The organism is Psychrobacter sp. 1176_08 (assembly GCF_052850615.1).
The window spans coordinates 288,358-383,779 of sequence record NZ_VXCU01000003.1; the positions used below are offsets into that span (position 1 = coordinate 288,358).

General features: G+C 43.3%; 84 protein-coding genes and 1 pseudogene. 58 read left to right on the forward strand and 27 right to left on the reverse strand.

All coding sequences use genetic code 11. The features are described from left to right. Positions 1–246 precede the first annotated feature (246 nt). The 3 genes from greA to carA form a co-directional block, all read right to left on the reverse strand. Positions 247–723 (reverse strand): transcription elongation factor GreA, encoded by a 477-nt coding sequence (greA, locus tag FW759_RS05590; RefSeq protein ID WP_057760725.1) that lies wholly within the window; start codon positions 721–723, stop codon positions 247–249. A 344-nt stretch (positions 724–1,067) separates the two neighbouring features. Then, entirely contained in the window at positions 1,068–4,331 is a 3,264-nt protein-coding gene (gene carB / locus FW759_RS05595; protein ID WP_443571917.1) for a carbamoyl-phosphate synthase large subunit, read from the reverse strand. Between the two features lie 152 nt (positions 4,332–4,483). After that, a complete protein-coding gene (carA, locus tag FW759_RS05600; protein ID WP_062844911.1) occupies positions 4,484–5,725 on the reverse strand; it encodes a glutamine-hydrolyzing carbamoyl-phosphate synthase small subunit in 1,242 nt (413 codons plus the stop codon). Positions 5,726–6,422: 697 nt separating this feature from the next. Between carA and FW759_RS05605 the strand changes: the two genes are divergently transcribed. Then, positions 6,423–6,959, forward strand: coding sequence for a gamma carbonic anhydrase family protein (locus tag FW759_RS05605; RefSeq protein WP_062844910.1), 537 nt, complete (start codon positions 6,423–6,425; stop codon positions 6,957–6,959). Positions 6,960–6,986: 27 nt separating this feature from the next. On the opposite strand, the gene FW759_RS05610 is transcribed toward FW759_RS05605, so the two are convergent. After that, positions 6,987–7,436 (reverse strand): hypothetical protein, encoded by a 450-nt coding sequence (locus FW759_RS05610; RefSeq protein WP_446442398.1) that lies wholly within the window; start codon positions 7,434–7,436, stop codon positions 6,987–6,989. Between the two features lie 179 nt (positions 7,437–7,615). On the opposite strand from FW759_RS05610, the gene FW759_RS05615 reads away from it, so the two are divergent. The 3 genes from FW759_RS05615 (at position 7,616) to ppnP (ending at position 9,960) form a co-directional block, all read left to right on the forward strand. Beyond that, a complete protein-coding gene (locus tag FW759_RS05615) occupies positions 7,616–8,407 on the forward strand; it encodes an HAD family hydrolase (protein WP_446442399.1) in 792 nt (263 codons plus the stop codon). Positions 8,408–8,515: 108 nt separating this feature from the next. Next, positions 8,516–9,611, forward strand: a protein-coding gene (prfB, locus tag FW759_RS05620; protein WP_099046701.1) for a peptide chain release factor 2 whose coding sequence is annotated in 2 segments (ribosomal slippage) — positions 8,516–8,587 and positions 8,589–9,611 — 1,095 coding nt in all. Because the reading frame shifts where the segments join, the coding sequence is not laid out codon by codon here. A gap of 64 nt (positions 9,612–9,675) precedes the next feature. After that, a complete protein-coding gene (ppnP, locus tag FW759_RS05625) occupies positions 9,676–9,960 on the forward strand; it encodes a pyrimidine/purine nucleoside phosphorylase (RefSeq protein WP_062844906.1) in 285 nt (94 codons plus the stop codon). 91 nt (positions 9,961–10,051) lie between these two features. Here the strand turns inward: ppnP and FW759_RS05630 are convergent, their stop codons facing one another. Continuing rightward, complete coding sequence (locus FW759_RS05630) at positions 10,052–10,504, reverse strand: GNAT family N-acetyltransferase (RefSeq protein WP_062844905.1); 453 nt, start codon at positions 10,502–10,504, stop codon at positions 10,052–10,054. A gap of 179 nt (positions 10,505–10,683) precedes the next feature. Here FW759_RS05630 and FW759_RS05635 point away from each other — a divergent pair, with 179 nt between their 5' ends. The 7 genes from FW759_RS05635 to FW759_RS05665 all read left to right on the forward strand — a co-directional run bounded on the left by FW759_RS05635 (position 10,684) and on the right by FW759_RS05665 (position 21,928). Further along, entirely contained in the window at positions 10,684–11,802 is a 1,119-nt protein-coding gene (locus FW759_RS05635) for a DNA topoisomerase IB (RefSeq protein ID WP_062844904.1), read from the forward strand. 251 nt (positions 11,803–12,053) lie between these two features. Continuing rightward, entirely contained in the window at positions 12,054–13,832 is a 1,779-nt protein-coding gene (locus tag FW759_RS05640) for an AMP-binding protein (RefSeq protein ID WP_084387316.1), read from the forward strand. 251 nt (positions 13,833–14,083) lie between these two features. Continuing rightward, positions 14,084–14,884, forward strand: a complete 801-nt coding sequence (locus tag FW759_RS05645; protein ID WP_062844903.1) for an SDR family NAD(P)-dependent oxidoreductase — start codon at positions 14,084–14,086, stop codon at positions 14,882–14,884. Between the two features lie 134 nt (positions 14,885–15,018). Further along, entirely contained in the window at positions 15,019–15,588 is a 570-nt protein-coding gene (locus tag FW759_RS05650) for a L,D-transpeptidase family protein (RefSeq protein ID WP_446442400.1), read from the forward strand. A 427-nt stretch (positions 15,589–16,015) separates the two neighbouring features. Further along, complete coding sequence (gene clpB, locus FW759_RS05655) at positions 16,016–18,613, forward strand: ATP-dependent chaperone ClpB (protein ID WP_062844901.1); 2,598 nt, start codon at positions 16,016–16,018, stop codon at positions 18,611–18,613. Between the two features lie 174 nt (positions 18,614–18,787). After that, entirely contained in the window at positions 18,788–20,029 is a 1,242-nt protein-coding gene (locus FW759_RS05660) for a PQQ-dependent sugar dehydrogenase (protein WP_446442401.1), read from the forward strand. A gap of 249 nt (positions 20,030–20,278) precedes the next feature. Beyond that, complete coding sequence (locus tag FW759_RS05665) at positions 20,279–21,928, forward strand: BCCT family transporter (RefSeq protein ID WP_062844899.1); 1,650 nt, start codon at positions 20,279–20,281, stop codon at positions 21,926–21,928. A gap of 153 nt (positions 21,929–22,081) precedes the next feature. Here FW759_RS05665 and FW759_RS05670 read toward each other — a convergent pair whose 3' ends face one another. From FW759_RS05670 to FW759_RS05700, 7 genes are all read right to left on the reverse strand, one after another. Next, positions 22,082–22,405 carry a hypothetical protein gene (locus tag FW759_RS05670; protein WP_062844898.1) on the reverse strand — a complete coding sequence of 108 codons (324 nt, stop codon included), beginning with the start codon at positions 22,403–22,405 and terminating at the stop codon, positions 22,082–22,084. A 222-nt stretch (positions 22,406–22,627) separates the two neighbouring features. Beyond that, positions 22,628–22,924 carry a DUF3144 domain-containing protein gene (locus FW759_RS05675; protein WP_062845958.1) on the reverse strand — a complete coding sequence of 99 codons (297 nt, stop codon included), beginning with the start codon at positions 22,922–22,924 and terminating at the stop codon, positions 22,628–22,630. A gap of 146 nt (positions 22,925–23,070) precedes the next feature. Then, positions 23,071–24,237, reverse strand: coding sequence for a methionine adenosyltransferase (metK, locus tag FW759_RS05680; protein ID WP_062844897.1), 1,167 nt, complete (start codon positions 24,235–24,237; stop codon positions 23,071–23,073). Between the two features lie 162 nt (positions 24,238–24,399). Continuing rightward, on the reverse strand, positions 24,400–24,996 hold the full coding sequence (locus FW759_RS05685) for a DJ-1/PfpI family protein (protein ID WP_062844896.1): 597 nt from the start codon (positions 24,994–24,996) through the stop codon (positions 24,400–24,402). A gap of 177 nt (positions 24,997–25,173) precedes the next feature. Beyond that, positions 25,174–25,869 carry an endonuclease III gene (gene nth, locus FW759_RS05690; RefSeq protein WP_062844895.1) on the reverse strand — a complete coding sequence of 232 codons (696 nt, stop codon included), beginning with the start codon at positions 25,867–25,869 and terminating at the stop codon, positions 25,174–25,176. Positions 25,870–25,967: 98 nt separating this feature from the next. After that, positions 25,968–26,822 (reverse strand): RnfABCDGE type electron transport complex subunit B, encoded by an 855-nt coding sequence (locus FW759_RS05695; protein WP_062845957.1) that lies wholly within the window; start codon positions 26,820–26,822, stop codon positions 25,968–25,970. A 337-nt stretch (positions 26,823–27,159) separates the two neighbouring features. After that, the gene (locus FW759_RS05700; protein ID WP_446442402.1) at positions 27,160–28,056 is read right to left on the reverse strand and encodes a LysR family transcriptional regulator; all 897 of its coding nucleotides are present in this window, start codon (positions 28,054–28,056) and stop codon (positions 27,160–27,162) included. Positions 28,057–28,148: 92 nt separating this feature from the next. Between FW759_RS05700 and FW759_RS05705 the strand changes: the two genes are divergently transcribed. Beyond that, positions 28,149–29,084, forward strand: a complete 936-nt coding sequence (locus tag FW759_RS05705; RefSeq protein WP_062844893.1) for a DMT family transporter — start codon at positions 28,149–28,151, stop codon at positions 29,082–29,084. 22 nt (positions 29,085–29,106) lie between these two features. Here the strand turns inward: FW759_RS05705 and nudC are convergent, their stop codons facing one another. The 3 genes from nudC to dnaQ form a co-directional block, all read right to left on the reverse strand. Continuing rightward, on the reverse strand, positions 29,107–30,102 hold the full coding sequence (gene nudC / locus FW759_RS05710; protein WP_062844892.1) for an NAD(+) diphosphatase: 996 nt from the start codon (positions 30,100–30,102) through the stop codon (positions 29,107–29,109). 129 nt (positions 30,103–30,231) lie between these two features. Continuing rightward, positions 30,232–31,914, reverse strand: coding sequence for a hypothetical protein (locus FW759_RS05715; RefSeq protein WP_062844891.1), 1,683 nt, complete (start codon positions 31,912–31,914; stop codon positions 30,232–30,234). A gap of 144 nt (positions 31,915–32,058) precedes the next feature. Then, complete coding sequence (gene dnaQ, locus FW759_RS05720) at positions 32,059–33,702, reverse strand: DNA polymerase III subunit epsilon (RefSeq protein WP_062844890.1); 1,644 nt, start codon at positions 33,700–33,702, stop codon at positions 32,059–32,061. A 401-nt stretch (positions 33,703–34,103) separates the two neighbouring features. Between dnaQ and FW759_RS05725 the strand changes: the two genes are divergently transcribed. The 3 genes from FW759_RS05725 (at position 34,104) to FW759_RS05735 (ending at position 36,659) form a co-directional block, all read left to right on the forward strand. Continuing rightward, positions 34,104–34,655: a hypothetical protein gene (locus FW759_RS05725; RefSeq protein WP_228139846.1), complete on the forward strand. Its 552-nt coding sequence runs from the start codon at positions 34,104–34,106 to the stop codon at positions 34,653–34,655. An 81-nt stretch (positions 34,656–34,736) separates the two neighbouring features. After that, positions 34,737–35,042 (forward strand): hypothetical protein, encoded by a 306-nt coding sequence (locus tag FW759_RS05730; RefSeq protein ID WP_062844889.1) that lies wholly within the window; start codon positions 34,737–34,739, stop codon positions 35,040–35,042. Between the two features lie 339 nt (positions 35,043–35,381). After that, positions 35,382–36,659 (forward strand): LD-carboxypeptidase, encoded by a 1,278-nt coding sequence (locus FW759_RS05735; protein ID WP_446442403.1) that lies wholly within the window; start codon positions 35,382–35,384, stop codon positions 36,657–36,659. A gap of 154 nt (positions 36,660–36,813) precedes the next feature. On the opposite strand, the gene FW759_RS05740 is transcribed toward FW759_RS05735, so the two are convergent. After that, positions 36,814–37,812 (reverse strand): GlxA family transcriptional regulator, encoded by a 999-nt coding sequence (locus FW759_RS05740; RefSeq protein ID WP_095570307.1) that lies wholly within the window; start codon positions 37,810–37,812, stop codon positions 36,814–36,816. 293 nt (positions 37,813–38,105) lie between these two features. Between FW759_RS05740 and FW759_RS05745 the strand changes: the two genes are divergently transcribed. From FW759_RS05745 to arfB, 6 genes are all read left to right on the forward strand, one after another. After that, entirely contained in the window at positions 38,106–39,911 is a 1,806-nt protein-coding gene (locus tag FW759_RS05745) for an acyl-CoA dehydrogenase (RefSeq protein ID WP_095570413.1), read from the forward strand. A gap of 23 nt (positions 39,912–39,934) precedes the next feature. Next, the gene (locus FW759_RS05750; protein WP_446442404.1) at positions 39,935–40,951 is read left to right on the forward strand and encodes an NADP-dependent oxidoreductase; all 1,017 of its coding nucleotides are present in this window, start codon (positions 39,935–39,937) and stop codon (positions 40,949–40,951) included. A 3-nt stretch (positions 40,952–40,954) separates the two neighbouring features. Continuing rightward, complete coding sequence (locus FW759_RS05755) at positions 40,955–41,737, forward strand: SDR family NAD(P)-dependent oxidoreductase (RefSeq protein ID WP_353670049.1); 783 nt, start codon at positions 40,955–40,957, stop codon at positions 41,735–41,737. A gap of 99 nt (positions 41,738–41,836) precedes the next feature. Beyond that, positions 41,837–42,598 carry an SDR family oxidoreductase gene (locus FW759_RS05760; RefSeq protein WP_095570310.1) on the forward strand — a complete coding sequence of 254 codons (762 nt, stop codon included), beginning with the start codon at positions 41,837–41,839 and terminating at the stop codon, positions 42,596–42,598. Between the two features lie 214 nt (positions 42,599–42,812). Further along, positions 42,813–43,571, forward strand: a complete 759-nt coding sequence (locus tag FW759_RS05765) for an HpcH/HpaI aldolase/citrate lyase family protein (protein WP_446442405.1) — start codon at positions 42,813–42,815, stop codon at positions 43,569–43,571. 176 nt (positions 43,572–43,747) lie between these two features. Beyond that, positions 43,748–44,161, forward strand: a complete 414-nt coding sequence (gene arfB / locus FW759_RS05770) for an alternative ribosome rescue aminoacyl-tRNA hydrolase ArfB (protein WP_095570312.1) — start codon at positions 43,748–43,750, stop codon at positions 44,159–44,161. 19 nt (positions 44,162–44,180) lie between these two features. On the opposite strand, the gene FW759_RS05775 is transcribed toward arfB, so the two are convergent. Further along, a complete protein-coding gene (locus FW759_RS05775; RefSeq protein WP_446442406.1) occupies positions 44,181–45,380 on the reverse strand; it encodes a sugar transporter in 1,200 nt (399 codons plus the stop codon). A gap of 450 nt (positions 45,381–45,830) precedes the next feature. Here FW759_RS05775 and FW759_RS05780 point away from each other — a divergent pair, with 450 nt between their 5' ends. After that, a complete protein-coding gene (locus FW759_RS05780) occupies positions 45,831–46,463 on the forward strand; it encodes a hypothetical protein (protein WP_131400643.1) in 633 nt (210 codons plus the stop codon). Positions 46,464–46,684: 221 nt separating this feature from the next. Here FW759_RS05780 and FW759_RS05785 read toward each other — a convergent pair whose 3' ends face one another. Continuing rightward, entirely contained in the window at positions 46,685–47,320 is a 636-nt protein-coding gene (locus tag FW759_RS05785; protein WP_446442407.1) for a TetR/AcrR family transcriptional regulator, read from the reverse strand. Positions 47,321–47,643: 323 nt separating this feature from the next. Between FW759_RS05785 and FW759_RS05790 the strand changes: the two genes are divergently transcribed. The 4 genes from FW759_RS05790 to FW759_RS05805 all read left to right on the forward strand — a co-directional run bounded on the left by FW759_RS05790 (position 47,644) and on the right by FW759_RS05805 (position 53,432). Continuing rightward, positions 47,644–48,795, forward strand: a complete 1,152-nt coding sequence (locus FW759_RS05790) for an acyl-CoA dehydrogenase family protein (protein WP_443508289.1) — start codon at positions 47,644–47,646, stop codon at positions 48,793–48,795. Between the two features lie 92 nt (positions 48,796–48,887). Next, positions 48,888–50,096: an acetyl-CoA C-acetyltransferase gene (locus FW759_RS05795; protein WP_446442408.1), complete on the forward strand. Its 1,209-nt coding sequence runs from the start codon at positions 48,888–48,890 to the stop codon at positions 50,094–50,096. A 56-nt stretch (positions 50,097–50,152) separates the two neighbouring features. Continuing rightward, positions 50,153–52,342: a 3-hydroxyacyl-CoA dehydrogenase NAD-binding domain-containing protein gene (locus FW759_RS05800; RefSeq protein WP_446442409.1), complete on the forward strand. Its 2,190-nt coding sequence runs from the start codon at positions 50,153–50,155 to the stop codon at positions 52,340–52,342. Beyond that, positions 52,335–53,432: a CaiB/BaiF CoA transferase family protein gene (locus FW759_RS05805; RefSeq protein WP_446442410.1), complete on the forward strand. Its 1,098-nt coding sequence runs from the start codon at positions 52,335–52,337 to the stop codon at positions 53,430–53,432. Before FW759_RS05800 ends, FW759_RS05805 begins: the two co-directional genes overlap by 8 nt. A 70-nt stretch (positions 53,433–53,502) precedes the next feature. Here the strand turns inward: FW759_RS05805 and FW759_RS05810 are convergent, their stop codons facing one another. Continuing rightward, on the reverse strand, positions 53,503–54,183 hold the full coding sequence (locus FW759_RS05810; protein ID WP_062844876.1) for a GntR family transcriptional regulator: 681 nt from the start codon (positions 54,181–54,183) through the stop codon (positions 53,503–53,505). Positions 54,184–54,439: 256 nt separating this feature from the next. Here FW759_RS05810 and madL point away from each other — a divergent pair, with 256 nt between their 5' ends. From madL to FW759_RS05905, 19 genes are all read left to right on the forward strand, one after another. Further along, a complete protein-coding gene (gene madL, locus FW759_RS05815) occupies positions 54,440–54,844 on the forward strand; it encodes a malonate transporter subunit MadL (protein WP_131400646.1) in 405 nt (134 codons plus the stop codon). Positions 54,845–54,918: 74 nt separating this feature from the next. Then, positions 54,919–55,680: a malonate transporter subunit MadM gene (madM, locus tag FW759_RS05820; protein ID WP_446442411.1), complete on the forward strand. Its 762-nt coding sequence runs from the start codon at positions 54,919–54,921 to the stop codon at positions 55,678–55,680. Positions 55,681–55,742: 62 nt separating this feature from the next. Continuing rightward, positions 55,743–57,398 (forward strand): malonate decarboxylase subunit alpha, encoded by a 1,656-nt coding sequence (mdcA, locus tag FW759_RS05825; protein WP_446442412.1) that lies wholly within the window; start codon positions 55,743–55,745, stop codon positions 57,396–57,398. A gap of 43 nt (positions 57,399–57,441) precedes the next feature. Continuing rightward, positions 57,442–57,759 carry a malonate decarboxylase acyl carrier protein gene (gene mdcC / locus FW759_RS05830; protein ID WP_095570322.1) on the forward strand — a complete coding sequence of 106 codons (318 nt, stop codon included), beginning with the start codon at positions 57,442–57,444 and terminating at the stop codon, positions 57,757–57,759. After that, entirely contained in the window at positions 57,752–58,669 is a 918-nt protein-coding gene (locus FW759_RS05835) for a biotin-independent malonate decarboxylase subunit beta (protein ID WP_446442413.1), read from the forward strand. Before mdcC ends, FW759_RS05835 begins: the two co-directional genes overlap by 8 nt. Positions 58,670–58,673: 4 nt before the next feature. Next, the gene (gene mdcE, locus FW759_RS05840; RefSeq protein WP_446442414.1) at positions 58,674–59,390 is read left to right on the forward strand and encodes a biotin-independent malonate decarboxylase subunit gamma; all 717 of its coding nucleotides are present in this window, start codon (positions 58,674–58,676) and stop codon (positions 59,388–59,390) included. Between the two features lie 94 nt (positions 59,391–59,484). Further along, positions 59,485–60,189 carry a malonate decarboxylase holo-[acyl-carrier-protein] synthase gene (gene mdcG / locus FW759_RS05845; RefSeq protein ID WP_446442415.1) on the forward strand — a complete coding sequence of 235 codons (705 nt, stop codon included), beginning with the start codon at positions 59,485–59,487 and terminating at the stop codon, positions 60,187–60,189. After that, positions 60,140–61,027: a triphosphoribosyl-dephospho-CoA synthase MdcB gene (mdcB, locus tag FW759_RS05850; RefSeq protein WP_446442416.1), complete on the forward strand. Its 888-nt coding sequence runs from the start codon at positions 60,140–60,142 to the stop codon at positions 61,025–61,027. The genes mdcG and mdcB overlap by 50 nt, the downstream gene beginning before the upstream one ends. Then, positions 61,005–61,925: a malonate decarboxylase subunit epsilon gene (gene mdcH, locus FW759_RS05855; RefSeq protein ID WP_446442417.1), complete on the forward strand. Its 921-nt coding sequence runs from the start codon at positions 61,005–61,007 to the stop codon at positions 61,923–61,925. Before mdcB ends, mdcH begins: the two co-directional genes overlap by 23 nt. A gap of 58 nt (positions 61,926–61,983) precedes the next feature. Then, positions 61,984–62,790: a sulfite exporter TauE/SafE family protein gene (locus FW759_RS05860; RefSeq protein ID WP_443508278.1), complete on the forward strand. Its 807-nt coding sequence runs from the start codon at positions 61,984–61,986 to the stop codon at positions 62,788–62,790. Positions 62,791–63,413: 623 nt separating this feature from the next. Beyond that, complete coding sequence (locus FW759_RS05865; protein WP_446442418.1) at positions 63,414–64,460, forward strand: histone deacetylase family protein; 1,047 nt, start codon at positions 63,414–63,416, stop codon at positions 64,458–64,460. A 96-nt stretch (positions 64,461–64,556) separates the two neighbouring features. Beyond that, positions 64,557–65,648 (forward strand): YkvI family membrane protein, encoded by a 1,092-nt coding sequence (locus FW759_RS05870; RefSeq protein WP_443508276.1) that lies wholly within the window; start codon positions 64,557–64,559, stop codon positions 65,646–65,648. Positions 65,649–65,680: 32 nt separating this feature from the next. Further along, positions 65,681–66,931 carry an NAD(P)/FAD-dependent oxidoreductase gene (locus FW759_RS05875; RefSeq protein WP_443508275.1) on the forward strand — a complete coding sequence of 417 codons (1,251 nt, stop codon included), beginning with the start codon at positions 65,681–65,683 and terminating at the stop codon, positions 66,929–66,931. Between the two features lie 64 nt (positions 66,932–66,995). Further along, positions 66,996–67,334: a RidA family protein gene (locus FW759_RS05880; RefSeq protein WP_443508274.1), complete on the forward strand. Its 339-nt coding sequence runs from the start codon at positions 66,996–66,998 to the stop codon at positions 67,332–67,334. 78 nt (positions 67,335–67,412) lie between these two features. After that, complete coding sequence (locus tag FW759_RS05885; protein ID WP_446442419.1) at positions 67,413–69,080, forward strand: thiamine pyrophosphate-dependent enzyme; 1,668 nt, start codon at positions 67,413–67,415, stop codon at positions 69,078–69,080. Positions 69,081–69,134: 54 nt separating this feature from the next. Further along, complete coding sequence (locus FW759_RS05890; RefSeq protein WP_446442420.1) at positions 69,135–70,496, forward strand: NAD-dependent succinate-semialdehyde dehydrogenase; 1,362 nt, start codon at positions 69,135–69,137, stop codon at positions 70,494–70,496. Between the two features lie 165 nt (positions 70,497–70,661). After that, positions 70,662–71,585, forward strand: a complete 924-nt coding sequence (locus tag FW759_RS05895; RefSeq protein WP_446442421.1) for a LysR family transcriptional regulator — start codon at positions 70,662–70,664, stop codon at positions 71,583–71,585. A gap of 118 nt (positions 71,586–71,703) precedes the next feature. Continuing rightward, the gene (locus FW759_RS05900; RefSeq protein WP_446442422.1) at positions 71,704–72,360 is read left to right on the forward strand and encodes a glutathione S-transferase; all 657 of its coding nucleotides are present in this window, start codon (positions 71,704–71,706) and stop codon (positions 72,358–72,360) included. A gap of 210 nt (positions 72,361–72,570) precedes the next feature. Then, the gene (locus FW759_RS05905; protein ID WP_416231976.1) at positions 72,571–73,302 is read left to right on the forward strand and encodes a DarT1-associated NADAR antitoxin family protein; all 732 of its coding nucleotides are present in this window, start codon (positions 72,571–72,573) and stop codon (positions 73,300–73,302) included. 226 nt (positions 73,303–73,528) lie between these two features. On the opposite strand, the gene FW759_RS05910 is transcribed toward FW759_RS05905, so the two are convergent. The 6 genes from FW759_RS05910 to otsB form a co-directional block, all read right to left on the reverse strand. Then, positions 73,529–74,200 carry a glycosyltransferase gene (locus FW759_RS05910; protein ID WP_446442438.1) on the reverse strand — a complete coding sequence of 224 codons (672 nt, stop codon included), beginning with the start codon at positions 74,198–74,200 and terminating at the stop codon, positions 73,529–73,531. 62 nt (positions 74,201–74,262) lie between these two features. Further along, the gene (locus tag FW759_RS05915) at positions 74,263–75,033 is read right to left on the reverse strand and encodes a class I SAM-dependent DNA methyltransferase (RefSeq protein ID WP_446442423.1); all 771 of its coding nucleotides are present in this window, start codon (positions 75,031–75,033) and stop codon (positions 74,263–74,265) included. Continuing rightward, positions 75,017–75,916, reverse strand: coding sequence for a PIG-L deacetylase family protein (locus tag FW759_RS05920; protein ID WP_446442424.1), 900 nt, complete (start codon positions 75,914–75,916; stop codon positions 75,017–75,019). Before FW759_RS05920 ends, FW759_RS05915 begins: the two co-directional genes overlap by 17 nt. Beyond that, complete coding sequence (locus tag FW759_RS05925; protein WP_446442439.1) at positions 75,904–76,926, reverse strand: acyl-CoA dehydrogenase; 1,023 nt, start codon at positions 76,924–76,926, stop codon at positions 75,904–75,906. Before FW759_RS05925 ends, FW759_RS05920 begins: the two co-directional genes overlap by 13 nt. Before the next feature lie 73 nt (positions 76,927–76,999). Next, positions 77,000–78,646, reverse strand: a complete 1,647-nt coding sequence (locus tag FW759_RS05930; protein WP_446442425.1) for an alpha,alpha-trehalose-phosphate synthase (UDP-forming) — start codon at positions 78,644–78,646, stop codon at positions 77,000–77,002. After that, a complete protein-coding gene (gene otsB / locus FW759_RS05935) occupies positions 78,643–79,527 on the reverse strand; it encodes a trehalose-phosphatase (RefSeq protein WP_446442426.1) in 885 nt (294 codons plus the stop codon). The genes FW759_RS05930 and otsB overlap by 4 nt, the downstream gene beginning before the upstream one ends. A gap of 416 nt (positions 79,528–79,943) precedes the next feature. Here otsB and FW759_RS05940 point away from each other — a divergent pair, with 416 nt between their 5' ends. The 3 genes from FW759_RS05940 to FW759_RS05950 all read left to right on the forward strand — a co-directional run bounded on the left by FW759_RS05940 (position 79,944) and on the right by FW759_RS05950 (position 82,392). Continuing rightward, a complete protein-coding gene (locus FW759_RS05940) occupies positions 79,944–80,648 on the forward strand; it encodes a hypothetical protein (protein WP_095570333.1) in 705 nt (234 codons plus the stop codon). A gap of 250 nt (positions 80,649–80,898) precedes the next feature. After that, the gene (rluF, locus tag FW759_RS05945; protein WP_446442427.1) at positions 80,899–81,879 is read left to right on the forward strand and encodes a 23S rRNA pseudouridine(2604) synthase RluF; all 981 of its coding nucleotides are present in this window, start codon (positions 80,899–80,901) and stop codon (positions 81,877–81,879) included. 75 nt (positions 81,880–81,954) lie between these two features. After that, positions 81,955–82,392, forward strand: a complete 438-nt coding sequence (locus tag FW759_RS05950) for an SRPBCC family protein (RefSeq protein WP_062844860.1) — start codon at positions 81,955–81,957, stop codon at positions 82,390–82,392. A 77-nt stretch (positions 82,393–82,469) separates the two neighbouring features. On the opposite strand, the gene FW759_RS05955 is transcribed toward FW759_RS05950, so the two are convergent. Together FW759_RS05955 and FW759_RS05960 are read right to left on the reverse strand one after the other, a co-directional pair. After that, positions 82,470–82,793: a DUF1244 domain-containing protein gene (locus tag FW759_RS05955; protein WP_062844859.1), complete on the reverse strand. Its 324-nt coding sequence runs from the start codon at positions 82,791–82,793 to the stop codon at positions 82,470–82,472. Between the two features lie 1,160 nt (positions 82,794–83,953). Continuing rightward, positions 83,954–84,322: a winged helix-turn-helix transcriptional regulator gene (locus tag FW759_RS05960; RefSeq protein ID WP_446442428.1), complete on the reverse strand. Its 369-nt coding sequence runs from the start codon at positions 84,320–84,322 to the stop codon at positions 83,954–83,956. A gap of 101 nt (positions 84,323–84,423) precedes the next feature. Here FW759_RS05960 and FW759_RS05965 point away from each other — a divergent pair, with 101 nt between their 5' ends. The 10 genes and pseudogenes from FW759_RS05965 to FW759_RS06010 form a co-directional block, all read left to right on the forward strand. Next, positions 84,424–85,170, forward strand: a complete 747-nt coding sequence (locus FW759_RS05965) for an NADPH-dependent F420 reductase (protein ID WP_446442429.1) — start codon at positions 84,424–84,426, stop codon at positions 85,168–85,170. Positions 85,171–85,207: 37 nt separating this feature from the next. Beyond that, complete coding sequence (locus FW759_RS05970; protein WP_446442430.1) at positions 85,208–85,954, forward strand: NADPH-dependent F420 reductase; 747 nt, start codon at positions 85,208–85,210, stop codon at positions 85,952–85,954. 403 nt (positions 85,955–86,357) lie between these two features. After that, positions 86,358–86,480, forward strand: a pseudogene (locus tag FW759_RS05975) (SEL1-like repeat protein); the annotation flags it as partial. A 3-nt stretch (positions 86,481–86,483) separates the two neighbouring features. Then, positions 86,484–87,428 carry a LysR substrate-binding domain-containing protein gene (locus FW759_RS05980; protein ID WP_446442431.1) on the forward strand — a complete coding sequence of 315 codons (945 nt, stop codon included), beginning with the start codon at positions 86,484–86,486 and terminating at the stop codon, positions 87,426–87,428. A gap of 179 nt (positions 87,429–87,607) precedes the next feature. Continuing rightward, positions 87,608–88,879: a 2-aminoadipate transaminase gene (locus tag FW759_RS05985; RefSeq protein WP_446442432.1), complete on the forward strand. Its 1,272-nt coding sequence runs from the start codon at positions 87,608–87,610 to the stop codon at positions 88,877–88,879. Positions 88,880–89,012: 133 nt separating this feature from the next. Next, positions 89,013–90,461: a 2-oxoadipate dioxygenase/decarboxylase HglS gene (hglS, locus tag FW759_RS05990; RefSeq protein WP_446442440.1), complete on the forward strand. Its 1,449-nt coding sequence runs from the start codon at positions 89,013–89,015 to the stop codon at positions 90,459–90,461. 125 nt (positions 90,462–90,586) lie between these two features. Continuing rightward, positions 90,587–92,077 carry an L-piperidine-6-carboxylate dehydrogenase gene (gene amaB, locus FW759_RS05995; RefSeq protein WP_446442433.1) on the forward strand — a complete coding sequence of 497 codons (1,491 nt, stop codon included), beginning with the start codon at positions 90,587–90,589 and terminating at the stop codon, positions 92,075–92,077. A 174-nt stretch (positions 92,078–92,251) separates the two neighbouring features. Beyond that, positions 92,252–93,709 carry a Na+/H+ antiporter NhaC gene (nhaC, locus tag FW759_RS06000; protein ID WP_446442434.1) on the forward strand — a complete coding sequence of 486 codons (1,458 nt, stop codon included), beginning with the start codon at positions 92,252–92,254 and terminating at the stop codon, positions 93,707–93,709. 17 nt (positions 93,710–93,726) lie between these two features. Further along, the gene (gene amaA / locus FW759_RS06005; RefSeq protein ID WP_446442435.1) at positions 93,727–95,013 is read left to right on the forward strand and encodes an L-pipecolate oxidase; all 1,287 of its coding nucleotides are present in this window, start codon (positions 93,727–93,729) and stop codon (positions 95,011–95,013) included. A 148-nt stretch (positions 95,014–95,161) separates the two neighbouring features. Further along, positions 95,162–95,422: FAD-binding oxidoreductase (locus tag FW759_RS06010; RefSeq protein ID WP_446442441.1), on the forward strand; the 261-nt coding region annotated here is incomplete at its 3' end.

Here is a 95,422-nt window from a genome sequence, read left to right on the forward strand (position 1 = left end):
ATTAACTATCAAACCATCATTATTTTCGATTAGAAGTTATACCAAATGGCATAAATATCCATACTCAAGCAATTATGCGCCAAAACAAATTGAGTAGAAAAGCAGCATTGTGTAACTGCTATTTTATATATAATGACGGTTTAAATGATGTTATTTGCCTATTAGCTAGATGAGCTGCTGTTTCGTCTGCTTTAATATAGAGCTTCTATCAAAGCATGTTTTTATAAAGGCACGATAAGCACAAAATCAATCGTAGATAACTTTCATTACTTCGTATTCAACCACACCTTTAGGGGTTTCGATACGTACTTCATCACCTTCAAACTTACCGATAAGGCCACGAGCAATTGGTGAGTTGACTGAGATTTTGCCAGCTTTGAAGTCGGCTTCATCGTCACCAACGATTTTGTACTGTTTTTCTTCTTCAGTGTCCATGTTTTCGATCACGACGCTGACGCCAAACACGATACGACCTTCTTTTGGTAACGTTGAAGGATCGATAACCTGAGCACCACCAAGTTTTGCTTCGATATCACGAATACGTGCTTCACAAAAGCCTTGTTGCTCACGAGCAGCATGATATTCAGCGTTTTCTTTTAAATCGCCGTGTTCACGGGCCTCAGCAATGGAAGCTGTGATGCGTGGACGGTCGACACTTTTTAACTGTTTTAATTCGGCTTCTAAAGCCGCATGTCCTTGCGGAGTCATGGGATAACGTTGCATGTTTTTTCCTTAAACCAATAACACCACACCACCTCATAAGGAGATGGTGTCAATGTTGTTGCAATGAGTATGAAATATAAAAAGAGTGGGGTTCAGATGGTGTCATCAGTAAACGGGCTATTATGTATTAGCACATTTACTCTTAGTACCAAGCAAACTGACAGTACCAAGCGCACTGAACCTTACGTAATAAAAAGCATAGTCGCAGTTCAGCCACTATGCTTTTGTAGGTTTGACTCTTTAAAGATATTGTTTTTTTAACGTACGATTGTCACAGAATAATCAATAACAAGTCTTGGCTAAGCTTTTGTATAAGCTTAGCGGTTATGCTTAATCTACTGAAATTATTCAGTCACGTCAATAGTCTTTGCTTGTTCATGTAAATCTTGCAACTTATAGACTTCAAATGGCAAGTCAATCGCATAAGATTTACAAACTGCATCTGCTGCACCTAACGTGGTGACATAAAAGACTTTACCTTGTAAGGCACTACGACGAATAGAGAATGAATCCTCTTGCGCCTGCTTACCTTCAGTCGTATTGATAATAAGGTCAATCTTACCGTTTTTCAAGGCATCAACGATATGAGGGCGGCCTTCAGTAACTTTGTTGATTTGCTTACACTCAATACCAGCATCGCTCAGTACCTTTTGCGTTCCTGTGGTCGATACGATATTGAAACCGAAGTCTACAAGTTGACGAGCGATAGGAGCGATTTGTGCTTTATCGCTATCACGAACTGAGATAAAGACGGTCTTATTCTCGCCCTCAGTAGGCAGACCTGGCAAGCGCTCATTACTACCGATGATGGCTTTGTAAAATGCTTCGCCAAAAGTCTTACCCACGCCCATTACTTCACCCGTTGATTTCATCTCAGGACTCAAGATTGGATCGACACCAGGGAACTTAGCAAATGGGAATACCGCTTCTTTAACCGCGTAAAATGAAGGAACGATTTCAGTGGTAAAGCCTTGGTCTTTCAGTGACGTACCAGCCATACAGCGAGCGGCGATTTGTGCCAATGACGTACCAATACACTTAGAGACAAACGGGACAGTACGGGCAGCACGGGGGTTCACTTCTAAGATATAAACCGTTTCACCTTTGACCGCGAACTGAACGTTCATGAGGCCAACCACGCCAAGCTCCTTTGCCATAGCCACGGTTTGTGCACGCATGACATCACACAGCTCATCTGATAGTGAGTATGGCGGTAGTGAGCAAGCTGAGTCACCAGAGTGGACACCTGCCTGTTCGATATGTTGCATGATACCACCGATGACGACATCTGTACCGTCACATACGCAGTCCACATCGACTTCGATGGCGTCATCTAGGAAGCGATCGAGTAGGACAGGCGCCTCATTCGAGGCTTGTACGGCGGTACGTAGATAATGTCTTAGTTCATCTTCGTTATAGACGATTTCCATCGCGCGACCACCAAGGACATACGATGGACGTACAACCAGTGGATAGCCCACATCTTTTGCTTTAACCAATCCATCTTCTAAGCTGGTGGCTAGAGCGTTTGATGGCTGAGTCAAATTAAGCTGCTGAATCATGTGCTGAAAGCGCTCACGGTCTTCAGCGCGATCAATCGCATCAGGGCTAGTACCGATGATTTTTACGCCAGCAGATTCTAAAGCGCGGGCAAGTTTCAAAGGCGTTTGACCACCGAACTGGACAATCACACCATCTGGATTTTCGATACGGACGATCTCTAGCACGTCCTCTAATGTGATTGGCTCAAAGTATAGACGGTCAGAAGTGTCATAATCGGTCGAAACCGTTTCAGGGTTACAGTTGACCATGATAGTCTCATAGCCGTCTTCACGCATGGCAAGCGCTGCATGGACACAGCAGTAATCAAACTCAATACCTTGACCGATACGGTTAGGGCCGCCACCGATAACCATGATTTTTTTCTTGTCAGTTGGGTTGGCTTCACATTCGCTATCGTAGGTTGAGTACATATAAGCGGTGCTGGTGGCAAACTCTGCGGCGCACGTATCAACACGTTTATACACTGGATAGACGTTTAAATCCCAACGCTTTTTACGTAGTTGCTTTTGTGACACGCCAAGCAATTTAGCCAAACGCAAATCTGACAAACCTTTACGCTTAAAGCTGCGTAGATTTTTCTCGTTCAATCCACCAAAGCCTAAGGATTTCACGGTTGCTTCGGTTTTAACGATGTCTTCGATTTGTACCAAGAACCATGGGTCAATCTTAGTGAATTTAAACACCTCGTCGACGCTCATACCAACGCGGAAAGCGTCTGCAATGTAGTAGATACGATCAGGGGTTGGAATCGTCAAGCGATTGATAATTTCGCTACGAGCCTTCTCAGCACTGACTTTTGATAAGTCAACTTGCTCATCAAAACCATCCGCGCCTGTTTCCATACCGCGTAAGGCTTTTTGCATCGACTCTTGGAAGTTACGACCAATCGCCATCACTTCGCCGACCGATTTCATCTGAGTCGATAGGATGTTGTCCGCTTGTGGGAATTTTTCAAAGTTAAAACGAGGAATCTTGGTCACGACATAATCAAGCGCAGGCTCGAAGCTGGCTGGCGTTTTGCCGCCTGTGATGTCGTTTTGCAATTCATCTAGCGTATAGCCAATCGCCAGTTTTGCTGCGATTTTGGCAATTGGGAAGCCAGTGGCTTTTGAGGCGAGGGCAGACGAGCGTGATACACGTGGATTCATCTCGATGACGACCATACGGCCCGTATCAGGGTTGATACCGAACTGTACGTTTGAGCCGCCTGTTTCTACACCGATCTCACGCAGTACTGCCAAAGAGGCATTACGCATGATTTGATATTCCTTGTCGGTCAATGTCTGCGCTGGGGCAACGGTGATTGAGTCGCCTGTATGCACGCCCATAGGGTCAAAGTTCTCGATGGCACAAATGATGATGCAGTTGTCGTTTTTGTCACGGACCACTTCCATCTCGTACTCTTTCCAACCGATTAGTGATTCATCGATGAGCAGCTGATGGTTTGGTGATAAGTCAAAACCGCGCTCACAAATCTCAATAAACTCATCGCGGTTGTACGCGATACCGCCGCCTGAACCACCCATGGTGAATGACGGACGAATGATGCAGGGATAGCCCATCTTTTCTTGAGTGGCAAAAGCTTCTTCCATGGTCTCAGCGGTTTCAGCGCGTGGGCACTCAAGACCGATACGTTTCATCGCTTTGTCAAATAAGTCGCGATCTTCTGCCATCTCGATTGAGTCTTTGGTCGCGCCAATCAACTCACAGTTGTACTTGGTTAGTACGCCATGTTTGTCTAGGTCTAATGCACAGTTGAGCGCGGTTTGTCCGCCCATGGTTGGTAGGATTGCATCGGGGCGCTCTTTGGCAATGATTTGCTCAACCGTCTGCCATGTGATCGGCTCGATATAGGTGGCATCTGCCATGACAGGGTCAGTCATAATGGTCGCAGGGTTTGAGTTGACCAAGATGACGCGGTAACCTTCTTCTTTTAGTGCTTTACACGCCTGTGCGCCTGAGTAGTCAAACTCACACGCTTGGCCGATAACGATGGGGCCTGCGCCAATGATAAGAATGCTTTTTATGTCGGTACGTTTTGGCATAGTTAGAGCTACCTTCGTTTGATGATATTTTAAGTAATCTTTATTTTTAATAACGCTTGTGGCGTTTTGTACTTACAATGCTTCGCTACAGTGCTGCTCAAACCGCTTTTAGCGATTCAAGCATTGACTTATTATCAAGTTATAACGACCATTTAAGCTTGGGCAGTTTTAGCCGCTTCCATCATCTCAGCAAACTTATCAAATAATGGCGCGCAGTCATGTGGGCCAGGGCTGGCTTCTGGGTGACCTTGGAAGCTAAAGACAGGCTTATTGGTCAGCTCAATACCTTGGTTGGTACCGTCAAATAGTGAGCGATGGGTAGATTTGACATTGTCAGGTAGCGTGTCTTCATCAACCGCAAAACCATGGTTTTGACTGGTGATCATCACTGTGCCAGTTGCCAAGTCTTGTACGGGATGGTTGGCACCATGATGGCCTGTTTTCATCTTGATAGTATTAGCCCCGCTGGCAAGACCAATCAGCTGATGACCTAAGCAAATACCAAACGTTGGCACGTCAGTCTCTTCAATAATGTGACGCACGGCGTCGATCGCGTAATCACAAGCCGCAGGATCGCCTGGGCCATTTGATAAGAAAATACCATCTGGGTTCATCGCGAGCACGTCTGCGATAGGCGTTTGTGCTGGGACAACAGTCACGTGACAACCACGGTCTACGAGCATGCGTAGGATATTGGTTTTGCTACCAAAGTCATAAGCGACGACATTATATTTAGAGTCGATATGAGTACCAAGCTGTTTAAAAAAGCCGCCAGTACCGCTGTCATGGCTACCCTCTACATCACGGTTGAGTAGGGTGTCTGATAAATCCCACGTACCTGCAGTCCACTCAAAGCTGTCTTTGGTACAGCATTCTTTTGCCAAGTCCATACCTTCTAAACCAGCAAATTCTTGTGCCAGTTTGATGGCCTGTTGCTCGTCTTCTGATGTGATTGTCTCACCGTTTGAGGCAGTCATGATACAACCGTTCTGAGCACCTTTTTCGCGTAGTAGGCGAGTCAATTGGCGTGTGTCGATTTCAGCGATAGCGACCGTATCATTGCGCTTTAGATAATCAGCAAGCGATTCAGAATTACGGAAATTTGAGGTAACCATGGTCGCGTCACGAATGATAAGACCGTCAGCCCACACTTGATGACCATTACCAGATTCAGTGTCTTCGCTATTGGTACCAGTGTTGCCGATGTGCGGGTAGGTGAGAGTCACCAATTGACGTGCATAACTTGGGTCAGTCAGGATTTCTTGATACCCTGTCATGGCTGTATTAAATACCACCTCACCGACGCGATGACCAAGACTGCCGATACTCACACCGCGAAAAATTGTACCGTCTGCTAGTGCCAAAATTGCTTGTATTTCTGCCGATGAATTCAAGGGTTGCCTCCGCTATTATGTGTGAGTGCCATGATATTTTGCATCCAAAAATGGGATGAAAAAGCTTCTTAATTGTTTATTTATTATTGCCAAATAAGCGTAAAAAAAGCTTCAAACCCAAATTTTTTCCACAAAAAAGCGAGAAGACATTATTGATGAAAACTACAAATCCCACTAGATAGTGAATAGGTAACTTGCATCATGTCCGCTCGCTTAGGCACAGATTTTGCGCATTATATACAATATATGTACAAATAGCCAGTCGATTTTATAATCTACGCGATAAACATAAATCTTGTAACTATGTTAAATATAAGATAAAGCGTTATTTGTGAGGGAGTACTAGAGTAAAATGGCTTTGATGCCGACTTATCAGTCAGTCATTGCTTATAAAACCATTCATATAGAATAGACAAACAATTATCTGGGCTAAAATAGCCTAAGCATAGGAAATATACTCTTTATATAACTACTGTCTTTATAATAAGTGTTAAGTGTTAAGATTCTAGCGACATTAATAGGACTGGATTTTAATGAATGGCTTTGCCACAATAGGCAGCGTTGTTTGCCATATTATTATAGTCGCAATAGCTGATACTGACTATCAGTCGATTTTTTGAAATACAATCAACGATAACCACTAGTATTCGTTATTCGAGACAATTGTAAAAAACAATAAATATAACAAGGAGTCGTTATGATTTATCAATATTTAGATAAAGTGCCTGAATTTGCCGTACCATTCAACGGCTGGGTCGCAGACTCAGCACAAGTGATGGGTGATGTATATTTGGGACATCAAGCCAGTGTTTGGTTTGGTGCAGTGCTGCGCGGTGACAATGAACGTATTCATATCGGTGATTACAGCAATGTACAAGAAAATAGCGTGATTCATACTGATGCTGGTATTGAAGTAAAAATTGGCAATTATGTCACTATTGGTCATTTGGCCATGCTACATGGCTGTGAGGTTGGGGATAATAGCTTAATCGGTATAGGTGCAGTCGTATTGAATAAGGCCAAAATTGGTAAAAACTGTCTCATTGGTGCCAAGGCGTTGGTTACAGAAGGCCAAGAGATTCCAGACAATTCATTAGTTATGGGCGCACCTGCAAAAGTAGTAAAAACACTAACCGATGAGCAAGCGGCCATGCTCAAATTATCAGCAATGCACTATGCGGAGCGTTGTCAAAAATTTAAAACTGGTTTAAAAGAAATTGCTGTGCCAGATTAAATGGTCATGCTAAGTAAGCAGTAGCCTTTAAGTCATAAGCATCATAATCAGCCAGATGATGGCAAAAATGATAATACCAATGATAAGTCCGCGAAAAACATCATGGCGTACGGAATAATCGTTTAGGTAAGCGTTATTATTAGTAGACTCGTCGATATTTAGAGCATTGACGCTTTCAGCACCAGCAGATTTGCCAACGATGAGACCCATTATAGCCCCAAGTATCAGCATAAAAGGGGTAAATAACCAAAAAATCTCACCGTTACCAATACCGAATATTGAGCGGATGATTACAACAGCCAGATCGATCAGTAAGCCGCCAAATCCATACATCAAACCGTTCAAAAGTGCATGAGTTAGGCGTTCTGAGAATGATTGATGGCTAGTGCCTGATTGACGCTGTCTAATTTCTCTGATCGAGCGTGCAGGGCGCCGGGGTCTATTTGAGGTGTTGGTTTTAGGATTTGGCGATTTCATAGGGTTCCCAGTCTTTTTATTAAACATGCTAGATAAAATAAATTACCATGCTTTTATTTAGGGCATCGTAGTGTTATCGAAATTTTACTGACCAAATTTTCTATTTATAAAGTTCCATATTACAAATATTATTTATATTAAAAATTATGTTTTTTAACAAACCATCATAAGGCCATATCATGCAGGCAAATCAGGCAAATCAGGCAAATCAGGCAAATCAGGCAAATCAGGCAAATCAGGCAAATCAGGCAAATCAGGCAAATCAGGCAAATCAGGCAAATCAGGCAAAGAATCCTCAAAAAGAACTGGCATTATTTGATCTAGACCATACTTTACTCGATGTGGATAGCGACTATCTATGGGGCGAGTATATCGTCAAACATAATCTTGTTGACAAAGCTGAATATCGCACTGCCAATCAGAAATTTTATCAAGATTATATTGAAGGTACGCTGGATGCGACGGAATACAATGAGTTTGTCGCGCAGTTTTTGAGTAGCTTACCAATAGATAGGCTGCATGAGCTACGAGAAGACTATATCAAAAGTGAAATCGAGCCTCATATTCGCCCAAAAGCGATGGAAGTCTTATGTCAGCATATTGAGCAAGGTCATGATGTGGTGATTATCTCTGCGACCAATGACTTTGTCGTCTCTGCGATTGCCAAACGTTTTGGTATCGAAGACAGTCACGTGTTATCGACACCACTTGAGATAAAAGATGAGCGCTATACGGGCAAATTGACGGATAAGCCCAATTTCCAAGAAGGGAAGATTTATCATCTCAACAAATGGCTTGATAAGCAGCAAGTGGCTGGCATTGATTTCAAAAAAACGTATGCGTATTCAGATTCCAAAAACGACATTCCACTGCTTGAGTGGGCGGACGTGGCGATCTGCGTATCACCTGATGACACGCTACATGCGCATGCTCTAGCACATCGCTGGGCGGTAGAGGATTGGTCGCTTTAGTTGTGTGGTTCGACATCATAAAGAATTAACCAACTATTAAACGTTAATCTCTTTTAAAATAGCGCTGTATCCGTTATTTATTTTTATTAGAAAAGCATAGGAACCTTTATGGAAATCAATCCGTATCAAGAACAAATCAAAGATCTATCCGAGCGTGGACAGGACTTGCGGAGGTATCTTTGACTTCGATGGTAAGCAAGAACGCTTAGAAGAAGTCAATTTGGAGCTAGAGAACCCTGAGCTATGGAATGATCCTGAGCGTGCGACCAAGATTAACAAAGAGAAAAGTCATCTTGATGGTGTCATTGACGTGGTCGTTTCACTTGAAACCACGCTAGAAGATGCGTCCGCCATGCTAGAGTTGGCAGTCGAAGCAGAAGATGAGTCGCTGCTAGCCGATGTGCAAAGCGAGCTTGATAGTGCCGAAGCACGCGTGGCTGATCTCGAGTTTCGCCGGATGTTCAGCGGTGAGATGGATCCAAACAACTGCTACCTAGATATCCAATCGGGCAGTGGCGGTACAGAGGCACAAGATTGGGCAGAAATGCTGCTGCGTATGTATACGCGCTGGGCAGAAGCGCACGGTTTCAAGGTCGATGTGATCGAAGTCTCGGCAGGCAGCGTGGCTGGGATTAAATCGGCGACGATTGAGATCAAAGGCGATTATGCCTTTGGTTGGCTACGTACCGAGATTGGTGTACATCGCTTAGTACGTAAGTCACCCTTTGATAGCAATAATGGCCGTCATACATCGTTTGCTGCGGTATTCGTCTCACCTGAAATCGATGACAATGTCGAGATTGATATCAATCCAGCGGATCTACGTATTGATACTTATCGCTCATCAGGCGCTGGCGGTCAGCATGTCAACACGACTGATTCGGCCGTTCGTATCACCCATGAGCCAAGCGGCGTGGTAGTGACTTGTCAGAACGAACGTAGTCAGCACGGCAACAAAGCTACTGCCATGAAAATGCTACGCGCCAAGCTTTATGAGCTTGAAATGCAAAAGCGTATGGAAAAGCAACAAGCTGTCGAAGACAACAAATCCGACGTTGGATGGGGCAGTCAAATCCGCTCTTATGTACTGGATGACTCACGTATCAAAGACTTGCGTACGGGTGTAGAAACCTTTAATACAGGTGCTGTACTAGACGGAGATCTCGATCAATTCATTGAAGCGAGTCTAAAAGCGGGTCTGTAAAATTAAGTCCATGAAAGCAACGTTAAATCTAAAACATTACCTAAAATTTTATTAAGGATGAATGATGCCAAGCGTTAATAATTATTTTGATAATAAAGTCACTTCTATCGCCTTTCAAACCGAAACCAAGCCTGCTACCGTTGGTGTGATGGAAGCGGGTGAGTATGAGTTTGGGACCAGCGAGTTTGAAACCATGAGTGTGGTGAGCGGTGCATTGACCGTAAAGTTACCAGAGAGCGATGAATGGCAAAATTTCAACGCTGGTGAGCAATTCACGGTTGAAGCCAATCAAAAATTCAATGTCAAAATCGAAGTAGAAACAGCTTATTTATGCCTTTATGGTAAATAGCTTTATCTAAACGCCAGTCATATTGATAAAAAACGCTAAGTGTCATGCTTGGCGTTTTTTTTGTGTTAATGATTGGCTTAAAATAAAATTTTCATAAGTTTTTACGGTATTGCACCATGTCAGTTTGGGTAGCAATGACATCGTATAGTTTGCGAGCTGCGCTGTTTCCTTCTTGCGTCGTCCAATAGACCCGATTGCAGTTTTTTTGAGCTGCAAAGTTATAGACATACTCAATCAAAGCCCGTCCAGCCCCTTGCCCACGCGCATTGTCGCTTACGTATAAATCTTCTAAGTAACAGCAGTCAGAAGTGTTCCACGTGTTGGGATGTAATACGACATGAGTGATACCAACCAAGGTGTCGTTTATCCATGCCCCAAACCCATAAATAGCGATGTCTTGATTGAGCAAGTTGTCCCATGTTGCCTCTGTTGTATGAGTGGGCAGTGTGGTTTCATAGAAGCTCAGATAGCGTTCCCATAACACGAGCCACAAGCTGTAATCTGTTTGAGAAAGAGGCGCTATTTTTATAGAAGTGTTTTGCATTGTATTTTATTCAACTTAAGTTCTAATTTGCATCAAATTATGCCTTAAAACTCAATTTTATAAAACCCTTGCATCCATTTAGTTTTACACAGGATTACACTTTGTCCTTGGCAAATAAACAGCAAAAATCATCACAGTTCATTATGCTAAAACGATTCATTTATCAGACGAGTTTTCTTATGAACAAAGAAAATCAGCAAAACCCTACACAAGATGTGCGCCATGACTATGAGCATTTGGCTCAGTTGGCAAATTTACGCTATGTCAGTGACAATGAGCCTGGATATGGGCGCAGACGGTGGGGACGCGGTTTTACCTATCGCGACGCAACAGGAAAAACAGTCAAAGACAAAGCGCTACGTAAACGATTTGATGCGTTAGTGATTCCGCCTATGTGGTCAGAGGTCTGGATATGCCGAGATGAAAAAGGCCATCTACAATCCACAGGCCGCGACGAAAAAGCACGTAAACAATATCTGTATCATCCTGAGTGGGATCGCGTGCGCGACCAAGCCAAGTTTGATGCCATGATTGGTTTTGCAAAGGCTTTGCCAAACCTACGTGCCCAAGTCGAACAGGATTTGGAGGCAACACCATTATCACGAGCCAATGTATTGGCAGCCGTGGTCAAGCTATTAGAAACCACGCTCATTCGTATCGGTAATAGTCGTTATGCTAAGCTCAATAAAAGCTATGGCTTAAGTACATTAAGAAGCAAGCACGTCAGTCAAACTGACACAGGTCTGGCGTTTGATTTTGTCGGTAAAAGTGCCAAGGAGCATCATATTGAGCTACAAGATGAGCGTTTGATTGAGATCATACAAGCGTGCTCTGAGCTACCGGGTTATCAGATCTTTAAGTATTTGGATGAAAATGGTCACAAGCAAATTGTCGATAGTAGTGATATCAATGAGTATCTGCGAACACACACTTGTACCGATGGTAGCAGTGGCAAGATGTATAGCGCAAAAGACTTTCGCACATGGATGGCAAGTGTGCTTGCAGCGAGTCATTTGTATGACGAATTACAAACCTCTGACGGTAAAGCCATATTAACCAGTGTGCCTGACAGCGCCGAGCGGCAGCAATTGGTCACTGATATGGTAAAAATGGTCGCAGAAGAGCTGGGTAATACGCCTGCTGTTTGCCGATCCTCTTACATCAACCCTATTATTATTGAGCGATTTTTAGCGGGGGAGTTTTTTGAGTCCTACAAGCAAGCACGCCGTGGACATACCAAAAAGTATCAAAGCTGTGAAGAAAAGGCGTTGCTAGGTTTTCTGAGTAATGAAACCTGATAAATAATTAAAAAATAAAGGCCACTGATATCTGTACTCTAACGCCTCCTGTCTGACCTATAAAAGGTTTATTGGTTCGTAAATAGGAATGTTAAATAAAAATGATACGGTATGTATTGAAATAAGTGTAAAAATGCGTTACTAATATAGTATATTAAACAACAAGGTTTGAAACGGTCATAGGATATAACCGTTTCAACGGTAGTCTTTATTGTTCTACCTGTCACTCGTTATTGCTAAAGGATTAGCTTATGAACACCCTTTCTTCAAATACTTCGTCTGTCAGTCGCTCATTTTCAGACGCATTGTCTTTAAACACCGAGTCTTCGAACACCGATACAAATACTAAAAACACATCAGCAAATTACAATGATTATTATCATAACTTTAGCATGGATACATTGCTGACAGAGATTTTTGGCGAGCATTTAGACGATCGTTTAAACGCTTATACGGCGTGCTGTGGCCGTCACGTGCGTGATGGCCGTGGCGATATGACAGCACTGGTGCATGAAGATACCGCAGGCAAGGTGACAAAAATGACGTTTGCTGAGCTTGATAAAGCCAGTGCGCAAGTCGCCAACCTATTGCAGTCTTATGGTGTAAAAGTAGGCGATCAAGTCGCAACCATGTTGCCTCGCACACCTGAGCTACTGACTATTGTATTAGCCACATGGCGAATTGGTGCCGTATACCAGCCGCTATTTACCGCTTTTGGTTATGATTCAATCAAATATCGAATGGATAAAGCAGGCACCAAAGTTGTCTTTACCAATGTCGATAACCGCAGCAAATTTGAAGACTTGGCTGACCAAACCAAAATGGTATTGGTCGGTGGTGACAATGATATACAAGTCGATGATCAGCACTGGAATGATGATCGTTATGCCAAGATGATGGCAATGCAACCAGAAACGCTAGAGCCTATATTATTGGATATTAATGCGCCATTTTTACAGATGTTTACCTCAGGCACAGTAGGTAAGTCTAAGGGTGTCAGCGTCTCATTGACAGCACTTCCTGCTTTTTATCTGTATATGCGCTATGCCATCGACTTACGTAACGATGACAGTTATTGGAATATGGCAGATCCAGGCTGGGCTTATGGACTGTACTATGCCATTACAGGTCCCTTGTTGTTGGGTGTGACCACTCATTTTAACGAAGCTGGTTTTGATGCCGCCAATACTCGTGATTTTATGATACGTCACAAGATTACCAATTTGGCTTCTTCACCGACGGCGTTTCGAATGATGAAGTCGAGTGGTGTGTTTGACAACGTTAATGACGACGCTCGTGACAATACTAATGTTAAATTATCATTGCGCTGTGCCAACTCAGCAGGCGAGACCCTCAACACGGAAGTGGTCAATTGGGTTGAGACTTATTTGAACTGTAAGGTTTGTGATCAGTATGGCCAAACAGAGACGGGAATGACGTGCTGTGCGCATCATGCATTGGAACATGAAGCTCCAGTTGGCTCGATGGGAATGGCACTGCCAGGGCATACGCTCGTCGTATTAGATGATGACATGAATATATTGCCTGATGGCGAGCAAGGGCAGTTAGCCGTCGTGGTGAGCCAATCACCCGCGTTTTATTTCCATGGTTATAGTTGGAATGAAAAACAAGCGTTCGCTGATGATTACTATCTGACGGGCGATGTGGTCGAACGTCATAGCGATGGCAGTTATTGGTTTTCAGGGCGTGATGATGACATCATTATCACCGCAGGTTATCGCGTAGGTCCAACGGATGTTGAAAACACTGTCTTAGAGCATGAAGCCGTTGCCGAGTCAGCAGCCGTTGGTATACCCGATGAGGTACGCGGTCATACCATCAAATCTTATGTGGTATTAAAAGACGGTATTGAGGGAACGGATGAGATTGCCAAAGAAATTCAAAACTTGGTACGCAAGCGCTTATCAACTCATGCTTACCCACGCGAGGTGGAATTTGTGTCGTCTTTACCAAAAACGCCAAGTGGCAAAATTCAGCGCTTTTTATTGCGTAGTCTATCTGCTGCATAAATACTCAATAGAGCGCTTTATTGATACATATAGTCAATTCAATACAAAGTAAATACAGTACTGCCAACATCATATTTTCTTGCTTGCTGTGTCTTCGCAGACAAAGGCTACAAACATATATCGTTGGCAGTCCATTATTATTGTTGTGCTTTTTTTATTTAGGATTAACCATAGTTCGTATAAAGCCAGCTTGTAAAAAATAGCGCATAGAAAAAATAGTTCATAACAATTAGAAAGTGAAAGGAGCAGTCATGCATATTGAAAAAAACAGCTTTTTGGTGACGGGCGGGGCATCAGGTTTAGGAGAAGCAGTGGTTCGCGCTATTGTTGCTCAAGGCGGTAATGTCGTGATTGCCGATCTCAACGAATCGGCAGGACAAGCTTTAATCAATGAGCTAGGTGATAAAGCACGGTTTATACGGTGTGACATAACCAGTGGCGATGATGTGCAAGCTGCTGTCGATATGGCCGAAAAAGCGTTTGGCAGTTTACAAGGCTCTGTTAACTGCGCTGGCATCGCTGTCGTACAAAAGCTGCTGGATCGTGATAATAATCCAGCGGATCTTGAGTCCTTTAGTCGCGGAGTCAATATTAACCTTGTAGGCTCATTTAATGTGGCGCGTTTGGTCGCTGCCAGTATCGCCAAGCGCGTCGCTAGTGATGCGACAACGGCGGTAGAAAACTATGCCGAAAAAAACAATGCTGACCAAGGCATTATTATCAATACTGCGTCTATCGCTGCCTTTGACGGTCAAGTGGGACAAGCCAGTTATTCCTCGTCAAAGGCAGGCGTGGTAGGTTTGACGTTACCGCTTGCGCGTGAGCTTGCGCGTCACGGTATTCGGGTGATGACCATTGCGCCTGGCGTTTTTGCCACGCCAATGATGCAGAGCATTCCTGAAAAAGCGCGTGAACAGTTGGAGGCAGGCGTGCCTTATCCAAAACGTTTGGGCAATCCGGCTGAGTTTGCCAAGCTGGTCACCCATATCATCGATAATGCGTACTTAAATGGCGAGGTTATTCGTTTGGACGGCGCGATTCGTATGATGTGATGCTACATCACGTCTTTAAATAGAGGACAGTATTTCTAGCTGTCTGATTCATCACTTTTGCATAAAACTTGGCATAGTGCTTTGATATATTATGACTCATTGCTATTTAGTATTTGTTATAAGGATTAAAGTCTATGTCATTTTTTCACACACATGCTAGTAAACATTCAAACTGGTTGTTTGTCGCGATAGGACTTGGCCTTGCTACCATTGTGAGCGCTGGCGCGGTCATCTATGTCAACAGTCACTCAAAACAACCATCACCCATTCCTGATACGACTATCATCGATAAAGTCTTGGTGATTAAGTCGCAGCGAGTGCTTAAATTATTGAGCGGTGACACAGTGATTCAGTCGTACAAAATTTCATTGGGAGGGGACCCTGTTGGTCATAAGCAGCAAAAAGGGGACAATCGTACGCCTGCAGGCAGCTACACCTTGGATTATAAAAACGAAAATTCTATTGCCTATCGTTCTATTCATGTCAGCTATCCTAATGCTGCTGATAAGGCGAGAGCGCAGTTATTGGGCGTTGATGCGGGCGGCGATATTATGATTCATGGACAGATGAATGGCTTTGGCCATCTAGCTTGGTTCAATCAAAAACGTGACTGGACCGAAGGGTGTATTGCTGTGACCAATGAAGAAATAGATGAGATTATGGCTGCGGTAAACGTTGGAACACTTATCGAAATCGTCGAGTAATGACTTCTTGGTTCTAAAATATGAATAATAAGTAAGTATTCAAAAGATACTAATAAAATTTTGCTATAAAAACGATAACACCTATTCTTTGCTGACACCTTTTCGCCAAACAAACTTCTCTTTTCATGATTCTTTATTTATTCTCTTGAAATACATACTTCATGTACTTATTAAAGTCCTATGGTGATATCATCACAATTAGTAAGGTTTTTTATAGTATTAGAATCGGACTTTTTTGCTATTACCAATAAGTCACTATTTGTGGTTGACAACTCATATATGTGAGTTGAAATCTGGCATGACGTACCCTATATAGATAATAACTGACAATGATTGATACCTGACAAAATTTGTGGTCACCACCACAGTTCCAGTATCTTATTTTTTGTCAATCAACTAAAAATACTAATTATAAAAGGACACAAATATGAGGTTCGAAAAATTTACCCAAAAACTGCAATCGGCGATTCAAGAAGCCCAAAGTCTAGCGTTAGGACGCGATCATACAGGCATTGATCCTGTCCATTTGCTGGCGGTGTTGCTGCAAGATGAATCCAATCTGTCGATTTGCCAACAAGCAGGCGCTTCTATTCCTGCGTTAAAAAATGGCGTGGCAAAGGCGTTAGATAAGCAAGCAACGATTTCAGAGCCGACAGGCGATGTCAATTTAAACCCAAATTCAGTCAAAATTCTAAATTTAGCAGATCGCCAAGCACAAAAAGAAGGCGATGATTTTATTGCGACAGAATGGGTCATGTTGGCACTTGCCGAACAAGGCGAAACTAAGAAAATATTTGAAAGTGCTGGCGTGACGGCAAGCAAGTTAAAGGTAGTCATTGAACAATTGCGCGGTGATGACACGGTAAACAATCAAAATGCCGAAGATCAGCGTGATGCACTCAATAAATATACGATCAACCTAACTGAACAGGCGGAGCTTGGTAAGCTTGATCCAGTGATTGGCCGTGATGAAGAGATTCGCCGTACCATTCAAGTGCTCTCGCGCCGTACTAAAAATAACCCAGTGTTAATCGGTGAGCCGGGTGTGGGTAAAACGGCAATCGTCGAAGGCTTAGCACAAAAAATTATCAATGGCGATGTGCCAGAAGGCCTACGTCGTAAAGAAGTGCTATCATTAGACTTAGGTGCGCTTATTGCGGGTGCTAAATTCCGCGGTGAGTTCGAAGAGCGTCTCAAAAGCGTGTTGAGTGATTTGGCCAAGCAAGAAGGCAACGTTATCTTGTTTATCGATGAGCTACATACCATGGTCGGTGCAGGCAAATCAGAAGGCGCGATGGATGCAGGTAACATGCTCAAACCAGCATTAGCTCGTGGTGAGCTACATTGTGTTGGCGCGACAACGCTTGATGAGTATCGCCAATTTATTGAAAAAGATGCCGCGCTTGAACGTCGTTTCCAAAAAGTACTTGTCGATGAGCCAACGGTTGAGGATACCATTGCGATATTGCGTGGCCTCAAAGAGCGTTATGAGTTACATCACGGCGTCGATATTCAAGACAGCGCAATCATTGCTGCCGCTCGTATGAGTCATCGTTATATCACCGATCGCAAGCTACCGGATAAAGCGATTGATTTGATTGACGAAGCAGCCAGTCGCTTACGTATGGAGATGGACAGTAAGCCTGAAGCTTTGGGCAAGCTTGATAGTCGCTTGATTCAGTTAAAAATGCAGCGCGAAGTCCTAAAAAATGAAGAAGACGCAGGGGCGCAAGCAGAGCGTAAAGTATTGGATGCGCAAATCGAAGAGCTTGAAAAAGAATACGCTGACCTTAATGAGATTTGGCAAGCCGAAAAAGCTTTGGTCAAAGGCAGCCAGCAGTTAAAAGACGAGCTAGACAAAGCGCGTATTGCTTATGACAAAGCCAGTCGCGAAAGTGACTATGAAACCATGAGCAAACTGCAATATGAGACCATTCCGCAGTTAGAGCGCCGTATCACTGAGTCTGACTTGGCAGAGCAAAAAGAGCAGACCGGTGAAGGCAATGGTGTCAAATTGCTACGTAATAAAGTCACAGACAATGAGATTGCAGAAGTGGTTGCAGCAGCGACCGGTATCCCAGTCAGTAAAATGATGCAGGGTGAGCGTGACAAAATGCTCGCCATGGAACAAAAACTCCATGAGCGTGTAATTGGTCAAGATGAAGCGGTCGAAGCGGTCGCCAATGCCGTACGTCGTAGTCGAGCAGGATTGTCCGATCCGAATCGCCCATCAGGTTCCTTTCTATTCTTAGGGCCAACGGGTGTTGGTAAGACAGAGCTGACCAAATCGCTTGCGAACTTCTTGTTCGATAGTGAAGACGCCATTGTCCGTATCGACATGAGCGAATATATGGAGAAGCATAGCGTCAGTCGTCTGGTGGGTGCGCCTCCAGGGTACGTCGGTTACGAAGAGGGCGGTGCATTGACGGAAGCGGTACGTCGCAAGCCTTATAGTGTTATCTTGTTTGATGAAGTTGAAAAAGCGCATCCTGATGTGTTTAATATCTTGCTACAAGTATTGGATGATGGGCGTTTGACGGACTCTCAAGGCCGAGTGGTGGATTTTAAAAATACGGTTATCATCATGACCAGTAATTTGGGGTCGCATAAGATTCAGGAAATGGTTGGTGAAAGCTATGAGGATATCAAAGCTGAAGTGATGGAGTCTGTTGGACAACATTTCCGTCCTGAATTTGTCAACCGTATTGATGAAATTGTTGTCTTTCATCCACTCGGTATGTCACAAATGGCAGGTATCGCTGATATCCAGCTAGATCGATTGCGCAAGCGTTTGTATGAGCGTGAAATGGATATTGAACTATCAGCAGATGCAATGAATAAGCTGGTTGCTGTGGGTTACGATCCTGTCTACGGCGCGCGTCCACTAAAACGTGCGATTCAGCAAGAGATCGAAAACCCATTGTCACTCAAACTGCTGGCAGGTGATTTTGTTGCTGGTGACATCATTAAAGTCGATGTCGGCGCTGATGACAAACTGGTTTTTGATAAACTGAGAATGAGTTAATAGCAAACGCCAAACAATGTTTTTTGTAAATATAAACCAACCCCTTACTTGCGATGGCAAGTGAGGGGTTTTTACGTTGTGTATTGGTATTATTTTACTTTTTTAACACGATGACTGTGTTATAAATAATTTAAGCTCTAATGACACGAACTTAACACGGATGGAGAGTAAAAGATGACGACAATCAACAAAAGGCATATCAGCACACCATTAACCCTACCAATCATTGTATCAGCACTTCTGTTTAGTACGGCAGCTTGCTCCAATCAATCAGGCCTAACTACCAGTACAGATTCCAAAGACGCAAAAACCTCACCTAAAAAATCAGCCGTCAGCAATGAAAAACCTGAATTCACTACCAAGACTGTTGCAACTTTTGATGAGCCTTGGGCAATGGTAGCGCTGCCCAAATCGAATAATGCGTCCCTCAAGTTTTTGGTCACGCAAAAGACAGGTGAGTTGTTTATTGTAGATACTGCTACAGGGGCTAAGACAGAAGTTACGGGTATACCTAGCGTTGCTTACGGCGGACAAGGTGGATTGGGAGATATTACGGTTGCGCCAGATTTTGCGACCTCCAACAACGTCTATATCAGCTATGCAGAAGCAGGTAAGGGCACTGATAGCAATAAATTTGGGGCTAAGGTGATAAAGGCCAAACTGTCAGGATTGAATAGTGCGACGCCAAGTCTGCAAAATATCACCCCAATTTGGCAACAAACACCGAAAGTAACTGGGCAAGGTCATTATAGTCATCGCTTGCTATTTTCACCTGACGGACAGTATTTGTATATCAGCTCAGGGGAGCGTCAGAAAAAAGACCCAGCGCAAGACATGAGTATGAACTTGGGCAAAATCATTAGGTTACATCCTGATGGCTCGGTGCCAAAAGACAATCCATTTGTCAGTGATAGCAACAAAATTGCTTCTCAGTTTTGGACAGTAGGCAATCGTAATGTACTGGGGATGAGATTCGATGAAAATGGTAAGTTATGGATAAGTGAGATGGGGCCAAAGGATGGTGATGAATTTAACTTAATTGAAAAAGGCAAGAACTATGGTTGGCCGATTGTGTCTAACGGACGCAACTATTCTGGTACGCCTATTCCCGATCATGATACTCGTCCTGAGTTTGCAGCACCTAAAGTCACATGGACGCCTGTCATCTCACCCTCATCAATGAGTCTCTATACTGCTGGTACACATAACGATTTCCCAGCATGGCAAGGAGATTTTCTAGCTGGTGGATTATCCTCAAAGGCTTTAGTAGTAGTGGATGTTAATAATAATACTGCTTCCGAGCGTTATCGGTATGATATGGGTGAACGTATTCGTAGTGTGTTGACAGTGGATGGTAAAGTATGGGTATTGGAAGATGAGAATGACAGCAAGTTGCTGCAACTAATACCGAAATAAGATATTCCCCCCCCCCTATATTTCTGTTTTATTGTTTTAAAAATTATCTGTGAATACAAAAATTAGTAGGCAAACTGAGGTAGGTAGCGCTACCTAGTTTGTCTATTTTTTGTAAAACTGCATATGGATATGCTACATAATTTTATAGTATGTCTATTAGTAACGAAATTGTAAGTATTTGAATTAGATTTGATAATTATGAGCGACCTTGTTAAGGTGACCCTTCTAAAAAATCGAGGCTAATAAATAATGGATCATGTAAAGGTTGGCAGATTAGGCCCATTCCCCCGAGTTAGTAAACCTGTGTTTATTACTTCGGCATTACTTATCGTAGGGTTTATTATTTTTGGTGCTTTTTTCACCGAAACAGCAGGAACACTATTTACTTTCTTACAAAATTTTATTACTGATAAGTTCGGCTGGATGTTCACCATTTTGATGAACTTGGCGCTGATCTTTTGTATTTACCTTGCAGCGAGTCGGTATGGTGATATACGTTTAGGCCAACAGACAGAGAAACCAGAGTACAGTCTGTTCTCATGGATTGGCATGTTGTTCTCAGCCGGTATTGGTATCGGATTGGTATATTGGGGCACAGCTGAGCCGTTGTATCACTATATGGCACCGCCACTTGGCGAGCCGGAGACGATAGAGGCTGCCAAGCAAGCAATGAGCATCTCATTTTTGCATTGGGGTTTACATGCTTGGGCCATTTATACCATTGTAGCGTTGTCGTTGGCTTACTTCCATTTTCGTCGTGGTTTACCGCTCTCTATTCGCTCAACCCTGTATCCTATATTAGGCGAAAAAATTTACGGTCGCTGGGGTCATACGGTTGATATCTTGGCCGTGTTCGGTACGATGTTTGGGGTAGTAACTTCTTTGGGTCTGGGTGTTATGCAGATCAATTCAGGTCTAGAGAACTTATTTGGTATTCCCAACAATTTGACAGTACAGTTTATTACTATTGCTTTTGTGACCGCACTTGCATGTGGTTCGTTGATGCTTGGTCTTGATAAAGGTATCAAGCGCTTAAGCGATATCAATATGGGCTTTACAGGTATACTTTTGGCCTTTATGGTTATTTTGGGACCAACCTTATTTATTCTTGATAGCTTTCTTGAAAATATCGGGAATTACGTAGTTAATTTAATACCTTTATCAACGTGGGGTGAGTCTTATAGTAATACAGACTGGCAAAGCAGTTGGACCATGTTCTACTGGGCATGGTGGGTAAGTTGGGCACCATTTGTAGGGGTGTTTATTGCTCGTATCAGCCGTGGTCGTACGATTCGCGAGTTTGTATTGGGTGTGCTTTTAATTCCAATGGTGCTTTTATTTTTCTGGTTCACAACTTTTGGCGGTGTGGCTATCCATATGGAGCTGCTCGCAGGGCTTGATCCAACCCTTGCCAATCCAGGCTTGGTAGAAGCCGTACAGCAAGACATGGGCAGCGCCATTTTTAGACTGGTTGAGTATTATCCATTTACAAAACCGATTACGTTACTTATCGTTGTTATGATCATCCTATGGTTTGTCACGTCATCAGATTCGGCGAGCTTTGTGATTGATATGTTGACTGCTGGTGGTGATACCAATCCACCTAAAATTCAGCGCTTGTTTTGGGCAGTTACGGAAGGTTTGATTGCTGCTATTCTGTTGGCTGCTGGTGGCTTGGGTGCTTTACAGGCGGCAGCTATTGTCGCGGGACTGCCCTTTGCTTTGGTCATATTTTTGATGATGTATGCGTTGCATCGTGGTTTGGGTCGAGACCGACTGATACTTTATCGGGCTCAGCAGCACTTTATTACTGAAGAGTCTGCCGATCATAACTCAGCCAATGAATTTGCTGATGAGCACTTATTAAAAGGGCCACCCAAGATTACAAAAGACGAATAGTTCGCTAATAAAATAGCTATCATATGATGGTTATCTAAAACAAAAAATCCTAAGACACATGAGTGTTTTAGGATTTTTTATGTCTGTATGGCAAATAATTTTGTTTAAAGCGCTCAGTTGTCTGAGCATGATTTTAAATCTTTGGGTGCGGTATTATTTACATTCACCTTTCACATAGCCTACTGCTTCGGGCATATTGCAAGCAGAGCAAGCATTGCCTGCTGTACGGTAACCAATTACGGAACCGACCTTGGTTTTTACACAGACTGGATCATACTGCATGGTACACATGGTATCTCCAGCATTCGCGTTAGAAGGCGGGCATTGAGTAAAGCTGCCTTGAGGTAGTGTATTGCTGGTCTTAGTTGGCTGAGTAGGTGCGGTATTTGTGTCTGGACTCGATAAATAACTACAACTTGTCAGTGCCATTGTTAGGGTTAAACCAAGTAAAGAAGATTTAAGCAAATTGATCATCATGGTATGTCCTTATGAGATGAAGATGGTGATTTTTGTTACCGACATGCTGCTGTCTTATTGATAGTAGCGCATTTATAAGCGACCATCTATAGGGTATCGTTTTTAAAATATAATGAGGCTAATGAGGTTAAAAGTATCAACAAAAAAGCCCAAGCTTGTCAGACAGCTTGGGCTTTAATATAAGTATTACTGCTATCAAAATATCAAATAAGCAAGCTGACTTTATTCAGCTGGTTTATCATCTTTGTTGATTTGAACATATTTATCAAAGTTTTGCGCATAATCTGTTAAGTTATCGCTTAACATCTGACGATACTGTTTGACATAGAATTCAACGATATCGTCTTTTTCTTTGGCAAAGTCGTCACCTTTAATAAAACCGATAGAGGCGACTGACGCACTATAGCGTGCGGCTGCATACAATAAAGAAGCACCTACTTGTCCAGAATGTGCTTCTGGCCCCAATTGGCTATTTGCAACACCGATAATGGCATCAGCGCGCTGGTAAAATGCCTGCATTTCAGGGGTGATCTCAATGTTTGCATCCACATTGTTGTCTTGAGTGTTGTTGTCTTGAATATTGTCTTGAGACATAAGCGACTCCTAATAAGTGTCGGAATTTTAAGTTTATAAAAATGGTTTATAAACGATATAAAGTAAAATTTCTATAAACCAGCGTCTGCTTTTAAGATCTCAGCTTTGTCTGTTTTTTCCCACGTAAAGGCGGTTTCTGAGCCCAAACGACCGAAATGACCAAAAGTAGCGGTTTGCTGATACATTGGCTGCAATAAATTGAGCATGCGAGTAATGCCATAAGGACGCAAGTCAAAATGCGTACGAATCAGACGAATGATCTCATCATTGCTGATTTTATTGGTGCCAAAAGTATTGACAGAAATAGAAGTCGGTTCAGCGACACCAATCGCATAGCTGACTTGTATTTCACAGCGCTCAGCCAGTCCTGCTGCTACGATGTTTTTTGCAACATAACGCACCGCATACGCTGCGCTACGATCCACTTTTGAAGGGTCTTTACCACTAAATGCACCGCCGCCATGACGCGCCATACCGCCGTAAGTATCAACAATGATTTTACGACCTGTCAGTCCTGCATCACCAACAGGGCCACCGATGACGAATTTGCCAGTTGGATTGATGTGATAGCGTGTACCTGCATGTAGTAGCTCAGCTGGTAATACGTGTTTGATGATAGATTCCATCACTGCTTCTTGCAGATCCTTTTGCGATATGCTTGGATCATGCTGGGTCGATAAAACAACGGCATCAACTGCGATGGGCTTATTGCCATCATATTTTAGGGTAACTTGCGCTTTGGCATCTGGACGTAACCACGGTAGCTCTCCTGCACGGCGTAGCTCAGACTGACGTTCCATTAAGCGATGAGCGAATTCGATAGGAGCGGGCATTAAGACGTCAGTTTCGTTACTGGCATAACCAAACATTAGACCTTGGTCACCTGCGCCTTGCTCTTCAGGATCACTGCGATCAACCCCTTGAGCAATTTCAGGAGATTGCTTACCAAGCATATTGATGACAGCACAAGTTTCGCCATCAAAGCCCAAATCTGAATGATGATAACCAATGCCATTCACAGTATCACGAACCAGACGCTCCAAATCGATATTGGCAGTTGTAGTAATTTCACCTGCTAATATCACCGCACCTGTTTTGACCAAAGTCTCGCAGGCCACACGTGCATGCAGGTCTTCACTCAAGATAGCATCAAGGATAGCGTCTGATATTTGGTCAGCCATTTTATCAGGATGGCCTTCACTCACAGATTCTGAGGTAAATAAGTTGTATTCACGCATAATGGGATCGCTTAATTGCAGGGACTGTAGTTTACGCACTCAGTCATTATTAAATGTATAGAAAAATAAAAGATGAAAAAGAATCAAAAAATTAGCGTATTTTAACGTGTATCGAGGCAAAACTCTAGCGATGGATAGCATTATGAGGTAACCAAGCCTTGATCAAGGGCGATAAAAGTCATCGATATCACTATTTTCTTGCCAACGATATTCGGTATAGGTGGCAATGTGACGTGCGGTCTCTACATCATGTCTGTCAGCAATAAAACCGAGTGCCATGTCCATGCCAGCACTCACACCTGATGACGTATAAAACTTATCATCGACTACCCAGCGTGCTTGCTTTATCCAATGGACGTTATCAGATTGCAATATTACCCATTGCCACGACAGCTTGTTAGAGGTGGCGCGCTTGCCATTCAAAACTCCTGCCTTAGCCAACAAGGCGCTACCAGTGCAGACGCTAAGCACCCAATTCGCTTGTTCGACAAGCGCTGTGATGATCTGCAAAAAAGACTGGTTTTGCACCAATTGCCTAGTACCCATCCCGCCTGGCACCAATAAAATATCAGTCTGATCGTCTAATTTTGTGACGGCAGTCGTTTGCATAGCAACACCATGCTTGCTGCGAATAATACCACCAGTCATCGAGGCAAATTGAATGCGATAATACTCAGGCATACTTCCAAACATCTCGATAGGCCCAAACAAATCCAAAGTTTCAAAGTCGTCAAACAGCAATGCGGTGATCGTATTCATTTGATTCTCCTTAATATGACAATGATTTTTATAACGATAAGTAACCATCCATGGCAACTAGAGTTCAAAATTTTTGCTTTACCTATTGATATAAACGATAGGGTAATTTATCGAAGTGGTAATGATAGCCTGACGTATAATCCATCGTTACGGGTTGAAACGCTATAGGTCAAAAAGTTATAGTTCTAAAAACGTGGCTTTGTCTTTAAACATACACTCGCCATAGACAGGGCAGGCGCCGCATTTCGGTGTGCGAGCTTGACAGGTATAGCGACCGTGCAAAATAAGGTAATGATGCGCATCAACGATGAAGTCGTCTGGAATACGTTCAACCAGTTTTTCTTCTACAATCAAGACGTTTTTACCAGTGGCAAGCCCCGTGCGATTGCCGACGCGAAAGATGTGCGTATCGACCGCCATCGTTGGTTGTCCAAACGCTGTGTTTAAAACCACATTGGCTGTTTTACGCCCAACGCCCGCTAGTGACTCTAAATCTTTGCGATTATCAGGGACAGTGCTATCAAATTTCTCAATCAAATCGCGGCAGGTTTTGATGACGTTTTTGGCTTTGGCGTTGTATAAGCCAATGTTTTTAATGTACGCCTTTAAACCGTCTTCACCCAATGCCAATATCGCTTCAGGTGTATTCGCTACTGGATACAATTGCTGGGTAGCAATGTTGACACTCACATCCGTTGCCTGTGCAGACAATATGACGGCAATCAATAACTCAAAATTGCTGGCATAATTGAGTTCAGTAACTGGTTCATCAATTGTCGCCGCCAGTTTTTCAAAAAATGGACGTACATCACGATTGGGCATTCTTCTCGATGGCGGTGTATCGGCTGTTTTATGTTTGACAGTTTTACTCATAATATTTTATTAATGAATGTTATTGGGCAATGAATGAGTCAAGCTCTTATTTTGGCTATTTTATAGCAATTCAACAGCGCGTATTGTGTATCAAATGATTAGAACTGTAAAAGCTCGGCCTGTAGCGCCTCAAGCTCAGCTTGCTTTTGCTCATTGGCACGAACGCTCAGTTGTTTTTCCAGTTTCTTGATCTTAGTACGTAATTTGGCCGCGGCAATGGTATTTTTTGCTTGAGTCTCACTGATATTGAGAGATTGGCTCGCTGCATTGTTCAGTTTGGCCTCTACCATGCTGACCACTGGTCTGCTATTGCTGCTATCTGCAAGCTGTTCGGTCACTCGTCTTAAATGCGTGTGATAGCGCAGTCTCAAATCTTCTTGCTCGGCTTCTCGCTCAGAGACAGAAACCTCGCGCTCTATCGTGACCAAGTCAATACAATCAACGGGACAAGGCGCGATACATAGCTCGCAGCCAGTACAGAGGTCAGTAAATATGGTATGCATGTGTTTACCAGTACCAACAATAGCATCAACGGGGCAAGCAGGAATACACTTGGTACAGCCAATACAGTCATCCTCACGAATCACCGCACGCACCTCAGTAGGTCTGGCAGAGGCAGTATCTATTGGCCATTGAGAGGGAACGGCTTTAAGGGGTATCTTATGAGTGTTAGGATACAGAATCTGAGCGATGGCGTCAGTGACGGGTTGCCCACCAGGTACGCATTTATTGTGTGGCTCGTTATCTAAGACGATGGCAGCGGCGTAGGGCAAACAGCCATCTGGATGCTCACAAAGACCACATTGAGTTTGCGGTAAACAAGCATCAATACGTGAAATTTTTGCTTGTACATCAGTAGGCAGGGTGTCAATGTGCAATGACGTAAACAAGATGGGGAGGTCTGCCAAGCGAGTTTGTTGAGCATCTTGAGAATGGGTGTCGGTTTGGGACATGGTATTGCAGGCCTTAATATCGGTCATTATCAAAGGTTGTCTCCTATATCTGTCAATAAAGAGACAGACAAGTGACTATTACAAAAGGCTATTAATTGGGCACTTTATCGGTATATCACAAGTTTGTGTACGGAGGTTATATGGTCAATAGCAACCAACCCAGCTATAGCGATTGCTCTTTTGCCGCGAAAGATTAACACATTTGAAGCTCTAACACAGTATAGTCAAATACTAAGATTATGAGGGTAAAATTAAAAAATCATGACGAGAGCATGAGGTATTTGGCTCAAAAGTGATACTGATTATCAGCATGAGAAAACAATCATTGTCGAAGCGCCTACTCATCAAAGCACTTGAGCATAAAATCGATTAATAAATGCATACGATAAGGCATGTTATCACGGTCGCGATAGAGCATCTGACAGCCTCTTGGTTGGTTATGCCAATCGGGTAATACCTGTTGTAAATGTCCTGACGCTATCAAAGGCTCAGCATCATAATCGGGAATAAAACCCAGACCAATACCAATACCGTCTGCGATAGCCCTTGTCAACAAGCTGATGTTATCGACCTTTAGACGGACATTGTGCATTGGCTGGTGTGCTTGTACCTCACCTGTTGTGCGATGTTGCAGATGCCAAGTCGACATAGGCGTACACAATACGGTAGGGTAGCCTGTCAAATCGCTGGGTACGTGAATAGCAGAGATATTGGTATTACTTGAGGCACAAATCATAAAGCGAATATTGGTCAGCTGTCGTCCAATCCAATGATCAGCACTGTGCTCACCGATGCGAAAAGCGATATCAATGGCCTGTGCTTCTATATCAATGGTTTGATTGGATAGTCGCAAATCCAAATGGATATCTGGATATTGCTTTAAAAAGGCATTGAAATAGGGTGCCAAAATATCGCTGCCAAAGTTGACAGGGGCACTGATTCTAATCGTACCTTTGGCTTGGTTTTTATCTTGTAATAAGCAAACCGCGACGTTTTCTAATTCGTCAAACAGATGGGCGCTACTTTTATAATACTGTTGTCCTGCATGGGTTAGCTGTACGCGATGCGCATCACGATTGAGTAATCTGAGTGCCAGATCGGATTCTAATTTGGCAACGCGGCGGCTCAATGTTGATAGCGGCATATCTAGCGTGACAGAGGCTTGACGAAAGCTGCCGTATCTGACAACGGCGCAAAAGCTGCGCATGTCATCGAGGGAGTAGTTAAATTTCATATTCGGAATCTATGCTCTCGTTATTGCTTGTTTATACCGTATTTAAAATATATACACTGGTGGTTATCTTTTCGCAAGTTTTTGGATGTAATATGAGCCGTTCCGCGAATACCAATGCCGTACTATGTCTGTTACTGTGCACGTTTTTTTGGGGTGCAAGTTTCCCTGTTGGCAAACATGCTTTGGGAGAGGTCAATGCCTTAACCTTAGTCATGTGGCGCTTTAGCATTGCCGCTGTGTGTCTGTACCTTTATGCAAAATATAAGCACATGCCAATGCCGAATCTCACGCCAAAACAGTGGGTGTGGGCAATTGGTGTGTCCATCATTGGTGTTGGTGGCTTAAATCTGGGTCTGTTCACAGGCTTGGCTCAGACCAATGCTAATAATGGTGCGTTGATTATGGCCCTCAGCCCACTAGTAACGTCCTTGATTGGTTCTGTGGCGCAGCGTCAGTTTCCTACCAAGGGCGCGCTGTTTAGTTTGGTGGTTTGTCTCTCTGGAGTGCTACTGGTACTGACCGATGGCGCATTTGCCAAACTATTGGGGTTTGAGTTTAATCACGGCGATCAAATGATCTTTTTGGGCATGCTGTGCTGGAGTCTGTATACTTATCTGACCCAAGGCATTAGCCGCTGGATGCCAATGATTCCTTATACCTTGGTTGGTATGCTGTCAGGTCTGGGCGTCATCTCGCTGATGGTACTGTTTAGTGCAGAGGTGCACCCAATACAAGAAAGCCTAGTGATCAGTCGTGGCGTTCTTGTTGATTTGATATTTATTGGGGTCTTTGGCACGGTTGGCGGTTACCTGTTGTGGATTTCTGGCGTGAAACAACTTGGTGCTGCCAATGCGTCTTTATTCTTTAATTTTGTGCCCGTTTTTGCAGCGCTGACTGCATTCGCTTACGGTCAGCAAGTCACAATTTTACAGTTGGTCGGTATGATGATTGTCATCGCTGGATTACTAATACCCAGACTGTTCAAATGGCAACAGGCGCGTTTGGCAAGCCGAAAAGCCACTGTTTAAGTGAGATAGATAAACCAAACGCTTATAAGCTCACGCCTTGTTCATGAGCGACCAGTGCAATCAACTCATAAGCAATACTGCCTTTAAAAGGAATTTGGGGCAGGTTTGAAATATCAAAAAAATCTGCGTGGGTCAGCTCTTCTTCTTGAATAACGATATCACCCTCTGCATAAGTGGCTTTAAAACCAAGCATTAAGTTAGAAGGAAACGGCCAAGGCTGACTGCTTACGTAGCTTATATTGGTCACACTGATATTTACCTCTTCTGCGACTTCGCGTACCACGGCATGCTCCAAACTTTCACCTACTTCGACGAAGCCAGCAATCAAACCATACATGGCTGGCTGCTTTTGCACGCCATGGCGTCGATGCTGTGCCAGTAAGATTTGCATTTCTCCCGTTTTCGGATTGGGACGAGTGATGGCAGTGATGACACATGGCTGGACACGAGGATACTGGCGCAACTGACATACGGGACAGACCATCGCGCGTTCGTCCGTTTTAGTATGAACGGCAGGCGTGGCACAGCGACTACAAAACTGTGTATCTTCTTGCCAACGCAATAGCTGTATGGCTTGGCTGATTTGAGTAGATAGTGCAATAGGCAGCTGGGTAATGAGCTGTCTATAAGGCAAAAAATCGTATCCGCTATGGTCAGTTATTGTTGGCAAGACAATATTGTGTGCTAGGGCATAGGCATCAGTAATGGCGCTGGTGCTTTGAGCTGTGAAAGTGTCGGAATCGAAAGGATGGGCTTGAAAAGGATCAGAAGTAAAACCATCAGTCTTAGTCGCTTGATGGCCAAATTCAACGGAATTTTTTGGCGAACTATCAGTCAACCAATGATTGGGTGCCAGGCTCTCAAGTAGCGCCACTCGACCAATTTGATAGGTTGGCGAATGCTCGCTATCTTCTGAATGTGGAGCAGACTGCGGTAATTGAACCTGCAATGGCCACCAGCCATCAGATGTTTGATGACATAAAAGAGTGTCATCACGAAATACGAAAGCATGGGTCATATACGACATTCCAAAGCATTAAAAACAAGTTTGTAGTACGTGACATACAAACTTGTTTGAAGTAATAAAAATATAGAAAGTTCTATCGTAATGAAGAGTTAATGACATTACGATCAAACTGTATCGACACTAGGCTGCCAATAACGCGCTTAAGCTTTGTTGACCGACATTAAGCGCCTGCTTACTGACAGGACGATTGTATTCCAAACCTTCTAAATGATAATCAACCGCCATAATAATATCGGCAATATAGGACAGGGTATCATCTTCTATGCGACGTCCACTTTCGATACGCTGTTCAATATAGTTAGCCAATTGACTGAGCATGCTGGCGGGGGTTGGCAGTTGCAAAAAGCGTACAGCTCCTGATACTTGGCGCATCATCTCGGGTACGTTTTGAATATTCAGTAAATCTCGTTCTGGCTCAGCCAAATAGTCAGTGATGGCTTGTTCGGCACTGGCAATCGCGGTACGACTCTCTTGTATCAAGGTATCATTGGCAGTATTGAGCTGATGCAATGAGATATGAGGGTTGTTCAATGGCAAATAAATAGCGCCTGGGGTATGTGTTTCTGCCATCGCGATGGTGGCATTTTCGGCATGCATCAAGGCCAATAATAAATGATCAAAATCCTCAGGTGCAGGCGCTCGCCAATGCTTGACCGCTTGTGCAGCTGTACTGAGACTGCTGGCGGCACTTGTTAGACCAAGCAGTCGTAGTGCTGAGCTCAATGCAGTAAGTTCGTCAGTAATCTGTGCTGTCTGCATGTCAGCAGGATTAATGGAGTCACCGCGAGCGTAACTGTCTACATCTTCTTTAATTGTGTTGATTTGGGTTTGAATAATCGTGTTTAAAGTATCAGTCAACGTACGATTAGGCCCAAATAAAAAGCGCTTCATCTGTTCAATCTGAGGCCCTTCTAATTGGTTGTCAGCGTACAGTTCACGCAGTTGCTGCGCCTCAATAGTGTTACGCTGGCACGCAAAGCTGACCAAATCAGCAAAACGTCTATCCATCACTGGTAGATAGCTTTGGAATTGTTGCTCCAAATAAATAAAGATGTGTTTTTGACTCAAGGTCAGCGGCAACAGGGTGGCGATATCAGTGACAGCGGTATTGGCTGCTTGCCAAAATAAGCTGTCGGTCTTTGAGGCAATCAGCGCACAGGCCGCACTCATGGCATCGACTTTTTGTTGCTCATCTGGGCTAATGTTGCCATCTTGATTGAGTAGAACCACGCTAAGCCCACTACGATAGGCATAGGTCAACAATTCGTTATCGATATCGAGCTCTTTGAGTGGCTGAAAGTTGCTTTCAGGATTGGCAATAATAACGCTACTGCTACCAAAAGCAGAAAAATAATCTGCTGAAATAAGGTTTTGGTGACTATGAGCGTTCAGTTTGTTGATCACTGGCAATAATAAAATGGGCTCTACCGACTCCGTCAATAGTACAAATTCGACATAACGCTCAAGTGTCATAATGGCTTCTGATAGATCCATAATCAAATCGATATCATTATTATCACCATTGTCATAAAGACGCTGCAATCCATTGGCAATAGCTGTATTTAAGACTTCAGCACCGACCAAAGAGATCAGTTTAAAAATATAAGATAACTGCTTTAGGACAACGATAGAATCTAGCAGTAAAGGTGCCTGACTGTCATCGTCATTGAACTCACCCAGATGAATCTCGGCATCTTTTAGCGTTACGATAATCTCATCATGCAGCAAATGTAGTGAGGGTAGATTGAAATCAGTGATACTAAGCGTGGGAGCGGTTAATTTCATTTGCGCAGACTGGTCCATAGTTATTTTTCCATAATGTACTGATGAGAATGGCGATGGGTTAGATAATGCTAAAAGTAGGTATGGGTGCTGTTTTAACGCTGATTATAATCATGAATGCTGTACTGTAGAATTGGTAATATCAAAAACGGTCACGATCGATAACTACATATGGGCTTTGAGCTCAGGGTAGTCCTCTGAAAGCGAGGTGTACCACTGTTGGTTTGCGTCTTCGTCTGTGCTTGACGCCAGCAATAAAGCGGCTAGATCGCTAAAATTTGCATGGGCAGTTTGTCCGCCCTCAGTTTGTGCATCTTCCTCAATGGCAAGCGTGACCTGCCCACCTGTCATCGCTAAATATACTTCAGCCAAAATCTCTGAGTCAAGTAAAGCACCATGGAAAGTACGATCTTGCTTACCCACATCTAAACGTCTTACTAAGGCATCTAGGGTGTTTTTTTGCCCCGGATACTGCTGTTTTGCCATGGCCAAAGAGTCAGTCACTCGTACCCGCTCGGCAAAGTCATTGAGACCAACTTTAGCAAACTCCATGTTTAAGAAGTTCATATCAAACGAGGCGTTATGGGCGATGATTTCTGCCCCATCCATAAAGTCATATAGCGATTTTGCCACTTGATCGAAGGTTGGCTTATCCGCTAAAAATGCCTCAGAGATACCATGAATGCGAATGACTTCCTCATCCATACCGCGCTGTGGGTTAATATAGACATGCAGTTTTTCGCCAGTGAATTTACGCCCAACCATCTCGACGATACCAACTTCGATGACACGATCGCCTTTTAGCGCATCAAGTCCTGTGGTCTCGGTATCCATAATCAGTTGACGGTCAGATTCATGACGATGTTTTGGTTCAGGTAGCAGCGGCTTAAAGTGCGGATTGGCACGACTGGTATCACCATCGAATTTGACACCATCATCCGCTACCTCTGACAGTTTGCCTTCATTCATTGTATCGGTCATTGGGACAGATGTTGGTACATTCATTGGTACATGGGCTTCTGGCATATCTATGGTACTCATTGGTTTGGTCGCATGAGGCGGTGTATGAGCGTGTGCTTCATAGCGATTTGTGTCTATTATAGCGTCTTTAGCCATCATATTATTGTCATTGTTATGACTTTCTAGTGGCTCATTATCAAGCTCTTCATCAAGTTCGTTCTCTTCCATATCCAGACCTAGAGGGTCAAAACTTAACCAGTCATGACCAGAAGCCGCTGATGCATCGTCAGTCATTATGGACACTTTTTTTTTAGATAAATTCTGTGTGTGCAGGGCTGATGAATGATCGCTACTGGAGGTGACGCCTAGGTTTGCCAATTCGTCTGCTTTTTCGTTGCCGGTATGTCCAGCATGACCTTTTACCCAATGCCAATCAACATCACGTTTTTGGGTCAACGCATCCAATTGTTGCCAAAGATCTTGGTTGGCCACAGGTTTTTTGCCCGCTGTTTTCCAGCCTCTTTTTTTCCAGCCCTCGATCCATTCTGTAATCCCTTTTTGGACATAACTTGAGTCGGTCCAAATCTCAAGTTTTTGCTCAAGAGGACTGTGCATCAGTGCTTGTATGGCACCCATCAACTCCATACGGTTATTGGTCGTCTCTTTATCACCGCCATATAAATCTTGCGTGCTACCATCGCTGAATATAAGGTGCGCGCCCCAGCCACCAGCACCAGGATTGCCCTTACAGGCACCATCCGTATAAGCCACAGTGGTATTCGCTTTGGCGGCCAATGGATTCATCGTGCTATTTGTGTTCAATGAGGGTATGTTGCGATTGTCTGACATAAAAATATATTGACCTGATAAATGCTAAATAAGGGAGAGAAAGAAAAGCGGTGCTACGGTGAGGGTTACGATAACGACCTATCTAGATGCTGGGTTTGAGTATAACAAATCTATCGCTGATATGGGCAGTCGTCATGTACAAAATCGCGAACTCATAGATGCCTTTTTATATGACAATTTATAGGATAATAGTAACCTGCTGGTTTTCTGTTAAAATAGCGTCAACTACCAAAAGCTTCCCATAAAAATAGGGATTTTGGGGCAACAAACAGTAGCCATAAATGGCAGAATGTTTGTACCACAACGCTTTAGTTACTGTACTGTTTAATAGCCATGCTATTCAATAGTAATGCTCTCAACACACGCTCTTAACGCATGAATAAATGCAGGATAATCCGATTATGTCCTTATGCACAAACGTTGTTTCAAACAGATTGACGCATCTTACCGTTAGCTTGGCTGTGAGCAGCATGTTATTTTTGACGGCTTGTAATGATAGTAATATACAAACCGAGACACAGGTGGCTGAGGCAGTCGATTTGTCTATCTTTGAAGGCTGCTATACGGTAAGTAATGATGAGCCTGCCCAAATAAAAGTAAGTCAACAAGATGGTGCTTGGGTGATGCAAATGAAAGAGCCTGCCAGTGCCAAGCGCGTTTGGGACAACCCTGAGCCATTAGAGATGATTGAAAACAGTGATGTCTCAAAGTTCTTTTCTATTGATCCTAATAATGTCGATGCCGTGATTGGCCGTCCTGATAGGGTGCTGGTACTGGCTCATGTCAAATCTGCGTACGCCAATATCGACCCACTGCTAGATAGTGAGTACTTGTCTTATATCTATCGCGGTGCCAATACGATCTATCGTGTGGAATGTGATGACGTCAATACTGATATTTTGGCCAATCCTCATGCCGATATTATTGTCGATAATGTGAATGAAAGTGTGTGAATAAGTGGTATTTAACTGCTATTCAACTGCTATTGAATATTAATCATCGTTTGTTATAAACCGTCATCAGAGTCAGGCAATATGAATTTTTTTAGTTATGTGGTGTTGGGTGGATTTTCTTATGCAGCAGGTTGGGTTATAAGAACGTATGTTTTGGACAAAAAACCCCAACCCGAGCAGCCTTACAATCTAAAACATCCGACGATTTTGGCGTACTTGGGTATATTCTTTATTGCTATGCTGATTGTCTCATGGCTTATTGGTCGTTATGCGTTGGGACATGCCACCATCGATCTGCCTTTTATTATTGTGAATAGTCTCGTTGCCACCTTTGTCTGCTCATTCGGTCTCAATCCCGAAAAAGCCAATTATGATGTGCCTGATTAATATTCATAGACAATTAATAACGCACAATCAATTGGATATAGTAAATAACCAATAAAAAGCCACGACCGATACCGAATTATCGATCTTGGCTTTTTTGCTATATAAACATCATGAAGTTTATATAAAAAGACGCTTTTTATATCACCATTCATTTGCATTATTGGCAGCCTTTTTTATGTTGGATCTTACAATCCAAGCAACATTATCGTCACAGTAGCGAAAAAGTAAATACGGGCAAGGGTTGGGCAACCATACTCGCGAGCAGGCACGTTATAATCCTGTCTTTTATAGCTGATGAAAATAACAACTAAGACAAAAGTAAAAAGGAAGCCGCAAGATATGGTCTCAAAGACACCGTGGACACAGGATGCTACCACTACCAAAAGCCAAAAATCCGCTTCAGTGACGAATGCCAAAACTGGACTGAATCGCAGGCAGTTTTTGCGTCAAGTAGGGATAAGTGCAGGCACAGGATTGTTAGCCGCTCAAAGCATCTCTCAAGTACTGGCTGCCAATACCATGGATAAAAATAGCAGCACGTCACTGACCAAAGATGATCTGCCATTGGTGCAAGATGGTGCGTCGTCGCAGACGTCCCTAACCATAAGCTGTATTACGCCCACTATCGAAACGCAGCTTTTTGCCAGCTCTAATGTGGGCGGCAGTGATGAGCGCAATCAATTGGCGCTGGATCGCGTGGCGTGTGCAGGGTTTAAAGTAAGCAATCCTACGATCACCAGCCGGCAATATTTGCGCTTTGCAGGTACTGACTCACAACGTGCCAGTGATCTTCAAAATATCGCGACTGGTGCAATAGCGGCCCCTAAATTGCTACTGGGCGTACGCGGTGGCTATGGTGCGATGCGCTTATTACCGATGATTGACTGGTCGATGCTTGGTCGTATCATGAAAGAGTGTGGCACGATACTCGCAGGATTTAGTGATGTGACCGCCATTCAATGTGCGCTACTGGCAAAAGGCGACATGAGCTCGCTTGCGGCCCCAATGCTTTATAGTGAGTTTGGCAAAATCAACCCCGATCAAGTGACTTGCCAACAGTTTGCCAATGCCTTGAGCAATCCTAATTTAACGATTAGTATTGAAGATGCGTCTTTAACCAGCCAGCAGTTACCCAGCATTCTGACAACGGGCGTGCCAAAAGCGGTGCGCGGTACTATTTGGGGCGGTAACCTGAGTGTGGTCTCTGCGCTGGCAGGCAGTGAGTATTTACCACGGATTGAGGGTGGGATTGTGTTTTTGGAAGATGTAGGCGAGCAAGCTTATCGCATTGAGCGCATGTTATATGACTTGTACTTAGCGGGCATATTTAAGGGTCAGCAAGCGATTGTATTTGGCGCATTGTCTGGTTCGGGTGAGGACAGCTACGATAAGCGTTACGATGTTGCCACTGTGGTTCGTCAGTTGCACAAGTTGACAGGGCTGCCCGTTTATAGCGGTATGCGATTCGGTCATATTGGAAAAAAACACAGTTTTCCGCTAGGCGCGACGTGTCAAATCAGTCCCAATACCAGCGGCGGCTATCAATTGGCGTTCACCGAGTATCCCACGATTAAAGCCGATGCGATTCATGTCGAAGGGCTGTGGCAGAATGTTTAAGAGCTCAACAATACTGTAGTCGATTCTCAATAAAACAGAGACACTACATGTCAACGCTGAACTGAAATAAATGTTTCTTGCTTGCTGTGCCTTTACAGACAGAGGTTAAGAAAAATTTATTCCAGTCCCGCTAACTCATTTTTATACTAAATCGTTAAATCGCTAACCGTGAAAACTTGTCTTGGTATTCTTTGGGCGTCAACTCGGTAGTGCGTTTGAACAAGCGTGTGAATGACGAGATGTCCTCATAACCCACTTGATCCGCCAGAGATTTTATCGTCACATCGCCCGATTCTAATAGGCGTTTTGCTTGCTCAATTCTAACCGCTTGAATGTACTCAATGGGGCGCATGGCCACACAAGATTGAAAGCGTCGATTTAAGGTGCGTGGGGTGATATTGACCATACCAGCCAACTGACTCACTTGAATGGGTTTATTAAAATTTTCTTCTATAAATTCTTGTACCTGCTTGACTAGCGGGTCGGCATGCGGTTTGTGCAACGTCACATTTGTATAGCTGTTTTGGTTGCCGCGCTTACTATCGATAATCTGAGTTCTCGCCACCTGCGTAGAAATCTCACGTCCGCAATAGCGCTCTATGAGTAATAAGCCCAAATCATAAAAAGCACTGCCGCCTGCGGCACAAAAGATATTGTCTGATTGGGTCACGAACTGATTTTCCTGTAAATCCACGAGCGGGAAGTCTGCCTTAAACTTACTCGCATAACCCCAATGCGTGGTGGCGATCTTATGATCTAGCAAACCTGCCTTTGCCAAAAAAAACGCGCCACTACAGTTACTGGCGATATCTGCGTTGGTGTCAGCGAGTCTGATGAGATGGGGCAACAACTCACGGTTTTGTGTTAACACCTTATCGATCGAATCACCAATGGTCGGCACCAGCAATAAGTCGCATTCCATCACGTCTTGGATATCACAATGTGCCCGCATCATTAAGCGATTGCTACAGCGGATATCGCCGCCGCCCAAACTCGCTATCTGTACCTTAAATCTAGGCGCTACGTCCTCACCTAAAAATCGCTGCCAGCTGACCCCAGTGAACGAAAACAAGTCCAAGGCACCAGCGAGCACACTACCCAGCACGCCATCGAAGCCAAGAATAATCACTGTAAACGGTTGGAAGTCGGGCATGAGTTTTCGTTTTCCTTTATTTATTGCCAATACTATAGTTAAGTTCATATAAAAAAATACAGCGAGACGGGGATAAATTTTTTGTCGCCTCTGTCTGCGAAGGCACAGCAAGCAAGAAAAATTTGTACCAGTCTCGCGTCATAATGTCTGGTATCCATTTTATTCAGTATCGATAATATGTCTTATTTGACCATAATTATGTCATAAATGACAATACGGTAGCGTGTGAAATTGGCTTAGTATCTATGGATACCTCATTTTCTTTTGTCAACAAGCACAGTAGCGAGACTATTATGGCAGCAGATACCCTTATCAACGACTTTGAATTACCGTTTCAATTGTATGATGTACTGGGTGCTGAAACGCTGACCCAGCATCCCAAATTTGCAGAGCATAGCCGTGAGACGTTTGACGCGGTATTAAATACTGCAAACAAAATGGCAACCGATTTGTTTTTACCGCATAACCATATCGCAGATAAAAACGAGCCACAGTTCGACGGCAAAAAAGTCAGCATGATAAACGATGTGAAAGTCGCGTTTGATGCGTATCGTGAGTCAGGTTTTATCGCCGGTCGTTATAATTTCGAAGATGGCGGTATGCAATTACCTGAGACGGTGATGACGGCAGTGGCAGGCTATTTTATGGCGGCCAATCCTTCAACTACGGCCTATCCTTTTTTGACCACTGCTGCGATTAATGTGATCTCACATTTTGCCAGCGATGAGATTAAAGCTGCTTTTATGCCGCGAATGCTAACGGGTGAGTTTACCGGAACGATGGCATTGACAGAGCCGCATGCTGGCTCGTCGCTTGCTGATATCAAAACCACTGCCGTCAAACAAGCCGACGGTTCGTACCGAGTCAAAGGCAGTAAGATTTATATCTCGGGCGGCGATCATGAGCTGTCTGACAATATCGTCCATTTGGTATTGGCCAAAATTCCTGGTGGCCCTGGCGGTGTCAAAGGGATTTCTTTATTTGCGGTGCCAAAGTACCGATTAAACGATGATTTATCGATTGGTGAGCGTAATGATGTCCATCTAACGGGACTCATTCATAAACTGGGTTATAGAGGCGCGACGTCGACAGCATTGAGCTTCGGTGATGAAGGCGCGTGCCATGGTTACCTCATCGGTGATGAGCATTTTGGCCTGCGTTATATGTTTAAGATGATGAATGAGGCGCGTATTGCTGTGGGTTTTGGTGCGGCAATGATTGGTTATCGCGGTTATCAGTATTCGCTAGATTATGCCAAAGACAGAACACAAGGCAGGATTGCACCCAATAACAAGCCTGAAGATGATGCGACTGCCATCATCAATCATGGTGACGTCAGACGGATGCTACTGGCACAAAAAGCCTATTCTGAAGGCGGCATTTCATTGTGCTTATACGGCTCAAATCTGATCGACCGTATCAATACTTGCGAAGATGCCACGTTAAAAAACGAGCTGTCAGAATTACTGGATTTATTGACGCCAGTATTAAAAGCATGGCCGTCTGAATATGGGCCAAAAGCCAATGATTTGGGTATTCAGGTATTGGGCGGGGCAGGCTATACCCGCGAGTATCACGCCGAGCAATTTTGGCGGGACAATCGTCTCAATCCCATTCATGAAGGCACAAATGGCGTGCAAGCCTTGGATTTGTCATTTCGCAAGTTATGGCAAAAAGGCGGTCTTGGTATTCAAATCCTAAAACGTGAAATCACACAGGATTTGGAAAGTATCACCACGGCAGAGACGGCGAAGCTGGCAGGTAAATTGACACCTTACATGGGTGAGTTGCATGAAATTTTGATGCATTTGAGTAAAGTTTTACAAACCGAAAAAGCAGTTACCTTAACGGGCAATGCGCAGGCACTTATGAATATTTTTGCCTCGATAGTCGTGGCGTGGATTTGGATTCGCCAAGCCAGTAAAGCAGAACAGCTGCTGAGCAATACAGACGATACTGAGCAACGAGATTTCTATCAAGGCAAGATACAAGCAGCAAAATATTTTATCGATTGGGAATTACCATTAGTCAAACGCGATATCGCAATTTTAACCAATGACAATGCTGTTTGCACAGACATGCAAGCTGCGTGGTTTTAAGAGTCTCTCTAAGGATAAGAGTCATGACAAGCATGAATAAGCAATGGCGGCTAAAAACAAGACCCGTGGGTGAACCGAATGCTGACACATGGGAGTATACCGAGAACGAGGTGCCGACCATTGAAGATGGACAGTTACTGATAAAAATTGACTACATCTCTATAGATCCTGCAATGCGTGGGTGGTTGAACGATGCAAAATCTTACATCGCGCCTGTAAAGGTTGACGATGTCATGCGAGCAGGCACTGTCGGCGAAGTGATTGACAGTAAGCACGCAGATTTTGCCATTGGTGACTATGTCTCAGGTCACAATGGCGTGCAGTCGTATGCGGTGAGTGACGGTACAGGAATATACAAAGTCGATCCAAATCTTGCACCACTGTCTTATTATTTGGGCGTTTTGGGTATGCCAGGGATGACAGGGATGACAGGGTATTTTGGGTTATTAAAAACAGGCGAGCCAAAAGCAGGCGAGACCGTTGTGGTATCGGGCGCGGCGGGCGCAGTGGGTAGTCTGGTCGGTCAAATCGCCAAAATCAAAGGCTGCCGCGTCGTTGGTATCGCAGGCGGTCGTGAGAAATGTCAGTTCTTAGTCGATGAACTTGGCTTTGACGCCGCGATTGACTATAAAAACGAAAATGTAAAAAAAGCCCTCAAACAAACTTGTCCAGATGGGGTCAATGTATACTTTGACAATGTGGGCGGTGATATCTTAAATGATGTGCTGACTCAGATTAATCTGCGTGCGCGTATCGTCATTTGCGGCGCAATCAGCCAATATAATAATACTGAAGCAGTCAAAGGCCCTTCAAATTATCTGTCACTACTGGTCAATCGGGCGCGCATGGAAGGGATTGTGGTATTTGATAATGTTAAAGAATATCCAATTGCTATGAAAGAGATTGCAGGTTGGATTCAATCCGGCGACATCAAAGTGAAAGATCATATCGTTAAAGGTATCGAAACCTTCCCTGAGACATTGATGATGCTGTTTGAAGGGAAAAACTTCGGTAAATTGGTTCTCAAGGTAGAGGAATAAATCATGACATTAAGTAAAAATGGAGTGGCATCAGACGTAACAGGTAAACGCATTTTAATCACAGGCGGTGCATCAGGCATTGGTGCTGCCAGTGCACTGCTGCTGGCAAGTCGCGGCGCAAAAGTTGTGATTGGCGATTTGGCAGAGACACTTGGGGCGGCGGTTGCTAAGCAAGGCCAAGAGGCAGGCAATAGTATCGTATTTCAAAAAGTCGATGTGACAAGCGGCAATGAGGTGCGTGCGTTATTTGCTTTTGCCATGCAAGAACTTGGTGGCCTTGATGTCGTGATAAATAATGCGGGTATCGACCATCAGCCTGCGCCCATGCATGAGCTGAGCGATGAAGACTTTGATCGCAATATTGCCGTCAATTTAAAAGGGGTGTGGCACTGTATGCGCGCCGCTGTCGCTTGTATGGCATCCAATGGCGGTGGGCATGTGATCAATGTGGCCTCCATCGCAGGCTTGCGCTCCGCACCCATGCTATCGGCTTATAGTGCTGCCAAACATGGTGTGATGGGGCTGACCAAGTCTGCTGCCCACGAGTATGCACGCGTTAATATTCGCTTCAATGCGGTATGTCCAAGTTTTATTGATACGCCAATGGTACGCAACACCATGGCAAACATGACTGAGCGCGCGCAAGAAGCCACCATCAAAGCCAGTCCACTGCGTCGTCTGGGCGAGGTTGATGAAGTGTCAGGCGCGATTGCATGGCTTGCCAGCGATGAGAGTACGTTTATGAATGGTCATGCCTTTACACTTGATGGTGGGATGGTGGCCTAGCTGGCTTAATGTACCTTATTAAAAAAATTGATACTAAATTTGGCGGTGCTGCGAGATTTTTTTCATCACTGCTAATTTAAAAAAGCATAAGGAGTTATCATGAAAGATTTATTTAATTTAACAGGCAAGATTGCATTGGTGACGGGCGCGAGTCGCGGTATTGGCGAGTCTATTGCGCGTCTGCTTGCGTCAAGAGGGGCGCATGTGATCGTGTCTAGTCGTAAGATCGATGCTTGCCAAGCGGTCGCAGATAGCATCAAAGCTGACGGTCATAAGGCCAGTGCGTTTGCTTGCCATGTGGGGGATATGGCGCAGATTGAAACGATTTTTGAGCATATCAAAAGTGAGTTTGGTCAGCTTGATATCTTGGTCAATAACGCGGCGGCAAATCCTTATTACGGTCATATTTTGGATACGGATTTGGCCGCTTTTGATAAGACAGTAGAGGTCAATATTCGCGGTTATTTCTTTATGTCGACGGCCGCTGGCAAGATGATGCGCGAACAGGGTGGCGGTGTGATTTTGAACACGGCATCGGTTAATGGTTTGGTGGCAGGGGATAAGCAAGGGATTTATTCAATTACCAAAGCCGCTGTCATTAGCATGACCAAAGCCTTTGCCAAAGAGTGCGGGCCTTTGAATATTCGTGTCAACGCTTTATTGCCAGGTTTGACCGATACCAAGTTTGCCTCTGCTCTTACAACCAACGATAAAGTCTTAAAGATGGCGCTGCATTCCATACCGTTAGGGCGTGTGGCTGATCCAGATGAAATGGCTGGCACAGTATTGTATTTGGTGTCTGACGCGTCAAGCTATACCACGGGCGCGACAGTAGTCGTCGATGGTGGGATGCTGGCCTAACTAGCAAGCTGTGAAAAATGGTTTACAGAATAAAAGTCATTATCAGGCTCAAACCCGAAACCGCATGAGATTAAATTTCGTGCGGTTTTTTTGACTCACTTTTTGATGTACATGCCTAAAGTAAGGTATCCTCAGACAAAACATAATCACTCAAAAAAAGTATTGATATATCGTCAATCCAGTATTGAATAAATATATTTATAGGAAATCAAATATGAGTTTTGACAGTGGCGATAATAATAAAGTAGAAATTTTTGCTCAAAACAACACATGGCTTTTTGTCCCTGCAACGCGTCTCGACCGAATAGAAAAGGCGTTTGCCAGTGGCGCTGCGGCAGTGATCGTAGATTTAGAAGATGCTGTCGCCCAAGAAGATAAAGCGCAAGCGCGAGATGCCTTAAAAAAATACCATGACGATCAAAACGAGAAGCACACTTATCAGCCGATTTGGTTGCGTATCAATCGGGCAGGGACTGAGGCGTTTTTTGAAGACTTGGCATTGTGCCAGCAAATGCCCAAGCTGGCGGGCGTCTTATTGGCAAAAGCAGAGCAAGCTGGCGACATCGAGCATGTTTATCAATTCACAGGATTGCCCGTCATTGCACTGATAGAGAGCGCCACCGGCTTATATCAAATCGACAGCATGGCAAAAGCCACTGGTCTTGCTGCCTTCAGTTACGGGTTTTTAGACCTGTGTAATGATTTGCGCGTGCAAGTGGGCACGCCTTCAGCCGACCTTATTGCCAATCAGATTCGTTATCAGTTTATTGTAGTATCAAAGGTGCACAAGCTAGCACCGCCAATTGACACCATTTATCCTGATTTTAATGATGAAGTAGGGTTACGCACTCGCGTACAGTTATGGTCACAAATGGGCATGTCAGGAATGCTGTGTATCCATCCCAAGCAAGTGGCTACCGTGCAGCAAGCCTTGCAGCCGACAGAAAAGCGCTTGAGTTTGCCAAGCGGGTAATCGAGGAGTACGAGCGAAGTGGTCAGGCGGTATTTAAAATAGAAGGCGAGATGGTCGATGCACCAGTCATTGAGCGCTGCCGTCAGCTGTTGGCTCAGTAGCAGGTAAGTAGATAATACGTTATCATGAGCCCCATAGCGCTATTATCAAGCCCATCGACCCTATAAAAGAACTCTATGATTTTTATCAGTAATACCATTAGCCTAAATGATAATGACGTGGACATCAGTGCCATGCGCTCGCAAGGGGCGGGCGGGCAAAATGTCAATAAAGTTTCCTCTGCGATTCATCTGCGCTTTGATATCCTTGGCTCAAGTTTGAGCGATGCTCAAAAACAGCGTTTGCTGGACAGTAAGGATAGCCGAATCACCAAAGAAGGGGTGCTGATTATCAAGGCCCAGCAGTTTCGTACGCAAGAAAGAAACAAGATTGATGCGTTTGAGCGATTGCAGAGCTTTATCATAAAAGCCACTCATGTGAATAAAACCCGCAAACCCACCAAACCGAGCAGAAATGCCAAGCGCAAACGCGTGGATCAAAAGACCCAACGCGGCAAGACCAAAGCCTTGCGCGGCAAAGTGGATTATTAACAATCGCGCTTTTTACGTCTTAACCAAGTCTTTTACTCAGCTCGGGGAAGCGCTTTATCATAAATAACATCAATAGTAGGGCGATGCTAGCAATCGCCGCCCCAACGTAGCCCACGCTTGATATAGAGATATGCGTCACTGCATAACCGCCGAATAACGCGCCCGCACCAATACCTAAATTGATAATACCTGAGAACATCGACATCAGCATGTCTTGCGCATTCACATCCACCATGATGACTTTGGCTTGCATGGTGATGATAAGTAACATCAACGCGGCTCCCCAAAGTAACGCAATCAGGCTAAGCGCCCATACCGAGGTGACGGCCAGCAATAGCACAAGCATCGAGCCGAGCATCAGTATCGTCGACATTAACATCAACTGAGTATTTAAGTGATCTCCCCAGCGACTGAATATCCAACTGCCCAAAATACCAGCGGCACCGAACAGTAACAGGACGAAAGTGGCTAAATTCTCACTAATGGAGCCGACTTGACGCATAAACGGCTCAATATATGAGTAAGCGGTGTAGTGTGCCGTAAAGACGAGTAAGATAAGCAAATACAAGCAGACCAATAATGGGTTTTTGAGCAATTCTGGGATTTTTCTAAAAGACCCTTCAAACATACTTGGTAGGGTTGGTAAAAGCCTCGCTTGGAGAACAAAAACGATGAGCGCAATCACGCCGATACCACCGAAGGTCGCGCGCCAGCCAAACCATTGACCAATCACTCGTCCTAAAGGTACACCCAGTACCATGGCCAATGACGTACCGGTTGCCAGCACACTAAGCGCCATCGCTTTTTTGCCTTCTGGTGCCACACGTATAGCGATCGCCGCCGTGATTGACCAAAATATCGCATGAGATAGCGCGATACCAACGCGACTGATCAGCAAGACATTAAAACTCCATGCAAACACAGAAAGGATGTGGCTGACAATGAAGACAGCGAATAAGCCCAAAAGCAAACGCTTGCGCTCAAATCGACTGGTCAGCAGCATAAGTGGCAATGACATCGCTGCGACAATCCAAGCATAGAGTGTCAACATCCAGCCTGTTTCTGCCGTGGTGATTGAGAAATCTTGCGCAATGTCACTTAACAATGCGACAGGAACGAATTCTGTGGTATTCATGATAAATGCGCTAACGCCCATCAAAAATACTTGAAAATACTGAGTGCGGCGAGCATCTGCGCTCGCCTCAAGGGTGTGTTTCATAAGATCCAATACAAAGAAGGAGCTAATACAGCAAAATGAGCCAAAAAGCGGTATAAAAAATACTAAGGAATATAAGAGTGGAGGGGAAGATACCAAGTCAAAAGCATAAGTTAAAGTAGTTTTTTGCTATTTCGGTTGGATTTCTTTTATCTTAAGTGGCCAATTGTATGAATTTTAAAAACAGCCCTTGTATCAGTATTTATTTTCTATTAGCTGATATGCTATCATCAATGCATTATCCATCGTGGGTTTAACAGTTTTGTATTGCCAATCATTATTGTCATCTAATGAAAACGTACAAACCTTGCAACTTCCAGCACGATGTAAAATAATTCTGGTAAAGCGCATGAGCCTGTACTCCGACACCTCATTTGTGCCAATTTATTTGCCTATTTGGGCTTATTTCATACTTTTTCGTCGGAGTTACAGGAGCCAAAGGTGTTTAATACTATGAATTACACTGTCAATCAATCCCCATATACCCGTCGTTATCAGCCACGTCATCTTCTTGCACACTATGCCATCGCTCAAATAGATACGCTTAAACTGCGCTCGCAAGATATTATTAAAGCCATGGACTATCCGTTAAAGCATACGATACCGGCATGTGATCGACTGCGTCATGTACTGTCTAGCAAATACCTTGGACTTGATGGTAGCTATAGTGATAAATATTTTACAGCTGATGAATTCCTAGCAACGCTATTTTCGGTGCTTGAAATCCCTTACGAGCCATTTGCAGAAGACATTGCTCAGATTAAATACGATTTGATACATTCTGACAATCCTGTGTCAAAATATAGCTTACGAGCGCAGGTTGAGTTCGAATTTAATGATGCCAATTGGATGGCGCGTGGTAATGCTGCACGTTTGGCTCACATACGTCTTCCAGATGGATTTGCCGAATTAGAAGAGGCAGAGCGTCATGTGATTGTGAAAGAAAGTATCTGTGAGCACTATCAGCGTTATGAAGGTAATTTGCCTTTCGAGGGAATCATCAAAGGCTATGAGCTAATGACTGAGCAGAATAATAAAGTGGTCGATAGTTTAGAATATGGATTGCCAAAATCGAGTAGTGTGTAAATATTTTTTATAGTATAAAAGACTGATTTAGTTATGCTATAACTTCTGATCAAAACCTATAAATATATTAGCCACAAGTACAAATATATTAAGTCCAATGAAGCCTCATTTTATTATGAGGCTTTTTTTTATCTATTTTAGGACGAGACACATAAACTATATATTTGATGGACCATTACTATAAAAGCCATCGTGAATTAAAAAATCTGTAATCTATCTGATCACACAGGCTTAGAGATGGCTCGCCACAGCATATTGAATAAGGCATCGAATTCAGCATTGATAGGGGTGTCAGTCTGACGAATGATATGCATCAGCCCAAGGCGACTGATAAAGCCCATAAACACATCAAAAAGTATATATAGCGGTACGGTATCGTTGAGTACGCCGCGATTTTGCCCGTCCTCCAGTACCTCTAAAAACGCGCCAATCAATTCTTTATTTTCATAAATGGCAATATTACGAATGTGTGATGCTGATACAGAAGACAGCACCATGACTGCATCAGGATGTGAATCTACAAAATCAAAACATACCCATAGCGTCTTACGCAGACGATCTTGCACACTATCAATGCCTTGCAAATGATCCATGATGCGTATGGCCAATCTACCCAACACAATATCCATAATGGTATAAAAAAGCGTTTGTTTATCACCAAAGTACTTATAAAGCGTTTGCAGAGAAACATTAGCAGACTTGGCGATTTGCGCCATGGTGACTTCATTAGAATCGACGCCAGCGAACACTTTACGTACTGCTTTTTCGATCTTACCTAACGTCGCTGGTCGCATGTCCGACAAAGGTGCTAACACTCGAGTATCAACGAGTTGAGAAGTTTGAGTAGTCTTAGTCATATTTTATGAGGCCTTTACTGTCGTGCTCTGTGAATGGTTTTTATTTTAATCATACCGTCCATCCAACCTAAAAATGATACATAAGGTGAATCAAATCGGAATGGTTGCACCAAAGAAATAGATTAAGGTAATTAATATTACCATTGATTTTTAATTAGTTGCGAAATTATTTTTATTATCCTAGTATAAGTTTTGAATTCATTAATAATTAAAGGTTTTAATGAGTATCTCATACGGTAATTTGTATTACCGTAATTAAAATTGATTAGTGAATATCCTCTTTTAAATTAATAAGTCACTCAACATCGTCAAGGATAGACACCATGAGTATCGAAAAATTTGTGCCAAACTGGATGACTGAAGAGCATCAAATGGTTTACGACAGTGCGTTAAAAATGTTTAAAAGCTGGGAAACAAAAGATGAGGAATGGCGCAAAAACGGCATGATTGACCGTGCAGCGTGGGAAGAGGCGGGCGCGATGGGGTTCTTGTGCGCTTCAATACCAGAGGAGTACGGCGGCGGCGGTGGTGATTTTGGTCATGAAGCAGCTCTGCTGTACGCACAGGCCGAAGCCAATCAATCGGGTTTTGGTGGTATGGTGCATTCAGGTATTGTGGCCCCGTATATATTGGCGCACGGTACTGACGAGCAAAAAAAAGCATGGCTACCCAAGATGTCAACTGGAGAATACGTTGCCGCGATTGCCATGACTGAGCCTGGTACTGGCTCAGATTTACAGAATATCAAAACCTATGCCGTAAAGGATGGGGAAGATTATATTATCAATGGGTCAAAAACCTTTATCACAAATGGTCAGCATGCCAACCTTATCTTGCTGGCGTGTAAAACAAACCGCGAAAAAGGCGCACAAGGTGTCTCATTAATTGTGGTAGAGACCGATCAAGTAACCGGTTTTGAGCGTGGCCGTAATCTTGACAAAATCGGTCTGACCTCTCAAGACACCTCAGAGTTATTTTTTAGCAATGTACGTGTGCCGCAAAAGAGTCTGTTGGGCACGGTCGAGGGCATGGGTTTTATTCAGATGATGCAAGAGCTGCCACGCGAGCGCTTAATCATTGCTTTGTCTGGCGTTGGTGCGATGAAACTGGCAATAAATTTGACCTTAGAGTACGTGAAAGGTCGTGAAGCCTTTGGCAAACCGATTTGGGCGTTTCAAAACACGCGCTTTAAGATGGCGGAATGCTATGCAGATTATCTGGCTGCCAGCAGTATGTGTGACGCTGCTGTCGATGCCATGTTAGAAGGCAAGTTAACCGTCCCACATGCGTCATTGATTAAATACTGGGTAACACAAAAGCAGTGTGAGGTCATCGATGAGTGTGTCCAGCTGTTTGGCGGTTATGGCTATATGACAGAATATCCAATCGCGCGCTTATATGCAGATGCTCGTGTACAAAAAATTTATGGCGGCACCAATGAGATTATGAAAGAGTTGGCATCACGCTTTATGTAAAAACTGGATCTGAGCACATATAAAGCGATTGTGGTTGGTGCACAATACAGTGATGATACATGATTGATTTATCAAAATAAAAAGGGACTTTTATGACTGAGACTGCTTACATTTATGAGGCTATTCGCACCCCGCGTGGCAAAGGAAAAAAGGATGGTGCGCTCTTTCAAGCATCGCCAATTTGGCTGGTACGTACTTTGCTCAAAGAGATGCAACAACGCCACAATCTAGATACCAGCTTGGTAGATGATGTGGTGCTTGGCTGCGTGACACCAGTGGGTGAGCAAGGCTCTGATATTGCTCGTATTGCGGTCATTGATGCTGGCTGGGCGCAAAGTGTGGCAGGCCTGACATTATCTCGGTTTTGCGCCTCTGGTCTTGAGTCTACCAATCTAGCTGCTGCCAAAGTCATGTCGGGCATGGAGGATATGGTGGTGGCAGGGGGTGTTGAGTCCATGAGCCGTGTCCCGATGGGTTCTGATGGCGGTGCTTGGTACATGGATCCACGAGTCAATGAAGCGACGCACTTTGTCCCGCAAGGAGTGGGCGCAGATACAATAGCAACGCTCAAGGGCTTTAGTCGTACTGACGTTGATGCATTTGCCACTGAGTCACATCGCCGTGCCGCCCATGCTTGGAATGAGGGCTATTATGACAAATCGGTCGTTCCAGTTACTGATATCAATGGCATGATGCTGCTTGCTAAAGATGAAACCGTCCGTCCTAATACCAATGTCGAGACATTAGCTGGCCTCAAGCCGTCGTTTATCATGCCCGGCAAAATGGGCTTCGATAGTGTGATATTAGATAGATACACCACAATTGAAGCCGTGAACCATGTACATCACGCTGGCAACTCTTCTGGTATCGTTGATGGGGCTGCAATCTGCTTAGTCGGCAGCGCAGCAGCTGGTCAAAAAGCTGGTCTTAAACCACGCGCCAAAATCACTATGGCATCCGTTATTGGCTCAGAGCCAGCTATTATGCTGACAGGCCCCACGCCCGCGTGTCAAAAAGCGCTCAGAAAAGCAGGTATGCAGGCTTCAGATATCGACCTCTGGGAGATTAATGAAGCGTTTGCTGCCGTACCGCTCAATACCGCCGATGATTTCGGTCTTTCACTTGATAGGGTTAACGTCAATGGGGGTGCGATCGCCATGGGTCATCCGCTTGGCGCAACGGGGGCAATGCTACTGACCACTGTCCTTGATGAGTTAGAGCGTCGTGATTTAAAAACCGCGATGATTACGCTGTGTGTGGGTGGCGGTATGGGGATTGCCACTATCATCGAGCGTGTTTAACTTCTTTCTCAAATAGACTAAAACGCACTATACAAAGAATCATTTAAGGGATAAAAATGATGACAAATAATCAGACAACAGATAGCGTAACAGCAATTAACAAATTAGAAAACTTCTCTGCCCAGCGTGATAATGATGGTATCGTTACCGTCACGATTGACCAAACCACGCGAAAAATGAATGTTATCGGCAATGGCTTTACAGAGTCTTTTGCCATGATGACAGATAGCATTATCTATGATGACGCTGTAAAGGGACTTATTCTTACCTCTGCTAAAGACACCTTTGTGGTTGGTGCGGACATTGACCAACTGGCTCATATCGAAACGGCCGAGCAAGCATTTGCGCTGGTCGAAGCGCTTAAGGGCAGCCTGCGCAAGCTTGAAACATCAAGCAAACCTGTGGTTGCCGCCATGACAGGAACCGCATTAGGTGGGGGTCTAGAGTTGGCATTGGCGTGCCATTATCGGATTGCAATCGACTCACCCAATACCAAGTTGGGCTTGCCTGAGGTCAAATTGGGCTTACTACCTGGTGGCGGTGGTACTCAGCGTTTACCACGTCTAATAGGTATTCAATCGGCACTTGAGCTAATGACTCAAGGTAAAGCGCTGCGTCCAACGGCGGCAAAAGATTTGGGTTTGATTGATGCCACAGCGACTGATTATGTAGACATGATGAGGCAAGCTAAAACATGGATTAATGCCAACCCTAATGCACAGCAACCATGGGATAAAAAAGGCTTCAAAATACCTGGTGGCGATAGCAAGCATCCAAGCGTAGTACCAATCTTTTCGGTGGCGCCTGCCATGGCCAATCAAAAATCCCATGGCAACTATCCCGCGGTTATTCATATTATGTCTTGTGTGTTTGAAGGCTGCCTAGTCGATATCGACACAGGACTTGAAATTGAGTCGCGTTATTTTGCCGCTTGTGTGCTGTCTACTGAATCGAAAAACATGATCAATACACTCTGGACCCAGCTCAATAGCATCAAAAAAGGTCAGTCTCGTCCTCAGGGTATCGCACGTGCAAAAACCAAAAAGGTGGGTATTTTGGGAGCAGGCATGATGGGCGCAGGTATTGCTTATGTCACTGCTAAGGCTGGCATCGATGTTGTCCTGTTAGATACTGAGATAACAGCTGCTGAAAAAGGCAAAGCATATTCTTCTAATGTTTTAGATAAAGCCATTAGCCGACAGCGCGCTACCGAAGAGAAAAAACAAGCACTCTTAAAACGTATCAAACCAACCGTTTCTTACGATGATTTGGCAGATTGTGACCTTATTATCGAAGCGGTGTTTGAAAATCGTGATATCAAAGCCAAATGCACACAGCAAAGTGAAGCAGTGATTCCCAAAACTGCGGTTTTTGCTTCTAATACTTCAACCTTACCTATTACAGGATTGGCAAAAGCCAGTACGCGACCAAACCAGTTTATCGGTCTGCATTTTTTTTCGCCAGTTGACAAGATGCCGCTCGTTGAAGTCATCGTAGGCGCGCAAACTGACGATGTGACTTTGGCAAAAGCCTTTGATTATGTGGGTCAAATCGGCAAAACACCCATTGTGGTCAATGACCGTCGTGGATTCTACACCTCGCGCGTCTTTGGTACCTATGTCACTGAGGGTATCGCTATGCTGAGTGAGGGCGTACATCCACGCAGTATCGAGGTTGCTGGTATGAAAACAGGGATGCCCATGCCACCTTTAGCATTACAAGATGAGGTGTCATTGAGTCTTGCGTTACACGTCAGTGAGCAGCAGCAACGAGATATGGAGGCAGAAGGCAAACCGACCACGGTACGCCCATCGTATGACGTACTCAAAACACTGGTACAAACCTATAAGAGAGAAGGTAAGAAAAACGGCAAGGGCTTCTATGAGTACTTGGACAATGGTGACAAACAATTATGGCCCGAACTGATGACCCTGTATCCACCCCAGCCTGAACAGCCATCTCGGCAAGATTTGATTGATCGTTTGCTGTTCATTCAAGCTAATGAATCCGCCAAATGTTATGAAGAAAACGTCGTTCGCTCTGTCGCTGATACCAATGTAGGTTCTATCTTTGGTTGGGGGTTTGCACCTCAGCACGGTGGTACGCTCCAGTTTATTAATGCCATGGGTTTGGACACATTTATCGCCCGCAGTCGTGAGCTTGCCACTATATACGGTGAGCGTTTTGAGCCTGCGCAAATTTTGTTAGAAATGAGCGACAAAGGTGAGGTGTTCTCTGATGACTGATTTGATCAATGAGACTATCGTAGATGCGATGACTGATTGCCTACAAGGATTGCGAGTGGTGGATCTGACGCGCAATTTGCCCGGACCGTTTGCCACGCGTCTATTGGCGGATTTGGGTGCAGATATTATCAAGATTGAACCCAAAAGTGGTGACCCTGCTAGGGCTTTTGGCAAAATGTTTGAGGCTTTAAATCATGGTAAAACCATTAAACAATATGACTTTCGTGACGCTAAAGACATTGATTCGATCAAAGCACACCTAAAACAAGCAGATGTCATGTTGGATAGTTTTCGACCTGAGGTGCTAAAAGGTATGGGACTCGATGCTTCAACGCTTCACGCGATTAATCCTAAATTGGTGATCGTATCGATTACAGGGTACGGCGTCACAAATGGGACAGCAACTACTAAAGGCAGTATCAATCATGACTGGGCACATAATGCTGGTCATGATATTAACTTTATGGCCATGAGCGGTGTCCTTGACCAGTTAAAGACGGCGCAAGGCGAGCAGGCGATGCCGAATGTTCAGTTCGCTGACTTGGCGGGTGGCAGCGATACCGCTGTTATTGCCATACTTGCTGCTGTATTTTCTGCGCAACGGACAAACAAAGGTCGTCATATTGCTATCAGTATGACTCACAGCTTATACCAGCATTTGGTCATGACAAAAGCTACTGGTGCATTTATCCAAAGCATTTCAGGTAAGTGGCCCATGCCGCAACACGATTTTGTAGGCGGTGCATTGCCTTGCTATCGTTTATATCAAACGGCCGATCATCGCTACATGGCTGTGGGGTCGCTGGAGCTAAAGTTTTGGCAAGGGCTATGCGAGATGCTGGAATTAACCGAGCTCAAAAACAGCCATTGGCAACTTGGTGTCATGCCAAATACTGACAAGAGCCAGTTATCCATCAAGAAAATGGCAGAAAAATTTGCTAGCCAAACGTTTGCTCATTGGCAACACGTGTTTGCAAATACTGATGTGTGCGTCACTCCTGTCCTCAACTTAAGCGAAGCCAAAAAACATCCATTATTTTCCCATCAAGATGAGTATGAAGCGACCTTAGGATGGCAACAAATTCAATAGTGTCAATGACCATTGAATTTAGCGCCTATGTTTGTCATCAGTTTTGCTTTTATTATCAGCTCTGTGCTTATTATTGGTTTTGTCCACTCTCATTGAGATTCATGGTGGCAATCAAATCTGTGAATTTATGCCCTTGCACTGAGACGTGGGCTTTTAATATGGTTTCAGCCAACTCTTCATCATGATTGATAATAGCATCTAGGATACCTTGATGCTCTTTAAAAGAGTGTCGCATCCGATTGCTCACCCGCAGTTGTAGCCGTCTATAAGGGTGGAGTCGATTGTGCAAATTAATCGCTTGCTCTATCAAAAATCCGTTATGACTGAGCTGATAGAGAAAAAAATGAAACTTACGATTGGCTTCGTAGTAATCTTCTGGATTGTCTTCTAACAGGTACTCTTCGCAAAGATTGTGCAAAGCCAGAAGCTCTGCTTTTTCTGATTCACTGATTCTTCTCGCGGCCAATCTGCCACACATGCCCTCAAGCTGCGCCATGACCTCAAACATCTCACAAAGTGTCACTACATCTAAAGTAGGGACAATTGCCCCTCTACGCGGACGGATTTCTACCAGTCCTTCAGAAGACAATAGCTTTAACGCCTCGCGAATCGGGGTTCTCGACACCCCATATCTTTCACACAATTCCGCTTCATTCAGTTTTGTGCCAGGCGGAAAATGTCCATAAATAATATCATCTTCTATCTTTTTGCTAACTTGCAAAAATAGAGGCAGCTCATCGATTAAACTCATAAAAACCCTTTTTGTATACAAAATATATAGATAATAAATACAATTTCGTTGCGCTTTCCCATAAATTGTTTTAGATTATAGCAAGTCAGCGGAAATAAGCAGTCTTTTGAACGGACAAGTTTTACCAAGATTTGTGACGTTACAGGAATGAAAGACCGTTTTTACCTCTGCTTGCCGCTCGCTTTTATCTAATGCGACCTCTATCTCAAACGGACTGTTGATAGAGACTCTGCAACTATAATCAAGGACGATTATTATGATCATATATGGCACTGCTTTATTAGCAGTTAGTTATCTTCTCGGCGTTTTTCTTGGTGGACTATTAGGAAAATTATTAGGCGTTGATGCCAATATTGGTGGTGTCGCTATCGCAATGATTCTACTCATTGTTGGTAAAGAGATGCTTGCCAAAAGAGGCTACCTTCCTAAAACGACTCAATTCGGTGTTCTATATTGGGCAGGGATGTATATCCCTATCGTTGTTGCTATGGCGGCGGGTCAAAACGTGGTCGCTGCACTATCTGGTGGAATGGTAGCGGCAGTTGTCTCTGTTATTGCGCTTATTGCAACTATCTTTGTCGTACGCTTACTCAATAACATCGGAAATGATTACGATACCTTTACTTGGGATGAGACTGACGAACCTCGTGAACAATTATGAGTGTTTCATCAGTCTTATTATCATGTCATAAGAGAACTAAAACCACTAATTTAATAGCGCAATGGAGTAATTAAATGGACTTAATTATAGAGACGCTCACTAAAAATGCCTTTGTCACGGCGCTTGCAATCACAGGTCTTGTGATGCTTTTCTCCCAAGTACTATCAAAGTACCTTACTAACAATAAACTGCAAGCCTCTGCTATTGCAATTACGCTTGGGTTAGTTGCCGCCTACTTTGCTGGTTTATATACTGGTGGCGAAAAGGGCATTTCTGATATAGCAATTTTTTCTGGTTTTGCTCTATTAGGGGGGTCGATGCTTCGTGATCTGGCTATCTCATCAACGGCTTTTGAAGTCGATGTAAAAGAGATAAAAAAAGCTGGAAAAATTGGTATTGTTGCCTTGATATTAGGTTGCGTCATACCATTTGTGGTAGGGGCAGGTGTCGCATGGTCATTAGGGTATAAAGATGCTGTCTCTATGACTACCATTGGTGCAGGAGCGATGACTTATATTGTAGGACCTATTACAGGGACGGCAATTGGAGCAAGCTCTGATGTGATCGCTTTATCTATTGCCATTGGTTTGATCAAGGCCGTATTTTTTATGATTGCAACACCGCTGCTTGCTCGATTTATGTATCTCAAAAGCCCTCGCTCAGCCATGATTTTTGGTGGTTTAGTAGGAACGACTAGTGGCGTGGCAGCTGGATTGGCGGGTACAGATGTGAGGCTTGTGCCATATGGTGCTTTGGTCGCTACTTTTTATACAGGTCTAGGTGCTTTATTAGGACCGTCTATATTCTTTTTAACGCTAAATGCCTTTTTTGGATAAATAGCCTTTTAATAGCCCGACTTTTGATAAGCAGTTTTTGATAAATAGAAAAAGGGAATCTTATGAACACAACCATAAACGAAACCACATGGGACACACAAAAAACCAAACGGCTGGCAAAGATCAATGCCGCGGCTGACAAGGGATTAAAAAAACTGGTCCCAAATGATAGAGTGGTTGAGCTGCTCGAAACCGTCATTGCTCGTGAAGACAAAGTCTGTATAGAAGGTAACAATCAAAAACAAGCTGACTTTTTGTCCGAATGTCTCTCTCAATGTAATCCTGATGTCCTAAACAACTTGCATATTTTGCAGTCGGTATTGGCATTGCCCAGTCACATCGACATATTTGAAAAAGGGATTGCTAGCAAAGTCGATTTTTCTTTTGCAGGTCCGCAAGCCTTAAGATTGGCAAAATTGGTTCAAAAACAGCAGATTCACATTGGCTCAATTCATACGTATCTTGAATTATACGGCAGATACTTTATTGATTTAACGCCAAACGTCTGCCTAATCACAGCCCATTCAGCAGATGCAGACGGCAATCTGTACACTGGCTCAAACACTGAAGATACGCCTGCTATTGTAGAGTCCACAGCGTTCAAAAGTGGTATTGTCATCGCACAGGTCAATGAGTTGGTAGATGACGTGCCACGCGTTGATATTCCTGCAGATTGGGTGGATTTTGTCATTGTAGCGCCTAGACCCAACTATATTGAGCCGCTATTTACGCGTGATCCTGCTCAGATTACTGATGTACAGATTTTAATGGCCATGATGGTGATTAAAGGCATTTATGCGCCGTATCAAATTAAGCGTCTCAATCATGGTATTGGTTTTAATACCGCTGCCATTGAGCTGTTGCTGCCCACCTATGCCGAAGAGTTAAACCTAAAAGGTAAGATATGTACGAACTGGGCGCTCAATCCGCATCCAACCATGATTCCGGCTATCGAAAGTGGTTTTGTTGAGAGCATTCATAGCTTTGGTTCAGAAGTGGGCATGGATGATTATATTGAAAAGCGTCCTGATATTTTCTTCACAGGCAGTGATGGCAGTATGCGCTCTAACCGAGCCTTTAGCCAAACAGCAGGCTTGTACGCTTGTGATTTATTCATTGGTTCTACTCTACAAATTGACTTGCAAGGCAATAGCTCAACTGCAACGGTCGATCGCATTGCTGGATTTGGTGGTGCGCCAAACATGGGGTCAGACCCGCACGGACGCAGGCATTCGAGTTACGGCTATCTAAAAGCGGGACAAGAAGCGACTGATGGGCGCGTGATTAAAGGTCGTAAGCTTGTGGTACAGCTGGTCGAAACCTTCCGCGAAAATATGAATCCTGTCTTTGTCGAAGAGCTTGATGCGTGGCAATTACAAGAAAAAATGGGCAGTGACTTTCCGCCTATTATGATTTATGGCGATGATGTGACCCACATTGTGACTGAAGAAGGCATCGCCAACTTATTGCTGTGCCGCACGCCAGAGGAACGGGAGCAAGCGATTCGCGGTGTTGCAGGCTATACCGCTATCGGTATGGAGCGCGATCATGAAAAGGTAAAAGAATTGCGCGCGCGTGGCATCATCCAGCGTCCAGAAGATTTTGGTATCGATATCTCAAAAGCAAATAGAGATTTGTTGGCGGCAAAATCGGTCAAGGATTTGGTCAGATGGTCTAACGGCACCTATGCGCCGCCAAGTCGTTTTAGAAACTGGTAATCAGGTTTTAGAAAAGGCGAACAAAACTGCTAAGGATAGAACTATGAACTTAATTAATTATACATTTAAATCAGAACCCTTTGATGTGACCACAAAAGACGTTATTTGCGGTGTGGTAGGCTCAGGCAACCTAGAGATATTAGTCTCAGAGTTAGACGATAGCGAACAAAGTAAATTTATTATCAACACTTCAGTGTCGGGTTTTGATCATATTTGGGAAGCCGTTATTCAAGAATTTGTCAATCGTTATGCGGTTGGCGGCTTACAGTTCGAAATCAACGATATGGGTGCAACTCCTGCGGTCGTAAGTCTGCGCCTGAGCCAAGCGATTAATATTTTAGAGGGGGAGGCACATGAATAATTCAAACAATAAAGACTCACGCCAAGCGCATGCACACATTCAAAAAAGTTTTTATGAAAAGACCGCTCGTAATCGCATTGCCAGTATCGTCGATAAAGACAGTTTTGTAGAAATCCTCAAACCCGGCAGCGTGCCGACCAGTCCCAATCTTGCCTCATTAGACATTACGGGCAGTTTTGATGATGGTGTGATTATTGGTAAAGCCAAAATCAAAGACGATGCGGTTTATATCATCGCGCAGGAAGGCCGATTTATGGGCGGCGCAGTAGGTGAGATGCATGGCGCAAAAATCGTGGGTATGCTACTCAAAGCACTTGAAGAAAAGCCAAAAGCAGTGGTGTTCTTTGTCGACTCAGGCGGTGTGCGTTTGCATGAAGCCAATGCAGGCTTGATTACCATCTCCGAAATCATGCGAGCGATGCTCAAGGTGCGTAATGCAGGCATCCCCATTATTACGGTTATCGGCGGTACGAATGGGGCGTTCGGTGGTATGGGTATTTGCTCTTGTTTGAGCACACACATTATTATGACAGAAGAGGGCCGCTTGGCATTGTCCGGGCCTGAAGTGATTGAAACCCTAAAAGGCGTGGAAGAGTTTGATTCTAAAGACCGCGCGCTGGTATGGCGAGTAACAGGCGGTAAAACTCGTTATCTGCTTGACCATGTGCAAGTGTTGGTCGAAGACGATATTGACGAGATTACTCAAGCAGTTGCAGAAGGCATTCAGTTATCTGTCGCTAATGTAGATTTGGCCTATTTGCAGCAACAGCAGGATGGCTTGCAGCAACAGTATGATCAATGGTTTGGTGAAAAAGACAGCATCGCTATTTGGGAAGCCATGAACATAAACGATCCTGAATCTATTTCTATGCTGAGCGCCAAGCAAGTTAGAGCAATCAAACAAGGATAATATCATGCAAACACAAACTATTTTAGCCGAATTATTTCCCAATGAGCTTGAGTATCAAATTGATAATTGGGTCATACGCGGCAGTGCCGAGACCAAAGCAGGTAAGGTCGAGATTATCGGTACGGTCGATTCGGCAGCCATTAATCAGGCTATTGCCATCAGACTTGCCAATGAAGTCTTGGACGTCATTGCTCAAGGTAAGAAAACGCCCGTTGTCTTTATCGTTGATACGCAAGGACAGGATTCGTCGCGAGCCGATGAGTTGCTTTGTTTAAACAGAACGTTTGCGCATCTGGCCGCTTGTGTCGATTTACTTAGACGCAGCGAACATCCCAACTTAGCGATTATTTTGGGAGAAGCAGTGAGTGGCGGCTTCTTATCTTATGGTCTGATGGCCAACCAAATCTTTGCCCTTCAATCTAGCCAAGTCAAAGTCATGGATCTCAATGCCATGTCAAGAGTCACCAAGATACCGCTAGACAAGCTTCAGTCTTTATCCAAAACTTCGGCAATCTTTGCTCCGGGCGTAGAAAACTTCTATAAAATGGGTGCAGTGGATGAGATATGGGTCAATCTCGATGAGCATTTGGTAGAAAATGCCATTGAATCGCAACGGACGCATATTCAGGACTTTTTGACGGATAATCGCCGTCAGGTCGCTAAAGAAAGAGATGGTCGTCTGCTGTGTAATGAGATTGTAGACGCAGTATTAAGTGCATAGATTCATATTCTCATGTCACTTATATTTATGCCAGTTAGATTTTTATCGCTATGATTTTTATAGTGATGATTAAATAGACGGATAGGTGGTTTGCATGCATCGTCATGACTTAGTCTACTTACAACCAAAAGAAGCATTTACCTTGTTAAATGCTTCTGTACCTTTATCTGTCATCCAAGCCATTGACCACATGATTGAAGCCATGCAGCCTTTCACAGTGTGTCGGCAAAGTACAGCGCACGTCTCAAAAGTAGCCACCAGCCACATAGAAAACCACTGTAAATATAGACTTGCGCTCGAACTGTCTGCACCGCCTCAAGTCGTCACTTTGCCATTGGTACTTGAGACAGTGATACCCAGTCTTCCTAAAAACCTTCAAGAACAGATGCGGTATTTTGTCAGGCAATGTCGTGATTTGAAAGCCGATGTTTATGTATACGGCTCCTTTGCCAATCAATACTTTACCAATCTGCCTTTTGTCACGCCTACATCAGATCTTGATATTTTAATCACTGTTCATGAGATGGATAGGCTGGCTGATATATTGATGGCAATTGAAATCTTTAAGCAATTTGCCTTATCTGTAGCGAACTTGCGAGTCGATGGGGAAGTCAGATTACATGGATATGAAGACGTGTCATTCAATGAGCTCATTCATGCCTTGGTGTCTGATATACCGACCGTGGTCATCAAAACGCTTCATGAGGTTGAGCTACAAACAATAGACGTATTACTAGGATGGAATACTGATGAGTGTGAACGTTTTATCGACGCCCGCAAGCGACGTCTTATTTTCTAAGCAAGCTATTTGTCAGCAAATTGATGATTTTGCGCTTGATGCGTTATATGAAGAGATCAACCTTGAAAACAAACCGGGATTGGTGTGTCCTTCAGGCAATGGCAGTCATTCAGATATGAATTATGATACGTTTATCGCCAGTATCCAATCGCTGCGAGGGTATTTTGCCACACTCAGCGCCTACGGTCATGACAACAAAGATTTTGACGATATAAAAAAAGCAGGCATCGAGCAAGAAATAAAGATGCGCCAAGCGACCAATAATATTAATACGCACAAAGGGGCTATTTTTAACTTGGGTTTTGCTAGTGCCGCGATTGGTAAATGTCTACAAGACAATCAAACACTGACCACACAAAATATTTGTGCACAAATCGTCGAAAGCTGGCAGTATGACCTAATGCATCGACTAGAGCGCAAGGCTGACAGCCATGGACAGCAAATGTATAAAAAATATGGTGTGACAGGCGCGATAGAAATGGTGGCGACGGGTTTTCAAATCATTCAAAACATAGCATTGCCTTGTTTTTATGAGACGCTTTATCGTACTCAAGACTTTGAAAAAGCGGCCATGCAAACCTTGATGACGTTGATAGCATCTCTATCGGACACCAATCTGGTTTGGCGTGGCGGCATGGCTGACTTGACCAATGCGCAGACCATAGCAAAACAGTTCTTACAAGCAGGGGGCGTCCATCAACCTAAATGGCGTCAAGCAGTCAGTACGATCAATGACTATTTTATTCACCGTAACCTTAGCCCAGGCGGCAGTGCAGATTTGTTAGCGGTTACGATTTTCTTTTATAAGGTCGAAAATGAGTTTAATCCTTCTGTTTAGTGGGCAAGGTTTACAAGGGCAGCGGCATATAGAAGAGGTGTTAAATGACACCAGCGCATACGAGCAAGCATTACTAAAAGATATAATGCCAGATCTATTCGCAAATGAGGTGGATAGTACTTTTGCTGGCGAAACAATATTCAGCAACGAGATTGCACAGCCTTTTATTTATACCTTGCAGTATCATCGTTGGCAACAGTTGCGCCAAATGATTGACAAGCCCATCGCTTTTGCAGGCTATTCATTGGGCGAAATAAACGCGTTCTGTTGTAGTGCAGAGCTGGATTTTGAGGCAGGATTGACACTGGTTCAGCAAAGAGCCAAACTCATGGAAGAAGACGTTTCGGCGTCTAGTGGTTTATTATCGGTACAAGGGCTACATAGTAGCGAACTTGAAAAATTACTCTCAGAAACCAACACATACTTATCCATTAAAATTGGTGAAGACCAATTTATCATTGCTGGGTACAATGAAAATCTAAGTCAAGCGGAACAACTGGCGCAAACACTAGGCGTACGAAATACCAAGTTACTTAACGTATCTGTCCCTTCTCATACCATAATGATGCAAGCCGCTGCCGAAAAATTCCGAACCTATACCGACGCAATGACTATGCCAATGATGCAAACCCCTATTATTAGCGCGACTGAGGGTATAAAATACTACGCTGCCAAGCAGGGTCTACAGATTCTTTCAAGTCAAATTGATCATCCATTGGATTGGTATACGTGTATGGAAACCATTCAAGAATATCAGCCCAGTATGATTATCGAAATGGGTCCTGGTAATGCACTCTCTAAAATGATCAACAACTTGATGCCACATCTACCTTGCCGAAGCTGGGATGACTTTCGCCATGTTGATGGCTTGTTAGAATGGGTAGTAAAAAACAAATAGACGCAAGTGCGGTTAAAGATAAGCACCACCAAAGATGAGTAAATAAAAGGCAGGTCCGATGTTGTTATATGTGTGGTTTGTTATTGCAGGAGCATTTGCCGGCGTTTGTGCAGGTTTGTTCGGAGTGGGTGGTGGCATGGTTATCGTGCCCGTCTTGGTATGGATTTTTACTTCTTATCAGTTTTCGCCTGAGGTGGTGACTCACCTAGCGGTTGGGACGTCTCTTGCCACTATCGTTGTGACCTCGATCAGCTCTTTAACAGCCCACAATAAACGTGGCGGTGTACGCTGGGATATCTGGCGTAATATGGCTTTAGGCTTGGTTATCGGTAGCCTTGTGGGTGCGGGTGTCGCTGATGCTATTGATGGTGACTCTTTACAAGCCATCATTGGTGTTGGCGCCTTACTGATTGCCCTAAAAATGCTCTTCTTTTCAAACAAAGAGCAGCCAAAAAAACCTTTGACGCCGCCAAGTGTTCAGTTTGGTGCAGGTACGGGTATTGGTTTGGCTTCGTCTATTTTTGGTATTGGCGGTGGTAGCTTAACAGTTCCGTTCTTGAATTGGGCGGGCTTGTCCATGAAGCAGTCGGTAGGGACGGCCGCCGCGTGTGGTTTACCGATAGCTTTGGCTGGCGCAGCAGGCTTTGCGTGGTTTGGTAAAGACATGACCAATCTGCCTGAGGGGACGATTGGTTTTGTGCATATCAGTGGTTTTTTCTGTATTTCTGTCGCTAGCTTTATCACAGCAAAAATTGGTGCTAAGCTTGCCCATCAACTGCCTGCACTGATGCTGAAACGTGCTTTTGGCATCTTGCTCGTATTTGCGGGTAGTCAATTGTTATTAAGTGGTTTAGGCGTTTTTTAATATTTTGATATGATCTGATTATTCACAAAGCCCTTTCATTCATGCGAATGCAAGGGCTTTGCTGTGTTTATAACATTTGTTTTTAAAACTTATTCACTCTGTATTGAAAAATCTTATCTTAATACGCGCCATTTCTATACGGCTTGCCGCTATCTGAATCAGTCATCAGTTTTTGGCTAGCTTGTATTTTTGAGCACCATATTTCATAGGCCAGCCCATTTGTTATAGAACCTATTTCCTTTACTTCTCTCATTTTCTTGATTATGCAGTTCTCATTACCGCTCTCTTAAATCTCGATTCATTTATTGTGCCTACTTATTTAGAAGACTGTCCGCTCAGTTGAGATTTTCAATATTGAGCTTTTTGACGACATAACTTTTTAGGTATTAGCTGTACTTATAGGTACTATTATTTTATATCGTTTGACTGTATCTATTGCGCCTAATATATTAAATGAAGACTAAAAATACGGCATATAGATTAAAAATCATTTTTTAATCTATGTTTTTATTAATATTTTTAATATGAATTTTGAGTATGACGAGTCATAGTTTGAATCAGATAATAAATATTGACCCAGACAAGTAAAAACGAAATAAGTCACGAACAAAGGAATGTATAGCATGAAAGTATATAGCCACGAAAAGCAAATGCTTCATCATCCACAAAGCTATTTTTCTCGAGGAAAAATGCGTCAACCACAAGAGAAACCTGAGCGTTTAACTGAGCTCTTAAAAGCACCACAAGCATTAGGTTTAACAGTTATCACTCCAAAAGATATAGGGATTGAGCCAATTTTAGCGGTACATGATTTGGGATATGTAGATTTTTTAAAGAACGCCTATAGTGAGTGGATGGCTGTCGATGAAGAAATGGGCGAGGAAGTTCAGACAACCATTTACATGCCAAATAATAATGCTGGTATAGGCATTTTGGCAAAAGCCGCTAAGTATCAAGCGGATGGTAGTGCCCCTATTGGTGAACACTCATGGACGTCTATTTACTGGTCTGCTCAAACGGCACTAAATGCAGCCGATGCTTTATTAAACGATGAGGCCAGTCAAAAGTCTAATCAAGATAATATACAAGTATGCTTGACCAGACCCGCTGGTCATCATGCTCGTAAAAACGCTGCTGGTGGTTTTTGCTACTTAAACAATGCGGCCATTATTGCTGAGCATCTTCGTCAGAAGTTTCAAAAAATCGCTATTATCGATACGGATATGCATCATGGTCAGGGTATTCAAGAAATATTCTACGACCGCAAAGACGTGTTATATACCTCTGTCCATGGCAGTCCTATCAATTTTTATCCAGTAGTTGCCGGTCATGAACACGAGAGAGGTAATGGCGAAGGCGAAGGCTATAACATCAACATTCCGATGCCGCACGGTACAGATGAAGCCGGCTTTTTTTATTATGTTGATCAATCAATCGACACCTTAAAACTGTTTAATCCCGATGTCATCGTCCATGTTTTAGGATTTGATGTATATAAAGATGATCCACAGGCCAAATGTCAGGTCAGTACACAAGGGTTTAAAACCTTAGCACAGAAAATTAAAGCGTTAAACAAACCTGTGATTGTTTTGGTTGAAGGGGGATATTGCATAGAAAAGCTCAATGAAAACCTACAGGCTTTTTTGTCTGGGTTCATCGAAGAGAAATAATAGTTATTAATGAGAAATAAATGTTTAAGCGTTACCTAAGTAAAGGATTTATTTAGATTATTGTTCGATTAACTCATAACAATAAGGATGTTTAAAATGAGCGTTTCAATTATAAAAGCGATTAGTTATGCCGGTGTGTACGTCGGCGCGGTCATTGGTGCAGGCTATGCCAGTGGGCAAGAGGTGCTGCAATTCTTTGCAGGTTACGGTTTTATAGGCATGTTGGGTGCTGTGATTACTATGATCATGCTGGCATGGTATGGCACGGTGTTTATGGAATTGGGTCATCAGCTTAAAACCAATAGTCACCGTGTGGTTCTCAACTACTTATGTGGTAAAAAAATAGGTTTTTTCGCCGATTATATCCTTCTGTTTTTTATGTTTGGGGTGATTAGTATCATGTTCTCAGGTGGCGGGGCAGCTATCGAACAATACTGGGGTTTACCGTCCGTTGCTGGCAAGATAATTATTGCCCTAATGACATTATCCACTGTGATTTTCGGCTTTACCTCTTCTGTTAGGGCGTTAGGAATCATATCTCCCTTAATGATTTTGGCCGTTGTTGTCATCTCTGTCATTACCTTCACTACGTATTCTGATCAATTGGCTACGGTAGATGCCACTATTCAAACGCTTCAGCCTGATACCGCCACGCCTTTTTGGTGGACGTCAGCGATCGTTTATGTTTCCTATAATGTCATTCCAGGAGTATCTACTTTTGCATCCATTGGTAACAAAGAACCAAATCTAAAAACAGTTAGAATGGCCGGTGTTATCGGTGGTATGACATTGGGTATTTGTTTGTTATTCATTATTATGGCGCTCCTATCGAACCTTGAAAACGTCATGAGTTATGAGCTGCCATTTTTGGAGATAGCGCGCGGTATTGGTCCAACGACAGGACTATTATTTAGTGTCGTTCTTGTTGTTGCTGTATTTACGACAGCGGTATCTAACCTTTATGGTTTCGTTATTCGCTTCTTTGACTCTGATACAGAAACCTCAAAGTTTCGTATCTTGACCGTGGTCGTCGTGGTGCTGTCTTTACTTGCTTCACTATTTCCATTCAGCACATTGGTCGGCACCTTGTATCCAGCTCTCGGTATTCTCGGTATGTATGTACTGCTCTGCGCGCTATATAAGACGTTTAAAGGTCAAATATTTATGGATGAACGACCAAAGCTATGACAAAAAGCACAGCAGAAACAAGGGAGTACTGTATGCGATATGAAGTGATTGTTATAGGTGCTGGCATGGTAGGGACATCTATTGCTTGGCACCTCCAAAAAAACGATGCTGAAGTTTTGTTATTGGATAAAAAGCTGCCGGGGTCAGAGACATCGTATGGTAATGCCGGATTGATTCAGCGAGAAGCCATTCACGTCCATCCTTTTCCAAGGCATCTTGCAGAATTGATCAGAGTATTGCCCAATCAGAATACGGATATACGCTACCGTTGGCCTGCTGTCATCCGCTACCATCAGGCATTATTAAAGTATTGGCAGTTTTCCGCGCCATCTGCTGTTCAGCAAATAGAAAAAGAGTGGAAAACTCTGATTAAGCATTGTACGAGCGAACATCAAGAGATGATTACGGCAGCGGGTGCTGAAGATTTGATTAGACGGGATGGTTGGATTGAGATGCATCGATCTAAAGACAAGCTTGAGACAGCCATTGCAAACGCAAAAAACTCATTAGAACAGGGTGTTGAGCACGAGGTCTTAACCATTGAGGCCTTAAAACGACTAGAGCCGAACGGTAATTTTGATGGCTTTATCGGTGCCATTCATTGGTCTAATTCTTGGCAAGTATCAAACCCTAGTGCGTTGGTCAAAGCTTATGCAAAAAGCTTTCAAAGCATGAATGGGTCAATAGGTGAGTCTACGGTTAATGAAATACGACCAGATGGTGATGGCTGGCAAGTGATGACTGATCATGAGACTTTTTATAGTGATGATGTGGTGATTGCAGCAGGCCCTTGGTCTAACCAATTGATAAAGCCGTTGGGATATGATTTACCTTTATTTCCTATGCGCGGCTATCATCAGCATTTTAAGACGACGCCACAAAACACGATCAATCACAGTCTGGTAGATATGGATAAAGGCTTTGTCATGGGGCCCATGCAGCAGGGTATTCGCGTCACGACTGGCGCTGAAATGACGACCATGGACGCACCGAAAGATCTGGGACAATTGAATGCAGTATTACACTTTGCAAAAGAAGTGTTACCACTTAGTGATGCCGTAGAGAACGAAGCATGGGCGGGCTCACGACCATGCATGCCTGATATGAAGCCTGTAATTAGCGCCGCTGGTAATCATAATCACTTATGGTTTGCCTTTGGTCATGGTCATCAGGGCTTTACCTTAGGACCGATCACTGGGCGTATCGTTGAGGAATTGATTCATAATAAACCGCTAACGGTCGCTATAGAACCTTTTAGTGCGCAACGGTTTTCTAACGCTTAATAAAAGTATTTTAACGAGTTAATCTTAAATTTCATTATTTTTAACATCATAAGGATAAATCAACATGAAAAAACTTCATAGTAATCAACGCATGAGCCAAATCGTCATTCACAATCAAACCATTTATTTATCAGGTCAAGTTGGCGGCATTAACGAAGATGTGGCTGCTCAAACATTAACATGTTTGGATAAAATCGAAAAGCTGTTGGAAGAAGTGGGCAGTAATAAATCAAAAATTCTGAGCGCAACTGTTTGGCTAAAAAGCATGGAAGATTTTGCGGCGATGAATACAGTGTGGGATCAGTGGTTTGATGATACCCAGCCACCCGCTAGAGCATGCGGTGAGTCAGTATTGGCGCACCCTGATTTGTTAGTAGAAGTGACCGTCATTGCTGCTGAATAAAATCGCTACTGATTCATAGATTAATATGCTAAGACGACAGCATCATTCTACTTAAAAAAATAAATTGAGGAAATAATAATGAGCAATACAATCCATGGTGGTCAAGCAATCGTAGACAGTCTTCAGTTACATGGAGTTAGTCGCACCTATGTCGTTCCTGGTGAGAGCTATCTCTCGGTATTAGATGGATTGTATAACGCTGATATCCAAACAATCGTATGCCGACATGAAGCAGCTTGTACTTATATGGCAGATGCCCATGGTAAATTTACGGGTGAGCCTGGCATCGCCATGGTGACTCGCGGGCCGGGTGCGGCACAAGCTTATACTGGTATCCATACGGCATGGCAGGATGGTGTGCCGCTGATATTATTTGTGGGACTTATTCCTGTCGCAGACAGAAACCGCGAGTCATTCCAAGAGTTTGATCCTAATCAGTGGTTCTCCAGCCAATGTAAGCGTGTATTGATATTAGATGAAGTTTCAAGAGCGTCTGAGATTGTGGCAAAAGCCTTTCATGCTGCGTTAGAAGGAAGACCAGGCCCTGTCGTTGTGGGACTGCCTGAAGATATTATTCAGCAGGAGTTCCACGGGCAACTACATCCAGTAATCCCTGTTGCTAAAGGCTGTGTTGCTGATGATAAGCTTGCCGTTATAGTAGAAGCTCTATCTAACGCTGACAAGCCATTGATTTTTGCAGGAGGACAGAATTGGACGACCAAAGCTTCTAAGCAGTTGACGCAGTTTGCAGAGGACAATCAAATACCAGTCATTCATGATTGGCGCGCCTCAGACAGAGTGGCTTTTGATTCTCCTGCGCATGCCGGTTATCTAGGTTACGGGCGCTCAGATGATTGCGCCGCATTGATTGAAACGGCTGATGTAGTGCTAACGATAGGTACTGTATTAGGGGATGTTTCTAGTGATGGTTATAAATTACGCCAATCCTTTGATAAGCCTAATTATATTGTGAATTTAGACACCAGTTTGCGCGGTCACAGTGGTTCGGTGACTGAGCATATCGTCGCCAGCCCTATCAGCTTTATTGAAGCGATAAGTAAAGCGCCGCTGGCACGTTCAGCGTCTCGTGAGACTTGGTTTAAGTATTGTCATGAGCAGCAAAGAAACGATTGTGCTTTTCCAGAAACACTCGTAGGAGCTGACAGCGCCGAGCAAACAAACCCTGGTCAGACATATGCCAGCATGACGCAAGTAATTAAAGCATTGACTGAGCAGTTGCCTGACGATGCTGTCTATAGTTTTGGCGCAGGTAATCATTGTTTATGGGCACAGCGTTACTTGCCTACAAACATCTTTCCAAGTCAGCTTAGCACCAGAAACGGTGCGATGGGTTATAGCCTGCCTGCGGGAATTGCAGCTGCATTAGAGTCCCCTGAGCGCCTATCGATAGTGGTCACAGGTGATGGCGAGTTTATGATGAATGAGGCGGAGCTATCCACATCCATTCGCTATAATGCGCCTGTTCTAATTGTTTTGATGGACAATCAGCAGTTCGGTACTATCCGTCAGCATCAAGAAGCCCATTATCCAGATCGGGTGTCAGGCACTCAGTTGCAGAATCCAGATTTTGCAGCGCTGACCAATGCTTTTGGTGGCCATGGCATACGACTGAATAGGAATCACGATATTGAAGCCCGTGTAACCGAGGCGCTGCAAGTCGTCATAGAAGAGCGCAAGACCGTATTGCTGCACGTTATTACTGATCCTGATGAGTTAACACCCTAGTTGTTCATCTAGTTAGAATACTATGCTAATAATTATTTATGACAAGGAAGTCTTATGACAAGTTATCAAGTAACGAATCCAGCCACTGGTGAGATAGAAGAGCAATATGCCAATCATTCTGATGATGACGTACAAGCTATTATTACCGAATCACATGACGCCTATCAGCTATGGCGTAAAAGTGATATGAATGAGCGTGCACAAATACTGAATAATATTGCTGATCTGTATGACAAGCAACGGGAAAATCTAGCAAAAATTATGGCACATGAAATGGGAAAACCTATCTCTCAAGGTGAAGGAGAACTAGGATTGGTCAGCGAAATATTCCGCTATTATGCCAAATATGGTGAACAGTTTTTGACGACTGTAGATTTGCCTAATACCAAGAATGCCATAGTAAAAAAAGAGCCTATTGGCGTATTGCTGGGAATTATGCCATGGAATTATCCTCACTATCAGGTGGCACGTTTTATTGCGCCAAATCTAATGCTAGGTAATACCATACTATTAAAACATGCGCCCTCATGTCCGAAGACGGCCTTGGCCATTACTGATATATTGTCACAAGCGGGCTTACCCAGTGGTGTTTATAACAATATTTTTGTGACGAATGACCAAGTCAAATCCATTATTGATAATAAACACATTCAAGGGGTTTCTTTGACAGGGTCAGAGCGGGCAGGTGCGGCTGTTGCGCAGATAGCGGGTGCTGCGCTAAAAAAAGTAGTGCTTGAACTGGGTGGCTCAGACCCGTTTATCGTCTTAAAAGATGCAGACATTGATCAAGCGGTAACATGTGCGTTTATTGGTAGATTTGGTAATGCGGGTCAAGCTTGTAATGCAGCAAAACGTATGATTGTAGACGCAGATATTTATGATGAGTTTGTAGAAAAATTGGCATATAAAATTGAGTCATTACAGCCTAATGATCCTTTAAGTCGAGAGACTTTCTTAGGACCATTATCTTCTATTCAAGCGCTAGAGACTATTCAGGCACAGTATGACAATGCAGTCAATCAGGGTGCTACAGTTTTGGTGGCTGGTGGAAAAATAACAAAATCAGGTGCATGGTTTAAACCAGCATTATTGGCTGATATTACGCCAAGTATGCAAGCTTATCACGATGAGCTGTTTGGCCCTGTGGCTGTAGTATACAAAGCATCTGATAATGAAGAGATGATTAGACTTGCTAATGATACATCATTTGGTCTAGGAGCCTGTATTCATACAAAAGATATGATAAGTGGTCAAGCGATGGCTGAGCTGTTGGATGTTGGTATGGTGGCTTTCAATCAGGCACCAGGAACAGCAGCTGAGATGCCCTTTGGCGGTGTTAAGCGCTCAGGTTTTGGCCGTGAGCTTGGTCCTTATGGCATGAATGAGTTCGTAAACTTTAAATTATATAATAAATAAGTATTTATATAGCTCCATTATATATCACTATATTGTATTATTAGTTGAGGGTATCGATGGAAGGTGTTTCAATTACTTCTATGTTTAATAAGTGCTAAGTGTTTTTAGGACACTTTTCATATCGATTGTTGATTAATACATCTAAATATAAGTGCTTAGACTATCATGGCGCAACAAAAATTAGCGAATAGCTTAAACTGGACATTACTGCATGTATTAATTGCTATATGTGAAGAGGGAAGTATTAGTGCGGCGGCGGATCGTCTCAATATCACCCAATCAGCCGTCAGCCAAAATCTTAAAAAGCTTGAAGAGCAACTCGATAGCCAGCTTATTATTCGTAATACCAAGCCATTAGAGCTCACACCAATCGGTCGCTATTGTTTGCAAGTCGCTCAGATGATTTTCACAGAGATTACTTCTATTGAAGCGATGAAGGGCACTAACTTACATCTCTTGGAAGGTAATATTAAATTGTTGGTTGCTAGTCGACTGCACAATCCAAAATATAATGATTTTTTAGTCTATTTCAAAAAAAAATATCCAAATATCACGTTGGATTTGACAGTCAAATCCAGCATGGATATTTTAAATGATTTAAAGCAAAAAAATCCTGCTATTGGCATCTGTTTGGCGAGGCACACATCCGATACGCTCAATCAAAAGCTGCTCTTTAATCAACGCTATTACCTATATTGTGGATATCACCACCCTTTATTCTCAGTGAAAGAATTAGATTTTACTAGTCTTCTAAAAGAAAGTTTTATTGTATTTAATAGTGAAGCGATTGGTGATGTTCTTTCACCGATAACGGTATTTAAAGCCGCTCATGATTTTACAGGTCGCGTCAGTGCCTATACCAATAATTTAGATGAGTTGGTTCGGCTGATTTATACTGGATATGGTATAGGCGCTCTGCCAGATCAGTTTGTTGCTGCGACTCATCTAGAATCGAAACTTAGACGATTGCCTCCGAAAGATGGAATTGCTGATGTGCCGGTATATATTTTTTGGCATAAGTATCGCGCCTTGTCCGCTATCGAAGCCAAATTTATTGAAGAAATTTTAGCATTCGATATTTCTCTTTAGCGGCTCTGCTTTATCGCTTTTGAAATGAATCCCTATACATTTAGCAACTGTTGCCATTTTGAATAGGACGCGATTAGTAGTAAGATAGCGCCTTTCATTTTCAATTTAAGTGGTTACTATGACTGCTTCACTTCATCGCCTATACTCATTCCGCCGCTGTCCTTATGCCATGCGCGCTCGTCTCGGCCTTTTGTTTGCAGGCATGTCTGTCGAGCTACGCGAAATCGTTTTAAAAAACAAACCACCTCAAATGCTGGCGATTAGTCCAAAAGGTACAGTACCTGTCTTACAACTAACAAATAAAACTGTAATTGAAGAAAGTCAAGAAATCATGGTGTGGGCGCTTGAGCAGAGTGATCCACAGGGACTATTGGATAAAGGTATCTTGTCTCAAGCCAATGCGTTGATTGCGCAAAATGACAATGAATTTAAGCATTGGCTGGATCGTTATAAATATGCTGATCGTCATCCTGAGATGACCCAAACTGAATATCGGGAGCAAGGGGAGGTCTTCTTACAGATTTTAGAGAATCTACTGACCAAAAATCGCTACCTATTAGGTGATAGCGTAACCATTGCTGATATCGGCATCATGCCTTTTGTGCGCCAATTTGCCCATGTAGATCGCGATACTTTTTATAGTCTACCGTATCCAAAATTACAGCAGTGGCTACAAAACTGGTTAGCGCATCCATTATTTTTGCAAGCCATGGTCAAGTTGAAACCGTGGCAGGAAGAAGATGAGACTGTGGTTTTTCCTGCCAAAACTGAGTGATGGTGCTGAGATAATGAGCATATTTGATACAAGTATGAGCATGAAAAGACGTTATTTGATGGCATTATTCAGAAATATACAGTAGCATTCACCAGCATCTAATAAGGGCAGTGGCAATAGAGCGTCGCGATATAGAGATATAAAATACAGTGAAGCAAACCTGTTAAAAAAGAATATTTATGTAAGACCGTTGATATAAGGCACATGGTTATGGAACAAAGACAGAACCCTATCGAACAAAGAAAAAATCCCGTAGAGCTCAAACCCGTATTTATGCCTCGCGTCAACAGTGACAATCTGGTAAAAACGGACATGGTCAGGGTCGAGCGGCATGTAGGGTTCGCAAGTAGACAAAAGAAAAAAACTATCAATGACTTGCATCAAGTTATCCGTAAGAAATACGGCTTTAATAATGTCTTAGAGATGTCCAGTAAATCAGGCAATAAGCTGAGTTTTTTGCTTAGTCCACTGAGCTTAAAACTTACAAATGATGATGGTAGTCAGTATAGTGTCGAAAATGCCTTTCAAAGTAGTATGATTTTTGAGGATGGTGGCCCTTATACTGATTTGCTAAGTGCGCCGCCAAGACAAGCCAGAAGGGATGAGCGCTTAATGACCTCAGGTGAACTGATTGGCTATAACTATTTTGGTATGGAATGGAGTGTCGAGCCACTGACCACGTTTTATGATTGGCTGTATGTGAATGCCCTAAAACAAAATACTCAGCTGCATGAAGAAGTAATGCAGTATCAGGCTTTTACAGATCTTGAGTTTAATCCTAAGAAAAAGATTCACTGCGCCGCTTATGCACTAGCCATGTTTGTGGCACTTAAAAAACGAGAGTTGCTCGATAATGTTGAAGACCCAATGGCATTTTTTGACTTATATAGTGAGTTTAAAGTCAGTAATACCGAGAAGCTGCTGGAGGCAGGTTGGGTCTGATACTAGTTATAAATAAATACCAGGCCAGTTATAAAAATTTGAGTGAGTCAAAAGCTACCGTTATGTATCGTAGCTTTTACGTTCATTTATGTGGCTATTTTCAATAAGGTTTAGGCACTACCTGAAGAGTAACGATAGAACGTTTTGGTTTGTATAAAAGGCGATTTTCTCAGCTCTATCTATATTTTTGATAAGTCAGTTTTGCTGTATATCTAATACGAGTACTCTATAAATTGTCTTTCTCTAGATTTGCCAAAAATGCTGCAAAGCCTTCATTTGCTCGAGCATCTAGACGACTGCTGGTAATCACACGGACACGATTGCTCCAAGTAATGGCATAACCTTGATCTTCGAATATTTTGACCAAATCTACATCTTCATGACAGGGTAGAGGCGCAAAGCCGCCAACAGCAAGATAGGATTTGCTGCTAAAACTTAAATTCGCCCCATGAATGTGACGATGTCCCATCATATCTTGATAATGCGCGATATAAGCTTCTTGTGTTTGTGGCGTCAAATGTGCCCAGTTATCAACACTTACCACGCCGCAAATCATATCAGTAGACTGCTGCTCAATATGACTGACTTGCTGCACCAACCAATCTGTCGTCACGATTGAATCCGCATCTGTACAGGCTATCCAAGTTGCGCCATTTTCAATAACATGGCGAATACCTATATCTCGTACTCGTCCCACACAGTGATAATCACACTCTATATAATCCACACCTGCATTTTTGACTAACGCCAACGTCTCGTCGGTACAGCCATCAAGCACCACGAGCGGATATGCCAAGATAGTTGAGGGCAGTTGAGTAATGGCTTTGTGAATGGACTTTAGGCAAGCGCTAATAGTCATCGCTTCGTTATGAGCGGGAATCACAATACCAATTTTCATTTCAGCCATGTCGCTATTTTCCATAGTGGCGTCTCCTTCGCATTGTCTTACTCTCACACTTGTTATATCAAGTTTTCTTGCATGGCGACCGATTTTGGAGAGTTTTGCCAAACATCTAGTAAAAAGTCAGTATCTACCAGCTTGCTTTGATGCGAAAAACCTACTTGTTGTTTCCTCTCGTTGAATGCCTTATTACTGGATACAGTATTGGTTAAATCAAACGCTTGATATAAGCGTTGGTGTACCGTCTCACCTGTCATCTCAAACCCATCAATGAGATAACGCCAATGACAGCAGAGTAACGTGCCGCCGATAGCAAGATTTTGCTGAATCCAAGTAATAACTGTATCAATATCAGCGGGCGATAAATAATATAAAATCTCGCTAATGACAATCAAATCAAAGGGCGATTGGTGGGTAGGTGAATAGTCTGCTAAAGGATAAGCGTCGAGTAATATATTGCTTAGGGTCGATAAAGTATGAGGAATCACGCCTTGTACGACCCTTACATGAGAGGAATTGGCTAAGCGCTGTTTGGCAAGTGTCACCGCCTGCTGATTGCCATCTATACTCACCAACGCCTGACAACGGTGGGCCAGTAACTCACTAAACACACCATTGCCGCAGCCCAATTCAATCGCATTGCCATATTGATTTTGAGGCAATACTGCAAGACACATATCACGCTTGCGTTTTTCATACCAGCGCGTCTGATATTCCCACGGGTCAGTGTTGTCACTGTATAACGCATCAAAATAGGTCTGTGAATAAGTATCAGAGTGAGCGATAGCAGGAGTATCATCTGCTATTATAGATTTAGAGATATGGTTCATATAAATAAACCTCCCAGCGTTGGCTAATTCTGGCGATGGTTTGAGCCGATAAAATAGGCGGATTGCCTGTACTTTCATCAGCGGTGATTTGGCTAGCAAAACAGTTAATCGCTTGCGCTTTACGCGCTAATTGCTCAGCTGTTAAGTCAAGTCTGACGGCAATGTGCCAAGGAATGCGCCTATCGTCAGGCTTTGCCCAATGCCATGCCCAAATGAGTGCTTGATAACAGTCTAGGTTATGCTGCTTGGCGAATGCAGCAACGACTTGTCCGGTTGCCTCGTGGTCAGGATGTCCATCATGAATGAAGGGTGCTACCAAGATATCTTCAGGCTGGATGATAGTATCCAGTTTTTTATTAAACTGCTCTTGCCGTGCAAACACATCACCGTCAGGCAAGTCTAGAAAAATCGATGTGACTTGTGAAGCCACACCCAATGCGTTTAAAGCCGCAAGGCTCTCTTGCGGGCGAATGATATCTAATGTTTGCGATGGATAAATTTGTGAGTCTGGGTGGCTTTGGGTACCGTTGGTCACATGGACAAGCAAGATAGAATTCCCGTTCGCTGCCAGTTGTTGCAGCATACCGCCGCAGCCCAAAATTTCATCATCAGGATGGGGCGCAAAGATACACACACGCTGATGCGGTAAAAAATTTTGTGCAATATTTAATCTAGGTAACGCGTGTAGTCCTTGCCAATTTTGCCAAGTATCTGGACTCGTACCAACACCTTCAATAACTCGATCACCGACAATTGGATGGTTTTGTTTAGCCGTGGCTGTACGATTGGCTATAGCGTCAGTACTGATCTTTGTATTGTTATCGCGAAATATTAAGTCAGACCATGAGGGGTTTTCTGACATATTGGTAGTCACAGTTGCCATATGTTTTCCTGCTCATTAATGGAGTGATTGTTTAAGTCAGTGGCTAACACACTCGACAGCTCCCCAATTCTTTGTAAATCAAACGCGCCATGACTTTGTCGAATAAAAACAGGCAAATCCGCTGATAGCCTTGCAAAATGAGCATTACGGCAAAAGGGCGCTGCGCCTAGCGCTTGTCCAACGGCTTGTCCAACATCGCGTGCCAGCTGCTCGACGTTTGCTCTTAACTGACGAATGGCAAGCTCGTGACTGCGAGTGGGTTGGCTGTCTATCAAGTGAGCAACATGATGAAAATACTGCTGCGTGACTGAAAGTGAGATGCTGATTTGTCCTAAATACATGGCTTTATAATCGTGTGGTTTTTGCTGATAGGCTTTTATTAAATAGCCAGCTATAGAAGTGGTTGCTCCATACCAGCAAGCCGCCACACCGGCCGCGCCATGCCAAAATCCTACACGTTCTAGATAGGCATTTGCCGCTCCGACATTACTGGCTGTTGCTTGATTGAAGTGTATGGTGGCCGTATCAGTCGCTTGCATTCCGACCGCATGCCATTCTCCATTATCAATCTCGATTCCCTCTTGTTGCATGGATACGACAAGCAGTTGTGATTGGCCACTCTCATCTCGATAAGTGATGAGTCCATGATCAACGATATTGGCACCCGAACACCAAGACTTTGTACCACTGATTTTACCTTGCTGATAACGTATGGGAACAGGATGACCTTCTGCCGCCCAAATCGCCCATAATCCTTGTGTTGATTCTCTATAACCCAATTCATGTAGGATGCTGAGGGCATCTACATGAGACTCAAACCATTTGGCAATCGTTAAATCAATGCCTGCCACGTAGGCCAAAATCTGCCAACGAATCAAAGTTTGTGAATGGTCACCACCAGCAGGATGAGGAATCTTGTCGCCATAAGTCACCAGTATATTTAAGATGTCATGGCGTAATTCATCTGTCATGACAAATGTGCTCAGGGTTTGATTATCTTGCGTAATCATCTCTTCTATAGCGGCTTTAATGCTTTGTAATAAATAAGGTTTTATCTCTAGATGTGACACATGACTCTCCTTATTATTCTTGTCGCTCAGGCATTTGGCGTGTCTCTAGGCGCGCGCTAGCCACTTGATGTTCTTTATTACCGTATAAATCGTCTAAAAAATCTTGTTGCCAAGCGTGTAAATTGTCTTGCTGCAATCCATATAGTAATTCTTGATAGCGTTCTTTTCGCTGCATAAGCGGCATTTCTAAAGCCTTTTTTAAACCCTGTATGATGCTTTTAGGTTGGAGCGGATCGATAATAATCGCCGCCTGCATTTGCTCAGCTGCTCCCGCATATTGTGACAGCAATAACACACCAGGATCATTAGGATTTTGAGCCGCAATATATTCTTTGGCAACAAGGTTCATACCATCTTTGAGCGAATTAACCCAACCGATATTGCTATGCCAGAATACCCTCATCAATGTCTCATGGCTCAGTACTTGTTCACTATACGTAATGGCCTGCCAATTCTCTATAAAATTGCTAGCATTACTGTCAGTACTAAAGGTACTACGTGGTGAAGTAGTGGTTTGACATACATCAGGCGAAAACTGCTGATTGATATCCGTCACGGTTTGTTTGACAGTATTGTAAAGGCATTGATAAGTAGGCAAGTCTAAACGGCTAGGGCAGGCAATTTGTATCAGCTTCAACTGATTTTGATACACCGGATAATGCTGTAAAAAATGACTATAGGCTGAAAAACGCTCCAATAAGCCTTTAGAATAATCGATTCTATCGACTGCAATGATTTGTTGCGCAGCAGGTTTGATACGGTTGCGTTTCGGGTTCGGTTTTATAGATTGAATAGATAAATCCATCGTTTGCTGTTGGATTCTTGCTGCGTTTATACCAATTGGATAGGCATTAATCGTCAAACAATGCGTGGGGTATGAGGGTAGATTGAGCATCAACTGTGCGCTTGGCGATCGGGTATCCTTGGTCAAACTTTGGGTCATATAAGATGTATTGATTGGCAAGTCACTCAAAAGACTCGCTTTTAAATAATGTCGAAACACAGTAAGGCAGTTGGTTTTGTTTTGCTGAGTCTGCATACCAAGTACATCGTAATGGGCAAGGTGCTCAATCAGCTCAGCGCTTTGATCAAGCTGTTGCCAAAATTTTAATGGAGCAAAAGGGATATGTAAAAAAAAGCCAATACGATTGCGCATACCCAGCTGTCGGCAATAATAAGCCACACTCAAGAAATGATAGTCATGTATCCAAATCACATCTTCGGGATGGAGAGCCTTTTTTAATTGTCTGGCAAAAAGACGGTTCACACTTTCATAGCCTGCATAATCTTCTGGCGTTTGGCTAATTAAATCGGCTTGCTCGTGTAGTAGCGGCCAAAGTACATTGTTAGCAAAACCGCAGTAAAAATGCCGATATTGTTTGGTGGTAAGGGTTGTTGTTAGGTAAGTGACGGTGGTACTAGCTCCGTTTGTGCCAGTAGTCGCTAAAGCAATATCTTCTCTGATATCAAACTCATGGTCAGTGTAACTACAAAAGTCATCAGTATCGTCTGCCTTATTATCGACAACCTTACCGTTCCAGCCCATCCAAATGACTAAACTTCCTACCAAGACGTCTTGTAAGGCGACCGCAAGCCCACCCGCCATCGGTCCGCTATCAGGCATTTTGACTCGATTGGATAAGACAGCTAAGCGACTCATATACTGTGCCTCATGACATCCTTTGGCAATAAACAATCCGTGTCTATTGACTCAAAATCACCTATATTTTGCTGTTGGAAAAAACTCAAAAAACTCTGAAGTAGCACAGTGACCTCAGTAATATTATTCACATAGTAATGGGCACAGCTTGGCTCGTGGCCGACCTTGATACCCATTCCTCGCGCTGGTTGTTGAGGTTTTTTTAGAGCATTATTTTGACCTTGTATGGCCATAAATCCTGCCTCATCAGTGATATCATCACCAATAAAAATGGGACAAATATCATCGCTGGCTCGTATTTCTTTTAGTAAGGTTAAGATAGCAGTACCTTTATTTACATCTTTTGGTACTGCTTCGCAAACGTACTTACCATGTTTCAATGTCCATTTAGCAGAGTGTTTTATTGTTTCAGACATAATTGTGCAGGCGACATCGGCTAAGGCAGGGTTTTGTCGATAATGTAGGGCGACCGAGTAAGGTTTGGTTTCTATGGCAAAACCGCTGTAAGACATACAGGATTCAATGATAGATTGCCTAATAGCAGTAAGTGCTGCAGAGTCAACATGCAGAGTGCAGGTATCGTTGCTATTTTCGGCGCCATCAAGAGCGATTTCTAGACCATGCGTCGCTGCTATCGGTAAATTGATAGGGGATAGCATTTGTCTCGCTTCAGCAAGGCTTCGCCCGGTTACAATAGCGATTTTGACACCGTAGCCTTGTATTTTTTGTAAAATCGTTAATGTGGTGCTGGGAATAACGCTGTCTTTTGGATCCAGTGTAAAATCTGCAAGCGTGCCATCGATGTCTAAAAACAAATAATAACTTTGCTGATTTGATAAATAATCAGCAAAGTTATTTGGCTGTATATATATGGGTGACATATCCAAACTAACGCTCCTTGCTGAAGTCACATTCAGTCCCTTTGTATGGCATACTGTTTCGTCACTAAGTACCCGTTTATAAAGGAATAACTGATACTTGATAACCACATTAATGAGTTTGCCATAGCCTGAATTAATCTTAGAGGGCAAGAGTGTTTAATTTGGCGTAAGTTCTGTAACTTAGTGAACATCGCATGGACAAAACACCTCCTATCAAGTCTTATTTCGTTGGCAAAACAGAAAGTCTGAAGGGTTCTAAATGTGAATCTACCCGCTTAGAGATATCCAACGACTACTCACTAAATGAGAGAGATTGCCCTTGTCTTTTGATAACGGTATATCCAAAAGTGTCTGAATAAGAGACAATACGTTCATAAATATTTCATAAGCTCATCCATATAAAAAGGCAGTTTTAAATGACCGATAATAACCCATATAATTTTTTACCTTTGGCGGCCACAGGTCGAAACGAGACTAATACAGCCAATACCTATGCACCTGAAGATATGGTCAAAATATATGAGCAGCAATTTCTCATTGAAGTGCCGGAAGACAAGCTGACTGAATTTTTACCAGCGCTAAAAGCGTTTTATGATATTGATAATCATACCTTGGATGTCAGCGCTGTGATTTTTGATGCAATCGCAGACGCAAGTATCATTTACAATCATAAAATCAAAGTAGGTGGCTATCAGCTACTGGGTGGGTTGATAGAGGAGTCGATTGAATATGATGAAGACCATACAGAGGGTGAAGAGACTCAGAATGAAGAGCTACAAGCCTATACGTTAGAATGTCAGCGTACTTTTTTCATTAACGATGTAGAAATACCTTATCATTTCAATCTGTTCATTTATGGCGATGGTTATTCTACGTTGACCAAAAAAGACACCGTGTTAGAAAAAATGTATTGGTTCGTCAGAGCCAGATTCGAAGAGAATCTATTAGAGGATTCTGAAAATCATAATAGCTTAGCGTCTATTAATGCGCAGCTTAATGGCTTAGGTATTCGTGAAATGGATCTGACAACTATGGATGAGATTGTAAGCTACGTAGAAAACAACATCATAGATGACGCCATGGTGGAAGCACTTAACAAGTTATTGGATGATGCGGAATAGTACCGAAAACAAACTGGTAGACGTTTTTCAGTTAAAATGAGTTTTTTGAACCTTTGGCGTCATAAATAAGTACTTTTGAATCCATACTGGTTTATACAATTCTGAATATATTTTTGGTTTTATGCGTATTTCTTCCAAAAATGGGTGCTAAGTTTCCCATGTGATGTGAGCAATCTTGTTGTTAATGATCCATTTAATTTAGGCTTTTTTCTAGCAAAATAAGCTTTTTATAAGGTAGAAACGGTGCTTTATGTTTAACAATCCCACGACTCGTTTAAATAAATACATCAGCGAGAGCGGTATTTGCTCTCGCCGCGATGCTGACCGCTTTATCGAGCAAGGCAATGTCTACATCAACGGCAAGCGCGCTCAAGTAGGCGCGCAAGTGGTTGCTGGAGACGCGGTCAAGGTGAATGGACAGCTTATTGAGCCACGCGAGGCGGATGATTTTGTTTTTATTGCATTGAATAAACCCGTGGGCATTGTCAGCACTACGGAAAGCTCTGAAAAAAATAATATTGTTGATTTTGTGAGACACGAGGTACGTATCTTTCCTATTGGTCGTTTGGATAAAGATTCCCAAGGGTTAATCTTTTTGACCAACAATGGTGATCTGGTAAATAAGGTATTGCGTGCTGGTAATAATCACGAGAAAGAATACTTGGTTACGGTGAATAAGCCGATAACGGACAGTTTTATCAAGGGTTTGGCAGGCGGCGTACCTATGCTTGGCAAGATGACGAAAAAGTGCCCAGTGACTAAGGTGGCGCCTACCGTATTTAATATTACGTTAGTGCAAGGTCTAAACCGTCAAATTCGTCGCATGTGTGAGCATTTTGGTTACGAAGTCGTCAAGCTTGAGCGTACGCGGATTATGAACGTTAGTCTTAAAGGCCTCCCAGTTGGCGATTGGCGAGATCTAACCCCAAAAGAGTTGTCTGTGCTGCTTAAAGCTGTAGAAGATTCTTCTTCGGATGCCAGCAATCCAGGCAAGAAATCTCGTCATGCCCCCCGAAAAAACGCTCAAAATGCCAACTCGTCAAAATCAAAAGGTACTTCAAAACCAAAGGGGGCAGAAAATGGCGGTAGTAAACGTCCCAATGATGGTGCTAAAAAACCAGCGGGTTCTAAAGGGAGTAATGGTCGTCCTTTTGGTAAAAAGACTGGTGGCAATGGCAGACCTACTACAAATGGCAAGCGTCCTGCAAAAGGTCGAGGATCTAAGCGGTAATAAGTTCTTAAAATGTGACTACCTTATGTATCTTTGAAATGGCAGTAAGTTGAATAACTTTAACGAGATAATACTATGTTTAAAATAAAAGTAGAGCGTATTGTCAGAAAACCGATTAATGAGGTATTTGAAGCACTAAGTGACCATGCCAGTTATGGATTATTCAAATCTGTAGGTGTGGCTAAGTTGGTGACTGAAGGTGATGAAGAGCGAAATGGAGTCGGCGCTTTACGAACGGTACAAACTGGAGCCTTTAAAGTATGGGAGCGAATTACTGCGTTTGAGCGTCCTATTCATATGCAATATCAAATCGAAAAAGCTAGGCCTATAAAGATGGAGCACTATAAGGGTATTATTGATTTAAAAGATTTAGGGGATGGAAGCACACACGTGACTTGGATATCTGAAGGCCGATTAGTTGTGCCATTGGTTGGGCGTTTGTTTGATCGTAAAATGCAGAAACAAGGTACAATAGTTTTTAATAGCATGCTCAAGTCTTTAGAAAGCCGCTAAATTAGCGGCAATATTGAGTTTTTTATAGTTTGCTCTGAGTGTCGCTTATAGAGTTTGGGCAACTCTTTTACTCTTAATCAGTCTTTTCTTTTATCAATCTCGTTCTTGGCAGCTTCAATGTTGTTAAAGCGCTCTAATTGCTCTGGTGTTGCTTTTTGTTGATGCTTCTCTTTCCATTCAGAGTAAGGCATACCATAAACAAGCTCGCGTGCATCTTCGTATTCGATTTCAATACCACGTTCTTCACCAGCAGCTTGATACCATTTGGATAAACAGTTACGACAAAAGCCAGCAAGATTCATTAGATCAATATTTTGTGCATCTTTACGCTCGTCTAAATGAGCTAATAAGCGACGAAATGCCGCAGCTTCTAGTTCAATGTTTGATTCTAATTTTGCCATAAGATTTTTCCTAATTATTAATGCGTGTTTGTGGGTGCTCGTTTGTTGTTATATTTGGCACTTTAAGAGGGCTGATAACCTGTTCTCTTATGATTGACTGGTTGTCCGTCTAATAAAGTCCAGTTTACACTAATATAGAAGCTGTAATTGAGCCACTTTAAAACTGAAATGATACTAACGATATAAATATTGCGCAACCTACGTCGATCTATATTCAAAATACTTGGAAAAATTATTAACTAGATAGAGGTGAGTAGTATCACCTCTATCTAGCTGGCAAAAATCACCGTACCATTACAAGCTTTTAAACTAAGTTGAATCACTGTATTTGGCAAAGCATTTTGGTGACTTCTAAAAATTTTTCTATATCTTTTAGATTATGGCAATGGATTGGTGAGACACGGATCGAACCTTTCAAACCAAATGATTCCAATATTCTTGATGAATAGGGGCTTGATAATAAACGTTCAAAAGTCACGACTCCATTTGTTTTTCATGTACGTCATAAAGCATGCTTACATATTGCACATAACCAACCGCCTTTCGCGCGTATTCTGTATCATATTCGACTGAAATTTTACACTCATCACATTCTCCTAATAGCTGATATAGACAAAGTGTGGTTAATGACGTATGTGAAGTTTGAGGGCAGGGCACCGCCATGAAAACGAACCTTTTGTTTGAGTAGTTAGACTTAACTGTATTTAAAAAGATATTTGATAAAACCTCTATAAATCCCAACATCAGACGAAAAAAAGCCTCATTACTTATTAAAGTAGTGAGGCTTTTAGTGCTTTTTCAAGCCATATTTGGAGCGGGAAAAGAGGTTTGAGCTCTCGACACCGCCAAAACATCAATTGCTATAACTGGGTCTGATCTTGAACCAAATAGAGTGCATAGCAAGTAAAAATACTAGTGTCAAAATGATTCCGGCAAAAATTCCACCGATTAGTGTGTAGGCAAGCGCGGCCCAAAATAAGGAATGTGTTAGTGGAATAAACGCGACGATAGCCACCAGCGCTATTAGAATGACTGGACAAGCACGCTGCACAGCAGCCTCAATTGAAGCCTATCTTGTTGTAAAGAAAAGTACAAAGTTCGAACTCGGTTACCTCAATAAGCGTTAACCGTGCGCATTTAAATCATTCTATACATTAACTTTATTCTTCTTGAATCAGTTGCTCACGTCGTAAAAATGCCCAATCGATCAATGCCTCCATTGACGGCCCTAAAGCAATGCCCATTTGAGTCAAATGATACTCAACCTTCGGTGGAACTTGTGGGTAAACCGTTCGCTCTACAATGCCATCTTTCTCAAGTTGCTTAAGTTGTTGGATAAGCATTTTTTGATTTATGTCATCTATACGTCGTTCAAGCTCAGAGAAACGCAGGGGACTTTTTGCTGCGAACAGTTGGCAGATAATTACCATCTTCCATTTCCCCTCTAGGACTCTAAGCGTCTCACTCGTAGCCGCCGCCCAAACAAGTTGTTGTTTTGGATCTTCACAGCGCCAATCTCGTTCACTCATATACTTACCTTTTGGTGTGTACCATACCTTTTGGTAGGTTCTTGTTATTTTGAAGGTTAGAGTATATCTTAATTAGTAAATCAATAGTGAGGTATTCATTCATGAAAATTGGAATTATAGGAACTGGCAGTATTGGTGGAACATTAGCCAGAAAAATTCGAGAGGCAGGACATGAGGTGAGCGTTGCTAACTCTAAAGGGGTTGAGGGTGTCCAATCATTTGCAGACGAAATTGGTGCTCATGCTGTCGATATATACGGCGCCGTTAGTAATATTGATCTGATTATAGTGTCAATCCCATTCTCTGCCATTGCAGATCTTCCTAGTGACTTATTTGATCATGTTTCTCCTGATATTCCAGTGGTCGATACAAACAACTATTATCCTGATATGCGTGACCCTCATATTGCAGAGATAGATCAGGGACAAGTTGAAAGCCTATGGGTTTCAGAACAACTTAAACGTCCTGTCATAAAAGCCTTTAACAACATGCTCGCTTATTCGTTATCTCATAATGGTCTACCTGAAAGCTCTTCAAACCGATTAGCGCTAGCAGTGGCTGGAGACGATGCTTTGTCCAAGAAAAAGGTTATGGATCTTGTTAACGATATTGGTTTTGACCCTGTAGATGCAGGTTCATTGCAAGACTCATGGCGTCAGCAACCTTCAACACCTGATTATTGTTGTGACTGGAACGCACAGGAGATGAAAGAGGCTCTATCAGATGCGGTAAAAGGTGAAGCGCCAAAGAAACGGGACAAACTTCCCGAGTATTTTGCTTCACTAGGAGAACATCCTAGTCATTCAGAGGTTATCGCTCTTAATCGCGCCGTAAATGCACCGAAATAAATTTAGCTATTCATAAATCACACTGGAGAATTCACACATGAAAATTGGAATTATTGGCACTGGCCATATTGGAAAAACATTAGTAATAAGATTAAGTGAAGCGGGTCATCAAGTGAAAGTGGCCAATTCAAGAGGGCCTCAATCGATTGAAGCTGATTTGCTAATAAATGGAGCACAGCCTGCTACGACTGAAGAGGCAATAGCAGATGCTGATGTCGTGATATTGTCAATCCCATTAATGCGGATTCCAGATATCGCGCCTCTCATTAGAAACCTTCCCGCTGAAACAACTGTGGTCGACACTTCAAATTACTATCCTCATCGGGATAATCGAATAGAAAGTATTGATGAGGGTCAAGTTGAAAGTTTGTGGGTGACAGAGGTATTAGGAAGGCCAGTAATCAAAGCATGGAATGCCATTGGCTCTCATTCTTTCGCCGCAAAGTCATCTCCCGCTAATAGCGTTGATCGTATTGCTATTCCTGTTGCTGCCGATAACGAGGAACATAAAGAGATTGGACTGATGCTTATTCAACAGACGGGATTCGATGCAAAATATTCTGGTACACTTGCAGAATCATGGAGACAGCAGCCTGGCTCACCCTCTTATTGTACTGACTTGACTTATGAGGAGCTTGGTCCTGCACTTGCAACGGCAGAAAAAAATCGCCTTCCTAAGAGAAGAGATATAGCTATCGAAGCTATCTTGGAGCGAATGGGTGATAGTAAGACAAATCCTAGTGCTGACTATCTTGTAAGCTTAAACCGTGTCCTATTCATGTAAAATATTACACCATTAATAAAACAAACGCTTTAATAGACATCGAAGAGTCGATACTTGATGGTATTATCAGCCAGTTATTTGAATAGACGTTATGATAAATGGGTTTAGCACCAAAAAAAGTCATCTGTATAGGTGGCTTTTTTTATTGAATAATCGTTTCAGTCAAATGGTGTTCTCAACGAATAATCTTTTATCAGTGAACGAGATACATAACCTTATCTAAAACCAAATTAGCTGCTACTCTCGTTTTTCTTTCTCAGCTATTTTGGTAACGGAAGATGCACAATATAATTTAGACATAATGTAATATGAAGGTAGAGGAGTAGGTCAAGATTATATTCAGGCCAGTGAGTAGTAGACAAAAGCAGCTAACCAAGGCAACTCCAATGAGCAAGCTAATCTCGGTTTGATGTATTTTGAGGGTATAGGTATAAATAAGAATTATGATAAAGCCATTGAATGGTTTCAAAAAGCTGCCGAGCAATACTTACTTTTATACTTTAATTTTTATGACATAAAAGAATGAACTATGAATACTGAGACTAAGACCCCGCTCGCTTTTAGAAGATATCCATCCACTACTGCTCTGCAATGCTTTGAGACGGCGGCTCGGCATTTGAGCTTTACCAATGCAGCGCAAGAGATGCACATGACTCAAAGTGCGATTAGTAAGCAGGTGGCGCAACTAGAAGAGATGTTGAATCTCTCACTTTTTTACCGCACACCGCACCGAATATCTTTAACGCCGGCTGGTAAGACTTACTATCTTGAAGTGTTGGAAATTCTTAAACACATCGAAGCAGCGACGACCAGCTTGATGTCAAACAGCGACAACTCAGAAATACTGAAAATTGCTTCACATCCAACCTTTTGTACACGTTGGCTGATACCGGCGTTAGAGGGGTTTAGCCAAGCCCATCCATTGCTCAACCTAAACATCAAAGAAATGGCTGTGCCGTTTTTTTCTGAGGATCAAAACGTCGATGTTGCTTTTTTATATGGTGATGGGATTTGGGGCGGTATGGAGTCCATAAAATTGTTTGATGAATACAGTGTGGCTGTCTGCCGCCCTGAATATTTGGCAGATAAAGTACCTTGTACAAACAACATAGATAACTGTACCTTATTGCAACTTAGCTCGCGTCCCAGCGCTTGGTATGAGTATTTTAGACAACAAGATATCAGTATCGATGGCACCTTTGTGGGTCCGCGCTTTGATACGTTTCATACTACAATTTCGGCGGCCTTACTAGGCTATGGTATCGCTTTGGTGCCTCTAAGACTGGTGGCGCCAGAGCTGCAAACAGGCGCATTGGTACCAGCATGGCATTATATTGCAAAAGGTAGGGGGGCTTACTACATGTCTTACCCGCTGTCTTTAGGCCATTCGCATAAAATAAAAGTGATCTTGGAGTGGATATCGACCTATCTTGAAACGTCAAATACGTATGAGCAAGGATTGAATTTTACCTGAGTGCCCATTCATAGTGCCGATTAGTTATTAAAAACAAGTTGTTAAAAAAACAAGCTGGCTTTAGGCCAGTTTTTTGTGGCAATGACAAAAAGGAATGGCGTCACAACTATTCTTCGTTTGCTGATAGCGCAAGGTTTTGCTGAAATGAAGCTCTAACTCAAGGAAGACGAGAGACGTTCATGGAACAGCGATACAATGTCACCGATGCTTTTACGATGGTGCATCCTTTGACTTTAACCAAAGGTGACAATGCAAAAGTTTGGGATGATAAAGACCAGTGCTACATCGATTTTGTAGGAGGTATTGGTGTTTTAAACTTTGGTCACTGTCATCCTCATATTGTCAACGCCATTATTACTCAAGCCCAAGTCCTTATTCATTCTGCTTATAACGCTGCGGCTCATCAGCCGTATCAAACCTTTATGCCGCGACTATGCGCGTTCATCCCTATCAAGGATGAACTTTCAGGTATGCTGACCAATTCTGGTGCTGAAGCTACTGAAAACTCCCTAAAAATCGCTCGCATGAAGACAGGCCGCACAGGTGTGATTGCTTTTGATGGCGGTTTTCACGGACGTACGCTCGCTGCCGTCAATCTAAATGGTAAAGTCGCGCCTTATAAGCGCGGGCTTGGGCCATTAGCAAGTAGCGTTTACCACATTCCATTCCCCAGCCCTGATAACGATATCAGCGATCAGCAAGCTATTGATGCTTTAACGCGTCTTTTTGAAGTAGAAACTGACGTTAATAACATTGGCGCCATTATCCTAGAGCCAGTACAAGGCGAAGGTGGATTTCAATTGATGTCAAAAACCTTTGCTCAATATCTGCGTGCTTTTTGCGATGAGCATGACATTTTGCTCATTATGGATGAGATTCAATCTGGTTTTGGGCGTACTGGCACGCCCTTTGCTTTCACGCATTTAGAAATTGAACCCGATATGATCTTATTGGGTAAGAGTATTGCAGGCGGTTTGCCATTGGGCGCAGTGATAGGCCGTGCCAGCGTAGTCGATGGTTTGCCAAAGGGTAGTCTGGGTGGTACGTATTCTGGTAATCCAGTGGCGTGCGCTGCGGCCAATGCAACGCTTGACATCATGCAGGAAGATAAGGTGTGGCAGTCTGCTGACCAGTATGCTAAGACCATCGAAGACACTGTATCTCAGTGGCAACAACAAGCCATTTCCCCATGGTTGTATGGACTCACAGGCGTGGGTGCAATGCGCGGCATCGAGCTGCGTCATCCGACTCACGGCATACATCCAAGTATCATGACCTATGTATTAAAAAAAGCGCGAGAGCAAGGATTGCTATTGATGCCAAGTGGCAAGTATCGACATATCATTCGCTTATTGCCGCCACTCACGATCGAGCCTGAGACCCTAACAGCTGGTCTTAATATTTTAAAAGAAGTGCTTACCTCTATTCCTAATGACGCACCCAATCTATAAATTGCGCGGCGATATGAGCATCAGTACTAACCCTACTAACCCTTACTCATCATATTTATCTTAAGAAGGATAATTGTCTGTGAAAAATACATTTATAAATAGCGACGATATTCGCCATGATTTCTCGGTTTCGATGTCAGAGATGTACCAAAAAGAAGTGCCTTTATATGGCGACCTCATCGATTTAGTGAGCGAGGTAAATACAGAGGTGCTAAACGAGCAGCCCGAAGTGAGACAGCAACTGGAGCATACCGGAGAGATTGATAGGCTCAATCTAGAACGACACGGTGCGATCAGATTGGGCACGGACGCTGAGCTTAATATGATGCGTAGACTCTTTGCTGTGATGGGCATGTATCCAGTTGGTTATTATGATTTAGCCTCTGCAGGTGTACCTGTCCATTCTACGGCGTTTAGAGCAATTAAGCCCCAATCATTGAATAACAGTCCTTTTCGCGTATTCACTTCTTTACTGCGCTTAGATCTCATTGACGATGAGGTATTACAGAAAGAAGCGACAGTCGCTTTAGACAACCGCCGCATATTTACCGACAACGTCATAAGCCTGATTGAACGTTTCGAAACGCAGGGTGGTTTGACAGCTGACGAAGCAAAGCGGTTTGTTCAAGAAGCTTTAGAAACCTTTCGTTGGCATAGGCAAACACCCGTCTCAAAATCGTTATATGAAAAGCTCTTATTACAACATGGCCTTATAGCTGATGTCGTTGGCTTCAAAGGCCCTCACATCAATCATCTTACTCCTAGAACGCTAGATATAGATGCCGTGCAGGCAGGTATGCAAGCAAAGGGTATTCCACCAAAAGCTATCATAGAAGGGCCACCTAAAAGGAGCTGTCCTATCTTATTAAGACAAACGAGTTTTAAGGCATTAGAAGAGGCTGTCAGTTTTAAAAAACCAGAAGGGGATCGTTTAGGCGATGACTGTTCTAAAGATAACTATGAAGACGGACATCATACCGCTCGGTTTGGCGAAATTGAGCAGCGCGGTGTGGCTTTAACCCCCAAAGGTCGCTCGCTCTACGACACATTACTAAGTCAGGCACGTGGACAGTTGGGCGTGACGCCGAGTGCGGCCAATGCGTCAGAATATTATCAGATTTTAGAACAGGCATTTGAAGATTTTCCAGATGACTATCAATCGCTTCATGATGAAGGGTTGGCTTATTTTTATTATCAAGCGGTTGCAAATGAATCAGAGGCGAGCAGGGTAGTATCTGATTTGGATAAAAATGTGTTAGAGGCAAATAGTCCAGATGCCGATTTATCAAAGCAAGCGATTAGCGCTTTAATCAAGCAAGGTGTTATTCGTCTTGAACCCATAGTCTATGAGGACTTTTTGCCCGTTAGTGCTGCAGGGATTTTTCAGTCCAACTTAAATAATAGTCAACAAAGTCATTACGAGGGACGCTCTAACCAACAAGCCTTTGAGACCGCGTTGGGCGCTCGTGTTTATGATGAGCTTAAGCTATACCAATCGATGCAAGCTCAAAGCCTTAAAGCATGCCTATTACAGTTGAACGACATCTCTCAAACTGGCAAAGCTCAAAGCAAAAGTGCTTAAAAATAGATATAAATAAACAGCATTCCAAAAAGGAATGACACTAAGAAATTAAGTGTTTTGCAACTTGGCTTTTTGCAAGGTAACTTAAGAAGTCTCTCAAGGAACTACAAACAAAAGGATTGATTATGATCAAGCAATATATGTCTGCCATGGGTGTCAAAGAAGAACAATATCAAAACGGCGACTTTGAAGTGAACAGCCCGATTGATGGCGCTGTTATTGGCAACATTACCTTGGATAGTATTGATGAGGTAAATACCAAAATTGCCAATGCAAAAAAAGCATTCAAAGCATGGCGTACCGTTCCTGCTCCAAGGCGTGGTGAGCTTATTCGTCTGCTCGGTGAAGTATTGCGTGAGCACAAAGAAGACTTAGGCATGCTTGTATCGTTTGAAGCAGGCAAGATTAAAGAAGAAGGTCTTGGCGAAGTACAAGAAATGATCGATATCTGCGACTTTGCCGTCGGGGTATCACGTCAGCTATATGGTCTGACCATTGCGTCAGAGCGTCCTGGTCATCATATGCGTGAGACGTGGCATCCGCTTGGCGTGATTGGCGTCATTTCTGCTTTTAACTTCCCAGTCGCAGTTTGGTCTTGGAATACAGCACTTGCCATCGTTTGTGGTAATCCTGTCATTTGGAAGCCGTCAGAAAAAACACCTCTAGTGGCTTTAGCCTGTCAGGCCATGTTTGAAAAAGCCCTCGCTAAGTTTGGTGATGCACCAGAGCATTTATCTCAAGTGATACTGGGTAAGATAGACATCGGTAATGCCTTAGTTGAAAACAAAGACGTAGCGCTGATTAGTGCGACTGGTAGTACGCGCATGGGCAGAATTGTCGGACCAAAAGTTGCAGATCGCTTTGGTAAATGCTTGCTTGAGCTTGGTGGTAATAACGCCATGATCTTGGCGCCAAGTGCTGATTTGGATCTTGCATTACGTGGGATTTTATTTTCAGCAGTCGGTACAGCAGGTCAGCGTTGCACGACACTACGCCGCTTATTTGTACATGAGTCTGTCAAAGACGATATCTTGTCTCGCATTAAATCTGCTTATAAAACCGTCTCTATCGGTCACCCATTAGAAGGTAATTTGGTCGGTCCACTGATTGATGAAGACAGTTTTAACAACATGCAAGAAGCCTTGAAACAGGCAAGAGAAGCGGGTGGTAAGATTACAGGCGGTGAGCGTGTACTGGAAGATAAGTATCCCAATGCATACTATGTGACGCCTGCCATTGTAGAGTTTGATGAGCAAAATGACGTTGCTAGGAGCGAGACTTTTGCGCCGATCTTATATGTGATGTCTTACCAAGAATTTGATGATGCGATTGAGATGCAAAATGATGTGCCTCAAGGCTTATCGTCATGCATATTTACCAATGATTTGCGTGAGGCTGAAACTTTCTTGAGCAATCGCGGTAGTGACTGCGGTATTGCTAACGTCAATATCGGTACGAGTGGTGCGGAAATTGGTGGCGCGTTTGGCGGTGAGAAAGAAACGGGCGGCGGCCGTGAGTCAGGGTCGGATGCATGGAAGGCCTATATGCGCCGTCAAACCAATACCATCAACTACTCAAAAGAGTTACCACTAGCGCAAGGTATCAGTTTCGGTTAATAGAAAGCGCCATGTACTTTTATTTTGTTTGACTACTCATTGATTAACAGGTTGCTAGGTGTACTTCATTTATGCCTAGGAACCTATAAGAGTTACTTTGTTTTTTGAAAGCATTAAGCAACTATGGACGACGTTGCAATTATATTGATTACTACTAAGGAAGGTAGAGCTCTCATGATCGATGACAAACCGCATGACCCCGCAAGTGATGGCTATGGTCCATCTTCTAGCTTCTTACTAGATATTGCTCCCCTCGTACTGACTGCCATGATCCTCATGGTACAGTTTTTCGTTTTCAAAGACTTTACACCTCATATACCTTTGGCTTGCGGTATCTTGATTACTGGCTTGTTTATGAAGCTGCGTGGCCGTGACTGGCAAGGGATGGAAGATCGGTTTTTAAAGGTCATAAAAATTGGTTTGCCGGCCATGATAATCCTAATGGGAGTGGGTATGCTCATCGGTTCATGGATTATTGCCGGGACAGTGCCGACGATTCTTTATTATGGCTTTAGTATTTTTTCTCCTTCCTCTTTTTTATTCTCCGTCTGTATTATTTGCGCCATTATTTCTGTTGCTACAGGTACCTCGTGGGGCACCGTTGGTACGGTCGGTCTTGCGATGATGGGTATCGGAATGGGACTTGGTATTCCTGCACACTTTACCGGTGGCGCTATCGTCTCTGGTGCTTTTTTTGGGGACAAGATGTCGCCATTGTCAGACACCACGAACCTCACTCCGGCAGCGGCGGGTGTTGATCTTTGGGATCATATTAAAGGAATGTTACCGACGACAGTGCCAGCCATGGTTACCGCTTTAGCAATCTATGCGTGGATTGGGATGGGATACGGTGATGACAATATTGACTTGTCTTCTATCCAAGCCTTACAGACTAACCTAGCTAATAATTACAATTTGGGTGTAATTACGTTACTACCTGCGCTCGTGGTTGTGGCTGCTGCTGTCATGAAAATGCCGGCGATACCGACTGTGTTGGGCGGCGTCATAGTGGCATCATTTATTGCCTTTTTTATGCAAGGCGTTGGGGTAAGTGAGATTTTTAGCGTTTTACAAAATGGATTTGTCAGCGAAACAGGCTTTGAGGTTGTCGATAAACTGCTATCAAAAGGCGGTGTTATGTCAATGACATGGGTCATTACCTTGACTATCTTTGCACTCGGTTTTGTCGGTTCGCTTGAGCATTACGGCACACTGAAAGCCATTATGGCAAAAATAGACAAGGCGGTGAAATCGCGCATCGGTTTGATTCTCACAACGTATGCCAGTGTCCTTGGTGTGGGTACTCTCATCGGAGATGTGTATACCACATTGGTATTGCCAGGCCGTTTATTAAAAGACAAATACAAAGAGATGGGCTACAAACGTACGACCTTAACACGCTCTATTGAAGATACCGGTACGTTGTTATCGCCGCTTATCCCATGGAACATGGGTGGTAGCTTTGTCGCAGCGACCCTTGGTATCGCCACACTGACTTATGCACCGTTTGCTTTTGCATGCTGGCTGTCTCCTTTATTTGGTTTGCTATGGGCGTTCCTCAATAAGTTTATACCGCGTGAAGAGCCTACGGTAAAAAATGTCGATACCACTTCCACCGTCAATGAAGCCTGATATAAAAGGAGTATGATATGTTGCAAGAGCAATGTTTGTGGAACGTGACGGCACCTAGTATCGACGACTACAGTCAGATACGTCATGACACTGAAGCGACCATCTGCATTATTGGAGGCGGCTATACAGGGTTATCGGCTGCGATTCATCTTGCTGAAAAAGGCGTTAACGTGATTTTGCTAGAGAGTCAAGCTATCGGTAGTGGTGGCTCAGGAAAAAGCGTAGGACTTGTTAATGCAGGAACGTGGGCGTGCCCTGATGATTTGAATATTGCTCTAGGTGACACTGCAGGAGAATGTTTGACCAAAGCGCTTGGACAAGCACCAAGCTTAGTATTTGATTTGATTGAACGCTATGGCATCGACGCACAAGCGACGCGTGCTGGAAACATTCATATGGCACACAACGCTAAAGGTGAGGAAGATGTCGATATCAGATATGAGCAATTGACCCGTCGTGGGGCGCATGTTGAAGTATTAACTGGAAGTAAATGTCATGAGTATTGTGGCACCACAAGTATTAACAAAGCATTATTGGATCATCGAGCTGGCACCTTAAATCCCTTGGCTTATGCCAGAGGCTTGGCTAAAGTAGCGACGGCTCTTGGCGTAACTATCTACGAACACTCAGCTGTTGAAGTTTTAGAAAAAGCAGACGGGCATTGGTATACAAAGACCGCTACAGCTCATGTGAAATCTGAGCGTGTCATTATTGCCACCAATGCCTATACCGAAGGTGAATGGGCAGAAATTACCAAGACGTTTTACTTAGTGGATTACTATCAGATTGCCTCTGAGCCATTGAGCGGGGAGGTTGCAGACCGTATCTTGCCTTATAAAACAGGCGCATGGGACACGCGTTTAGCGCTATCAAGCTTTCGCCGTGATGACGATGGTCGTTTACTACTCGGAACGGTCGGTGGAAGACAGTTTAAACCAAAAACCTTCTATCAAACGTGGGCAAATACGGTGCAAAAAAGCTACTATCCTGACTTACCAGCGTTTAAATGGCAGTATGAATGGTGTGGTAGCTTCGGTTTCACACAAGATCATATCTTTCGAGTGATGGAGCCTGATGAAGGTTTGCTCACAGCGACAGCTTATAACGGGCGCGGAATCACGACAGGTACATTGATGGGTAAGTGCTTTGCCGATTATATATTAACAGGCGATAGAAACAGCATTCCACTGCCTTTTAAAACGTTAGAAGAAGTAAAGGTTGCTTTTGGAGGTATCAAGTCGGGCTTTACGGAGTTAGGTCTGACCTTATATCACGCTGGACAATGCTTAAAGATTATTAGATAAATTGCTTGTCTCTACCGTCGTGAGTTGCATCAATCATTACTGAAATAAATACCAATTAAGCGATATTTGCTGATGGTGCAACTTATTTTATTTATCAAGCTAAGGAATACACTCAGTGAGTAATGTTATCAACCAGCCAAAGGCCACGATTGACACAATTATTGAAGCCCTACTACAGCACTATGAGTTCGACCCCTCCCAAATAAAGACCGATGCTGAGAGCCTAGAGCACTGGGGTAAAGACTGGACCAAGCACTTCACGCCCAACGCCGCAGCCATCGTCTTTCCAAAAACTACTGAGCAAGTACAAACTGTAGTGTTACTTGCCAATGAACACAACGTCGTGCTAACCCCAAGTGGCGGTCGTACTGGACTCTCAGCGGGCGCAGTCGCCGCCAATGGTGAGATT

Bases quoted from the DNA above. Each gene is read 5' to 3' on its own strand.
- metK (WP_062844897.1), bottom strand. From the start codon at position 24,237: ATGCGTGAATACAACTTATTTACCTCAGAATCTGTGAGTGAAGGCCAT.
- FW759_RS05915 (WP_446442423.1), bottom strand. From the start codon at position 75,033: ATGAACCATATCTCTAAATCTATAATAGCAGATGATACTCCTGCTATC.
- FW759_RS05790 (WP_443508289.1), top strand. From the start codon at position 47,644: ATGAGTATCGAAAAATTTGTGCCAAACTGGATGACTGAAGAGCATCAA.
- FW759_RS05685 (WP_062844896.1), bottom strand. From the start codon at position 24,996: ATGAATACGATCACCGCATTGCTGTTTGACGACTTTGAAACTTTGGAT.
- FW759_RS05785 (WP_446442407.1), bottom strand. From the start codon at position 47,320: ATGACTAAGACTACTCAAACTTCTCAACTCGTTGATACTCGAGTGTTA.
- FW759_RS05675 (WP_062845958.1), bottom strand. From the start codon at position 22,924: ATGCAGGCATTTTACCAGCGCGCTGATGCCATTATCGGTGTTGCAAAT.
- FW759_RS05760 (WP_095570310.1), top strand. From the start codon at position 41,837: ATGAAAGATTTATTTAATTTAACAGGCAAGATTGCATTGGTGACGGGC.
- FW759_RS05745 (WP_095570413.1), top strand. From the start codon at position 38,106: ATGGCAGCAGATACCCTTATCAACGACTTTGAATTACCGTTTCAATTG.
- FW759_RS05900 (WP_446442422.1), top strand. From the start codon at position 71,704: ATGACTGCTTCACTTCATCGCCTATACTCATTCCGCCGCTGTCCTTAT.
- FW759_RS05985 (WP_446442432.1), top strand. From the start codon at position 87,608: ATGGAACAGCGATACAATGTCACCGATGCTTTTACGATGGTGCATCCT.
- FW759_RS05640 (WP_084387316.1), top strand. From the start codon at position 12,054: ATGAACACCCTTTCTTCAAATACTTCGTCTGTCAGTCGCTCATTTTCA.
- FW759_RS05905 (WP_416231976.1), top strand. From the start codon at position 72,571: ATGGAACAAAGACAGAACCCTATCGAACAAAGAAAAAATCCCGTAGAG.
- FW759_RS05925 (WP_446442439.1), bottom strand. From the start codon at position 76,926: ATGATTACGCAAGATAATCAAACCCTGAGCACATTTGTCATGACAGAT.
- FW759_RS05955 (WP_062844859.1), bottom strand. From the start codon at position 82,793: ATGGCAAAATTAGAATCAAACATTGAACTAGAAGCTGCGGCATTTCGT.
- FW759_RS05780 (WP_131400643.1), top strand. From the start codon at position 45,831: ATGAATTACACTGTCAATCAATCCCCATATACCCGTCGTTATCAGCCA.
- ppnP (WP_062844906.1), top strand. From the start codon at position 9,676: ATGCCAAGCGTTAATAATTATTTTGATAATAAAGTCACTTCTATCGCC.
- FW759_RS05875 (WP_443508275.1), top strand. From the start codon at position 65,681: ATGCGATATGAAGTGATTGTTATAGGTGCTGGCATGGTAGGGACATCT.
- FW759_RS05775 (WP_446442406.1), bottom strand. From the start codon at position 45,380: ATGAAACACACCCTTGAGGCGAGCGCAGATGCTCGCCGCACTCAGTAT.
- FW759_RS05880 (WP_443508274.1), top strand. From the start codon at position 66,996: ATGAAAAAACTTCATAGTAATCAACGCATGAGCCAAATCGTCATTCAC.
- FW759_RS05980 (WP_446442431.1), top strand. From the start codon at position 86,484: ATGAATACTGAGACTAAGACCCCGCTCGCTTTTAGAAGATATCCATCC.
- FW759_RS05970 (WP_446442430.1), top strand. From the start codon at position 85,208: ATGAAAATTGGAATTATTGGCACTGGCCATATTGGAAAAACATTAGTA.
- FW759_RS05805 (WP_446442410.1), top strand. From the start codon at position 52,335: ATGACTGATTTGATCAATGAGACTATCGTAGATGCGATGACTGATTGC.
- FW759_RS05670 (WP_062844898.1), bottom strand. From the start codon at position 22,405: ATGATGATCAATTTGCTTAAATCTTCTTTACTTGGTTTAACCCTAACA.
- nhaC (WP_446442434.1), top strand. From the start codon at position 92,252: ATGATCGATGACAAACCGCATGACCCCGCAAGTGATGGCTATGGTCCA.
- FW759_RS05735 (WP_446442403.1), top strand. From the start codon at position 35,382: ATGGTCTCAAAGACACCGTGGACACAGGATGCTACCACTACCAAAAGC.
- FW759_RS05705 (WP_062844893.1), top strand. From the start codon at position 28,149: ATGAGCCGTTCCGCGAATACCAATGCCGTACTATGTCTGTTACTGTGC.
- FW759_RS05645 (WP_062844903.1), top strand. From the start codon at position 14,084: ATGCATATTGAAAAAAACAGCTTTTTGGTGACGGGCGGGGCATCAGGT.
- mdcH (WP_446442417.1), top strand. From the start codon at position 61,005: ATGAGTTTAATCCTTCTGTTTAGTGGGCAAGGTTTACAAGGGCAGCGG.
- amaB (WP_446442433.1), top strand. From the start codon at position 90,587: ATGATCAAGCAATATATGTCTGCCATGGGTGTCAAAGAAGAACAATAT.
- arfB (WP_095570312.1), top strand. From the start codon at position 43,748: ATGATTTTTATCAGTAATACCATTAGCCTAAATGATAATGACGTGGAC.
- FW759_RS05605 (WP_062844910.1), top strand. From the start codon at position 6,423: ATGATTTATCAATATTTAGATAAAGTGCCTGAATTTGCCGTACCATTC.
- FW759_RS05695 (WP_062845957.1), bottom strand. From the start codon at position 26,822: ATGTCCCAAACCGACACCCATTCTCAAGATGCTCAACAAACTCGCTTG.
- FW759_RS05800 (WP_446442409.1), top strand. From the start codon at position 50,153: ATGATGACAAATAATCAGACAACAGATAGCGTAACAGCAATTAACAAA.
- FW759_RS05765 (WP_446442405.1), top strand. From the start codon at position 42,813: ATGAGTTTTGACAGTGGCGATAATAATAAAGTAGAAATTTTTGCTCAA.
- FW759_RS05610 (WP_446442398.1), bottom strand. From the start codon at position 7,436: ATGAAATCGCCAAATCCTAAAACCAACACCTCAAATAGACCCCGGCGC.
- FW759_RS05630 (WP_062844905.1), bottom strand. From the start codon at position 10,504: ATGCAAAACACTTCTATAAAAATAGCGCCTCTTTCTCAAACAGATTAC.
- dnaQ (WP_062844890.1), bottom strand. From the start codon at position 33,702: ATGTCAGACAATCGCAACATACCCTCATTGAACACAAATAGCACGATG.
- FW759_RS05810 (WP_062844876.1), bottom strand. From the start codon at position 54,183: ATGAGTTTAATCGATGAGCTGCCTCTATTTTTGCAAGTTAGCAAAAAG.
- FW759_RS05715 (WP_062844891.1), bottom strand. From the start codon at position 31,914: ATGGACCAGTCTGCGCAAATGAAATTAACCGCTCCCACGCTTAGTATC.
- FW759_RS05730 (WP_062844889.1), top strand. From the start codon at position 34,737: ATGAATTTTTTTAGTTATGTGGTGTTGGGTGGATTTTCTTATGCAGCA.
- FW759_RS05725 (WP_228139846.1), top strand. From the start codon at position 34,104: ATGTCCTTATGCACAAACGTTGTTTCAAACAGATTGACGCATCTTACC.
- FW759_RS05965 (WP_446442429.1), top strand. From the start codon at position 84,424: ATGAAAATTGGAATTATAGGAACTGGCAGTATTGGTGGAACATTAGCC.
- FW759_RS05750 (WP_446442404.1), top strand. From the start codon at position 39,935: ATGACAAGCATGAATAAGCAATGGCGGCTAAAAACAAGACCCGTGGGT.
- FW759_RS05885 (WP_446442419.1), top strand. From the start codon at position 67,413: ATGAGCAATACAATCCATGGTGGTCAAGCAATCGTAGACAGTCTTCAG.
- nth (WP_062844895.1), bottom strand. From the start codon at position 25,869: ATGAGTAAAACTGTCAAACATAAAACAGCCGATACACCGCCATCGAGA.
- FW759_RS05910 (WP_446442438.1), bottom strand. From the start codon at position 74,200: ATGAAAATTGGTATTGTGATTCCCGCTCATAACGAAGCGATGACTATT.
- FW759_RS05950 (WP_062844860.1), top strand. From the start codon at position 81,955: ATGTTTAAAATAAAAGTAGAGCGTATTGTCAGAAAACCGATTAATGAG.
- nudC (WP_062844892.1), bottom strand. From the start codon at position 30,102: ATGACCCATGCTTTCGTATTTCGTGATGACACTCTTTTATGTCATCAA.
- madL (WP_131400646.1), top strand. From the start codon at position 54,440: ATGATCATATATGGCACTGCTTTATTAGCAGTTAGTTATCTTCTCGGC.
- FW759_RS05740 (WP_095570307.1), bottom strand. From the start codon at position 37,812: ATGCCCGACTTCCAACCGTTTACAGTGATTATTCTTGGCTTCGATGGC.
- otsB (WP_446442426.1), bottom strand. From the start codon at position 79,527: ATGTCACCCATATATATACAGCCAAATAACTTTGCTGATTATTTATCA.
- FW759_RS05890 (WP_446442420.1), top strand. From the start codon at position 69,135: ATGACAAGTTATCAAGTAACGAATCCAGCCACTGGTGAGATAGAAGAG.
- FW759_RS05870 (WP_443508276.1), top strand. From the start codon at position 64,557: ATGAGCGTTTCAATTATAAAAGCGATTAGTTATGCCGGTGTGTACGTC.
- FW759_RS05835 (WP_446442413.1), top strand. From the start codon at position 57,752: ATGAATAATTCAAACAATAAAGACTCACGCCAAGCGCATGCACACATT.
- FW759_RS05895 (WP_446442421.1), top strand. From the start codon at position 70,662: ATGGCGCAACAAAAATTAGCGAATAGCTTAAACTGGACATTACTGCAT.
- mdcG (WP_446442415.1), top strand. From the start codon at position 59,485: ATGCATCGTCATGACTTAGTCTACTTACAACCAAAAGAAGCATTTACC.
- mdcC (WP_095570322.1), top strand. From the start codon at position 57,442: ATGAACTTAATTAATTATACATTTAAATCAGAACCCTTTGATGTGACC.
- amaA (WP_446442435.1), top strand. From the start codon at position 93,727: ATGTTGCAAGAGCAATGTTTGTGGAACGTGACGGCACCTAGTATCGAC.
- FW759_RS05635 (WP_062844904.1), top strand. From the start codon at position 10,684: ATGAACAAAGAAAATCAGCAAAACCCTACACAAGATGTGCGCCATGAC.
- FW759_RS05795 (WP_446442408.1), top strand. From the start codon at position 48,888: ATGACTGAGACTGCTTACATTTATGAGGCTATTCGCACCCCGCGTGGC.
- FW759_RS05615 (WP_446442399.1), top strand. From the start codon at position 7,616: ATGCAGGCAAATCAGGCAAATCAGGCAAATCAGGCAAATCAGGCAAAT.
- greA (WP_057760725.1), bottom strand. From the start codon at position 723: ATGCAACGTTATCCCATGACTCCGCAAGGACATGCGGCTTTAGAAGCC.
- FW759_RS05920 (WP_446442424.1), bottom strand. From the start codon at position 75,916: ATGGCAACTGTGACTACCAATATGTCAGAAAACCCCTCATGGTCTGAC.
- mdcB (WP_446442416.1), top strand. From the start codon at position 60,140: ATGAGTGTGAACGTTTTATCGACGCCCGCAAGCGACGTCTTATTTTCT.
- FW759_RS05940 (WP_095570333.1), top strand. From the start codon at position 79,944: ATGACCGATAATAACCCATATAATTTTTTACCTTTGGCGGCCACAGGT.
- FW759_RS05860 (WP_443508278.1), top strand. From the start codon at position 61,984: ATGTTGTTATATGTGTGGTTTGTTATTGCAGGAGCATTTGCCGGCGTT.
- FW759_RS05650 (WP_446442400.1), top strand. From the start codon at position 15,019: ATGTCATTTTTTCACACACATGCTAGTAAACATTCAAACTGGTTGTTT.
- hglS (WP_446442440.1), top strand. From the start codon at position 89,013: ATGTCAGAGATGTACCAAAAAGAAGTGCCTTTATATGGCGACCTCATC.
- rluF (WP_446442427.1), top strand. From the start codon at position 80,899: ATGTTTAACAATCCCACGACTCGTTTAAATAAATACATCAGCGAGAGC.
- FW759_RS05755 (WP_353670049.1), top strand. From the start codon at position 40,955: ATGACATTAAGTAAAAATGGAGTGGCATCAGACGTAACAGGTAAACGC.
- clpB (WP_062844901.1), top strand. From the start codon at position 16,016: ATGAGGTTCGAAAAATTTACCCAAAAACTGCAATCGGCGATTCAAGAA.
- FW759_RS05660 (WP_446442401.1), top strand. From the start codon at position 18,788: ATGACGACAATCAACAAAAGGCATATCAGCACACCATTAACCCTACCA.
- FW759_RS05865 (WP_446442418.1), top strand. From the start codon at position 63,414: ATGAAAGTATATAGCCACGAAAAGCAAATGCTTCATCATCCACAAAGC.
- mdcE (WP_446442414.1), top strand. From the start codon at position 58,674: ATGCAAACACAAACTATTTTAGCCGAATTATTTCCCAATGAGCTTGAG.
- FW759_RS05700 (WP_446442402.1), bottom strand. From the start codon at position 28,056: ATGAAATTTAACTACTCCCTCGATGACATGCGCAGCTTTTGCGCCGTT.
- FW759_RS05960 (WP_446442428.1), bottom strand. From the start codon at position 84,322: ATGAGTGAACGAGATTGGCGCTGTGAAGATCCAAAACAACAACTTGTT.
- carB (WP_443571917.1), bottom strand. From the start codon at position 4,331: ATGCCAAAACGTACCGACATAAAAAGCATTCTTATCATTGGCGCAGGC.
- mdcA (WP_446442412.1), top strand. From the start codon at position 55,743: ATGAACACAACCATAAACGAAACCACATGGGACACACAAAAAACCAAA.
- FW759_RS05665 (WP_062844899.1), top strand. From the start codon at position 20,279: ATGGATCATGTAAAGGTTGGCAGATTAGGCCCATTCCCCCGAGTTAGT.
- madM (WP_446442411.1), top strand. From the start codon at position 54,919: ATGGACTTAATTATAGAGACGCTCACTAAAAATGCCTTTGTCACGGCG.
- FW759_RS05930 (WP_446442425.1), bottom strand. From the start codon at position 78,646: ATGAGTCGCTTAGCTGTCTTATCCAATCGAGTCAAAATGCCTGATAGC.